General features: G+C 66.6%; 111 protein-coding genes and 1 pseudogene (1 of these 112 running past the window's edge). 53 read left to right on the forward strand and 59 right to left on the reverse strand.

Annotation, left to right across the window (positions count from 1 at the left end):
• The 8 genes in view from IBX18_RS29200 to IBX18_RS29235 are tightly spaced (at most 28 nt apart) and all read left to right on the forward strand, a layout consistent with a single transcriptional unit that may run on beyond the window.
• Positions 1–3,278: the 3' portion of a condensation domain-containing protein gene (locus IBX18_RS29200; RefSeq protein WP_194836712.1), read on the forward strand. Its footprint begins 2,476 nt before the window's first position; the window shows 3,278 of its 5,754 coding nt (coding positions 2,477–5,754); the start codon falls outside the window, past its left edge; it ends in the stop codon at positions 3,276–3,278.
• Entirely contained in the window at positions 3,275–4,747 is a 1,473-nt protein-coding gene (locus IBX18_RS29205) for a M28 family peptidase (protein WP_228541974.1), read from the forward strand. Before IBX18_RS29200 ends, IBX18_RS29205 begins: the two co-directional genes overlap by 4 nt.
• A gap of 21 nt (positions 4,748–4,768) precedes the next feature.
• Positions 4,769–5,770 (forward strand): 3-oxoacyl-ACP synthase III family protein, encoded by a 1,002-nt coding sequence (locus tag IBX18_RS29210; protein WP_194836713.1) that lies wholly within the window; start codon positions 4,769–4,771, stop codon positions 5,768–5,770.
• A 24-nt stretch (positions 5,771–5,794) separates the two neighbouring features.
• A complete protein-coding gene (locus IBX18_RS43215) occupies positions 5,795–7,684 on the forward strand; it encodes an HAD family hydrolase (protein WP_194836714.1) in 1,890 nt (629 codons plus the stop codon).
• Positions 7,677–7,934: an acyl carrier protein gene (locus IBX18_RS29220; RefSeq protein WP_194836715.1), complete on the forward strand. Its 258-nt coding sequence runs from the start codon at positions 7,677–7,679 to the stop codon at positions 7,932–7,934. The genes IBX18_RS43215 and IBX18_RS29220 overlap by 8 nt, the downstream gene beginning before the upstream one ends.
• Positions 7,935–7,960: 26 nt before the next feature.
• Positions 7,961–9,769, forward strand: coding sequence for a non-ribosomal peptide synthetase (locus IBX18_RS29225; protein WP_194836716.1), 1,809 nt, complete (start codon positions 7,961–7,963; stop codon positions 9,767–9,769).
• 28 nt (positions 9,770–9,797) lie between these two features.
• The gene (locus tag IBX18_RS29230; protein ID WP_194836717.1) at positions 9,798–11,096 is read left to right on the forward strand and encodes an acetyl-CoA carboxylase biotin carboxylase subunit family protein; all 1,299 of its coding nucleotides are present in this window, start codon (positions 9,798–9,800) and stop codon (positions 11,094–11,096) included.
• A 23-nt stretch (positions 11,097–11,119) separates the two neighbouring features.
• Positions 11,120–12,649 carry a condensation domain-containing protein gene (locus tag IBX18_RS29235; protein ID WP_194836718.1) on the forward strand — a complete coding sequence of 510 codons (1,530 nt, stop codon included), beginning with the start codon at positions 11,120–11,122 and terminating at the stop codon, positions 12,647–12,649.
• 50 nt (positions 12,650–12,699) lie between these two features.
• Here the strand turns inward: IBX18_RS29235 and IBX18_RS29240 are convergent, their stop codons facing one another.
• Positions 12,700–13,038 carry a hypothetical protein gene (locus IBX18_RS29240; RefSeq protein ID WP_159080278.1) on the reverse strand — a complete coding sequence of 113 codons (339 nt, stop codon included), beginning with the start codon at positions 13,036–13,038 and terminating at the stop codon, positions 12,700–12,702.
• 77 nt (positions 13,039–13,115) lie between these two features.
• Positions 13,116–13,883 (reverse strand): ferritin-like domain-containing protein, encoded by a 768-nt coding sequence (locus tag IBX18_RS29245; RefSeq protein ID WP_194836719.1) that lies wholly within the window; start codon positions 13,881–13,883, stop codon positions 13,116–13,118.
• Between the two features lie 142 nt (positions 13,884–14,025).
• On the opposite strand from IBX18_RS29245, the gene IBX18_RS29250 reads away from it, so the two are divergent.
• Entirely contained in the window at positions 14,026–14,622 is a 597-nt protein-coding gene (locus IBX18_RS29250) for an HD domain-containing protein (RefSeq protein ID WP_194836720.1), read from the forward strand.
• Positions 14,623–14,666: 44 nt separating this feature from the next.
• On the opposite strand, the gene IBX18_RS29255 is transcribed toward IBX18_RS29250, so the two are convergent.
• From IBX18_RS29255 to IBX18_RS29265, 3 genes are all read right to left on the reverse strand, one after another.
• Complete coding sequence (locus tag IBX18_RS29255) at positions 14,667–15,239, reverse strand: TetR/AcrR family transcriptional regulator (protein ID WP_194836721.1); 573 nt, start codon at positions 15,237–15,239, stop codon at positions 14,667–14,669.
• Positions 15,240–15,297: 58 nt separating this feature from the next.
• Positions 15,298–17,109 (reverse strand): CHAT domain-containing protein, encoded by a 1,812-nt coding sequence (locus IBX18_RS29260; protein WP_194836722.1) that lies wholly within the window; start codon positions 17,107–17,109, stop codon positions 15,298–15,300.
• 90 nt (positions 17,110–17,199) lie between these two features.
• Complete coding sequence (locus IBX18_RS29265; protein ID WP_194836723.1) at positions 17,200–19,137, reverse strand: potassium transporter Kup; 1,938 nt, start codon at positions 19,135–19,137, stop codon at positions 17,200–17,202.
• Between the two features lie 257 nt (positions 19,138–19,394).
• Between IBX18_RS29265 and lanL the strand changes: the two genes are divergently transcribed.
• The 3 genes from lanL to IBX18_RS29275 all read left to right on the forward strand — a co-directional run bounded on the left by lanL (position 19,395) and on the right by IBX18_RS29275 (position 23,456).
• Complete coding sequence (lanL, locus tag IBX18_RS29270) at positions 19,395–22,091, forward strand: class IV lanthionine synthetase LanL (RefSeq protein ID WP_228541975.1); 2,697 nt, start codon at positions 19,395–19,397, stop codon at positions 22,089–22,091.
• A gap of 39 nt (positions 22,092–22,130) precedes the next feature.
• Complete coding sequence (locus IBX18_RS42845) at positions 22,131–22,262, forward strand: hypothetical protein (RefSeq protein ID WP_255528117.1); 132 nt, start codon at positions 22,131–22,133, stop codon at positions 22,260–22,262.
• A gap of 312 nt (positions 22,263–22,574) precedes the next feature.
• A complete protein-coding gene (locus IBX18_RS29275) occupies positions 22,575–23,456 on the forward strand; it encodes a triacylglycerol lipase (RefSeq protein WP_194836724.1) in 882 nt (293 codons plus the stop codon).
• 10 nt (positions 23,457–23,466) lie between these two features.
• Here the strand turns inward: IBX18_RS29275 and IBX18_RS29280 are convergent, their stop codons facing one another.
• The 5 genes from IBX18_RS29280 to IBX18_RS29300 form a co-directional block, all read right to left on the reverse strand.
• Positions 23,467–23,793, reverse strand: coding sequence for a hypothetical protein (locus IBX18_RS29280; protein WP_194836725.1), 327 nt, complete (start codon positions 23,791–23,793; stop codon positions 23,467–23,469).
• Between the two features lie 186 nt (positions 23,794–23,979).
• A complete protein-coding gene (locus IBX18_RS29285; protein ID WP_194836726.1) occupies positions 23,980–25,290 on the reverse strand; it encodes a lipase family protein in 1,311 nt (436 codons plus the stop codon).
• Between the two features lie 160 nt (positions 25,291–25,450).
• Positions 25,451–26,659: a CdaR family transcriptional regulator gene (locus tag IBX18_RS43220; protein ID WP_194836727.1), complete on the reverse strand. Its 1,209-nt coding sequence runs from the start codon at positions 26,657–26,659 to the stop codon at positions 25,451–25,453.
• Positions 26,660–26,801: 142 nt separating this feature from the next.
• A complete protein-coding gene (locus IBX18_RS29295) occupies positions 26,802–27,131 on the reverse strand; it encodes a hypothetical protein (protein WP_194836728.1) in 330 nt (109 codons plus the stop codon).
• 2 nt (positions 27,132–27,133) lie between these two features.
• Positions 27,134–27,274 (reverse strand): hypothetical protein, encoded by a 141-nt coding sequence (locus IBX18_RS29300; protein WP_194836729.1) that lies wholly within the window; start codon positions 27,272–27,274, stop codon positions 27,134–27,136.
• Between the two features lie 136 nt (positions 27,275–27,410).
• Here IBX18_RS29300 and IBX18_RS43495 point away from each other — a divergent pair.
• From IBX18_RS43495 to IBX18_RS29315, 3 genes and pseudogenes are all read left to right on the forward strand, one after another.
• A pseudogene (locus IBX18_RS43495) lies at positions 27,411–27,527 on the forward strand (DUF1990 domain-containing protein); the annotation flags it as partial.
• A gap of 392 nt (positions 27,528–27,919) precedes the next feature.
• Positions 27,920–28,933 (forward strand): LGFP repeat-containing protein, encoded by a 1,014-nt coding sequence (locus IBX18_RS29310; protein WP_194836731.1) that lies wholly within the window; start codon positions 27,920–27,922, stop codon positions 28,931–28,933.
• A gap of 33 nt (positions 28,934–28,966) precedes the next feature.
• Positions 28,967–29,236 (forward strand): hypothetical protein, encoded by a 270-nt coding sequence (locus IBX18_RS29315; RefSeq protein ID WP_107655622.1) that lies wholly within the window; start codon positions 28,967–28,969, stop codon positions 29,234–29,236.
• An 80-nt stretch (positions 29,237–29,316) separates the two neighbouring features.
• Here IBX18_RS29315 and IBX18_RS29320 read toward each other — a convergent pair whose 3' ends face one another.
• Both IBX18_RS29320 and IBX18_RS29325 read right to left on the reverse strand, forming a co-directional pair.
• Complete coding sequence (locus IBX18_RS29320) at positions 29,317–30,459, reverse strand: hypothetical protein (protein ID WP_306796463.1); 1,143 nt, start codon at positions 30,457–30,459, stop codon at positions 29,317–29,319.
• A gap of 114 nt (positions 30,460–30,573) precedes the next feature.
• On the reverse strand, positions 30,574–32,121 hold the full coding sequence (locus IBX18_RS29325; protein WP_306796464.1) for a beta-N-acetylhexosaminidase: 1,548 nt from the start codon (positions 32,119–32,121) through the stop codon (positions 30,574–30,576).
• Between the two features lie 401 nt (positions 32,122–32,522).
• Between IBX18_RS29325 and IBX18_RS43500 the strand changes: the two genes are divergently transcribed.
• The 3 genes from IBX18_RS43500 to IBX18_RS29340 all read left to right on the forward strand — a co-directional run bounded on the left by IBX18_RS43500 (position 32,523) and on the right by IBX18_RS29340 (position 36,388).
• A complete protein-coding gene (locus tag IBX18_RS43500) occupies positions 32,523–34,259 on the forward strand; it encodes a lytic transglycosylase domain-containing protein (RefSeq protein ID WP_373889239.1) in 1,737 nt (578 codons plus the stop codon).
• Between the two features lie 772 nt (positions 34,260–35,031).
• Entirely contained in the window at positions 35,032–35,490 is a 459-nt protein-coding gene (locus IBX18_RS29335; protein WP_194836734.1) for a hypothetical protein, read from the forward strand.
• Between the two features lie 304 nt (positions 35,491–35,794).
• Complete coding sequence (locus IBX18_RS29340) at positions 35,795–36,388, forward strand: DinB family protein (RefSeq protein ID WP_194836735.1); 594 nt, start codon at positions 35,795–35,797, stop codon at positions 36,386–36,388.
• Between the two features lie 32 nt (positions 36,389–36,420).
• On the opposite strand, the gene IBX18_RS29345 is transcribed toward IBX18_RS29340, so the two are convergent.
• The 7 genes from IBX18_RS29345 to IBX18_RS29375 form a co-directional block, all read right to left on the reverse strand.
• Positions 36,421–37,443, reverse strand: a complete 1,023-nt coding sequence (locus IBX18_RS29345; protein WP_194836736.1) for a serine/threonine protein phosphatase — start codon at positions 37,441–37,443, stop codon at positions 36,421–36,423.
• Between the two features lie 133 nt (positions 37,444–37,576).
• Positions 37,577–38,107 carry a hypothetical protein gene (locus IBX18_RS29350; RefSeq protein WP_194836737.1) on the reverse strand — a complete coding sequence of 177 codons (531 nt, stop codon included), beginning with the start codon at positions 38,105–38,107 and terminating at the stop codon, positions 37,577–37,579.
• 258 nt (positions 38,108–38,365) lie between these two features.
• Entirely contained in the window at positions 38,366–38,983 is a 618-nt protein-coding gene (locus tag IBX18_RS29355) for a class I SAM-dependent methyltransferase (RefSeq protein WP_194836738.1), read from the reverse strand.
• 155 nt (positions 38,984–39,138) lie between these two features.
• A complete protein-coding gene (locus tag IBX18_RS29360; RefSeq protein ID WP_194836739.1) occupies positions 39,139–39,645 on the reverse strand; it encodes an O-acetyl-ADP-ribose deacetylase in 507 nt (168 codons plus the stop codon).
• A gap of 115 nt (positions 39,646–39,760) precedes the next feature.
• Positions 39,761–40,174, reverse strand: coding sequence for a hypothetical protein (locus IBX18_RS29365; RefSeq protein WP_194836740.1), 414 nt, complete (start codon positions 40,172–40,174; stop codon positions 39,761–39,763).
• Between the two features lie 232 nt (positions 40,175–40,406).
• Positions 40,407–40,682, reverse strand: a complete 276-nt coding sequence (locus IBX18_RS29370) for a hypothetical protein (RefSeq protein WP_194836741.1) — start codon at positions 40,680–40,682, stop codon at positions 40,407–40,409.
• 81 nt (positions 40,683–40,763) lie between these two features.
• The gene (locus IBX18_RS29375; RefSeq protein WP_194836742.1) at positions 40,764–41,183 is read right to left on the reverse strand and encodes a DUF2000 domain-containing protein; all 420 of its coding nucleotides are present in this window, start codon (positions 41,181–41,183) and stop codon (positions 40,764–40,766) included.
• A 50-nt stretch (positions 41,184–41,233) separates the two neighbouring features.
• On the opposite strand from IBX18_RS29375, the gene IBX18_RS29380 reads away from it, so the two are divergent.
• The 5 genes from IBX18_RS29380 to IBX18_RS29400 all read left to right on the forward strand — a co-directional run bounded on the left by IBX18_RS29380 (position 41,234) and on the right by IBX18_RS29400 (position 44,878).
• Positions 41,234–42,112, forward strand: a complete 879-nt coding sequence (locus IBX18_RS29380; RefSeq protein WP_194836743.1) for an AraC family transcriptional regulator — start codon at positions 41,234–41,236, stop codon at positions 42,110–42,112.
• 187 nt (positions 42,113–42,299) lie between these two features.
• The gene (locus IBX18_RS29385) at positions 42,300–42,737 is read left to right on the forward strand and encodes an SRPBCC domain-containing protein (protein WP_306796465.1); all 438 of its coding nucleotides are present in this window, start codon (positions 42,300–42,302) and stop codon (positions 42,735–42,737) included.
• Positions 42,724–43,068: a helix-turn-helix transcriptional regulator gene (locus IBX18_RS29390; protein WP_194836745.1), complete on the forward strand. Its 345-nt coding sequence runs from the start codon at positions 42,724–42,726 to the stop codon at positions 43,066–43,068. The genes IBX18_RS29385 and IBX18_RS29390 overlap by 14 nt, the downstream gene beginning before the upstream one ends.
• A gap of 12 nt (positions 43,069–43,080) precedes the next feature.
• Positions 43,081–43,467, forward strand: coding sequence for a VOC family protein (locus IBX18_RS29395; protein WP_194836746.1), 387 nt, complete (start codon positions 43,081–43,083; stop codon positions 43,465–43,467).
• An 85-nt stretch (positions 43,468–43,552) separates the two neighbouring features.
• Positions 43,553–44,878 carry an FAD-binding oxidoreductase gene (locus IBX18_RS29400; protein WP_228541976.1) on the forward strand — a complete coding sequence of 442 codons (1,326 nt, stop codon included), beginning with the start codon at positions 43,553–43,555 and terminating at the stop codon, positions 44,876–44,878.
• Between the two features lie 65 nt (positions 44,879–44,943).
• On the opposite strand, the gene IBX18_RS29405 is transcribed toward IBX18_RS29400, so the two are convergent.
• From IBX18_RS29405 to IBX18_RS29430, 6 genes are all read right to left on the reverse strand, one after another.
• The gene (locus IBX18_RS29405; RefSeq protein WP_194836747.1) at positions 44,944–45,264 is read right to left on the reverse strand and encodes a hypothetical protein; all 321 of its coding nucleotides are present in this window, start codon (positions 45,262–45,264) and stop codon (positions 44,944–44,946) included.
• 120 nt (positions 45,265–45,384) lie between these two features.
• Positions 45,385–46,218: an SMP-30/gluconolactonase/LRE family protein gene (locus IBX18_RS29410; protein WP_194836748.1), complete on the reverse strand. Its 834-nt coding sequence runs from the start codon at positions 46,216–46,218 to the stop codon at positions 45,385–45,387.
• Positions 46,219–46,296: 78 nt separating this feature from the next.
• Positions 46,297–47,100 (reverse strand): DUF1460 domain-containing protein, encoded by an 804-nt coding sequence (locus IBX18_RS29415; RefSeq protein ID WP_306796466.1) that lies wholly within the window; start codon positions 47,098–47,100, stop codon positions 46,297–46,299.
• A 120-nt stretch (positions 47,101–47,220) separates the two neighbouring features.
• Positions 47,221–47,826 (reverse strand): lytic polysaccharide monooxygenase auxiliary activity family 9 protein, encoded by a 606-nt coding sequence (locus IBX18_RS29420; RefSeq protein WP_228541977.1) that lies wholly within the window; start codon positions 47,824–47,826, stop codon positions 47,221–47,223.
• Positions 47,823–49,379 (reverse strand): M1 family metallopeptidase, encoded by a 1,557-nt coding sequence (locus tag IBX18_RS29425; protein ID WP_194836749.1) that lies wholly within the window; start codon positions 49,377–49,379, stop codon positions 47,823–47,825. The genes IBX18_RS29420 and IBX18_RS29425 overlap by 4 nt, the downstream gene beginning before the upstream one ends.
• 172 nt (positions 49,380–49,551) lie before the next feature.
• Positions 49,552–50,184, reverse strand: coding sequence for a hypothetical protein (locus IBX18_RS29430; protein ID WP_194836750.1), 633 nt, complete (start codon positions 50,182–50,184; stop codon positions 49,552–49,554).
• A 28-nt stretch (positions 50,185–50,212) separates the two neighbouring features.
• On the opposite strand from IBX18_RS29430, the gene IBX18_RS29435 reads away from it, so the two are divergent.
• Positions 50,213–50,353, forward strand: a complete 141-nt coding sequence (locus tag IBX18_RS29435) for a hypothetical protein (protein ID WP_194836751.1) — start codon at positions 50,213–50,215, stop codon at positions 50,351–50,353.
• Positions 50,354–50,987: 634 nt separating this feature from the next.
• On the opposite strand, the gene IBX18_RS29440 is transcribed toward IBX18_RS29435, so the two are convergent.
• The gene (locus IBX18_RS29440) at positions 50,988–51,839 is read right to left on the reverse strand and encodes a ParB/RepB/Spo0J family partition protein (protein WP_135236358.1); all 852 of its coding nucleotides are present in this window, start codon (positions 51,837–51,839) and stop codon (positions 50,988–50,990) included.
• 1,143 nt (positions 51,840–52,982) lie between these two features.
• On the opposite strand from IBX18_RS29440, the gene IBX18_RS29445 reads away from it, so the two are divergent.
• On the forward strand, positions 52,983–53,579 hold the full coding sequence (locus tag IBX18_RS29445; protein ID WP_194836752.1) for a hypothetical protein: 597 nt from the start codon (positions 52,983–52,985) through the stop codon (positions 53,577–53,579).
• Positions 53,580–53,601: 22 nt separating this feature from the next.
• On the opposite strand, the gene IBX18_RS29450 is transcribed toward IBX18_RS29445, so the two are convergent.
• Complete coding sequence (locus IBX18_RS29450) at positions 53,602–53,748, reverse strand: DUF1059 domain-containing protein (RefSeq protein ID WP_107655595.1); 147 nt, start codon at positions 53,746–53,748, stop codon at positions 53,602–53,604.
• A 388-nt stretch (positions 53,749–54,136) separates the two neighbouring features.
• Here IBX18_RS29450 and IBX18_RS29455 point away from each other — a divergent pair, with 388 nt between their 5' ends.
• The 3 genes from IBX18_RS29455 (at position 54,137) to IBX18_RS29465 (ending at position 57,264) form a co-directional block, all read left to right on the forward strand.
• Positions 54,137–55,384, forward strand: a complete 1,248-nt coding sequence (locus IBX18_RS29455) for a hypothetical protein (protein WP_306796467.1) — start codon at positions 54,137–54,139, stop codon at positions 55,382–55,384.
• Positions 55,385–55,435: 51 nt separating this feature from the next.
• Complete coding sequence (locus IBX18_RS29460; protein WP_194836754.1) at positions 55,436–55,978, forward strand: YaeQ family protein; 543 nt, start codon at positions 55,436–55,438, stop codon at positions 55,976–55,978.
• 323 nt (positions 55,979–56,301) lie between these two features.
• Positions 56,302–57,264, forward strand: a complete 963-nt coding sequence (locus IBX18_RS29465) for a ferritin-like domain-containing protein (RefSeq protein ID WP_194836755.1) — start codon at positions 56,302–56,304, stop codon at positions 57,262–57,264.
• A gap of 54 nt (positions 57,265–57,318) precedes the next feature.
• Here the strand turns inward: IBX18_RS29465 and IBX18_RS29470 are convergent, their stop codons facing one another.
• Entirely contained in the window at positions 57,319–58,203 is an 885-nt protein-coding gene (locus IBX18_RS29470) for an RNA polymerase sigma-70 factor (protein WP_194836756.1), read from the reverse strand.
• A gap of 100 nt (positions 58,204–58,303) precedes the next feature.
• Positions 58,304–58,687, reverse strand: coding sequence for a DoxX family protein (locus IBX18_RS29475; RefSeq protein ID WP_194836757.1), 384 nt, complete (start codon positions 58,685–58,687; stop codon positions 58,304–58,306).
• Between the two features lie 391 nt (positions 58,688–59,078).
• Between IBX18_RS29475 and IBX18_RS29480 the strand changes: the two genes are divergently transcribed.
• Together IBX18_RS29480 and IBX18_RS29485 are read left to right on the forward strand one after the other, a co-directional pair.
• Positions 59,079–60,032 carry a hypothetical protein gene (locus IBX18_RS29480; protein WP_306796468.1) on the forward strand — a complete coding sequence of 318 codons (954 nt, stop codon included), beginning with the start codon at positions 59,079–59,081 and terminating at the stop codon, positions 60,030–60,032.
• Between the two features lie 88 nt (positions 60,033–60,120).
• Positions 60,121–60,552: a hypothetical protein gene (locus IBX18_RS29485; RefSeq protein WP_194836758.1), complete on the forward strand. Its 432-nt coding sequence runs from the start codon at positions 60,121–60,123 to the stop codon at positions 60,550–60,552.
• A 27-nt stretch (positions 60,553–60,579) separates the two neighbouring features.
• Here IBX18_RS29485 and IBX18_RS29490 read toward each other — a convergent pair whose 3' ends face one another.
• The 7 genes from IBX18_RS29490 to IBX18_RS29520 form a co-directional block, all read right to left on the reverse strand.
• Entirely contained in the window at positions 60,580–62,388 is a 1,809-nt protein-coding gene (locus tag IBX18_RS29490) for a glucosaminidase domain-containing protein (protein WP_194836759.1), read from the reverse strand.
• A gap of 19 nt (positions 62,389–62,407) precedes the next feature.
• A complete protein-coding gene (locus tag IBX18_RS29495; protein WP_194836760.1) occupies positions 62,408–64,690 on the reverse strand; it encodes a hypothetical protein in 2,283 nt (760 codons plus the stop codon).
• A 52-nt stretch (positions 64,691–64,742) separates the two neighbouring features.
• A complete protein-coding gene (locus IBX18_RS29500) occupies positions 64,743–66,059 on the reverse strand; it encodes a hypothetical protein (protein WP_194836761.1) in 1,317 nt (438 codons plus the stop codon).
• Positions 66,060–66,072: 13 nt separating this feature from the next.
• The gene (locus tag IBX18_RS29505) at positions 66,073–66,609 is read right to left on the reverse strand and encodes a hypothetical protein (RefSeq protein WP_194836762.1); all 537 of its coding nucleotides are present in this window, start codon (positions 66,607–66,609) and stop codon (positions 66,073–66,075) included.
• A 21-nt stretch (positions 66,610–66,630) separates the two neighbouring features.
• Positions 66,631–67,881, reverse strand: a complete 1,251-nt coding sequence (locus tag IBX18_RS29510; protein WP_194836763.1) for a hypothetical protein — start codon at positions 67,879–67,881, stop codon at positions 66,631–66,633.
• On the reverse strand, positions 67,881–70,307 hold the full coding sequence (locus IBX18_RS29515) for a hypothetical protein (protein WP_228541978.1): 2,427 nt from the start codon (positions 70,305–70,307) through the stop codon (positions 67,881–67,883). Before IBX18_RS29515 ends, IBX18_RS29510 begins: the two co-directional genes overlap by 1 nt.
• A 65-nt stretch (positions 70,308–70,372) precedes the next feature.
• The gene (locus IBX18_RS29520) at positions 70,373–70,732 is read right to left on the reverse strand and encodes a hypothetical protein (protein ID WP_194836765.1); all 360 of its coding nucleotides are present in this window, start codon (positions 70,730–70,732) and stop codon (positions 70,373–70,375) included.
• Between IBX18_RS29520 and IBX18_RS29525 the strand changes: the two genes are divergently transcribed.
• The gene (locus tag IBX18_RS29525) at positions 70,719–71,498 is read left to right on the forward strand and encodes a BTAD domain-containing putative transcriptional regulator (protein ID WP_194836766.1); all 780 of its coding nucleotides are present in this window, start codon (positions 70,719–70,721) and stop codon (positions 71,496–71,498) included. The two genes, IBX18_RS29520 and IBX18_RS29525, sit on opposite strands and share 14 nt — an antisense overlap.
• Here IBX18_RS29525 and IBX18_RS29530 read toward each other — a convergent pair.
• The 4 genes from IBX18_RS29530 to IBX18_RS29545 all read right to left on the reverse strand — a co-directional run bounded on the left by IBX18_RS29530 (position 71,439) and on the right by IBX18_RS29545 (position 75,273).
• Positions 71,439–73,157: a hypothetical protein gene (locus IBX18_RS29530; RefSeq protein WP_194836767.1), complete on the reverse strand. Its 1,719-nt coding sequence runs from the start codon at positions 73,155–73,157 to the stop codon at positions 71,439–71,441. The genes IBX18_RS29525 and IBX18_RS29530 overlap by 60 nt on opposite strands.
• A gap of 35 nt (positions 73,158–73,192) precedes the next feature.
• A complete protein-coding gene (locus tag IBX18_RS29535; RefSeq protein ID WP_194836768.1) occupies positions 73,193–73,990 on the reverse strand; it encodes a BTAD domain-containing putative transcriptional regulator in 798 nt (265 codons plus the stop codon).
• 295 nt (positions 73,991–74,285) lie between these two features.
• On the reverse strand, positions 74,286–74,861 hold the full coding sequence (locus IBX18_RS29540; protein ID WP_194836769.1) for a GNAT family N-acetyltransferase: 576 nt from the start codon (positions 74,859–74,861) through the stop codon (positions 74,286–74,288).
• 40 nt (positions 74,862–74,901) lie between these two features.
• Positions 74,902–75,273, reverse strand: a complete 372-nt coding sequence (locus IBX18_RS29545; protein ID WP_194836770.1) for a hypothetical protein — start codon at positions 75,271–75,273, stop codon at positions 74,902–74,904.
• Positions 75,274–75,483: 210 nt separating this feature from the next.
• On the opposite strand from IBX18_RS29545, the gene IBX18_RS29550 reads away from it, so the two are divergent.
• Together IBX18_RS29550 and IBX18_RS29555 are read left to right on the forward strand one after the other, a co-directional pair.
• A complete protein-coding gene (locus IBX18_RS29550) occupies positions 75,484–76,509 on the forward strand; it encodes an NADP-dependent oxidoreductase (RefSeq protein ID WP_194836771.1) in 1,026 nt (341 codons plus the stop codon).
• Between the two features lie 160 nt (positions 76,510–76,669).
• Entirely contained in the window at positions 76,670–77,026 is a 357-nt protein-coding gene (locus tag IBX18_RS29555) for a hypothetical protein (protein WP_194836772.1), read from the forward strand.
• Between the two features lie 234 nt (positions 77,027–77,260).
• Here the strand turns inward: IBX18_RS29555 and IBX18_RS29560 are convergent, their stop codons facing one another.
• Positions 77,261–77,704: an SRPBCC domain-containing protein gene (locus tag IBX18_RS29560; RefSeq protein ID WP_194836773.1), complete on the reverse strand. Its 444-nt coding sequence runs from the start codon at positions 77,702–77,704 to the stop codon at positions 77,261–77,263.
• Positions 77,705–77,734: 30 nt separating this feature from the next.
• Complete coding sequence (gene acpM / locus IBX18_RS29565) at positions 77,735–78,040, reverse strand: meromycolate extension acyl carrier protein AcpM (protein WP_194836774.1); 306 nt, start codon at positions 78,038–78,040, stop codon at positions 77,735–77,737.
• A gap of 131 nt (positions 78,041–78,171) precedes the next feature.
• Between acpM and IBX18_RS29570 the strand changes: the two genes are divergently transcribed.
• On the forward strand, positions 78,172–79,128 hold the full coding sequence (locus IBX18_RS29570; RefSeq protein ID WP_306796469.1) for a MerR family transcriptional regulator: 957 nt from the start codon (positions 78,172–78,174) through the stop codon (positions 79,126–79,128).
• Between the two features lie 55 nt (positions 79,129–79,183).
• On the opposite strand, the gene IBX18_RS29575 is transcribed toward IBX18_RS29570, so the two are convergent.
• Positions 79,184–80,314 carry an NAD(P)/FAD-dependent oxidoreductase gene (locus IBX18_RS29575; protein ID WP_194836973.1) on the reverse strand — a complete coding sequence of 377 codons (1,131 nt, stop codon included), beginning with the start codon at positions 80,312–80,314 and terminating at the stop codon, positions 79,184–79,186.
• Between the two features lie 291 nt (positions 80,315–80,605).
• Here IBX18_RS29575 and IBX18_RS29580 point away from each other — a divergent pair, with 291 nt between their 5' ends.
• On the forward strand, positions 80,606–81,241 hold the full coding sequence (locus IBX18_RS29580; RefSeq protein WP_194836776.1) for a DUF4097 family beta strand repeat-containing protein: 636 nt from the start codon (positions 80,606–80,608) through the stop codon (positions 81,239–81,241).
• 48 nt (positions 81,242–81,289) lie between these two features.
• Entirely contained in the window at positions 81,290–82,399 is a 1,110-nt protein-coding gene (locus IBX18_RS29585) for a serine hydrolase (RefSeq protein ID WP_194836777.1), read from the forward strand.
• Here the strand turns inward: IBX18_RS29585 and IBX18_RS29590 are convergent.
• On the reverse strand, positions 82,383–85,511 hold the full coding sequence (locus tag IBX18_RS29590; RefSeq protein WP_228541979.1) for a BTAD domain-containing putative transcriptional regulator: 3,129 nt from the start codon (positions 85,509–85,511) through the stop codon (positions 82,383–82,385). The genes IBX18_RS29585 and IBX18_RS29590 overlap by 17 nt on opposite strands.
• Before the next feature lie 132 nt (positions 85,512–85,643).
• On the opposite strand from IBX18_RS29590, the gene ligA reads away from it, so the two are divergent.
• Both ligA and IBX18_RS29600 read left to right on the forward strand, forming a co-directional pair.
• On the forward strand, positions 85,644–87,635 hold the full coding sequence (gene ligA / locus IBX18_RS29595; protein WP_194836779.1) for an NAD-dependent DNA ligase LigA: 1,992 nt from the start codon (positions 85,644–85,646) through the stop codon (positions 87,633–87,635).
• Between the two features lie 374 nt (positions 87,636–88,009).
• Positions 88,010–89,491 carry an MFS transporter gene (locus tag IBX18_RS29600; RefSeq protein WP_194836780.1) on the forward strand — a complete coding sequence of 494 codons (1,482 nt, stop codon included), beginning with the start codon at positions 88,010–88,012 and terminating at the stop codon, positions 89,489–89,491.
• A gap of 64 nt (positions 89,492–89,555) precedes the next feature.
• Here IBX18_RS29600 and IBX18_RS29605 read toward each other — a convergent pair whose 3' ends face one another.
• The 4 genes from IBX18_RS29605 to IBX18_RS29620 all read right to left on the reverse strand — a co-directional run bounded on the left by IBX18_RS29605 (position 89,556) and on the right by IBX18_RS29620 (position 92,685).
• The gene (locus IBX18_RS29605; RefSeq protein WP_194836781.1) at positions 89,556–89,852 is read right to left on the reverse strand and encodes a DUF6506 family protein; all 297 of its coding nucleotides are present in this window, start codon (positions 89,850–89,852) and stop codon (positions 89,556–89,558) included.
• Positions 89,853–89,930: 78 nt separating this feature from the next.
• A complete protein-coding gene (locus IBX18_RS29610) occupies positions 89,931–90,833 on the reverse strand; it encodes a LysR family transcriptional regulator (protein ID WP_194836782.1) in 903 nt (300 codons plus the stop codon).
• Between the two features lie 117 nt (positions 90,834–90,950).
• Complete coding sequence (locus IBX18_RS29615; RefSeq protein WP_194836783.1) at positions 90,951–91,553, reverse strand: NAD(P)/FAD-dependent oxidoreductase; 603 nt, start codon at positions 91,551–91,553, stop codon at positions 90,951–90,953.
• 97 nt (positions 91,554–91,650) lie between these two features.
• Complete coding sequence (locus IBX18_RS29620) at positions 91,651–92,685, reverse strand: AraC family transcriptional regulator (protein ID WP_194836784.1); 1,035 nt, start codon at positions 92,683–92,685, stop codon at positions 91,651–91,653.
• A gap of 115 nt (positions 92,686–92,800) precedes the next feature.
• Between IBX18_RS29620 and thiD the strand changes: the two genes are divergently transcribed.
• The 6 genes from thiD (at position 92,801) to IBX18_RS29650 (ending at position 96,959) form a co-directional block, all read left to right on the forward strand.
• Positions 92,801–93,643: a bifunctional hydroxymethylpyrimidine kinase/phosphomethylpyrimidine kinase gene (thiD, locus tag IBX18_RS29625; protein WP_373889240.1), complete on the forward strand. Its 843-nt coding sequence runs from the start codon at positions 92,801–92,803 to the stop codon at positions 93,641–93,643.
• 181 nt (positions 93,644–93,824) lie between these two features.
• Complete coding sequence (locus IBX18_RS29630) at positions 93,825–94,256, forward strand: nitroreductase family deazaflavin-dependent oxidoreductase (RefSeq protein WP_306796470.1); 432 nt, start codon at positions 93,825–93,827, stop codon at positions 94,254–94,256.
• A gap of 43 nt (positions 94,257–94,299) precedes the next feature.
• On the forward strand, positions 94,300–94,731 hold the full coding sequence (locus IBX18_RS29635; protein WP_194836786.1) for a VOC family protein: 432 nt from the start codon (positions 94,300–94,302) through the stop codon (positions 94,729–94,731).
• Positions 94,732–94,806: 75 nt separating this feature from the next.
• Positions 94,807–95,088 carry a hypothetical protein gene (locus IBX18_RS29640; protein ID WP_194836787.1) on the forward strand — a complete coding sequence of 94 codons (282 nt, stop codon included), beginning with the start codon at positions 94,807–94,809 and terminating at the stop codon, positions 95,086–95,088.
• Positions 95,089–95,588: 500 nt separating this feature from the next.
• Positions 95,589–96,335, forward strand: a complete 747-nt coding sequence (locus IBX18_RS29645) for a HEAT repeat domain-containing protein (protein WP_228542038.1) — start codon at positions 95,589–95,591, stop codon at positions 96,333–96,335.
• A gap of 171 nt (positions 96,336–96,506) precedes the next feature.
• Entirely contained in the window at positions 96,507–96,959 is a 453-nt protein-coding gene (locus tag IBX18_RS29650; protein WP_194836789.1) for a hypothetical protein, read from the forward strand.
• A 1,083-nt stretch (positions 96,960–98,042) separates the two neighbouring features.
• Here IBX18_RS29650 and IBX18_RS29655 read toward each other — a convergent pair.
• Both IBX18_RS29655 and IBX18_RS29660 read right to left on the reverse strand, forming a co-directional pair.
• Positions 98,043–98,540 carry a hypothetical protein gene (locus tag IBX18_RS29655; protein WP_194836790.1) on the reverse strand — a complete coding sequence of 166 codons (498 nt, stop codon included), beginning with the start codon at positions 98,538–98,540 and terminating at the stop codon, positions 98,043–98,045.
• 131 nt (positions 98,541–98,671) lie between these two features.
• A complete protein-coding gene (locus tag IBX18_RS29660; RefSeq protein ID WP_194836791.1) occupies positions 98,672–99,166 on the reverse strand; it encodes a hypothetical protein in 495 nt (164 codons plus the stop codon).
• Positions 99,167–99,349: 183 nt separating this feature from the next.
• On the opposite strand from IBX18_RS29660, the gene IBX18_RS29665 reads away from it, so the two are divergent.
• Positions 99,350–99,748, forward strand: coding sequence for a hypothetical protein (locus IBX18_RS29665; protein ID WP_194836792.1), 399 nt, complete (start codon positions 99,350–99,352; stop codon positions 99,746–99,748).
• A 1,201-nt stretch (positions 99,749–100,949) separates the two neighbouring features.
• Positions 100,950–101,660, forward strand: coding sequence for a hypothetical protein (locus IBX18_RS29670; RefSeq protein ID WP_194836793.1), 711 nt, complete (start codon positions 100,950–100,952; stop codon positions 101,658–101,660).
• A 289-nt stretch (positions 101,661–101,949) separates the two neighbouring features.
• Here the strand turns inward: IBX18_RS29670 and IBX18_RS29675 are convergent, their stop codons facing one another.
• The 4 genes from IBX18_RS29675 to IBX18_RS29690 all read right to left on the reverse strand — a co-directional run bounded on the left by IBX18_RS29675 (position 101,950) and on the right by IBX18_RS29690 (position 104,773).
• Complete coding sequence (locus tag IBX18_RS29675; RefSeq protein WP_194836975.1) at positions 101,950–102,651, reverse strand: fructosamine kinase family protein; 702 nt, start codon at positions 102,649–102,651, stop codon at positions 101,950–101,952.
• Positions 102,652–103,039: 388 nt separating this feature from the next.
• On the reverse strand, positions 103,040–103,495 hold the full coding sequence (locus tag IBX18_RS29680; RefSeq protein WP_228541980.1) for a DUF4189 domain-containing protein: 456 nt from the start codon (positions 103,493–103,495) through the stop codon (positions 103,040–103,042).
• A gap of 267 nt (positions 103,496–103,762) precedes the next feature.
• Positions 103,763–104,149: a hypothetical protein gene (locus IBX18_RS29685; protein ID WP_194836794.1), complete on the reverse strand. Its 387-nt coding sequence runs from the start codon at positions 104,147–104,149 to the stop codon at positions 103,763–103,765.
• A 333-nt stretch (positions 104,150–104,482) separates the two neighbouring features.
• Positions 104,483–104,773, reverse strand: a complete 291-nt coding sequence (locus IBX18_RS29690; RefSeq protein WP_194836795.1) for a hypothetical protein — start codon at positions 104,771–104,773, stop codon at positions 104,483–104,485.
• A gap of 520 nt (positions 104,774–105,293) precedes the next feature.
• Here IBX18_RS29690 and IBX18_RS29695 point away from each other — a divergent pair.
• Positions 105,294–105,848, forward strand: a complete 555-nt coding sequence (locus IBX18_RS29695; RefSeq protein ID WP_194836796.1) for a dihydrofolate reductase family protein — start codon at positions 105,294–105,296, stop codon at positions 105,846–105,848.
• 208 nt (positions 105,849–106,056) lie between these two features.
• Here IBX18_RS29695 and IBX18_RS29700 read toward each other — a convergent pair whose 3' ends face one another.
• Entirely contained in the window at positions 106,057–106,479 is a 423-nt protein-coding gene (locus tag IBX18_RS29700) for a VOC family protein (protein WP_194836797.1), read from the reverse strand.
• 245 nt (positions 106,480–106,724) lie between these two features.
• Here IBX18_RS29700 and IBX18_RS29705 point away from each other — a divergent pair, with 245 nt between their 5' ends.
• The 4 genes from IBX18_RS29705 (at position 106,725) to IBX18_RS29720 (ending at position 110,075) form a co-directional block, all read left to right on the forward strand.
• On the forward strand, positions 106,725–107,387 hold the full coding sequence (locus tag IBX18_RS29705; protein ID WP_194836798.1) for a DedA family protein: 663 nt from the start codon (positions 106,725–106,727) through the stop codon (positions 107,385–107,387).
• Positions 107,384–108,532, forward strand: a complete 1,149-nt coding sequence (locus tag IBX18_RS29710) for a sensor histidine kinase (RefSeq protein ID WP_194836799.1) — start codon at positions 107,384–107,386, stop codon at positions 108,530–108,532. The genes IBX18_RS29705 and IBX18_RS29710 overlap by 4 nt, the downstream gene beginning before the upstream one ends.
• Positions 108,523–109,179, forward strand: a complete 657-nt coding sequence (locus tag IBX18_RS29715) for a response regulator transcription factor (protein WP_147140457.1) — start codon at positions 108,523–108,525, stop codon at positions 109,177–109,179. Before IBX18_RS29710 ends, IBX18_RS29715 begins: the two co-directional genes overlap by 10 nt.
• Positions 109,180–109,436: 257 nt before the next feature.
• Positions 109,437–110,075: a hypothetical protein gene (locus IBX18_RS29720; RefSeq protein WP_194836800.1), complete on the forward strand. Its 639-nt coding sequence runs from the start codon at positions 109,437–109,439 to the stop codon at positions 110,073–110,075.
• A gap of 142 nt (positions 110,076–110,217) precedes the next feature.
• Here IBX18_RS29720 and IBX18_RS29725 read toward each other — a convergent pair whose 3' ends face one another.
• A complete protein-coding gene (locus IBX18_RS29725; RefSeq protein WP_194836801.1) occupies positions 110,218–110,913 on the reverse strand; it encodes a DUF2993 domain-containing protein in 696 nt (231 codons plus the stop codon).
• A gap of 206 nt (positions 110,914–111,119) precedes the next feature.
• Between IBX18_RS29725 and IBX18_RS29730 the strand changes: the two genes are divergently transcribed.
• On the forward strand, positions 111,120–111,845 hold the full coding sequence (locus tag IBX18_RS29730) for a L,D-transpeptidase family protein (RefSeq protein ID WP_194836802.1): 726 nt from the start codon (positions 111,120–111,122) through the stop codon (positions 111,843–111,845).
• 22 nt (positions 111,846–111,867) lie between these two features.
• Here IBX18_RS29730 and IBX18_RS29735 read toward each other — a convergent pair whose 3' ends face one another.
• Complete coding sequence (locus IBX18_RS29735) at positions 111,868–112,695, reverse strand: LLM class F420-dependent oxidoreductase (protein ID WP_194836803.1); 828 nt, start codon at positions 112,693–112,695, stop codon at positions 111,868–111,870.
• 260 nt (positions 112,696–112,955) lie between these two features.
• Here IBX18_RS29735 and bla point away from each other — a divergent pair, with 260 nt between their 5' ends.
• The gene (gene bla, locus IBX18_RS29740; protein WP_306796490.1) at positions 112,956–113,702 is read left to right on the forward strand and encodes a class A beta-lactamase; all 747 of its coding nucleotides are present in this window, start codon (positions 112,956–112,958) and stop codon (positions 113,700–113,702) included.
• 12 nt (positions 113,703–113,714) lie between these two features.
• Here the strand turns inward: bla and IBX18_RS29745 are convergent, their stop codons facing one another.
• A complete protein-coding gene (locus tag IBX18_RS29745; protein WP_194836804.1) occupies positions 113,715–114,266 on the reverse strand; it encodes a dihydrofolate reductase family protein in 552 nt (183 codons plus the stop codon).
• On the reverse strand, positions 114,263–114,883 hold the full coding sequence (locus IBX18_RS29750; protein WP_194836805.1) for an ABATE domain-containing protein: 621 nt from the start codon (positions 114,881–114,883) through the stop codon (positions 114,263–114,265). Before IBX18_RS29750 ends, IBX18_RS29745 begins: the two co-directional genes overlap by 4 nt.
• Positions 114,884–114,890: the final 7 nt, after the last annotated feature.

A 114,890-nucleotide genomic window follows, 5' to 3' on the forward strand; every position in this document is an offset into this window, starting at 1 on the left:
TGGCTTCCGCCACTGCCGAATCCGTCGCCGACATCGTGCTCGCCCTGGCCAGAGAGGTCCTCAAGGAACCGGAAGTGGTTCCGTCGGACGACTTCTTCGACATCGGCGGCACCTCGCTCAACGGGGCACAGCTGGTGGCTCGGATCAACGAACGATTCGGCACGGATCTCGGTGTGCTCGACCTCTACGACTACCCGGATCTGGCCGGAACCGCAGCCGCTGTCGCGGAGCTGGTGGGTGAGACCGCCGCCACCCCAACGGATAACGAGCCGACGGCAGTCCCCGCACCCATCAGTCCGCTCAGCGAAAATACTCCGCCGCCCGATGAAGGACCATTGTCCGGACAGCAACTGGCGATCTGGGCCGCCGATCAGCTCGACCCCGACACCGGCGCCTACAACGTGCCCGCCGCCCTACTACTCGACGGAGCAGTCGACACCGCAGCGCTTACCGCGCGGCTACAGGCGGTCGTGGCACGGCATCCGATGCTGCGCGCCCGGATCATCAACTCCCCCAACGGCCCACGCCAGGTAGTCACTCCTGCGGACGAAACCCGCGTAACGCTCACCGAGACGGTGCTCGAACTGACCGATCGCACTGCGGCCGAATCCCGGGAAGAACTGCTGGACCGACTACGAGAGTTGGTCGCCCAGCCGTTGCCACCCGATGGTCCACCGGGCCGATACCAGCTGGTGCGAGCCCAATTCCGGAACGGCGACCAACAAATCCTGCTCCTCACCTTCCACCATCTGTTCGTCGACGGTTGGTCGTGGCGCCTGCTGTTCGCCGAATTGGGCAGCGAGCCAGGCACATTGCCCGTACTGGAGCGCCGCTACCTCGACTACGTCACCGATCAGCACGCGCTGCTGGACGGCCCGACCGGAACCGAGCTCACCACCTTCTGGTCGGACTACCTGTCCGGCACGCGCTACGTACCCCTGCCGGTGGATCAGGATGCCGGCGAAACCTCGTTCGGCACAAAAGAATCAGCCCTACCCATCGACAGCAACCGCGCCACCCGACTACGCGAACTCGCCCGACGCGAGCGCTGCACCCTGCACACGGTGCTGCTGACGGCCTGGATGACACTGCTCCGACAGCTCACCGGCGAGCACGACGTCTGCGTGGCGGTGCCGGCAGCCGGGCGTAAACCGATCGATGAACCGGTAGTGGGCAACTACGCCACCACCCTCGTGGTGCGGGCGACGGTGCAGCCCGAACAGTCGATCACCGCCTTGCTCACCGCGGTCCGCACGGCCTCGCTGCAAGCCCTCGACCACCAGGACCTGCCCACCGACCGGCTGCGGCGAATAGCGCGCCCCAACTCCGCGGACCCGCTCGCGGCCACCATGTTCACCGTCACCAGCGGAGTCGAGCCATTGCGACAGCTGGGGCCTGACGGCCCGGCGGTGGAGCTGCTCGATGTCGGACAGGGCGGCGCGGCCTTCCCCATCGCGGTCACCGTGCTGGAGTACGGCAGCCAGCTGCGCTGCCGAGTCCAGTACGACCCGACGATGTTCCGCCCCGACACGATCCACGCCTGGTTCGACTCGTACCACGCGCTGCTGGACCGGCTGGCGGCGCTGGATCCGAACACGCCGGTGCACACACTGTCGATCGGCATCGCACCGGCAGCACGACGGGTTCCTGACGCAGCACAGGACATCGACACGTCGACAGCCACAGCACACGTCGCACCGAATAATGGTCTGCAAGAACAGCTCTGCGAGCTGTGGTCACGCTACCTACGGCGCGACCGAGTCGGCATCGAGGACGACTTCTTCGAGCTCGGCGGCGACTCGATCTCCGCGATCGCCATCGCCGCCGAGGCGGGCACCAACGGAATCGCCCTGCGGCCCCGGGCCATTCTCCGGCTCAGGACAGTCGCCGCTGTTGCCGAGACCATCCCGGAGCGCGAAACCGGTTCCGCCACAACCACACCGGCTCCGGCCGAAGCGGAAGCGCGCACCACGGTCGACCCGACCCCACCGCAGCTGGAGTTCCTCAGCCGCAGCGTGCCCAACCCGGACTACTGGAACCACGGCGTGCGCTACACCTTGCGCCGCAACATCGACACCGCCACCGTTGAGCGCGCAGTGCAGGCCCTAGCGGACCGACACCCTGTCCTGCACGCCCAACTACGCTCGGTCGAAGCCAGCTGGCAACTACTGTCCACCGGAGCACCCCCGGCGATCACCGAATTCGACCTCACCGCATCAGTTCCCGTCGACCTCCAGCACCAGATCCACCATGCGGCCACCAAGTTGCACAGCACCTTGAGCCTGTCCGACGGCCCGGTCTGCCGAGCGGGCTTGTTCCACACCCAGGCGGGACACGACGACCAGCTCGTGCTGGTGATCCACCACACGATGGTCGACCTCTACTCATGGAACCTACTGACCGAGGACCTTTCGGCCCTCCTCGCCGGTACGAGCACCGCCGAACTGCCCACCCCCAGCGCGAGCTACTTCGAGTGGGCACGCCGACTCGCCGACCTGATCCGCACCCGCCCGGACACCCTGGACGCCGGCTACTGGCTGGACCGCTCCTGGGGCGACGGCATGCAACTGCGCCCCGTGGCCGGCGACTCGTTCGGCATCGAGGGCAACACCGGCGAGCTGGTCACCGAATTCCCCGCCCCTGCCCTGGTTTCCGGCCTCAGCCGCTCGGAACAGCTGCTGGCCGCACTGGGCGTCGCGATGCAGCACTGGCTCGACGTGCGCGGCGGCGAGATCGCCATCCAGCTGGTCGGCCACGGCCGCGAAGACCTGTTCGACGACCTCGATCTCGGCCGCACCGTCGGCTTCTTCAACACGACCTATCCGTTCGCCCTCGGCCTGCCCGGCCGGCGCACCCCGGCCGACCACGCCGCCTTCGTCGCGGCACAGCTGCGCTCGGTGCCCGGACGCGGTTTCGACTTCGAACCCCTGCGCAGGTTCCACCCCGATGCCGCCGTGCGCACCGCACTGGATCAGATCCGGACACCGGACGTGCTGTTCTCCTTCTGGGGCACACCCGCTTTCCTGTCCGACGAGCGGGACGGTGCCCTGACCGGTGCCGACAACGAACTCGTCGGCCGCGACCGGCCCGCCGATATGCCGAGGCCCGCCGCGCTCGAGGTCTATCCGAGACTCGTCGCCGACCGGGTCCGGGTGCAGTGGCGCTACAGCGGCGAATTGTTCACCCCCGAACGCATTCTCGCGCTCGCGGAAGCCTTCGGCGCGGCCTCGGCCGTGCCTGTCACACCGAGTCACCAGAACACAGGAGTTGCCAGATGACACAACCGTCCCGCCGACTTTCCATGCGGCGCAAGCCCTTTGCGCTGACCGGCGCGGTGTTACTGGCAGCCGCGGCCGTGCTGGCCGGACACACCGGGGCAGCCTCCGCCGACACCGGAGCCAACGCCCTGGCCGACCGTCTTGCCGCCGAGGTCACCGGCGACGGCGCGTGGCCCCACCTCGCGGCCCTCGCGAACCTCACCAGCACCTTCGGCGGACACCGAGTATCGGGCTCCCCGGGCTACGAGGCGACCGCTCAGTACTTCACCGCGGCACTCACCGCCGCCGGCTACCAGGTGACGCGGCAGCAATTCAGCTTCCCCGACTACGACATTCGCGCCGAGACCGGCTCGGTGACCGCGCCCCAGGCCCGTCCGCTGCACCCGGTGATCGCCCGATTCTCCCGTTCCACCCCGGACGGTGGCCTCAACGCCGCGGTGAGTCTGCCGACGGGCAAGGACACCGGCTGCACCGTCGACGACTACGCGAACAGCGATGTGCGCGGCAAGGTTGTGCTGGTCCGGGTGGGCGACTGTTTCATCACCCAGAAGCAGCTGGTGGCCGCCGAGGTCGGCGCCGCAGCCATGCTGATGAACGGCGATTCGCCGGACCCGACGCTCAATTTGCGCTACCGGATGGTGCCGCCCGCCGACGCCCGCATCCCCACCGCGACGCTGCCGCGGGGCGAAGCCGAGCAGTTGCAGGCCGATGTCACCGCAGGACCGGTGCAGGTCACCCTCGACCTGCGCGGCAACGAGATTCTGACCAACACCTACAACCTGATCGCCGACACCCCCACCGGCCGCGCGGACAACATGGTCGTGATGGGCGCGCATCTGGACTCCGTCGACACCGGTCCCGGCGTCAACGACAACGGCACTTCCGCCGTGATGACGCTGGAGACCGCGCTGCGCATGGCCCCCTACCGCGATCAGGTCCGCAACAAGGTGCGGTTCGCCTGGTGGGCGGCCGAGGAGAAGGGACTCGCGGGCGCGCAGTTCTACATCGATCAGCTGACCCCCGAACAGCGCAAGAACACCGCCCTCTATCTGAACGCCGAAATGATCGGCTCGGACAACTTCGCCCGCCAGGTGTACAACGGCAAAACTGCGAATGGTTCGGCACCGGCCGGCTCCGATCAGATCTCCACCCTGATCAACGGGTACTTCGCCGGGCAAAATCTGCCGACCGTCGGCCTGGTCCTGGACGGGCGCTCCGACCACGCCCCGTTCATCACGGCGGGCATCCCTGCGGGCGGCGTCAACGGCGGCTCGGACACCCTCAAATCGGCGGAGTGGGTGCGGCTGTTCGGTGGTATCGAGGGCCAGATGCTCGACCGCTGCTACCACCAGGGCTGCGACAACCTCGCCAACATCAATCGCACCAGCTTCGACCAGTTCGGGCGCGCGATGGCGTGGTCGGCAGGCCGGTTCGCCGTCACCACCGAGGACGTCAACGGCGTGCGCTAGCCCGCACCGAAGGGACGACGAATGTCATTGGGCATCAAGGCGATCGGGTACGCCCTCGGCGCACCCGTCTCCATCGACGAACTGGCCGGCGACGACCAGAAGGTGCGGCAGTGGGGCTACCGCCGCCTGCACCGCGCACCGGCGGAGGTCGGCCTGACCGACCTGGCCGTGCGCGCCGGGGAGGCCGCGCTGCGGCGCGCCGGAATCGCGGTGGGCGAGGTCGATCTGGTGGTGCTGGCGATCACCGATATCGCCGAATACCTGTACTGGGATCCCGCTGCCGCGGTAGCGGGCCGCCTCGACACCCGGCAGGCGGAGGCGATCCTGTTGAGTCAGGCCTGCGGTGGCGGTGTCGCGGCGTTCGACATCGTCGCCGGAAAATTCGCGACCCACCCCCGATACCGGACCGCACTGGTCATCGCGGCCAACCGAATCTGCGAAACCTATTGGGACCGTGTCGAAACGAGCACCTCGTTGAGCTCCGACGGCGCGGCGGCCGCGGTCCTGCGCCGCGACCACCCGGAGTGCCGCTGGCTGGCGACCGAGGTCGTCACCGACGGCCGCTACGCGGACTTCATGCGGATGGAGCTCGGCGGCGGCGCTCGCCCGTTCACTCCGGGCGCCGAGCGGCCCGCCATCGCCGGACTGATCGACCGCATGGACACCTTCTTCGACGGAGACGGCCGCGCCGCACTCGCCTTCGTCGAGCAACTGCACACCCGCAACCGCGAGGTCGTCGAACGCGCTTGCGCGAGTGCGGATGTCACGTTCGGCGAGATCGAGCGGGTGCTGTATCTGCACGACAATGCCGGCGCCTTCGCCGATCTGGCCAAGGCGCTCGGCATGCCGCTGGACCGTACCAATGTCGAGATCGCCTGCGACCACGGACATTTCGGCCCGGCCGATCAACTACTGAGCCTGGAGCGGCTGCTGGCCACCGGCGAACTCGTCACCGGCGACATCGTCGCCCTGCTGAGCATGGGCACCGGCATGCACTGGGCCTGCACCCTGCTCCGCATCTGACCGACTACGAAAGTGAGGAGGGTCGTGGACGACCTACTCGACCGCGTCCGGCGGTTGATCGAGCCCGGCGCCGAGCCAGATCCCGCGCTGCTTGCCGCGCTGGCGCACACCCCCGATATCGGCACCGCCCGCGAGGCGGGCAGGCTGCTCGCCCGCATAGATTCCGCGCTGGTGTGCAGGCCGGGCACCACGCCGCACCCGCTGCGGGTGGCCGTGACCGGTTCCTTCACCGCCGACAATCTGGTTCCGCTGCTACGCATTTCACTGCTCGCAGCGGGAATCGACCCCGAGTTCCACCTGACGCCACCGGATCAACTGCTCATGCAGCTGAGCGATCCCGACTCCGCCTTGGCGCGATTCGCACCCGATCTCACGGTGTGCCCGATCCACGAGGAGCTGTTCCTCCCCCGCGACGCCGATCCCGCGGATCTCGACACCGTGCGCGACCTCCTCACGCAGCGCCTCGACCTGTTCGCTACGGCAGTGTCGGCCTTCGCGACCCGCACCGCAGGCACCGTGCTGGTGCACACCGTGCCGCTGCCACAGATCCGATGGCGGACCGTCAACGCCTACCGGTCCCGCGCGCGGCTGGGCCGGGCCTGGCGCGAACTCAACAGCGGCCTGCTCGAATTCGCCGAGCGCATCGACAACGTCGACGCAGTGGACCTGGAGCTGCTGCTCACCGACGCCGCCGTCGCGTTGCGCGACGATCGGCTGTACCGCTTCGGCAGTATGGCCTGGTCGCCCGCGGTCGAGCAGCTGTACGCCGGGCAGGTCGCCGGGTATGCCCGCGCGCTGACCGGCCGCGCCAAGAAGTGCCTGGTGCTGGACCTGGACAACACCCTCTGGGGCGGTGTGCTCGGCGACGACGGGCCGGAGAACATCGAGCTCGGCTCGCTATACCCGGGCAATGCGTATACCGAGTTGCAGCGGGCGGTGCTGGCGCTGCGCGATCAGGGCGTGCTGCTCGCGGTCGCCAGCAAGAACGATCCGGCCCTGGTGGCGCAGGTGCTCGCCGAGCATCCCGAAATGCTGGTTCACACCGACGATTTCGTCGCCGTCAAGGCGAACTGGGAGCCCAAGGACGGCAGTCTGGCGGCGATCGCGGCCGAGCTGAATCTCGGGCTCGACAGCCTGGTCTTCGCCGACGACTCGGCGTTCGAATGCGAGCTCGTCGGTCGCGCGCTGCCGCAGGTCACCGTCGTACCGCTGGCGGGCGACCCGGCCGGGCACCTCGGCGCGCTGCTGTCCGGCGACCACTTCGCCGTGCTCACCACCACCGACACCGACCGGCAGCGCACCGACCTGTACCGAGCCAGGGTGCGCAGGCAGGAGTGGACGAGCAGCCGCTCCGCACTCGACGGCTACCTGACCGATCTCGGCATCGAGGTAACCGTCCGCCGGGCCGACGAGTACCTGCTGCCGCGCATCGTGCAGCTCGGCGGGCGCACCAATCAGTTCAATCTCACCGGGCGCGCGCATACGGCGCAGCAGACGCGTCGCATGGCCGGCTCCGCCGAGCACGCCGTGCTCGGGTTCGAGGTCAGCGATCGGTTCGGCCGCGAGGGCATGGTCGGTGCGGTGTGGATCGCCAAGCACACCGACCACTGGCTCATCGAGAACGCTGTGATGAGCTGCCGGGTCTTCGCGCGCGGTATCGAATTCGCGGTGCTGCAGACGGTGATCGACGAGGCGGTCGCGACGGGTGTGGTGCGGCTCGAGGCGGCCTTCCGCAGCAGCGGCCGCAACGGGCCAGCCGAGAAGTTCCTGGCCGACGCCGGTTTCGTCGCAGCCGACCGCGCGCCCGATTCCGACGGCAGCACGCGCCGGATCCTCCCACTCGACCCGCGTCCGGCCCTGTCCCCCGCGTGGATCTCGGTCCACACCGACGAATCGACGAAACCCCATGTCTGATACGAAAACGACACTCGCCCAATTGATCTCCACCGTCACGGATCTGCCGCCCGAGCAGATCACCGAGGAGCGCCGGTTCGACGAACTGGACAACTGGACCAGCCACACCGCGCTGCGCCTGTTCACCGCGCTGGAAGACCGCTTCGCGATCCGGCTCGATCTCAAGACCTACTTCCAGACCCCGACCGTCGCGGCGCTGGCCGACCTGATCGCCACCGCCCGTCCGGCGTCCCTGCCCCGTCTCCGCTGACTTACCCCGATCGAATCGAGTTCTCCATGTCGACCCTGTCTGCGACGCTGCGACAGTCCCCGACCGCGGCACACACCTTCGCCTATCTCGCCACCGAACTACCCGATCGTCCGGCCTTGCGGCAGGGCGACATTCAGCTCACCTACCGCGAACTCGCCGGCCGCGCAGGCGCGGTGGCCGCCTGGTTGCGCGGCCAGGGCATCGGCCGCGGCGATGTCGTTGCCACACTGATGGATCGGTCGGTCCGTTGTCTGGCCGGGGTGCTGGGCGCGTGGTCGGTCGGTGCCGCGTACGTCCACCTCGAGGCGACCGATCCGGAGCCGCGGCTGCGCGCGTTGCTCGAAACCACCGGTGCCAGAGCCGTACTCACCGACCCGCGGAACCGGTCGCGGCTTTCCCACGACGGCTTGCCGGTGCACGTACTCACCGACGCGGACAAGGGGGCGCCCGTCGACCTCGCCTCCGGCCTGCACCGCGAGGACGTCGCCTATCTGGTGTGTACGTCCGGATCGACCGGTACCCCGAAGGCCGTTCAGGTCTCGCACCGAGCCCTGCTCAACTACTGCGCGGCTTTCTGGGAGCGGGTTGCCGTGCCCATCGACAGCTTCGGTCTCACCACGACCTTCGCCGCCGACCTCGGCAAGGTCTCGGTGTACGGGGCGCTGCTGTCCGGTGCCCGGCTCGATGTGTATTCGCGCGAAACAACTCTCGATCCGGCGGCGCTGTCGGCGGATCTGGCGGCGCACCCCGCCGACTGCCTCACCTACACACCGTCCCAGCTCGAAGCGCTGGCCGCCGAGGGCGATCTGGCCGCGCTACTGCCGCAGCGCCTGCTCGTGGTCGCGGGCGAGGCCTTTCCGCCGCGACTGGCCGCAGCGATCCTGCGCGCCCGGCCGAACCTGGAGGTGCACAACGGTTACGGTCCGTCCGAGGCCACCATTCTGGCGACCATGCACCGGGTGACCGCCGCGGACGCGCATCGGCCACGGGTTCCGGTCGGCACCGCGCTCAGCGGCGTGCGCGCCGTGGTGCTCGACGACGAGCTGGCTCCGGTACCGGACGGGACACCGGGCACGCTGTATCTCGGCGGCGAATGCGTGGCACTGGGGTATCTCGGCGACACCGCACGCACCGCGGCCAAGTTCGTGCGGCTCGACGCCTCCGACGCCCGGTTCTACTGCACCGACGACCTGGTGATCCGCGAGCCCGGCGGCTCGCTCGACTATCTGGGCCGGGCCGACCGGCAGATCAAGATCCGCGGCAATCGGGTCGAGCCTGGGGAAGTCGAAGCGGCGCTGCTGATTTCGCCCGGCGTGCGGCAGGCGGTGGTCACCGGCGAGCGCGCACACCCGGACCAGCCGCTCGAACTGGTGGCCTACGTAGTGGGAACCGCGGAACCGGCGGAGCTGATCCGATCGCTACGCGACGAGCTGCCGTCCGCGCTGGTGCCCAGCCGGATCATGTCGGTGCCGCATATTCCGGTCACCCCGAACGGCAAGGCCGACTTCGCCGCTCTGCGCGCGCTCGCCGACAGCGGGCCTGCCCCGATCCGCGCGACCGATCCGCCGCGCACCCCGACCGAGCAACTGGTGGCAAAGATTTGGCGCGAAGTGCTCGGCCGGGCCGATATCGGGCGGGACGAGCGGTTCATGGAGATCGGCGGGGATTCCTTCAAAGCACTGACCGTGTTCGCGCGGCTGCGGCGGCACTATCCGGCGCTGGTCATCGCCCAGATCTACGCGCACGCCTCGATCGCCGATCTGTCCGCCGCGTTGGACGGACCGTCCGCCCCCGTCCCGACTCCCGGCCGGGCCGTCACGGTCGTCGAGCTGTGAATCGGCTCCGGCGGAAAGGCAGGTTGTCATGAGCGAACGCCCAACCCTCGTGGTCGTCTACGACGACGGCGCCGCGCATCCGGGCGATATCGCCGTCGGACTGGCGGGGTGGGCGAACTGTGTCTTCGTTCTCGAACCGAACGAGCACACCCGCACGATGGAACCCCTGCTGTCCCAACTCGGTTCGGTGTTATGGGCGGAGTCGGCCGCGCTCGCTGCCGATGCGGTGCGCGCGCACCGGCCCGGCGGCGTGGTCACCTACACCGAGCGCGGTCTCGGTCTGGCGGTCGAGCTGGCGCATGAACTCGGGCTGCCGTTCCACGACCGACGGACCCTCGGGGTGCTGACCGACAAGTGGCAGCAGCGAGCCGCGCTGCGCGACGCGGGCGTCGACGCCGTGCGCTGCCACCGGATCGACGCCGAGTCCGACTGGCCCGCCGCCGTCGCCGCGACCGGGCTGCCCGCCGTGCTCAAGCCTGCGCACGGCGGCGGCAGCCGGAACACCTTCTACATCGACGACGCGACCGCAGGCCTCGAACTCACGCGAACGCTGCTCGCGCAGGACCGGCCCGGCCTGGTGGCCGGCGGCACGCTCGTGCTCGAGGAGTATCTGGCCGGTCGCGACTGCGGTCCGTTCGGTGACTACGTCTCCATCGAAAGCGTGGTGCAGCACGGGCACATTCACGATCTGGCCGTCACCGGCAAATTCCCGATGGTGCCGCCGTTTCGGGAGACCGGCCGGTTCTGGCCCTCGCCGCTCAGCCCGGACGAGGACGAGCAGGTGCGCGCGCTGGCGCGGCAGGCGGTCGAGGCGCTCGGTGTGGTCGCGGGGCTCACCCACACCGAGGTCAAGCTCACCCCGCAGGGGCCGCGGTTGATCGAGGTCAACGGACGGCTCGGCGGCGGCATCAACGAACTCGCCAGGCGCGCCCTGGGATTGGATCTGATAGAGCTGGCCGGACGCATTGCGCTCGGCGAATCGGTAAGTACTCCAACGGTTTACCAGGGACAGGCCTATTTCCAACTGTTCCACCCCGCGCCGCGTCTGCCCGCCACACTGGTCGCCGTCGACGGCGTGGACGCCGTCAAGCAGCTGCCCGGCGTCACCCTGCATCGGCCATACGCCCGGCCCGGCACGCCATTTCCGGGTGGAGTGGAGACCAGGGAGATGGACATCGTGATGGGCGAGGCCCGCGATATCGGCGAATTGGCCGTCCTCGCAGCGAAAGTCGAGTCGACTCTGCGCTACCGATTCGACTTCCCGGCCTCGCCGGACGCTCCGGCGCACACCCGCACGGTCACCGCGGCGGAATTGGGCCAGTTGTGACCTCGCTACGGAAGGAACACTCGATGAACGACAACACCGCGGCGCCCGAGGACGTGTTCGCCGCCATCTGGCAGGAAGTACTGCGGGTCGACCAGGTCGGCCCCGACGACGACTTCTTCTCCCTCGGCGGCGATTCCCTGCTCGCACTGAAGGTGCTCGGCGCGGCGCAGGAGCAAGGCCTGGCGCTCACCCTGCTCGATCTGTTCCGCAATCCGACCCCGCGCGGCGCCTGCGCGGCCCTGGCCAGGTCCGCCGACCGGGCCGCGGCCGGTACCGACGATCTGCTGTCGCTGCTGGATCAGGCGCGGATACCCGACGATGTCGACCAGGCGTATCCGGCCGCGCGCCTGCAACTCGGGCTCATTCACGAGAGCCTGATCAGCGACGGCGCGTTCTACCTCGATGTGGTCTCGCGCACGGTACATCGGCAGTTGGAGCCCACGGTGTTGCGGCAGGCTCTGGATCTGCTGTCGGCCCGACATCCCGTGCTGCGCAGCCGGTTCGACCTGGCTACCTTCAGTGAGCCGATGCAGTTGGTGCAGCGGTCCGCGCCGATCCCGTTGACGACCGATGACCATCGGGGACTCGACGACACGGTGAAAACCCAACGGTACGAGCAGATCATGGCGGAGCTCGCGCAACCGTTCGATCCGGAGACCGCGCCGCTGGTGCGAGTTCACGCCACCACCACCGATACTCGGGCTTTCACGCTGTCCTACTCGTTCCATCACGCGATCCTCGACGGGTGGAGCGAGGCGGTGTTCTGCAACGAGCTGGTGCGCACCTACGCGGGCCTGCTCGACGGGCAACCGCCCGAATTCCCGGACCCGGTGCCGTATTCGGAGTTCATCCGCCTCGAACGCGAAGCCATGCGAGCGACCGACTCCGCGGATCTGTTCCGGGAACTGGCCGGCACGGTGCCCGACCCGGGGCACGACGTTCCGGTGCATCGCAAAGTAAGTGCCGCGGTGCCCGACGCCGACACGCGGCGCCTCGAAGAATTGTCCGCGCAGTGGGGTCTGCCGCTGAAAAGCTTGCTGCTGGCGGCGAACTGCGCTGCCGTGGGCGAGGTCTGGAACACCGAAGCCCCGGTGGTCGGCCTGTTGCTCAACGGGCGGCCGGAACGCGCAGGCTCCGATGTCACCCTCGGCCTGTTCCTCAATCAACTGCCGCTGCGCCTCGAACTGCGCGACGGCGACTGGCAGGACACCGCCCGCCGAGCCTTCGAGGCGGAGAATCGGCTACTGGCCCACCGCCGCTTCCCGCACTCCGAGGTACGCAAACTGCTCGGCGGCGACCCTTACCACGTCATGTTCAACTACGTCCGCTTCCACCCGCGCGACGAACTACTCGCCGCAGGCCTGATCGCAGCCGAAGAGGACATGCGCGACCACACCAGCCTCCCCGTCCGCGTCGAACTCCTCGACGACCGCCGCGGCCACGGCCTCAGCGTGCACGTCACCGCCGACACCGCCCGCTTCGGCGAAGACTTACCCGCACGCCTACTGAAGGCGCTGTTGCACGACATCCACGAGCTGTCCCGAACGCACTAGGCGAAGTTGGCCTCGGGCGACCACCCGAGGCCAGCGCCGTTCGGTCCTCGCTATTCGCTGCGCCGGCGCCGGTCGCGCACGGTCACCGCGATGACCGAGCGCGCCAGTGCGCGCAGGTCATCGGGGATGAGCAGCGGCTCGACCGCGCCCTCGAAGCCTTCCAGGATTCCCCCGTCGGGCCAGCGCACTTCGTAGCGGTACCAGCAGCGGACCTCGCTCGGATGGTAGGGCAGCTCGAGTTCCAAGCGCACCGCCATCTCGACCAGAGCGGCCGCCACCTGCGCTGCGCCCCCCGCGTTGCTCACCTGCCACCAGAGCGGGCTCGAGCGGTCGGCTTCGGAGATTTCGACCAGGTACATCAGCTTGCCCCTGTCGCTGAACTCGGTCACATCTGACACCATGCCAGAACAAACCGGTCAGGCGCGCCAAAAACGCTGCGCGACGGCGCATCTCGCGCCGATCATGATCAATGTTTCAACAAATTGAGCGCGGCCCGGCGCGCTACGGTCCCGCTACTGGTAATGGCCACCGACTCGGCGGAGACAGCGGTGGGCACAATGCCCTTGAACAAGCCGATCACGTCGAGGACGAAACCGGTTCGGGTGACGCCCAATCGGCGCAGCGCGGGTCCGTGGTCGGCGGCGACCACCACGGTCGCGCCGATCAGCACGATCCACCACAGCAGCACCGGGATGAGCCGGGCCGGACCCGAGGCCGTTGCGAACGCGAGTCGCAGGCGGTGGCAGTGAAACGGCACGTGCCGCAGTTCGTCGTTCAGGATCAACCCGGCGACCTGGGCGGTCAGCGCGTCGTCGGTGCCGTCGCGCAACGCGCGGTAGTACCGCAGCGCGACCACCTCGGCGACCATCAGCACCATCAACTCCAGCCGCAAACCCAGCGCCCGCCGCAGCCGCACGAACACCGTGTCACTCCAGTGCCCGCGAATGGTCGGCGACCCACCGGCCTTCAGCAGCAACTCCAGCATCCGGGCATGATTGACCTCCTCGGCGACGAACAATCGCACCGCGGCGGCATACACCGGGTCGCCCGCGGCTTCGGCCTTGGCAATCAGATTCGCCCCGTCCCCGCTCTCGCCGACCTGAAACCGCTGCACGCTGCGCGCGACCGCCGGATCGAGGTGCGCTCCCCGGTCCCAGTCCGGCTCCCCCGCCGCCGCCCGGGCCACTACCTTCGCCTCGAACTCGGTTGCCCACCGGGAAAACTCACCCTGCATACGACCTCCCTGTGCGTCGGCCCTCCGCCACCGGCGGCGAGCCCTTCCGGATACCTGCAGGCCAACCTAGACACCGATTGTGCAGGTCCTCGGTGTCGAATGTGGAGATCCTGTGCGGAGAATCCGCTGGCACAATAAGTTCGTGAAGCTTCAAGACCTGACGATCCCCGACTCCGCGAGTTGCCGCGCCGCCACCGAGGTCGCGACCGCCTACTGCACGCCTGCCCTGCTCAACCACTCGGTTCGCTCGTACCTGTGGGCCGCGAGCCATGCGCAGTCCAACGGCATCGCCTTCGACGCGGAACTGCTGTATTGCGCGGCGCTGTTGCACGATCTCGGCCTGGTCGAGGAGTTCGACAACCACGGTCTCTCGTTCGAGGTCGCGGGCGGTCACCTGGCGTGGGTCTTCGGCGCCGCCGCCGGTTGGCCCGTGCCGCGGCGCGTGCGGGTGTCCGAGGTGATCGTCGCCCACATGGCGGACAGTGTCGACGTCACCGTCGACCCCGAAGGGCATCTGTTGGCATACGGGACCGCGGTGGACATCTCGGGTCGCGGCTGTACGGCACTCCCGGCCGAGTTCCGCCGCAGCGTCCTGGAAAGCCACCCCCGCGCCGGCCTCCCCGAAGAATTCCTGACCTGCTTCCAGAACCAGGCCGATCGGAAACCGCACAGCTCACCCGCCGCCGCTCTGCGCAACGGTATCGCCACCCGCATCGCGACCAACCCGCTCGACCGCTGACCACACGGCAGCACCGGACCATCGACTGAGCACCGCGGCCGAAACTACATGTCGCGCAACGTCTGCACGGCAAGGGCGATCTGCTCGCCGTCCACCGCCGCGGCGGCCGGTGCGATCAGATGCGTCATCGCCAGTCCCTGGAACAGCAGGAAGAACAGCGTGCCGACGGCTCGCGCCTGCTCCACGGACAGCTCGGGATGCACCTCGCGCAACGTAGTCGAGAGATCATCGAACGCGGTCTCGATGGCCGCGGCCATGTACTCCTGTGACTCCGGCGACCGCGCGATGAGCAGAGCATTCTCCGCGCTCAACAACAGCGCCTCATGGCTGCTGTCGAGCACCTCGAGCAGACCGGACCAGGTGGGCCCCAGCGCATCCCACAGCGATTTGCCCGCGCCGCCGGCCCGGATCGCCGCCTCCATGCCGTCACCCACCCCGCCGCCGACCGACTCGGCGATCGCCTCGGTGACCAGGCGGTCCTTCGACCCGAAGTGATAGCCGATGGCCGCGAGACTCACGCCGGCCGCACCGGCGATATCGCGCGCGGTGGTCTTGGCGAGCCCACGCTCCAGCACGGCCTTGCGCGCTCCGGCCAGCAGGTCTTCGCGATTTCCCATTCCGCGAGGTTACCAGCGTCTTAGACATTTGTCGTAGACGGATGTCTTACCTAGTTCGTCAGGCGCCGTATGCGGTGAATCCGGCCCAGACGAAGGATCTGTCGCCGCGGGCGTACGACGCCGAGATGGCCGACCGCAGCGCGACGTGCCCTTCCTCGCCCGCCCGCAGTCCGCGATGGAGATCTTCCAGGAAGGTGATCGTCGCGCGGGAATCGATCACCGGTAGCGCGGAGGCGATCACGGTGCGCGCCCCCGCCGACAAGAAGACGGCGGGGAAGCCGAGCAGTTCGTTCGGCAGACTCGTCACCACCCCGCCCACGTCGCAGGCCGACAGGACGATCACCCCGCCGGGCGCCACCGGCCGAATGAGGAACTCGCTGAGCGACACCGGATTCTCGCCGAGCAGCAGCACCGAGTTGAACACCGGCTCCTCGACCAGTACGCCATAGCACGCGAGGTGCACGATGGCGGCGCGCTCGATGCCGTCGAGGATGCCGCCGTCCGGGTGCGGCGCCGCCGGATACAGGGCCAGACCGTCGGCGATCTCGCGTTGCCTGCTCGGTGCCAAGGCGCGAATGCGCATCGGCTCGTCGTCCGGCGCCTGCGCGCTGTTCGGTCGCGAATTCACCGAATGTGTCTGGTGTATCGCGGCGATGGCGTCGCCTTCCGGGCCGACCTCGGGTAGGAAGTCAGCACCCGTCAATGGGTCCACGACGACCACCGCCGCACGAGAAGCCGGCCGGGGATGCAGGGTGGCGGTGAGGAAGATGCTCGCATCCGGTACGACAGTCATGTCGAATTGCAGTTGCGCGGGCTGCCCGTCCACCAGTGCGCCGCCGAACGGCAACGCGGCGGCCGCGCCGACCGGGGCGAGCGCGAAGGCCCGCAGGTCCGGCCATCGGGTTCGGATCTCCGCCAGGGTGGCCGCACCGAGTTCGGTCAGGATCTCGCTGAGCTCCTTGTGCAGCGCCGCGGCACCCTCGCGCCGCTGATAGAGATCGGCGATGCGGGCCTGCCAGGCTTGCACCTGCCGACTGGTGAACCGAGGCAGGTCGACGCTGACCGTCCGGCCGATGCGCGCGGTGTCGCCGAAGGTACGAAAAGCGGCGCCGCCGAGCGGGGTCGCTACGACGTAGACGATGTCACGGCCCGAACGAATCGCCGCCACCTCGGTAACACAGTGCCGCACATCGGCTTCCAGCGTGCTGCGGTGCGGCGGCGCGGCTTCGACGAGTTTCACCTGGCGGGCACGGAACTCTTCGAGCCGTCGATTGATCACGCGGGTATCGCGGTCCTGATGGTCCCAGAAATCACCGGACTCGAGGTCGGCGACCCATCGCTGGTCGTCTTGCTCGACATCGAACAGTCGCCGCGGGTCGGGGTCGACGGCGCGGATAGCGGTCATCACCTGCGTCGCCAGATACAGACTGCCCGAGACGTTTTCCAGCAGCAGCGGCGCGAACGCGGGCATCGAACACCGATGGTTGGCATAGGCGCCGAGCTCGAAGACGAGCTGATTGGCCGCCCGCAACGGCATCTGCGTCTCGTCGTTCTGCCAGAACTGCGCCACCGCCTGCGCGTAGGCGCCCGAGTGCATCGTCGCCATCATCGCCACCCGGAACCAATTGCACTCCGGTAGTCGCGTTTCCAGGATGATTGCCCAGCGCAGCACCTCCGTGCCGATCAACGCCTTCCGCAGATCGGAACCCATCGTCGGCACGAATTCCAAGACGAACAGATTCAATTCGGCCAGCGTCGCGCGAGCCTGCTCCAGCGAATCCGACCCTTCAGCGAGAGTGAATTGCTGCCTCAGCTGCTCCACCCGCCGCACCAGCACCGGATCGATCCGGCTCTTCTTCCGCTTGAACACCTGCCGAGCCAATCCGTTCGTGCACCACGAAAGTGTCTGTGTAGCAACAGCCTATGGATGCGCGCGCGAATGCGGTGTCCGCCGAACGACCTACACCTCGACGCGCTCCCCCATGATCACCGTGCGCTGACCCGGTAAACCGAAGTACTCGGCGGCGTCGGCGGTGATGTAGGAGGTGGCGATGAACAGGCGCTTGCGCCACTGCGCCATGGTGGGTGCGGGGCCGCGTTTCAACTCGATTTTCGACAGGAAGTAGGACGCATCCTCCACGGAGATACGCCCTTCGGTGTGCGCGGGGTCGAGCAGGCGCAGCGTGGCCGGGATGTTCGGGGTTTCCATGTAGCCGAAATGGGCTGTCACGTGGATGATTCCGTCTTCGGCATAGCCGAGTGCGTCGATCTCGGTGCGCGTCGCGTCGGGGACGCGCGGCACCGGAAGCGTGTCGATCGACATGATCACCACGTGCTCGTGCAACACCCGATTGTGTTCGACATTGGCCCGCATCGCCAGCGGCGCGGTCTCTTTGCCGCGGTTGAGGAAGACCGCGGTGCCGGGGACGCGCATCAAAGGTGGTTCGTGATGCTGCAATTCGTCCACGAAGGCGCGCAGCGGGCCTTCCTTCTCCTCCCGCGCGCGGGTGACGACGTCGCGACCGCGCGCCCAGGTGCTCATCACGGTGAACGCGGTGAGCCCGATCAGCAGCGGCAGCCAGGCGCCGTGCACGAGCTTGGTCATGTTCGCCGACAGGAACATCGCGTCGACCGCGAGCAGCGGGACCGCGCCGAGCAGGACCAGCCACAGCGGGGTGTGCCATTTGATCCGGGCGAGGTAGAAGAACACCAGCGTGGTGATGGAGATCGTCGCGGTCACCGCCATGCCGAACGCGTAGGCCAGCGCCGCCGAACTGCGGAAGGCGAACACCAGCGTCAACACCGAGATCATCAGCACCCAGTTGATCCACGGCACATAGATCTGACCGATGGTCGACTCCGAGGTGTGCGCTATCCGCAACCTGGGCAGGTAACCGAGTTGCGCCGCTTGGGAAGCCACCGAGTACGCGCCGGTGATCACCGCCTGCGAGGCGATCACCGTGGCGGCGGTCGCCAGCAGCACCAGCGGCAGCCGCGCCCAGCCGGGGGCCAGCAGAAAGAACGGACTGCCCACGGTGCTTTCGTCGCCGAGGATAAGCGCGCCTTGCCCGAGATAGCTGAGGGCGCAGGCGGGCAGCACGAGCCCCAGCCAGCCCCGGGTGATCGCCTTACGGCCGAAGTGGCCCATGTCGGCGTAGAGGGCCTCGGCGCCGGTCACCGCGAGCACGATCGCGGCCAACGCGAAGAAGGCGATACCGAAGTGCCCGACCATGAAGCTCAGCGCATAGGTCGGCGACAGGGCCTTCAGGATCTCCGGATGGCGCACGATGCCGGACACACCGAGGATCCCGATCGATAGGAACCAGAGGATCATCACCGGCCCGAACAGTCGGCCGACCGCCGCGGTGCCGCGCCGCTGCACCGAGAAGAGACCGATGATGATCACCGCCGTGATCGGCACGATCAGCTCTTCCAGGCCGGGCTGCACGATCTTCAGGCCCTCCACCGCGGACAACACCGAGATCGCCGGAGTGATCATGCTGTCGCCGAAAAACAATGCGGCACCGAAGATTCCGAGACCCGCCAGTAGCGTAGCGGTCCGGCCACCCCGCTTACCCGCCAACCGTCGCAGCAGCGTGATGAGCGCCATGATCCCGCCTTCACCATCGTTGTCCGCGCGCATCACCAGCGAGATGTAGGTCAGCGTGACGATGATCATCACCGACCAGAAGATCAGGGACACAACGCCGTACACGTTGTCCGGGCTGATCGGCACCGGATGCGGATCGCCAGGGTTGAACACCGTCTGAATGGTGTAGATCGGGCTGGTTCCGATGTCGCCGAACACCACCCCGAGCGCCCCGACCACGATCGCCGCCCCCGCCGTCCGCCCACCGGTGGGACGCAACGACGGACTGACCTCGACCCCTGTGCCCATGACGCCTCCTCGCTGCGCGGCCCTTACCCATCGTGCCGTGGTTCTTCGCCACGTCACCGTAGCCACGCGGCGAGTCGACGAATCGGCTCGAAGCGCGCTGCGGGCGCGACACCGCGCTGGGCCGGTCATCCGACCGGTCGGGCATCGACCGCCCGCACACCAGAAGTATGGGCACGACGCTCCCCCACCCGGCGACTAGCATCGGAGCACGCTTTGCCGCAAATCGCTGTGTAGTACCGGATGAGGGGCATCCATCGATGACCGAGGTGCTGGCTGGTCGGCCCGCGGACTCGGCCGTCGCGGCGGGCTATCGGTCGATCGCGATGGCGGTGCTGGCGGAATCGACCGCTGGCATCCGGTGGCGGTTGTGTGTCGATGAAACCTGGTGCACGGTAACGCCGCCGAGGCATCGGCCCCGGGCGCAAGGCTGGAAGTTGCACGTCTCCGCCACCCCGGTGTCCGCGCCGGAAGTGCTGGCCAACGCGGCGCGGGTGCTCGCGGCGCACGAGTGCGCTTTCAAATTCGCCGCGACCCCGCGAATCATCGCCGAGCTCAACGGGGTTCGGGCCGACCGAGCGCAGTCGGGCAAGTTCCTCACCGTGTACCCGGTCGACGACGATCAGCTGCGGATTCTCGCGGAGCAACTGCACGAGGCCACCGTCGGACTTGCCGGACCGGCGATCCTGTCCGATCGCCGCTATCGTCCGGATAGCCTGGTGCACTACCGATTCGGGTGTTTCGCGGGCCCGAGCGACCTGGACGACACGGGCTTCTACGAGGGGCAACTGCGCGCACCGGACGGCACCTCGACGGCCGACGCGCGGAACCCGTGGTTCTCGTCGCCATCCTGGGCCAGCCCGCCGTTCGCCCCGCCGGCGAAGATCGGTCCGAGCCGCAAGCGGGGCGACCCCGTACTCATCGCGGGCCGCTACCTCGTCACCGCGGCGATCCGGCATTCCAATCGCGGTGGCGTCTACCGTGCCCGCGACCAGCACACCGGCGACCACGTGCTGCTCAAGGAGGCTCGACCGCACATCGCGGCGGACCCGACCGGGCAGGATGCCAGAGACCGGCTGCGGCATGAGGCAGCGATCCTGCGGCGGCTCGGCCCCACCGGGATCACCCCCGCACTGCGCGATGTCGTGACGGTCGCCGGGCACGTGTTCCTCGTCGAGGATCTGATCGAGGGCACCAGCCTGCAACGCTGGCCCGCCGGGCGCGAGCCGCAGGTCCCGGTGGCCGAGGTGTGGCAACTGGCCCGCGAGCTCACCCAGCGGATCGCCACGGTGCACGAAATGGGTTACGTGCTGCGCGACCTCGCGCCGAGCAATGTCATGGTGACGCCGGACAACATCCCGGTGCTCATCGATATGGAATGCACGGTGCGCACCGATCAGTCGGCGTATATCGCGGGCACACCAGGTTTCGGCGCGCCGGAATACTTCGGTGCGACCGGGCGCGACACCGCTGAGCCGCTGCCCGCGCCCGGTCCGGAAGTCGATTGCTTCAGCCTCGGGGCGACCCTCCTGTTCGTCGCCGCCGGTATCAACCCGGTGCTGGCGGCCGACGCACGGCCGACCGGTGCGCGCCTCGCGGCGATCGTCGAGGCCGCCGCGCCGACCTCGCCCGTGCTGCGCGCGCTCGCCCCGCTGATCCTGGGCCTCACCGCTGAGGTTCCGCACCGTTGGTCGCTGGCCCGCGCTGCCGCGTTCCTACGATCCGATCCTGTTGCAGGACAAGCACTTCCTGGTCCGGAACTGCCCGCAGAGAAGATCGATCGCCTGCTATGCGACGGACTGACCTACCTGATCGACACGATGACCCCGCACAGCGGGTACCTGTGGCCGCGACCTCCAGCGCTGCCGCCGGGAGATCCGTGCAACGTGCAACTGGGCGCGGCAGGCGTGCTCGCCGTGTTGGACCGCGCGGTGCGCTCCGGAAAGCACTGGGTGACACCGGCATTGGCGACCGCAGCCGACTGGCTCGACCAGCGACTCACCAAGCCGAGCCGCATCCTGCCCGGACTGTATTTCGGACGCTCGGGCACCGTCTGGGCATTGCACTCCGCCGCAGCGACTTTGGGCGATGCCGCATTGGCCGAACGCGCACTGGACTACGCGCTGCGCATTCCGCTCGACTGGTCCAACCCCGACATCTGCCACGGCCTGGCCGGTGCGGGCCTGGCGCAACTCCAACTCTGGCGGGTCAGCGGCGATCAGCGGTTCGCCGAACGAGCCACGGAGTGCGCCGACCGCCTGGTCCAACTCACCAAAGCGGCTGACCGCCGGGTGGATTGGCTGGCCGGTGCGCAGTTCCGCGACGAACTCGCAGGCTCGGAGTCCTACGGTTTCGGCCACGGTGTCGCGGGCAATGCGGCGTTCCTGCTCGCCGCGGGCCGAGACCTGCACCAGCCCGACCTGATCGAGATCGCGATCGGCGGCGGCCACGCGCTCTGCGCCGTGGCCGAACTCGACGGTGACGGCGCGCGCTGGCCGAAGGGGCCGGGCAAGACCGACACGCCCGACCTGAACTTCTGGTGCAACGGCACCTCCGGCATCGGTACCTTCCTCATCCGACTCTGGCAGGTGACCGGGGAACCGCGGTTCCGCGAGTTCGCCGAACGGGCCGGGCGCACGGTGTACCGGGACCGCTGGCGGCTCGCGACGGGGACCTGCCACGGCATCGCGGGCAACGCCGAATTACTGCTCGACCTCGCCGCAGCGACCGGGCAGCCCCGCTACCGGCAGTGGGCGGCGGAGATCGCCACCTGCCTGTACGTCCGGGCCACCGAACGCGACGGCAGGCTCCTCGTCCCCGACGACACGATGCGTGCGGTGTGCGCGAGTTACAACGTCGGGCTCGCCGGCGTCCTGGACTTCCTGCTGCGCCTTGAACATGGCGGATCCCGTTCCTGGTTGGTCGACAATCGACCGACCGGCGATGGCCCACCGTGAGAAAAAGAACACCGAGAATCGCAGAGAAGGAGGCGAATCGTGGAAGCCGACGTCTTGGAGTTACAGGACCTGCCGGAAACCGAAGAGCAGCCGATGGAGCCGCAGATGTGCTGCCGCAGCCATTACCGCAGCTTCGTATGGGCCGACAGTTACAACTCGACCCCCGAATAGGGTGTTGCTGCCGTGTGGGAGAACAGTAACCACTCCTGCACGGCAGCCACCGAACCGCGCACGGTGTGCTCTATGCCCAGTTCCGGGGCGCTTAATTGGGCTCTATCCCAACCTTAAGCTTGCTGTTAAGTAGATCCGGACGCATCGGATGCTCGTCGATGTGGTGTGCGTTAGGCTCGAAATCGCGCCGCGTTATCACATGATCTCCCCGCCATTTTCGATCTTCCCCGAATTACTTCGCGAAGAAACGCGGGCAGTGGCTCGCTGGTATTGCGGCGTGCTCGCCGTCGAACCGGAGATGAGGAGCTTTTCGTGCGTGGATTCATTATCCGGCTGTCCGTGGCCGGTCTGAGCGTGCTAGCGCTCACCGTTCTATCGGCCGCCACCGCCATCGCCGACCAGCCCGCGCCCGGCGAGGGGTCTGTCGTGCCACCGCCGCCGGGCGCGAACAACTGGTCCTGCCGTCCGAGTGCCGCGCATCCGCGCCCAGTTGTGCTGGTACACGGCACCTTCGAGAATCGGCTGGACAACTGGTTCGCCATGTCCCCGAGACTCGCGGCCGCGGGCTACTGCGTCTACGCGCTCGATTTCGGTCGCGGCCTCGGCGGCACAGTGTCCGGCATCGGCCCGATGCGCGCCTCCGCCCAAGAGATCTCGGATTTCGTCGACCGAGTTCTCACGACCACCGGCGCACAGCAGGTCGATATCGTCGGCCATTCCCAAGGCGGCGTACTGCCCCGGTACTACGTGAAGAACCTCGGCGGTGCCGACAAGGTGCACACCCTCGTCGGCCTCGCCCCCGACAACCACGGCACCACCTGGGGTTTGATCGGCCTCCCGATCACCCTGATCCCACCGGCAACCGACCTGCTGTGCCCGTCCTGCCGGGAACAGCTGCCCACCTCGGAGCTCATCACCCAGCTGAACGCCGGTGGCGAAACACAACCCGGCATCCACTACACCGTCATCGTGTCCAAGTTCGACGAGTTCGCCACGCCTTACACCACCGGCTTCCTCGCCGGCCCCGACGTCGACAACATCACCCTCCAAGACGTCTGCCCCACAAACCTTTCCGAGCACATGGCGATAACCTCCGACCCCACCACCATCCAATTGGTCCTCAACGCCCTGGATCCCGACCACCGCTCCCCCGTCCCGTGCGGCCTCGGCGCCGGATCGGTACAGACGAGATAGACCCGTGCATTCAGAACGGAATGAAATTCTCCGCGCGGTTCAATAGGAACGGTGACCCGGGCGTGATCGGCTGCCAGCCTTGTGCCAGCGCCATCCGGATGCTCTCGGCAACGTGCGCCGGGCGAACCGGAGCGAATCGGGCGCTCACCCAGTTGCTCGGGTGAGCGTGGCCGGTCGCGACAACCAGTGTCGCGCCGGGATACTCGGCATGCTCGACGGCGTAGGTGCACGGGGAAGCCGCGAGGCCTTGACTGTAGGTGGGCCGACCACGCAGTCGCCACCGGTAGGTCGTCCCATCGACGACGATCCGACGTGTCCCCTTGCTACGCAGCGTCACCAAGCCTCCTCATGCCTGCACAGTAGTCGGCCTTCGACCCCTGAGCGACGGCATTTCGGCTCGAGTACGTCAACGACATTCGGCTTCGAAGCGTGCTGCACGGGAGAGGTTGCCGCCGTAGGGGATTCGACGATCGGCTATCACATCCCACACCGCGATAGCCGATCGTGTATCGAAATCCGTTGACTAGCCCGGGATCTGGAAGTCGGCTTTGAAGCGCGGGCCCGGCGGGAGGCCGCGCAGCACCGCGCTGATCCAGGCCACCGCGGGCGGCCACCCTGCCACCGCGTTGACGACGTGCTCGGGCAGCGGCACGGTGAAGAACCGCAGATCCGCCCCGCGGTTCCAGTAGTCGTTCACCACGGGCAGCACCGCGGACGCGGGAATCAGCTCATCCCAGATGCCGTGGAACCAGAAGATCGGACTGTCCGGAATGTGCTGGCCCAGGCTCTGTTCCTGGAGCACCTGCATCACGCCGGGCGCGGTCTCCAAGCTCAGGCCGGGCTGGAAGTAGTCGCTGATCGGCCGGTACATGCCGGACAGCGCGATCGTGTACACGCAGCGGCTTTGCATGTCCTGCAGGATGGCCTGGCCCTCCTTGGTCAGCAGCTTCGTCGCGTCGAACACCTCCGGGAATTCGCGGGACAATCCGGCGAACCCGAGCCACATCGTGAAATTGCTGATGCCGGTGAGTCCCGGTCGCTGCTCGGTCGCGTAGCGGGCCTGCAAGCGCAGGTCACCAGGCGTGCCACCGAACGCGGTACCCAGCAATCGCACGTCCGGCGCGTAACTTTCGCGCATCTCGGCCGCCCGGATCGACCCGGAGCCACCACCCGAATAGCCGTACAGTGCGATACCGGAATCCGAAAGCCCCAGCGTCGCATCGTTTTTCATGGCCCGCAGGCTGTCCAACACCATCTTGCCCTCGTCGAAGGTGTTGAACGTGTTGAACTTGCCGTCGAAGTCGGGCACGTTGATCGCGAAACCCTGTGCCAGCCAACCCGTCGCCAGCGCGGCCTCTTTCATGGTGCCGACCTGCAACGTGTACGACGGATTGCACGCCGAGTTCGTCGAGTCGATCGCCTCCTGGAACGACACCACCGGCCGCGCGCTACCCGTCCAGGGAATCCCCGGCGTGATCACCGACGTCGCGGTGGCGATCGGGTTGTCGTGAATGTCGTTGCTGCGGAACAACAATTGCTTGGTGTCCACCGGGAACGGAATGCCGAGAATACGGGTCTGCACGCTGCGCGTACGAATGATCTGCCCGGGTGCGTACGACGCCAGATCCGCCGGATCCGCGTACCACGGGTCTTCGGCGGGCACCGGGATCGGCAACAGATCGTAGATCTGCGGTTCAGCGGGCAACTGCGGCAACTGATTCTGATCCGGCGGGAACGTCGGATACGGATCACCCACCGCGACGCCGGCGCTGGACACGGCAAGGCAGAGCGCCGCCAATGGCACCGCTACCCATGTGAATCTCTCCCCGAACATGCACCCTCGTCTCGTCACGTGTGACCGGCAAACCGAACTCGAGTCAGTACACTCCGGTGCGCGTCCGTCTCGCTATCGACAAACAAACAGAGTCCCCGCCGCGGCAGTTGTGCACATCCATAGGGCCCGGAGCCGCTCGCCCATGACTCGGTCCACGAAATCAGGCCGAGAAGCCCTTCGATTCCAAGAGTTGCGCGGTTCGCGCCGCCGACAATGTCATCGCCTCCGTCGGGCGCTGCGGGTCGTATCCGGTGAGTTCGGCTATCCGCGCCAACCGATAGGTAATCGTATTGCGGTGCACGAACAATAGCCGCGCCGCGGCATTCTGATTGCACTCGTTCGCGAAGAAAACGCCGAGCGTCTCCGCCAATACCGGTTGATCCGCGAGCGGCGCCAGCACCGAGGCCAACTCGGTGCGCACCGACGCGTCGACCGCCACCGCGTACTCCATCCGCAGATCCGGGCGACGGCAAATGATTTCACTGCGGGTGAGGCAGCGACCGAGCTCCGCGACCACCCTGGCCTCCGCGAGAGCGGCCGGAATGGCCGCACGGGTCGGCGCGGGCGAGACGCCGATCCACAGCAATGGCGCTGTCTCCCTGGCGAACCCGGGCGCCAACCGTGCCGACAGCTGCTCGATCACCGCCGCATTGTCCCCGCCCGGATCGATCGGAATCAGCGCGGTCCAGCCACGAATATCGCGGCGCAGGAACGCGCCGGGCAGATCGTGGATCCGATGCCGCAGATCGGTGAGCGTGCCGGGGCCCGGGTCACCGGGACGAATCACCGTGACCACGAACGCGTCCGCGACCGGCACCGCCGGATCACCCATCCAATCGACCGGATCACGCCCGGCCAGTAGGGCGTCGACGATTCCGCGCCTGCGTTCCAGCTCGTCCCACGGCCGCCGCCGGGCATCCTCGACGCAGGCGACCGCGATGCGCGCCGTCATCAGCGAGAGGTACTCCGACAACGGGCGGCCGATCTCGGCCAGCGCCGCCCGACCGGCCGGCGACGCCGTGGTCGGCAGCTGCGACCAGAGGAAGTCGACGGCGGTCCGATAGTTGCGCAGCACCTCGTCGAGCGGCATTCCGTCGTGCACCAGCGAGACCGCGCGTTCGACCAGCGGCCGGGTATCGTCCTCGGACGGCTCGTTACCGTCGAGCCAGAACTGGAAGAACAGCCGCACATTCAGCTCGGCGGCCGGGACGAAGTCCGCGTCGACCAGCGAGCTCGGCAGCCCCTCGTACACCGGCGATTGCGTGGAGAACCCGTCGACCAGCGCGATCGCATCCGCGAGCAGCCGCTCGATGGTGCCGGACCGGCGGGTCGTGCGGTCGAACGCGGCAACGGTGCCCGCTCTGGTCACGGCAACTCCCAACGACGATGTCTGGTACCGCCCGGCAGACGCGGTTCAATTAACCCGGTACCGCCGGTAACGAGAATTTAGCAGACCTGTCGCCGCCGTCGAGCGGATTCACCACCACCGTCTGGGCCGGTGCCGCCGGGCGTCACCACCACCGTCGGCGCCGGGTACTGTCGGGCGTCACCGCCCCGGCCACCGCCTGCCGCAGCGCCTCGGCGAACCGCGGATCCACCGCGGCCGCGGCGCTCAGTGAACGTTCGGCTGCCGCGCGGGCCCGCGACGAGACCTCGCCGGTCCGTGCCTCGGCGATCAACCGCCCAATCGTCGGATCGGCACCGAGCTTGCCGACCACCACATTCCACACCCGATCCACCGCGAGGTCGAGGGCCTGATCGGTGAGGCCGTTGACGCGCATCCCGGCCCGGCGCACCCGGCCCAACGACCAGGCGACGAGCATCTCGATGACGACATCCATCCCTATCGGCCGCCCTTGTCGTCGCCGTGCGGTGTCCGGTCCGAACGGTTGCGCCGATAGCCGCCCTCGGCGCAGAAACTGGCGGCGCCCCAGACGATCGTCGCGACGATCACCAGGCCGACCAGGATGACCAGCAGATCCATCGAAAGTCACACTCCCCGTAGTGGTCTACCCATGCAGTCATGGTCGCCGCCGCGAGCCGAGCTGGGTATCCGCTGAACGTTCGACAGGGTCGGGCTCGGCGGCGAAACCTGGACAGTTGACCTACCCGGCTTCCGGCGTTTCGAGCGAACGGTGATCATCGGGCACACGGACGCGGACTGGCACAGCGCGGCAGCCGCGATACTCCGGTGGGAGATCAAGCGGCGCCGCTATTCCCGCGTAATGGCGCGCTGACCGGCTGTTCGATTGCCGTGCCGCAGTAGCTGACCCGGCGGCATTCGACCGCAGATTTCCCGCATCCAGGGCGGTCAACCACTGATTTCCAGCTAAAACCATGTTTGACGCCGCTACAACAGGGGAATTGCCCGGCTGTAGCTGATCGACCGTGCCATTACGCGGGCGGGAATACACTACGAATACAGGAGCGCAACGCTGATATCGCCAACCGACAGTCCGAGTTCGATCAGGACGGGATAACAGCCGGAATCAGCCTTTACCCGGGGCAATACACCGGGAGTTTCGGGCAAGCGCGACCCTCACCACCGATCACGTCCAGGTCGAAGGCATAGCGGCGGACCGGCCGCGCTTTGTCGGCTCGCGCATCGCACTGACGAATCGAGGAGATCATGCCTGAAATGTTGGATACCCATCGAGGAAAGAACCGGCGCCGCACGTCTCTCACGGTCAACGTGCTCGCCCTACTCGCTTCGGGGCTACTGGCCGGGACCGCGGCTCCGGCGGTAGCCGACCCGTCCGCGGACGCGGTCAATGCGATCGACGCGCACTACGCCGAGTTCGGCGGCTCGGGATCATTCCTCGGCGCACCGCTCGGCCCGGCCACCGATGTCGCCGGTGGTGCCGAACGCGCCTACCAGGGCGGTGTCATCTACTACTCGCCGAACACCGGAGCCAAGGCGATGTACGGCGAAATCCTCGTCAAGTACAAGTCGCTGGGCGGACCGAGCGGCCCGCTGAGCTTCCCCACCAACGATGAGTCCGGCGCGGGCGACGGCGTCGGCCGATACAACGACTTCGCCGAGCCCGGCGGAGCAGCGATCTACTGGAAGCCCGAAACGGGCGCCTGGACCCTCAAGGGCAAGGTGCTCGACGCATGGCGCGAAAGCGGCGGCGTCGCCGGGCCTTTCGGTTACCCGCGCTCGGACATGACCGTCGATGACGGCGTCGCGACGGCCAACTTCGAGGGTCCCGGCGGCACCGAGATCAAGTGGTCGGAGAACAACGGGCTGGCCACCCAGCCGCCGGAGCTAGCCGCGTCCCTACCGGGATTCCGCGCGGACGCACCTGACGTCGCGGTACCGAACCCGGTCCCGAACCCCGACATCGAGGGGACGACCGACTCCGACGGGTCCGGCATCAACCGCTGGTGGGGCATCCCCATCGGTTTGGCCATCACCGCCGTCGTCGCCGGACTGCTCGCCATGCTCGGCAGGCGCCGGCCGGACACCACCACGACCACGCGCGGCGCCCCCACCCCCGGGACATCGGCAACGGCGGCGGCAGCGGGTCGACAAGGATTCACACCGTCGCGCACCGACGCGACAGCCGCCGGACAGCGCGGTACCGCGAATGTCTCAGGGGCACATGACATGCACCGCGACGCACCCACTACGCGCCGCTAGACCGGTAACACTCCACCAGGGAAAGGAACGACAATGGAATGGTTGTTGGGTGTACTAGGTGGTCTGGTCGGCGGGAACATGGCCGGCGCGGGTAAAGGCTTGGGCCCCGTCGGCAATACCGCCGCGGGCGCCGTCGGTGGCGGTGTCACCGGCGCGATCATCCAGGCGGCAACCGGCTCGGGCCTGGATCTCGGACAGGTCATCGGGCAGGTCGCGGGCGGCGGTGTCGTCGGTGCCGTGCTGACCGCGGTGCTGGCGATGTTCGCGAAGAATCGGCAGACCACCGACCGGGTGGCCCGCTGATCTCGTTGTGACAGCAGAATTCCCGGCGGTGCGGCCTCTTTCCGAGGTGGCACTGCCGGGAATTCGTATGGCGGAGAACGTTACTCGTGCACGTGTTGCATCCGGTCGAACTCCTCCTTGGTCATCTCCTCCGGCGACTGCTCCGGGAGCCGCCGGGTTTCGACGGTGTCCTGACCGACGTTGCCACCGTCGTAAACCACTGAGGCCCAATTGTTCTGGGCCTGCAGCGAGGTGTAGTTCCGGTCGTTGTTGACGCTGGTCCGCACGCCGGAGGTCTGGATGCTGCCGTTGCAGTTCCAGTCGATCGGCTGGTCCGCCGCACCGGTCCGCTTGCGGGTGTTGTCCGGGCAGAAGTACACCGTCCGCCAGCCCGCGGCCACCGGCCCGAGGCCCTGCCGCTCCTGCAGCGAGCTTTCGTTCAGCGCAGGCGGATTCACGCCCGAGTAGCCGAAGTTCGAGGTGCCGTCGGTCTTGGGCACGCCCGAGAACTGGAAGCTGTAGTTCATCACGCTGAGGTAGTTCGGCTTGTAGTTGACGTGGTCGACGCCACCGTGTTTCAGGCCGAGATTGTGCCCCAGTTCGTGGATGAACGTGCCGACGTTGCCGTCGTCACCGGGATTCCAATTGCACTTCGGGCCGAGCGAGACCACGAAGGTGTCCGCCGGGATACCCAGCGAAATGCCGCTGCTGCAGCCGCCGTTGTAGGAATCCGCCCAGATCATGTAGTGGAACACCCGAGCACGCACTGCGGCGAAGTTGCTGCGCTTGATCGCCGCGACCTGGCTGTCCACCGGGGACAGATCGTTGTCGTAGGGCACCTGGTTGCCGCCGCCGAGATCGTAGGCGGTGCCCCTGGCGTTGCCGGCGTCCAGGTGAATGGAGATCCCGTTGCGGCCGTCGGGGTTGGTGACCGGCGCGTTGGCGAAGACCGCGACGACTCGATCCAGGGCCGCGGTGGTCGGCAGGCGCCCGTTCATGTAGTCCATCTCGACGAAGATGTCCTTGTGATTCGGATTCGCGCCCATCTTGGGCAGGTCCACGTCGATCGTGCCGTCGCCGTTGGCGTCGTAGCCGTTCTTCTCCCAGGTATCGGGCAATCCGTCACCGTCGGTGTCGACCGCCGCGGCGTCCGGTTGGGCAGCCACGGTGGCCGGGGTGAGGACCGTCCCCAGTCCGGCTAGCAGCGCGAGGCAAGCAATGAAAGTTCTTCTGTAAGGCGACACCTCGAACTCCTTCCGGATCGTTCGCTGGGGACGATCCTGTAATCCGGCCGATCCGAATTGCGATGGGTTATCTAGCCACCCGAAAATGTTTTTCGGATGGTTGTGCTGCGCGGGCTATTTCCAATCCACCTGCGGGGAGCGGTAGAAGTTGATGCCCTGCGCGGTCCAGATCGGGCCCTGCTTGGCAAGCCGCGCCCGATACTTGTCCCAGTTGTGTGTCGCCGCGGGCGACCAGCCGATCTCGGCGATGCCCGAAAGCCTGGGGAACGCCATGTACTCGATGTCGGCGCTGGTCCGCAGGGTCTCCGACCACAGCGGCGCCTCCACACCGGCCAGCTGGTTCTCCGTAACGCCGGGCAGGAAGGTGGCCGGATCCCAGTCGTAGGAATCCTTCACCTCGACCAGGCCCGCCCACTGCAGACCGAGCTTGGTGTCCTTGTTGTACTTCATATCCAGGTACGCCTTGTTGGCAGGCGACATCAGGATCTTGTTGCCGCGCTTGGCCGCTGCCGCGACATCGGCGTTGCTCCTGGCGGGATCCCAGTACTGCGGGACGGCCGAGGTCGGCGGGTTGGTCACCACGATGTTGTGCCAGCCCTGCGCCTTCTTGTCGTAGGTGGCCAGCATCGGGGTGACCTTGTCGAAGAAGGTCTTGTAGTCGGCGTCGGAGGTGGCGTGCGCCTCGTCACCGCCGATGTGGATGTACTTGCCGGGGGTCATCGCCGCGACCTCGCGGATGACATCCTCGACGAACTTGTAGGTGATGGGCAGGCCGATGCACAGCGAGCTGTAGCCGACCTCGATATCGGTGCGCGGCGGCACCGGCTTACCGTCGCAGTTCAATTCGCCGTACGACGCCTGCGCGGCATTGGTGTGGCCCGGCATATCGATCTCCGGGATCACCGTGATGTGGCGCGACGCCGCGTAATTCACGATGTCCTTGTACTGCTCCTGCGTGTAATAGCCGCCCGGGTCACCACCCACCGCGGTTTGGCCGCCGATCTCGGCCAGCCGGGGCCAGCTCTTGATCTCGATGCGCCAGCCCTGATCGTCGGTCAGGTGCAGGTGCAGGGTGTTGATTTTGTACTGGGCGATCTGGTCGATGTAGCGCTTCACCTGATCCGGCTTGAAGAAATGCCGGGCCACGTCGAGCATCGCGCCACGCTGACGGAAACGCGGGTAGTCGAGCACTTTTCCACCCGAGACCGTCCAATCCCGTTTCTGCACAGTCGTTTTGTTGATATCCGCCGGGAACAGCTGGCGCAGCGACTGCACGCCGCCGAACAGCCCGTCGGTGGTGTTGGCCTTCAGCTTGACCCCGTTTTTGGTCACGTGCAGCTGATAGCCCTGATCACCGACGCGGGAACCGGCGTCGCCGAGTTCCAGGGTGATCGCGGACTTCTTGCCGAGGTCATATCGATCGACCACCGGTACTGGAAAACCCGTGGCGGGCCGGAGCAGACCGGCCAGGTAGTTCCCGACATCCTTGGCCTGATGTTCGGCGCGGATCACGGTCTCGGCGGTCAACGTGAAGTTCGAGCCGGGGTCCGGCCTGGCTTCGACGGGGACCGGCACGATATCGGTGACACCGCGTTCTGTTGCTTGTGGATTGTCGGCGGCGTTACCTGCCGAGCCGGGCATGACGAGCGTGGTCAAAGCCACGACTGCGCCGAATGCAAAGGGATATAGGAACTTCCGCATAGCGTACCTCCGGTACAACTCGAGGGGGCACACAGAAGTATGGAGCAGCGTGCAAGATCTGAGTGGGGACCTTCCCAACTGGGGATATAGGCCGAATTACCATTCAATGAACACTTGATCCGGAGTGGCGGACAGCTCGTCGGCCGATAATTTCCCCACTTCTACTGGGGAGCTCCGGGTGGCTTTTTCGTGCCATGATTCACCCCGGTTGTTCGGACATCGGCGGTAGGACATTTTCGTGCCCGGCAACGACTTCCGTCGATTACGGACGATCGGAACTCGCGGCGGCGGTACCGCAGGCACCGCCGCGCTCGACCTCCCGAGGGATTGGTGCGCCGATGCGAATATCTGGACCAACTGCCGTGTCCGCGCTGGTATTGACCGGGTTGGTGCTGTCGGGGTCGGCCGCGCACACCACGCCACGCACCCCCGACGGACTGCTCGCCTCGTCCATCGGCACTGCCGATCCGGGGACCGATCAATCGATCGTCATCGGGCCGGAACCCACTCAGCAGCAACTGATCACGCCGCCGCTCGATGAGGAATCGCTGGTCGACGGCAACGTCCCGCTGCACAACGTCGACCTGCCCAACGTGCCGACGCGCGGCATCCCTGAGGTCGCCCTCGCCGCCTACCGCAACGCCGAACTCAGTTTGCAGTCGTCGACGCCCAACTGCGGGATGTCGTGGCATCTGCTGGCCGGCATCGGCAAAATCGAATCCAACCACGCGGGCAACGGGCGCACCGACGCCGAAGGCACCACCCGCGGCATCATCTACGGTCCCGCACTGGACGGCACGTTGCCCGGCAACGAAATCATCCCGGCCGCCGACGGTGGTTACGTGCGCGCCGTCGGCCCGATGCAATTCCTGCCCGGCACCTGGGCGATCTACGCGGCCGACGGCAACGGTGATCGAAACACCGATCCCAACAACATCTTCGACGCCGTGCTCGGCGCGGGCAAATACCTGTGCTCCGGTGATTTGGATATGCGCGATCAGAAGCAAGAACTCCGCGCGGTGTTGCGCTACAACAATTCCCTCGAGTACGCGTCCAAGGTGCTCAGCTGGTCCAACGCCTACAAGACCGGCGGTGCACCCGCCCAGGGCGAGCTCGCCCCCATCCCGGACAGCACCCCCGACGGTGGTATGCCCGAAGGTGCCGGGTCGAGCATGAGCGTCGGGGAGACCGTAGTTGCCGATCCCGCTGCGCCACCGGAAGAATCGCCCGTACCCGAAGCGACAACCGATCCCCCACCCTCGGACGCACCGGACACCACTGCCACAACTGATCCCCAAACGCCTAGGGCCACACTGCAACTGAAGATCCGGGTAACGATCAACATCCCCGGACGAGCCCCCATCCCTTGCGGTGTCTTCTGCCCGACCCCGACCCTCCCGAAGGTGCCCACTATCCCGGTGCCGACCAGCCCCCAGCCACGTCCCACCACCCAAACCACGACGCCTACAACAACTCCCAGCACAACCACTCCGACAACCACCTCGCCGACCACCCGTCCGACTCCCGCCACGTCGGCGCAGCCCACCACCCGGCAGCCGGTCGCTCCACCGCCAGCGGCCACCGAGCGAAAGCCTTCCCCCACAACAACAACCGCCCCGCCCAAGCCGACAACGCAGGCTCCGCCGAAATCACCGGCACCTCAACAGTCCGCTCCCCCACCGCCACCGAATCAACAACAAGCCACGCCCCCGCCAACCACGCCGAAGCAACAGCCCGCCGCGCCTGCCACTCCCGCGCCTCAGCAACCCGCCACACCGGCACCTCAGCAACAGCCAGTCGCCCCGCCCCCGCCGCAGCAACCCGCCGCCCCCGCTCCTTCGCAACCAACCACTACACAACCAGCCGCCCCGGCACCTCCACCACAACCAGCCGCACCGCCCGCGCCCAAACCTCAACCAACCACGACGGTCCCAGTAACACCCGTCTCCAAACAACCAGCCCCTCCTGCGGCCCCCAAAACCCAGCCGGTCCCACCCGCCGCTCCATCCACCAAGCAACCCCCTGCCAGCCAGAAGCCACCCGCCCCGGCTCCCGTGGCGCCAACCACCACCCTCCGGCCACCCACGCCCCAGCCCTGACTCACGCCCTGATCGGCCCGCTACAGATCCCCGTCAAACCGGCGTGACCCGGGCCTACTTGGTTGCTGACCGATGATCATCGGAGCCGTCAGCCGCCTCCCATCACCTCGGCACACTCGCACCCCGAGAACGCCAACACCACGGGACATGACGGCGCCTCCACTCGCACTTCCCCGCCACGATATCCCCGCCGCTCATACCCGGCTGAGCGGGCGATATGCGAGGGCGCACGCGCTGAGCGACCACCACCAACACCCACGCCAATCCGGTAATCCATCTTGTCAGATGCCCGGATCCTTGCTACCTTCCAACTATCAGCTATCCCGCAGCTACATCCATCCACCGCTCAGGGACCCCGCCAACCGCCAGGAGAACCTGGATGCCCCCACCCCCGCGATACGTGACAATCCTCGAAACCACCCTGCTAACCATGATCGCCCTCGGCCTGGCCGCCTCCCACTTGGCACTTCAAGCCCCGGCCTCCGTGCCCCACCATCCGACCGCCGGCGCAGCCCTCGCCGCCCTAGCCGCATTCGCGGCCTTCCACAGCGCCCGCCGAGCACGTATCGGCAAGAGATCGTCGCTGAGCGGTGGAAACCCGCTATAAATATGGCGGGGGTGTCGTGGTGGCATGCACCGACCGCATTCGAGGAGTCGATGACCAGTGCCTGATGGTGTGCAAACAATCTCCGACAGCATCATTTTCGGGGATGTCGTTGTCACGAGGGCCGATGACCGTTGCTCGGCGCGGTTCAGAACAGCGGATTCGCCGATGGTGACCATCGAACGTGTCGGTGCGCGGACGCGCCGAAGTGTTCCGATCGGGACCCGGGATGCGAGCTGTCTCGTGGCGCGGGTGAACGACCGTGCGATGAAGGTGCTGCCGGGGAGCGGGCGCGTGTTCAAGCGCAGCTATCGTGTGGTCGCCGAAATAGATGACCGGGTAATGAGTCTCGGACCGAAATCGATTGACACGTGCAGGTTCATCGACGGTCGGCCGGGAGAGATCGAGAAGTCGTTCTGCGAGTTCACCTTACGGGCCGACGGCTCGATCGATGTGGAGTGGGAGACGCCGACCGAGATCAAGGTCCTGGGACATACCGTCGAACCGCCACAGCCGACCGAGGAGGATGCGCTGATCGGGTTTGCGCTCGCGGCAGCATTCGGGACTGGTGCACTGTCGGCGACATCGATTGTGATGGGGTTTGTTTCGGCCGCGCTCCCCGGCTGAGCTCGTTGCCATGACAGCTCAGCAAAGCCGGGCAATGTCACCGTCACCGCCTGCCCCGTTGCGCACCGGACGTCGGTGAGCGCGAGAGAAGTCAGCGCTCGACGCTGCCCGTGCGGCCTCCGATCCGCGTGTCACAGGTCGAGGCTAGCCGTTGTCTTTCCCGGCCGTCCGAGCCGTGGCCACCGTCGACCGGTTGGCCACCAGCCTCCCCGAAACGTCCGCTGCTGCCACGTTGCGTCTGAACGCAACTGGTGAGAAACGAAATCGGTGCAGGATAGGTGGGCGCCATGGCAAGGTGCTCGGCATGACTGTCTCCGGCCCCAAAGCGGATCTGCACCGCTATCTGCGTTCAGCCCGCGAAGCCATGTTGTGGAAGCTCGACGGCCTGTCCGAGTACGACGTGCGTCGTCCGATGACGCCCACCGGCACAAACCTGCTCGGCTTGGTGAAGCATCTCGCCGGCGTCGAGTTCGGCTACTTCGGAGACACTTTCGCCCGTCCCTACAGCGAACCCCTGGCCGAATACGACTTCGAGTCCGATCCCACGGCCGACATGTGGGCCACCGCCGAACAGTCGCGCGACGACATCATCGATTTCTACCGTCGAGCCTGGGCACATACCGACACCACGATCGACACCCTCGACCTCACCGCCGAAGGCTCGGTCCCGTGGTGGCACGAGGACCACCGAACCGTCACCCTGCACCAAATCCTGGTGCACGTGACCACCGAAACCCACCGCCACGCCGGCCACGCCGACATCCTCCGCGAACTGATCGACGGCGCCGCGGGCATGCTCGACGGCAACGACAACATGGCCGCCAGGGACTCGACCTGGTGGCAGCAGTATCGAGCCGAGCTCGAGAAAACCGCACAACAGGCCGCCGAACTCCCCTGACCGATCGACTCCCGGTCACACTCAAGGCGTGCTCATCGGCCCGAGTTGCCTTGCCCGACTGGGTATTCCGCGTGAACATCACCGCCGAACAATTTCCAATAGAAGGCATTCAACTTCGCGGCGGCAGGCGCGTGCCGGGCCAGGATCGCGGCTACAGCTGGCGGCACGTCGTCTGGGATGTGTCCAGCGGCGCACTGAAGTACGTACTCGTTGCGGGCGATTGGGCCGCCGCTGAGCGGCGTCGGAATTCCGCACACATCGGTCACCAGCCAGTTGACCAGACGCATAGCGGCGTAGTCGGCGTCATGGGTGGTGTGGCGTTCGGCGAAGTCGCGCTCGACGGTCGACAAGTCGAAATGTGGCGAGGTAGCGAGTCCGAAGTCGCTGAGGTAGATCCGCTCCCCGTCGCTGCGCATGTTGCCGAAGTGCCCATCCATGTGCAGCAACTCGCTATCGCCGAGGAATGTCACCATCTCTGCGAGCTGCCGCGCGACTGCCGTGGCCTTGTCGGCCGGCTTCTCGCGCAGCAAGTCCGGCATGGCGTGCGGGATGTACTCGCAGAACAGCACGAGGCTCGACGCTGCGATGGCCAGCGCTTCGAGCCGCGCGCGCACGGCTGGATGGCCGCCCTGAGTAGCAACCACAGCATCGATGTCGGCGTGTTCCGCCGCGATCGGCGACCGACCGGGCAGCACCCGCCAGTGGTACAGCATCGGGAACGATTGTGTCCGGCCGGCCAGCATGCCGTCGGTGACGATGACGTTCGCGGCCAGCTCACGCCACGCGTTGAAGCTCGGTCCGCCGATGCCGTACTGGCAGAACATCGGCAGGTCGAACAGATTCGCAGTGGAACCCGGGTGAGCGAGCTCTCGATCGGTCAACGGGATGCGCTTAACGAACACCTGTACGGCGTCGACCTCGACGACTGCCGAGCCACCGCCAACCCCCACACTGTTGGACCGACCCGTGTCCATGAACTCGGCGAGCTCGATGTCGCTGCGGGAAGCCAGAAAAGCCGACATTCTCCGCTGGCGGTTGCTCCTGGCAGCTGTCATCGCCTGATCCTGCCACCGATCGGGCGGTCGGCCGCTTGTCTGAGGCGACCGAGTGATCACGGTGGCATCCAACCGAACCCGGGTGCGGATACGCAGTGATGCAAGATAATTCAATTGCGGATCGGGTTCGGGTTCAGGACCGGAACACTCCCTGGCCGTCGAAATTCATGCGTCTGATTCCGAAACCTCCGTTGGGGCATGGGAGGAGGAGGTCGGTTGAGGAGGGGACGACCAGGGCGGAGATGGTTTTGCCTGTCAGGGGTCCGCTGGTCACTTTGAGTGCGATTCTTATCGTCGAGAGGCTGGAGAGGTCGACGTCGAAGTCGACCGTGCCAGGCTCGGTATTCATGGTGTGGCGGTTGACCCAGGTCATCGTTCCGGAACCGAAGAAACGGGTCTGCGGGCAGCCGTTGACGTTGATCGGGTCGACGGTGATTACCCACGAGACGTATTGGGGGTATTGGCCGTTGGGGGATGTGCAGTTGCGATAGGCACCCATGTAGATGCCGGTGACCGCGTTGTCCACCACCCCGAACTCGGCCTGAGTGCCTGCCTGACAGATGAGGTCGGGAAGCGGGAGTTGTGGAAGGTCGGCGTGGCTATGTCCAGGTTCGGCGGCGTTGATTCCGATGCCGAGGGCAACCACGGCGGCAATGGAAGCCACCCGCCGCGCCGTCTGCGTCCGGCCATCGAGAGCGAGGGCTCCGCGACCGCCACGCCATAAACGAGCCATCGAACGCCTCTTTCGCGATAGTCACCAATGGAGTACAGCCCGCGAGGAACACCGTGAACTCGATCCGGACCGGCAACTAGGGCCGACACAAGGACTCACGTACGACAAACATAAACCTACTTCGTCCGGTTCAACTGCAATCCACACCGGTGGCCAGCAGTTGATCTCGCGAACGGTTGGCCGGCCGAGTCAATCGTTCACCCATCGCCATTGAATGGTCGACCACGGCTGAGCTTGCGGAAGCAGTTCATCTACCGCGGCGACGACACCCGGCCAGGCCGACGGAATGTAGTCGTCGCCGGAAAGCCAGCCGCCAGGCAGCACTTTGGGCCGCCAGGCGGTGATGTCTGCCACCACACTGTCGTAGTCGTGCCGGGCATCGATGTGAACCCACGTAAGCGAGGCATCGGCGAACAGGTTGGCCGTGGACTCCGAATCGCCGACCACGATCAGCACCTGGTCGGCGAACCCACACTCGATGACATTGCGATGGAGCAGTCCGGCGAAGGTACCGCCACCGGCGGACACCGCGGTGCCGTGCGCGTTGATGCCGCGGACTCCCTCGGGTCCACTGCCGCGGCATGTGTCGACTCCCACGACGGTGAACGACTTACCGCTGTCGGCCACAACTTCAGCCAGGGAGCACAAACTGCGACCGAGATAGTTACCGACTTCGACGAAGGTACCGCCCCCGGGAAAATGCGCGACCGCTTCTTCCTGCGCGTCTCGCCACGTGAACCAACCGGGTATGTCCTGCCAACGCTGCACGGAGACATCGGTTTCAGGTTTGCCTGGATTCGACAGCATGCTCCGACGTTACGATGCGCCCCGGATCCGGCGCGGCATTTCGAGCGTGCCGACCGCCCGCAGCTGCGGAACGCCCGCCTGCCGAATTGCCTGCATCCCGACTGCACCCAGGAACGACGAGTCGCGGATGCGTGAGGCGATCGGGAGCGCCGGAATCACACTGCGAGAGCAAAGGAGTCGTACGCCTCCTGGCTGAACAGTACGAACCGCACCTCTTGCACCGCAGTCTCGGCGGCGCGCACGGTCTCGACCGCGATGCGTGCCCCGTCACCGATCGGCCAGCCATAGATCCCGGTAGAGATGGCCGGAAACGCTACCGTCCGCGCACCCAACTCGTCTGCCACCCGCAACGATTCGCGGTAGCAGGAGGCCAGCAACTCCGATCGGTCGTCCTGCGCCGACCACACCGGCCCGACCGTATGAATCACCCACCGCGCGGGCAGATTCCCACCGGTCGTCGCAACCGCCTTCCCGGTCGCCAGCCCCTTCCCATAATGCGACGCCCGCAGATCACGGCACGCGGACAGAATCGCCGGACCACCCTTGCGGTGAATGGCCCCGTCAACGCCCCCGCCGCCGAGCAGTGAGGAATTCGCCGCGTTCACCACCGCATCGACATCCTGCTCGGTGATGTCGCCCCGGACCAGCACAAGTTCGACCATGGCGCCATTGTCGCCACTCGCAGCGACGCGACAAAATCAGCACGGATATCGACCCGTGCAGTCTCAATGCTCGCCGCAGCCGAACCGCGCTCGCGGATCGAGTCGGGCGCTCGGGTTACCCGACGTGCAGGTCCACCGGCCCGGAATCGACCTTCCAATACTTCCTGTTCAGCTGCGCAGTACCGGTGCCCTCGGTGTACGGCACGAGCACCGGCATCCCGTTGGTCGGCTTCAGCGCAACGGACCAGCGCTCGACCCGATCCGTGCATTGCAGGATCACTCCGGGCGGGGAGCTGGTCAGCTGGATCGTGCCGCTGCCGTTGGTATTCATCTGTGCGGAGACGTCGAGATAGCCGATACCGGCTTCACACCGATAGGTGCCGGTGGCCTGCAGACCGTCGAGCGACGCCGTGAGCACGGAATTCAACGTGATGAACTCGTTCTCGGGACCGGCACTCACCGAGGTCGAGCACAGCATTGTCGTCGCGGCTCCCGCGATCGCGACCAGCGCGCACCTCGTACCGAACATCGGCCGACCTCCTGACCAATCAATGCCGCGAGAAAACCGACTTCGATGGTAAGTCGGGGCTGCCCACCGTCCGGACCGATTCCCGTAATTGCCCTTCCGACCAGGAGGCGACTGCGCGACCTCGACTGCCGTCCGCGCGGTGAACCGAGGCCACTCACGGCAAACTCCCGTGCCAACGTGACAGGCCCACGTCGGCACGGGAGTCGATCAACTATTGCGATCGGACCGGATGCTACGTCCAGTACTGGTAACTACCGCCGCCGTCGGGTTCGCAGCCCTCACTCACTCGGGTTCCGCTGTACTCGGTGATTCGCCGCTGTTCTTCGCACTGCTCCGCCGTGGGGAACTTATGCCAGTAGTTAGCCCAGTCCGGCCTGGCCTCGGCCGGGCCCGCGAGCAAAGCCAAGCCGGCCGCAGCGGCAGCAGAGGTGAAGATCATTTTGCGTAGCACAGTGATGCCCTCCCAGGTGTTCGTTGACTCCGCCCGCAACGCTAGCGCAAACATCACTGCCGCAGACTGCCAAAGTTCTTGTCGTACATGGCAGTCCACTGTCACTGCCACGCCGTGCTTCGGCCATCTCCTTCGGGTTCACGGATGCATTCGTGAACCTTTGAGCGTCTTGTCCACCACGTTGCGCGGTCCGTACACGGCGATTCCGACGAGGTCGAGGTGATCGGTGCCGACCGCGCGCACCGCGGCGCGATTGTCCCGGTCGTTTCCGGTGGTGAACAGGTCGGAGGTGAACACTGCCGTGTGGAGGCCGCGGGCCAGTGCCTTGCTGTGCGCGCCGCGCAGCGCGTCTTTGCCACCCTCGAAGACGAGGACGGGCTGGCGGAACATCGGCAGGTAGCGCGTTGCGTCCGCGTCCTCGTACGGTTCACCGATCACCTCCGGTTGCGCCGTGCCCAGACCGCTGACCAGAAATGCCGTCACGTTGAGCCGCTGCCAGGTCTGTAGGTCCTCGCGCAGCAGTACCCCGATCTTGGTGTCGAATCGCATGTTCTCCATGCCGATGACTCTCCCGCCGTCGGGCCCGCCGAGGCTTGTACGATCCTGGCATGGTTGCCGGCAGCTCGGTCGAGCAGATCAGGGCCTGGCAGCCGCGGGTCCCCGGCATCGTCGAGGTCTTTCATGCCCGTTTCGTCGGGCACGTCTACCCCATGCACGCCCACGATTTCTGGACGCTGCTGATCGTCGACGACGGGGTGATCCGCTACAACCTCGACCGGCACGAGCACGGCGTCCTCGGCTCGGTGGTCTCGCTGCTTCCGCCGCACGTTCCGCACAACGGACAGGCCGCCACCGCTCGGGGATTCCGTAAGCGTGTGCTGTATCTCGACAACGCCCAGCTGTCCGAGGCGATGATCGGTTGTGCGGTAGACACTCCCACCTTCACCGACCCGCTGCTGCACCGCCGCATCCGCCAGTTGCACGCGACACTCGCGCATCCCGGCGACGAATTGGAAGCCGCCAGCCGCCTCGCGCTCGTCAATGACCGCCTCGGCGACCTGCTACGCGGGACCGATCCGCCGTCTCGACCCAAAGATCCAGGGTTGGCTCACCGACTGCGGGAACTACTCGATTCCCATACCACAGAAGGCCTTTCGCTCACCGAGGCCGCGGTCGTACTGCACGCCGACCCCACCCACCTCATCCGCGCGTTCAGCCGCGAGTTCGGGATGCCACCGCACCAGTATCTGATCTCGCGCCGGGTCGATCGCGCCCGTCCACTGCTGCTGAGCGGCATGCCTGCCCGAGATGTGGCCGCCGCCACCGGTTTTCACGACCAGCCGCACCTGATCCGGCACTTCAAACGCATCCTCGGCACGACGCCCGGGCAGTACGCACGCAGCGCTGACCGCCCGACGCTCGACTCAACCAGCCCGCAACAGTTACGCGCTGCGGGCTTCCCCCGAGCACCCATACCTCGCCGCTGAACACGGCCAATCGACGAGACCCACTGCGGCTCAGGAAATCCCGCTATCTAGGACGAGCCGACCAGCGCTGCCGAGCCCACTCGGAGAGACCGGGCATCGGCACGGTCACCAACAGTGACGGCCCCTTGTCGCAACCAGTTGGTTGCGATAATCTATTGCAACCAACTGGTTGCTATAAACGGAGGCTGTGTTGCCCGTACCCGATCGCATCGAGCGCGATCTCGAACTACCCCACCCACCCGAGAAGGTGTGGAATGCCCTGACCACCTCCGAAGGACTCGGAAGCTGGTTCGGTTCCCGCGCCGAAATCGATGACCTGCGCCCCGGCAGCACAGTACGGGTGTGGTGGCACGAGGACGGGCCACACACCCTGCAGATCCAGTTCGTCGAACCACACAGCAGGTTCGTGTTCACCTGGCCGATCGAAGGACTACCACCCAGCGATCCACGCCGCACACAGGTGGAATTCACCCTGCAACCGACACCCACCGGCACCCGGCTCACGGTGGTGGAAACCGGCTTCGCACAACTGCCCGACGACCTGACCGAGTCCTACGAAGGCAACGTCAAGGGCTGGGCGAGGGAACTGGCCGAACTCACCGAGTATCTCGATGCAGCGGCCTGACCATCCCGACGCCGAGCTGATAGCGCAGGCAGTTTTCACCGCGCTGGCCGACCCGACGCGCCGCGGCATCCTCGCCGAACTCGCCGCGCACGGTCCAGCGACGGCGACCGACCTGGCAGATCGCCTGCCGATCTCGCGACAGGCGATCGCCAAACACCTCACCCTGCTGACCGAGGCCGGACTCGTGCACGCCGAACCGGGCGAGCGCCGCCGGATCCACTACCACCTGCAAACCCAGCCCATGACCGTGGCGCAGTCCTTTCTCGCCGCCCTCGCCCACAGCTGGGACGGACGCCTGAACGCACTCCGCGACCACCTCGATCAGACCTAGGAGCACCGAACAATGACCCCCACCTTCCGCGGCGGACACAACATCGCCATGAAACTTCCCAAAGCACAGTTCGACCGGACCGTCGCCTTCTACCGCGACACACTCGGCATGGACGTCACCGACAACAGCGGCGAAGCCGTCGCCGAAGGGGTCATCCAAAGCGCCGCAATCCAGTTCGGGCCCGTCACGCTGTGGCTCGACCGTGTCGACAACTATGCCCGCGCCGACCTTTGGCTGGAACTGTTCACCGACGACGTCGACCGCGCGACCGAGCACCTCGCCGCCCACGGAGTCCTCGTGCAGGACGAGCTGGAACCACTCCCCTCGACCATGAACGCCCACTGGATCAGCAACCCCGTCGGCATCCCGCATATCGTCCGGCTCCCCGATCACGGTTGAGCCGGATCGGACGCTTCGGCCGCTGTGTCACACTTGCTCGCCCTACGTCGTCATCCAGGTAGCAATGACGAGGCAACAAGAGCGAATGAGGACAGAAGTCATGGGTATCGAGGAATTGCGCGCCGTAACCCGCGGAAACGTTGTGCTACCGGAGGATTCGGCCTTCGAGGCGGCAGCCCGGCCGTGGAACGTGGCCGTGGCGCAGTCGGTGGCCGCGGTGGTCGAGGTCGCCGACGCGCAGGACATCGCGAAAGTGCTGCAATACGCCGGTGTTTCGGGCCGACGGGTGGTGACCCAGCCCACCGGGCACGGCGCGACCGGGGATATCGAGGATTCGATTCTGGTGCGGACCGGTGCCCTGAACCACCTCGAGATCGATGCCGGACAGCGGGTGGCGCGGGTCGGCACCGGCGTGCAGTGGGGCGCGGTGCAGGCCGCGGCCGCCGCACACGGCCTCACCGGGCTAGCCGGTAGCAATCCCGTGGTCGGCATCACCGGGTACACGCTCGGCGGCGGATTCGGTTGGTTCGCACGCAAATACGGCTGGGCGGCGGACGCGGTGCGCGCGTTGCACGTCGTCGACGCCACCGGCAGTCAGCAGCGCGTCACCGCCGATTCGGACCCGGAGCTGTTCTGGGCATTGCGTGGCGGCGGTGGCGATTTCGCGATCGTCACCGAGATCGAGTTCGACCTGTTCCCGCTGCCGCAGCTGTACGGCGGCCGGGTGATGTGGTCGGCCGACCGCACCCGCGAGGCCTTCGACCTCTTCACCGAACTCACTACCGACGCGCCCCGGGAACTGTCGGTGTGGTTGCAGCGCTACCAGATTCCCGGCGCCGCACCCACCGTTGCCATCGACTTCGCCTACCTAGGTGATGCCGCGGAGGGCCGGGAGCTCACCGCGCGCCTCGACACGATCGACGGCATACTCGCCGACACCCGAGGCGTCCTGACTCCGGCCCAGATCGGCCAGATCACCGCGGAACCCACCGATCCCAGCCCGTCCCTCTCCCGCGGCGAACTGCTCACCGACCTCGATGACGCAGTGATCAAGACCCTCATCGACGCCCCGGTAGCGCCCCTGCTCAACATCCAAATCCGCGGCCTCGGTGGCGCATTGGCGCAAACACGTCCCGACGGCGGCGCGCGCGGCCCCATCACCGAGCCCTACGCCCTCTACCTGCTCGGGCTCGGACTGTCGCATCTGCTCGACGACATCCGAACCAGGTTCACCGACATCCTCGGCGCGCTCAGCACCCACATCACCGGAACCAAGCCGTACACCTTCCTGGCCCCCGGCGAGTCGGCCTCCGCGGCTTTCGACCCGGAGACGCTGGCGCGGCTGCGGCAGATCAAGCAGGACCGCGACCCGGCCGGTGTCATCCGGGCCAACTTCCCGGTCCACGGCTGAGCACAGGTGCCGGCGAAAGACCAACGGCCCGAGAATATCTCGGGCCGTTGGATGGCAAGTCCGCGCTAGGAGGACAGCAGGTGTTGCGGGCAGTAGATGAGGACGCTTACTTCGGTGTCGGTCACACCCAGATGTCCCACCCCGATCGAGGGATAACGGCGATCGATGGCAATGAGCCTGGCTTTGTCGCCGGGTACCCGGTAATCCAGAATTCCGCAGATCACACGCGACGAATCCACATCGTCCTGCTTGAAGTCGGGCGACCAATCCTGATGGTCCATCAGGAAGAACTTCAGTTCGTCTTGCGGAGTGAATGCGTTGGCGGCCCCGGCCCCCATCGTGATTCCGACCGCCGCCATTGCGGTGGCGACCACTGTCTTCAGCATGTGTACCTCGAGAGTTGCGACACGAGAGTGTCTGTGACGCACGGATATTGCCGTGGCTCCAGCCCCCGACCGGAGGTCGCTCACGTTACCCGAGGGCAGCGGCGGAACGCCACCACGCCGTCACGGCCGCCCGGCACCCGGCGCGGGTGCCGGAAAAGCCACCACCTGCCCGGTGGGTTCCGTCGACTCTCCACCCCAGTTCTGGCCTACGACAAACAGTTTCGGGTCTACCCCACGGCTGAGCACGCAGGCGAAGGCACCCCGATCGAGTTCCACGGTGGACATGACTTCCCCGCCTTCCCGAACCCGAACGCAATGCTGGTTGCCGACGTCGGCGTACCAGACCGCACCCTCGGCGTCGACGCAGATCCCGTCCGGATGGTCACCGGGAGTCGGCGCCCACACGCGGCGGGAGCCGAGGCTGCCGTCGGGGGCGATGTCGTAGGCGGTGAGCTGGTTGGCGTAGGACTCGGCGACGATGAGGGTGACGCCGTTAGCGGTGATCGCCATCCCGTTGGGAAAGGCAAGCCCGTCGGCGACCTGCCGGACACTGCCTTCCGGTGTAACCAGGACTATCGGCCCAGGCCTGAATTCCCCACCGGGAAAGTCGAATCCGATGTTGTTGACGTAGGCGTTGCCGCGGTCGTCGACGACGATGTCGTTCCACGGCTTGTCGGACACGGCGGAGAGGTCGGCATGCGGTACGAGCGACCCGTCGGGCTCGCGCCGCACGAGCCTGCGCTGTGCCGAGTCCACTACCAGCAGTCGCCCGTCCGGCAGGAAGTCGATACACATCGGGAAGGACGGCACCTCGGCGATCACCTCGGGCCGATTGTCGGCGCCGAGGGCGATCACCTGGTTCGCTCCCCAATCGGAGAACCAGAGTCGTCCGTCGTGCCAGCGCGGGGACTCGCCGAACACGACGCCCTCCAGCAGAATTTCAGGCTTGCTCACGGCAGGCTGCCCTTCGGTAGTCGGTAGAGATACCGACTGCGTGAGCCGCGAGAACTCATCGGCGACTCGGCAACAGCGCTACTGAGCGCGGTACACGACGATCCCCGGAACCGACCGCAGATATTCGGCCAGGGGCGAGTCGACCACCTTGTTGTTCGCCGCGAGCGAGGACGCGTTCCGGAAGACCGGACCGTCGGCGGTTTGCACGAAGATCCCGACATGCGTGACGTCCAACCCCGCCTGGTCGGTGTAGGCACCGAGGTAGTCACCGGTGCGCAGACCACCGATGACGTGGTCGTCCACCGCCGCGCTGGGAAGGTAGGTCACGGCTCGATCGACCACCGGCAACCCGGGCAGATAGTTCCCGCCGTCGGCCTTGGCGTTCAGGTGCTTGGCGACGGTGACCGCAGCGGTACTCAGCGCGCCGGTCACGTCGGTGGCGGCGATCCGCGGCGTGCTCACCCAGTCGCTGAAGAAATGCTTGCGCTGCCGGAAATCGACGCGCCCCTCGGCATAGCGGGTGTCGACCAGATTCGCGACGAACTGATCCCGGTCGGTGGACCTGCTGAGCGCTTCGACGTAGTCGAGATAGGTGAAGCAGTCCACGCGCCGGAAGTCGATGACGAGCTGCTCGGGCTGGGTCGCCGAGCCGACGAGCATATCGGCGCCGTACGGCGTGCCGAGAAACTGGCGCGACAGCAACTCGACGAGCTCGCCTTTGCTCGGCCCAGCACCCGCGCGCGACGCCAGCAACGCGTCGATCTTGCCGGCGGTGACGTCGTCGATGTGCACCGCGGGCGCGCCGACCGCCGCGGGCACCATCGATGCCATGCCACCCACGAGCACCAGCAGGACGAGCAACACGCGAGCGATGGTCCGCACAAAGCCTCCAACATCCGTCGACACAGCCCCCACGGTAACCCGGCGGTCGCTCTGCCGGGTGCGCCAGCGCACGACAGTGGACCGTCGCAGCCCCCCTGCGACGGTCCACCGACGCGATCGTCAGGCCACTATCTGCGCCCGCTTCTTGCTGACGCCCTTGATACCGACCGGCGTCACGGTGCCGGAACCGATCTGCAGATCCACGCACGAGTAGAACGCGCTGGGCGTGTCCGCGACGTTCCAGATGCCGAGCAATTTCTGCGGCCCGGTGAAGGTGCCGAGGTTCACCGTGTGGGTGACGGTTCGCCCGCTCGGCGGCTGATTCTTGCCATCGATCACCGCGACCCGCGTATCGCCGATCCAGTACTCGTAATTGTGGGTCCGGTGCAAGGCGGTGAGCGTCCAGATGAACGTCACCGTGCTGCTGGTGTGGTGCACCTGCCACGGCTTGCTGTCGTCGTCCAGATCCGCCCAGCGCCCGTCACCGCCGCTGCAGCTGCGCTGTCCCGGTGGCCCCTGCACGTTCTGCGGCTCGTATTTGACCGGGCCACACGGCAACAGACTTTGCGCACATTGCACTTGGCGGCTGGCCGGCGCGGAGAGGTAGCCGTACGCGTCAGCCGGTGCCGCGTGCAGGGCGGCCACGATGAACGGTGCGATAGTGGCCGCAGCGACGACAGCCAGCATGCGCTGCTGCAGCGCCCGGGTCAGCGAAGCTGCCGTCATTTCCGGTCCCCACGCCCGAACGGCCACGGCTCGATATCCCGCTCGTCCGGGCTGCCCTGCATGTTCTGGTTGTTGAGACTGCCGGGGTAGAGGTACTCACTGGCGGGCCGCTTCCTTCCGTTGAGCCAAGCATCGAAGAACCCGTCCAGCTTCTTGGCGGTGCGGGATTGGATGAACTGACGGAACTCGGGAATCGACGTGTTGCCGTTCTTGTGCTTCTGCGCGAAATCGCGGACGGCGGTGAGGAATACGTCGTCGCCGATGTTGCGGCGCAAGGCGTGCAGGAACAGCGGGCCGCGCGAGTACACGGTGGTGAACTCCTTGCCCTTGCCGGGATCGTAGAGCGGTGTCGACCAGACGCCCTGCTGGTCGGCGCTCGCGAGCGCCCGCCGGTAGAGCTGGTCGGCGTTGCGGCCTTGCACCCGCTCCGGGTAGAGGATGTCGGCGGTGTAGCTGGCGAAGCACTCGTTCAAGCAGATGTCGCGCCAGTCCTTGATCGACACCGAATCGCCCCACCACTGATGGGCGTTCTCGTGGATCACCGTGTTCAGGTCCGTCCACGGCGCGTAGATCGGCCGCGTCTGGGTCTCCAGCGAGAACTGCAGATTGGTGTCCACGTAGATGCCGCCACCGGATTCGAGCGGATACGGGCCGTACAGCTGTTCGACGAAGGCGATCACGCCGGGCAGCTTCTTTTCCAGCTCCCGCTTCTGCTGGGCGCCACCCGGTGCGAAGAAGCTCTCCAACGGCGTATTCCCGGCCTGCTGCGTCAGGCGCGTGAACTTGTCGATCGCGATGGTCGTCAGGTACCCGATGATCGGGTCCTTGGCCTCCCAGGTGACGGTGTGCTTTCCGGTGCCCGCGGGGACATCGGACGCGCGGACCCCGTTCGAGGCCACATCCCAGCCGGTGGGCACGGTGGCCTTGACGGTGAAGGTCACCTTGTCCAGCGGTGTGTCGTTGAGCGGGTACCACGTTGTCGCCGAATGCGGTTCACCCGCCGCGAACGCGCCACCGGACGGCGAGTAGGTCCAGCCGTTGCCCTTGGTATCCGGCACGGTCCCCCCGTAGTCGACGACGACGGTGAACGGCTGCCCCAGCGGCAGTGCCGCGGCCGGGGTCACCACGAGCTCGTGCTCGCCGGACTTCTGGAAGCGGGCGGGCTGACCGTTCACGGCGACCGATCCGACTGCGGGACCGGCATAGTCGAGGTTGAACCGGGACAGGTTCTGGGTCGCCTTCGCCGTGATGGTGGCTTTGCCTTTGAGGTTATGGGTCGGCGGGTTGTAGTCGATGGCGACGTCGTAGTGGATCGCGTCGTACCCGCCGTTGCCGTCCTTCGGGTAGTACGGATCGCCGAGACCGTCGGAGCCCGGGGTCGGGTCGGCAGCGCTGGCCGCCGACCCGTTCGGCGTATCCGGCGGCGGAGCGGCCACCGCGGCGACGCCCGCGGTGAGGCTCAATGCGAGGGCCAAGGCCGACACGGCGACCGGACGCGATCTCAGCGCGGCCGGAACCGGCACGTGCGTTTCTCGCCACTGGTGAATTCTCATGGGAGCCAACCTTTTCTAGGCGATCCGGCGGACCTCGGCCATGGCGATGCTCGATCGGATCTGTAATCGACTGCGGGAAAAGCCGACTCGGCAATCCGCAGGTACTGCCGGCGCACCGCGACCTACTGGGCGCCCAACCCTCGGGAGGTGACGAGCTGCTGTGCGGCACCATTCAGCGACGGGGCCTGCCCTCGGTCTTCGACCCGGTTTCGTGCCAGCTGTCCAGCACCCGGTCGGTGCTGTTGGCATCGATGAACAGAACCCACTGCGCGGACTGATCGCCTTGCGTGCCTGCGCGTTTGATCGCGACCTTGTAGGCGGGAACCGCCACGCTGGGGGCGCCGTCCTTGGCGGCCAGCTTCGGGTCGTACCACATGGCGGCCGTCGCGAAGACGGTGAACTTGCCGCGCGGCTGCTTGGTCTCCTGCGCCAGCGCGCGCACCGCGGTGTCCGCCACCGTCGCGGGCGGCGTGGTGGCGCCGGTCGGGTACTTGCCCTGCGTCTGCTGTGCCAACGCGCCACTCGCCGAGACGAGCGAGCCGTCGGCGGCCAGTGACTGCGCCACCTTCGCGCCGTAGACCGGCACCGCGTCGATTTCCTGCCGCAGCTCGACGGTGGCACCCCGGCCGACCGGGGACGCCTTGTCCACGACGAGCTTGCCGATCGATTCGGCGCCGAAGACCCGCTGCATGCTCGGCGCCTGGGCCTGCGCGATCGCCTGCGCCTCGGACGGCACGCCCGCCGGCTTCGGCAGCGGGTTCTTGAAAATCACCTGCATGGCGATTCCGTCGGGATCGGTGAACACGTTCTTCGGGATGGTGGGGAGATCGAAAATGCCTGGGGCCGTGGTCGGCGACGGGCTGGTGGTCGTCGAGGGGCTGGTGGTCGACGGCGCGATGGTGGTCGACGGACTGGTGGTCGACGTCGGCGCGGTAGTGGTGGTCGTCGTCGGATCGGTGGTCGTGGACGAGTAGGTCGTCGTCGGCTCGATCGTCGTCGGTTCTGTCGTCGTCGTGGTGGGCTCGATCGTCGTGGTCGGGCCGGACGGCGACGGCGGAGTCGTGGGGGCCGACGTCGAAGGAGTGGTCGTCGGCGTGGTTGACGATGGCTGGGCGAAGGCACCGGAGCTGGTTGTGAAAACCGTTGCCGCTAAAACGAACACCGCGGTAGCACTGACGCGAGCCGCCCTTCGATGTGGGTATTTCATATTCAAGTAGAACCACACCGCGGGCGATAGATTCGACTGGGGAGTTACTGGGGAGTTCGTATCACGAGTTGATTAAGTACCCCGATAGCACTATTCGGTGCGATGTACCGCATTTGCGCTCGGACAGCGCTGGTTTCGGCGCAAGTGCGCCGAAATACCATGTCGTCGAACGCGGTTGACACCACCCGGACACTACTGCGCGACGGTGTCGTCCACCGGACCTTCGGCGCCGCGTTCAGCCCGGCACGAGTGCGCACCGGCGCTCCGTACCGAATAGCGTTCGATGCCGACCGCGCCGACGCGCCGAGCGGTATCACGGCGCCGAAGGATCGCCGGTGCGTGACCTGCGGATAAATGTCGATTCGCAAGTCACGCACCGTATCCCGAGGTAAAATGCACCATCATTTCGCCTGCAGCCGATCGCCGATTCGGGTGGCGAAGTCCTGCCAGTTGGCCGCGTTCTGCCGAGCCATATCGAGCACGAGATTCAGGCAGTGTTCCGGGATCCGATCCGCGAGATCGAGCGACTGCGTCGGCGTGCGCGGACTGGCGTCCAGCCAGCGCAATACCGTCCGGCCCGTCTCGGTGAGCCGCAGCGACGGATCGCGGCGCAGGCTCTGCAATACCGAGGAGGGGCAAACACGCTCCGGCGGTGCCGGATCGGGCGTCAACGGCGCACCCTCGGTACCGTCGCAGGACTTTTTACGGCGCTGGTGTTCGACGTCCGGTCGGCGCACTCGGCGCATCCGGCCGTCGCGGCCTAATCGATGCCTCGTCTGGGGAACATCCCCAGATGACTGCCTGCGCACCGCACCGACCGTCTTGTGGTCCAGCCCCGCCACCTCGGCGACCTTGCGATCCGACCACAGCGGGTACATCCGCATGATGCGCAGGGAGGCGGCCTTGCGGTCGAGGATCGAGAGCGGCAGGCCGTGTGCGATGTTGGCCTGGACTGCGAGCACGAACGCCTCTTCCTCGGTGCCGTCGAAGAACTGTGCCCGGATGACGTTGGCCCCCTTCAGTTTCGCGGCTTTCAGACGGTGCACACCGTCGATCAGCCGCATGGTTTCTCGGTGGACCAGGATCGGCGGCAGTTCCGCCTCCGTCGCTGCCAGCACCTGGGTATGTGCAGAGTCTTCAGCACGCACACGCAGTGCGCCACTGATGTCTATCGACTCGATAGGAATCTCGATGACTACGTCGGCAACTCCGACTCTCGCATCGTCGTCCACGTTCAACCTGTGTTCACTCACGGCGGTACTCCTGCGTCGAAGCCGAGATCATTCCGTAGCACACTTCGCCCCGCCGCCAGTACCGATCCGAACCGCCACAACAAGCCGGGACGAATCGATGCGGAAGGCACGTCGCTGTGCCGTGTCTGCGGTGACTAACTAGCGCGGACAGCAATATTTCACATTGGCAGAGTTCCAGCAACGATACGGTGTCGAAACGCCCCTGCATTCGCAATCTGCGGATCGCCAGCGTGATTCGCGGCGTTATTTGTGAATGGTGTTAACCTCGCGGCCCGGTTCGCCGACTTCCGGAAACATTTCGGAAACTACCAGTTCCAGCCCGGAACGGGCGTCGGCGTGGATACGCTCGAGAGTTGGACTTCTACATCGGCGAAGAAGCCGACAACGGACATCCTTGTACGCCACCATATATGGTGAAACCGATTTTCTGCACACGATGACCACCCCGGGCGTCGCGGCGACAATAATTCTGAACACGATGACCACTCCGGTCACCGCGCCGACAACTCGGAGAATCCTCAACCATTCGAATCGGGACACAATGAACCGGCGGTATTCCCTATCCCAGGAATAGCCGCTCGACCTACACCTCGTGCCGCGGGCACACCAATGCGGAGTTCGTGTTCAAGGCCCCTCTCGCACACGAAGAACAAGGCGGGTTCCGCCTTCTTCCGAACGATTTGACCCGAGGAACTCATCTGCCCGAACATCCCTCGTGTCCGATCCATCCTATCATCGGACCCCCCTCCGAGCAGCGCGACGGACGAAAATCGCGAGTCTGTCCACTGTACGAGATTCCATATAGCAGTGCATGTTTCGGTGATATAGGGGCGGCCTTCGGCGCACCGGTGGCAGAAGTTCTGTTGCCGACTTCGTGCCGGTTTCCGGGCGCCCGGCCGCGCGGCCCCTGGGCGGCCTCCTTGTGACACCACTCCGGGCTGGCCTGATCGGACACGTCAACGGCGTGGTGGGCCGATCGCCGGATCGCCTTCCGCCGAACCGTTTTCGCGGGCGGCGACCCCCATCGCTCCCCTGAGACGGCCGGCCCGAGCGATGCGGAATCACCCCTAGCTCCCCGGTACCGCCGCGAAATAGCGCTGCGGCGTGATGTCGTGCCGGACTGCCGATTTCTATGGTCGGGACATGCTCAACGTCGAACCGGATTCACTCGCTCCCCACGCCTCCGCCCAGCGCCGCATGCGTCCCACCTTCACTCGACTGCGCGGCGGATTGACCCTCGCCGTGGCCGCGGTCGCCACCGCCGGCCTGGTCGGCGCGGCGACCGGCAGTGCCGCCGCCGCACCCGTAGCCGCCGCTGCCACACCCGCCGCCGACTGCCTGTGGGCAGGCACCGGCCACGCGCAGGGCACGACCGTCGTGGCCGGTGGCCGCGCTTTCACCTGTGCGACAGATCAACTCGGTGCGCCGCGCTGGGTTCGCGGGGCGGCCCGCGGCACGCCGAGCACCGTGGCCAACCCCGGCGCGCGCACCGACCCGGCAGGGACGTTCAGTGCCGGAGCGCAGCAACCGGGCACCGAATACAACGACTATTGCGTGGGCACCCAGCTCGTCGGTGGTAGCGAGTCGGTGTACGAGGTGGTTTCCGACGGGGGTGCGCTGCATTGGAAGGCGGCGGGTCCGATCGCCCAGTGGGCCTTCCCCGCCGGCACCGGACCGGTGCCGACCACTCGCTCGGCGAGCCTGTGCCTGCCGGACCCGGTGAGCTGGCCGCGCAACTGAGCGGGGCCGCCTGCTCGGCAAATCAGTAAGCGATGAACAAGATCTCGTCGCGCGAGTACTCGTGCCCGGGATGATTCTCGGCCAGATGGGCCTGCGTCTTGGCCACCAGGTCGTCCTCGTCGGTCCCGACGATGGCTTCTCCGCAGGGGCAGTTCAGGTTTCGCTTCATCGACTGTCCTTTCCTCTCGATCGACAAGTCTAGGGTCTGTCGCAAAGTCCGGACGGATGCATCCGGTGGCTGGATCGTCGCCTGGCAAGGCGGAGGAGTTGCCGATACCGGGTTTGTATCGGCGACGACGACAACGCGGCCAGGCGGCGATCCAGCCACCGGAGGCGCCGGATGGGACTTTGCGACAGACCCTAGGCTGGCGAGTACGCAGACCCGACGCGGCATTCGGGTCGCACCGGCGCCAGTGGTCCTCGGCGCTAGAAATAGACCGTTCGGGGTATACCCCTACGCATCTCGGGGTACGCCGACTCGGCCGTCGGGCTGACGCGCGCGCAACGGAACCTTTGCCATCATGACGTCGAGCCGACCGTCGAGGAGGACCCACAAAGTGTTCACATTGCGCGGTTGCGCGCTGGCACTGGCCGCGGCGCTGGCCGCAACCATCGCGCTGACCGCATGCGAGCAGTCCGCACCCCAGACGACGGGTACGGCGGCCAAGATCACCTTGCCGCCGCTCAGCGGCCGCTACCCGGTCGGCACAGTCGACCTGCATCTGGTGGACGCGCGCCAGGATCCGTGGCACCCGGCCGACAAGCGGGAGCTGATGGTCACGGTGACCTACCCGGCGCAGCGCACCGGCGACCGCGCACCGTGGATGTCACCAGCCGTGGCGGACGCGGTCGACCGGCTCGCGTCCGACGCGCCCATGCTCGGCCTGTCGCCGGGCGCGGTCGATTGGGGTGGCACCAAGCGCCAGGCGAGCACCGGGGTCGAGGCGGACCACACGGGCGGCGCCTGGCCGGTCGTGCTGTTCTCGCACGGGTTCGGCGTGGTGCGCGAACTCAATTCGGTCCGCACCGACGATCTGGCCAGCCACGGCTATGTCGTCGTGTCCATCTCCCACACCTACGACGCGAAAGTGGTCGAGTTCCCCGGCGGCCGGATGCTCAGCAGCGACGCCAAGCCGGATCCGCAGTACCTGGCGACCTCGATCGATGCGCGGGTGGCCGACACCGGATTCGTACTCGACCAGCTGACCCGGCTGACCCAAGGCGCGAATCCGGACGCCGAAAATCGTGCGCTACCAGCAGGGTTGGCGGAGTCGCTCGACCTGTCGAAGGTGGGCATGTTCGGTCATTCGCTGGGCGGCTACACGGCGGGCGAAGCGATGTTCCGCGATCCACGCATCGGCGCGGGGGTCAACCTCGACGGCAGCATGGGCGTGGGCAAGCTCGGCGAGGTCGTGCGCCACAGCATGGATCGGCCGTTCATGCTGGTCGGCGCCGACGGTGTGCATCCGGAGACCAAGCGCGCGTTCGAGCACTCGCACGTGGACGACATGGATCCGAGCTGGCGCGAGTTCTGGACCAATCAGCAAGGCTGGAAACGGGATCTGCACTTCGACGGCGCCGCACACAACAGCTTCACCGATTTGCAGGTCGCGGTGCCGCAGTGTGCCAGCCTGCTGTCGCCGGAAACCCGGCAGCGCGAAGTCGGCACCATCCATCCGGCCCGGTCGGTGAGCGCACAGCAGGACTACCTCGCGGCCTTCTTCGACCTGCACCTGAAAGGCATGCCCAGCGACCTGTTCGACGGGAACGATCCGCGCCACCCGGACACCCGGTTCATCCCCTGACCCGCGCCGCCGACCGGGCGGGCAGCGGGGTTCACCTAAGCTCCTGGGCTTATGGCCCTTCCCGCAACACTGCACAACTTCGCCGTCCAACTGGCCGACGTCGACCGCGACGTGTGCCAGGACCTGGAGTTGCGGATCGCGCGCCATCCGTCCGAGACCGCCGAGTTCATGGTGACCCGCCTGCTCGCCTACTGCCTCGAATACCAGGACGGCATCGCCTTCAGCGAGGGTGGCGTCTCGTCCACCGACGAGCCCGCGGTGCTGGTGCGCGACCTCACCGGCCGCCTCACCGCCTGGATCGAGGTCGGCGCGCCCGACGCGGAACGCCTGCACCGCGGCAGTAAACTCGCCGGCCGCGCCGCCGTCTACACCCACCGCGATCCGGCCAAGGTGCTGGCCCAACTCGCAGGCAAACGCATCCATCGCGCCGAAGCCATCCCCCTCTACAGCTTCGACCGCGCCTTCATCGACGCCGCCGTCGCCGCTATCGACCGCCGCAACACCGCAACCCTGTCGATTACCGAACGCTCCCTGTACCTGGATCTCAACGGCACCAACCTCACGTCCTCGGTCACCGAACACGCACTCGGCTGACCCCTTACAGTCGAAACGATCTGTGCCCAGGGTGCGCGTCGATCGGCGCGGTGATCTTCGGTAGCCATTTGCCACGGTGCGGGATCGGACGCTAGTCGCCGGAAATCCCGCGCGCAGTGCGGACTTTCGAGACTTGCGGGCAGCTTGCCGGGCAGTCGAGGATAGGTATTGCGGGCAGATTGCTGACTCGGCGAGCCGAAAATGTCGGGCTGGTGCGGTCGAAATCATTTGTAGCCCAATGTTTTGGGTGGGCATGTGGGGTATTCGGGGAGTGGTGCAACGTCGCGCCGCCCATCAGCGTCAACGTTAAGGACGAGATCTTCATGAGCACACGCGACATCACTACCTTGCTGGCGCAGTTACGCGCCGTCCGCGATCTGACCAACACCGAAATCCAGGTCGCGGAGACCCGTATCGCCCAGGCGCGGACGGAGGCGGTGCGCCGCGAGTTGTCCGAAAACGCCGACAACGCCCGCGCCCGCGCCGAGGCCATCGAGTCCGCCATCCGCGAACTCGGCGGTGTCCCCGCGCTGATCGGCCCGTTCATCGGCCGGGCCGCCGCCGCGGTCAAGACCATGGGCGAACAGGCCCAGCCGTTCGATGAAGCCTTGCTGGGCGACCTCAACCTCGAGCACCAGCTCCTTGATCGGGCCCGCTATATCAAGGCCCTCGCTACCACCGCCCAGCGCACCGACGTGGTGGCGTTGGCCGAGCGTTTGATCACCGCGCACTCGGCGACCGTCACCTGGCTGACCACCGTGCTGGCCGAGGAAGCCCTCGGCGGTCCGGCGGCACTGCGCCGCACCCCGCTTCAGGCGGCCAGCGGCACCATCGTCAAGCTGGCCACCATCCCGGTCACCTGGTCCGCCCGCGGCCTGGACCGTGCGCTGGACACCTTCCGTTCCACTCCGCCCGCGCTCAGCGAGCTGCTCGCCCGGGGTGCGCGCGTCGGCGATGTCGCGGTGAAAACCCTCACCGCCTCACGCGACGCCGCGCTGGAAACCGCCGAGCAGGTCACCCGGCGCGAGGGTGCGGACGGCACCGCCGACGCCTTGCATTCGTTCCGCACCGCCACCGGCGTCCTCGAATCTCGTGAGCTGCCCATCGGCGACTACGACGATTTGAACGTCAGCCAGGCGGTCGCGGCGATCAAGGAGCTGACCGACCCCGCCGACGTACGCGCGGTCATCGCGTACGAGGAGACGAACAAGAACCGGCACGGTGTCGTCTCGGCCGCCCAGACGCGGCTCGCGGCGATCGCCCAGGACGTCACCGGTCTCAACTGAGTCCTGCCCGCTGGACGGCCCCGTACTCGGATGAGTACGGGGCCGATGCGATGGTCAGCCCAGCGTCAAGGGGATTTCGGAGTCGACGCGGGTCAACTTCTCCGGATTCCGGACGTAGTAGACGCCGCTGATGCCGGCCTCCTCGACCTGGATCGACATGATGCCGTCGAACGCACCATCGAGATAGACCAGCAGTGCCGGGCCGCCGTTGACCATGGCCGGAACCGTGCTGAGTGCGGCTTCGTTCTTGCCGAGGCCGCCGGTGACGAAGCGAACCACCTTGTCCGCGCCCATGATCGGGCGCCGCGCGGCCTGCTTGATGCCACCGCCGTCGCTCATCAGCACGACCTCCGGGGCGAGGATGTCGAGCAGGGCCTGCGGGTTACCGGTTTCGAGCGCGCGCTGGAACGACTCCAGCGCGGCACGGGTCTGGCTCGGGGTGACCACCGAGCGCGGGCGGCGCGCGTCGACGTGCTGCCGCGCGCGGTGCGCGATCTGCCGGACGGCGGCGGGACTCTTGTCGACGGCGGCCGCGATCTCGTCGTAGCCGACATCGAAGACCTCGCGCAGTACGAAGACGGCCCGCTCGGTCGGCGACAACGTCTCGAGTACCAGCATCAATGCGATCGAAACACTCTCGGCGAGTTCGACATCCAGTGCCACGTCCGGCACGGTGAACAGCGGCTCGGGCAGCCAGGGCCCGACGTACGCCTCCTTGCGCCGCTGCATCGTGCGCAGCCGGTTCAGCGCCTGCCGGGTGGTGATCCGAACCAGGTAGGCGCGCTGGTCCAGCACCTGACTCAGCTCGACGTCGACCCAGCGCAACCAGGTTTCCTGCAGGACGTCCTCGGCGTCGGCCGCCGATCCGAGCATCTCGTAGGCCACGGTGAAGAGGAGGTTGCGGTGCGCGAGGAAGGCCTCGGTGGCGCGGTCAGTCATTCTTCGGCAACTCTCCTTCGGCCCTCGATCGTGCCTGTCATGGTGTCACCGACGTTTCGGGCTCCGACCAGCAGACCCATGACCTCGGCGGCGAAAACGGTCAGGCGGTGAAGGAATGGGGACCGAAGCGGCCCCACGCGATGAAGACCGCGAGCGCGATATAGAGCAGATTCACCACCGCGAACTTGACACCACCGTGGCGCAGATGAACGATCATCGCTCCGATCATCAGCACCACCCAGCAGACGGCGGTGACCGGTACCAGGACCGGCACGATATCGAGCACGGCGGGCAGGATCAGTCCGACCGCGGCCAGGATTTCGAGGGCGCCGAGCGCCTTGATGAACCCGGCGCCGAAGTCCTCGGTCCATTCGCCGCCGGAGGTCGCGGCCACTTTCTCCAGTGGTACGACCAGCTTGATGATGCCGCCGACGAGGGCAACCGCGGCGAGCAGTCCGGCGGCGATCCACAGTGCGAGGTTCATGGGGTTCTCCTAAGTGTTCACTGGTTCGGCCACAAGACACCGGGCGCTCGATCCTTGTGACATCGGGTGAGCCAGATCACTCGTCCGGATAGTCTGCGCCGCCGCTTATTTCGCCCGGGAATTCGCGAAACCTCCCCACTTCCACTGGGGAGATCCGGTGCGCGTGTTTCGTGTCACTATTCACAAAGTTGTTCAGAAATGACGGCGTACCCCACAGCCGTCAGCTGGGAAACACTCTCGCACAGCAGTTCTCGGTTTTCGCTCGGCCATACCCTGCGACGCCCCGCTCACTGCGAGCACATAGCAAATTCCCCAGCGTCCACCGGTCACGGGTTCGTCTGACTGTTCAGCACATTGCCCCCTGCACATCCCCGCCGAAGCGAGGCACCCCGTGAACCGCAAACGTCTTTTACCCATCGTCACCGCCTGCTTGATCCTGTCGCTCGGGACCGGCTCGGTGGCGGAGGCAGTGCCGGCACCGAGCATCGACAACGCCGGCCCGGTGGCCGCCGCACCGTTCTGTTACGAAGAGCCCAACACGCCGCAGGCCGATATCAGCGACCTCAAAGCCCGCTTCTCGCGGTCGAATTGGATGCCGACCCTGCAGGCCATGTACAAGCGCCGCTGGCCGAGCGGGGAGAAGCTGGCGATCGCCCAGGCCAAGGACCCGTATTGGAATCAGTTCGTGGAAACGAGCAGCTTCGAGGCGTTCGCCGAGTCGATGATGGTGGCGATCCACGAGGAAACCCACATGTGGGACCTGGACGGGTCACGCACCGAATGGGACAAGTACACCGCGGCCTGGATCAATGCCTCGCAGCAGATGACGGCCATCCCACTGCACGGCGGCTTCCCACGCAAAGAGATTCTGCCGTTGATCACGGACAAGCTCAGCGACGACATGGACGGCATCTATCTGCGCGATCGCGAGCAGGGCAACTATCGTATGCAAGGGGTGACCGCGGAGTTGAACGCCGGGCTGATGGGCCTGCCCGCCGCCACCGTGGTGCAGGAATACATCAAGGGAATCGGTGCCAGCAACTCCAGGGATATCGCCGCGACCAATCTCCGTTATCTGCTGCTGTACTTGCGCGTAGCCAAGAGCAAGCACGCCGACTACTGGGCAAAGATCAAGAACGAGCCCAAGCTCCGCGACCTGGTACTCACCCAATTCCTGCGCACCGCCTATTGGCTGGAGAAATCCGCACCCTACGGCAGCAAGCTCGGCAGCCCCAACGCCGATAAGATCACCGCGAAGAACTACGCCCCCGAGAACATCGCCATTCTCGAAGAGTTCACCGGTCGCAAGGTCCGCACCGACGCCCAAAAGAATTGCACTGCCTGACCTTCCGACACCGAACGGGAGTGCCGCCGGCCCGGACCGCCGACGGCACTCCCCTCGCGCGCACAGCTCTCTGGATATGATCTTCGGCATGGGCTCGACCGGGCCCGCCGAGACCGAGATTGCCGCGATGCCTGCACACCCCGACCTGGCCGATGTGATCGAGGCCCTGCACTCGGACCTTGCCGAGTGGATGGGCTCGAATGCGCCACCGAAGGTGTTCGACCGGTTCGCCAATGCGTTGGACGAGAAGTTCTCGTCGGTGACCACGGTCGGGCAGGTGATCGATCGGGACACGCTGCTGGCCGGGGTGTGGTCGGCGCGTAACGCGCAGCCGGGCTTCGATATCGCGATCACCGGTATCGAGGAGCTCGCGCAGAGCGGCAGCATTGTCACCGTCCGGTTCATCGCCGAGAACCGGTTGGGCGACAGCCGGACTCGTCGGCTGGTCACCGCGATACTGCTCAGGACCGACCACGGGTACATGTGGCGGTCGGTCCACGAGACCGCCGCGGCCGCATGAGTTCCGGCTACCGCGGAGCCATCGGGACTACGGAACCTTCTCGATCAGCCGCATGACGCCGGTCAACGTCGCGGCGTAGCTGGGTTCGGTGGCGTAGCCGGCCGCGGCTACTTCGCGGGCGAAGGCGTAGGGATCGGCGGTGTACGCGAAGGCCTTGGCGTAGCGCGGCGCGAGCAGTACGCGAGCGTGGCCGTCGAACGACGCGGCCGGCGAAGCGAAGGCGCGGAACCAGGCCTTCACGACGTAGGTGTAGCGGCCGTCCGGGCGCGGCGTCACGGAGATGACCTCGGGGTAGCTCCGCACGTTCGGGGTGGCATGCACCTCGGTGGTGGTGCAGAGCCTGCGCTGCGACTCCGGCAGGCTCGTCGCCGCCTTGATGCCGAAGAAGTTGTTTCCGCAGGCTTTTGCGCCCCAGCCGGTTTCGAGCGCGGCCTGGCCGAGGGTGACCAGCCAGGGGATGCGGCTGCGGGTTTCGTTCGCTTGCGCGTGCGGGCGGTACTTCCGGACGAACTCGACGACGTGTGCCGGGATGCGACCCGCCGGCTTCGGGACCGGTTTCGGTTTCGGCACGGGGGTCGGTGTCGGAGTCGGTGCGGCATTCCCGCCGAGGCCCGGAACCGGCCCGGCGAACAGCGGACTCGGGGTCCGTGCGCCTTCCCAGCTGAGATCGACATGGATGTGGTCGGTGTGCGGATTGCTGCCCCCATAGGGCCGCCATCCCTTGGCGCGGAACTGCCAACCCCACTGCCTGCGATTCCAGATGATGTATGCCACTTGCAGTTCCACCGCATTGGCCTGCAGCCACGCGAGGTAAGCGTTCACCTGTGCACGCTGCGCCGGGTCCGCCGCGTTCGCGTACAGATCGATCGCCCGGCCCTCGCCATGCAGTGACGGGGTGCCGAATGTGGTGGAGCGGCAGTTGAATGTGCCCGCCTTGCGACCGGTCAACCGCTTCCACTGATCGGCCATCGCCCGTGCTCCGGGCTGCTCGCCCGTCGTGCATTTGGTGAAGGTGCCGCGACGGACGACGCCTGCGGCGCGATCGGGCGTCCGTGTCGGCGTTGGTGTGGGCGTCGGCCTGGGGACAGGCTTAGGCGTTGGCGCCCCGCGGTTTCGGCGATACTGCCGAACGTGCGCGAGCGCGGCCGCATTGGCTTTGCCCGACATATAGGTCCAGGTGTCCGGCCGCCCCCGCACATCGATGTGCGCGAAGTTCCCGCCGATACCGAGGGCAATGTCATTGCCGCAGGCGTCGATCGCGAGTTCGGCGATCTGTAACCCGGTGAGCCCGGTGATGGTGATGTCGGCGGCTTGCCCGCTGCAATGCCTGCTGAGCGTCGGCTGCTTCCCGCGAGCGCGGTACACGGCGACGTTGCTCGCCCAGGAGCGGTAGCCCGAGCTGATCTTCACCGGTCGCCCGGCGCGCTCGCGGATGGCCTGTAGGCAGCGCACGAGGGCAGGCGAGATACGCGCGCGATCGGCGGGTCGTCCACCGCTGCTGACGAGTTCACCGACGGTGAAGTTCGGCGCCAGCTTCTTCTTGCGCACCTCCGGGCCGGTGTCGTAGAGCGGGAGGCCGGCGTTGTTCGGATCCCAATGCTCTTGACCGGCCGCTGACGGGCCCGGTCTGGCAGTGAGCACCAGCCCGGAGGGGAAGGCCTCGGCTTCGAAGAAGGTTTCGGCGAAGGTTTCGTCGAACTCGTGCTGTTCGACCGCACCGGACTCCTCGGCCTCGTCGACGACCTCGTCTCCGAAATCCTCGGAGTCCACCTCATGGTCGTATTCGGCAGTGCCCGGATAGTTTTCGCGGACAGGCCACTCGGCATAGGTCGTCATGACTCCGCCTCCGATCGCGTCAGTAGGTGTTCTGGTAGACCACGGTGCGGCGTTCCCTCGGCCGCGCGGGTGCCGGTGCGGGTGCGCGCGCCCCGAGATCGGCCAGGGTGACCACGGCGCTTCCGCTGGTCCAGAAGTTCTTCGCCTGCCCGCGCGCCACGAGTTCCACGCAGGCCGCGTGCGCGCATTGGCTCACACCCGGCCTGGCGGGATGGAATTCGTAGTAGTCGAGCATCGAGATCTCGATCCGAGTGCCTGGCTTCTTCCGCCAATCCTTCGCGACGGGCGGCAACACCCGCCACTGCACACAATCGATGGCTCCGTAGGCGAATTGCAGTTCGCTGTCGCGGTATTCGCTCTGTTCGATCCGGGTCACGCCGGACGAGCCGCCGCGCGCCATCGACTTGCGGATCTTCTCGCGCACGCCGGCCGACCGCTTGATCATGTCGGCGACGTCGATGGTGACCTCGGTGCCGCTGGCGCCGAGGAAATGGGCGAACAGCCGCGCCGCGAGCGGACCCGCGGCCACCACGCGCGCCATCGAGAAGATCGCCACATCGCGGGGATCACCGAACGCGCACGCGCAGTCGATCGCCGATTTGGGGTCGAGGCGATGCGTGGTCAAGCTGCAACGCTTGCGGAACCGCTGCTGCATCTCGCTCCACGGTGCCTCCGGCTTGCAGTCATCCTGCGCGGGCCTGCATTTTCCGATACTGCGGCGCGAGGGTTTCGCCGGGCACGGCGCTTCGGACGACTCGCTCTCCTTGCTCCGGCAACCGCACTCGTGCGATGGCGACTCACCGAGGTAATCCTCTGCCTCCCAGGCGGTTTCGCCCCAGTACTCGCCGTCGCCCTCCTGCGGAGTCCACAGCTCATCGCTGCTCTCGCCGGCCAGTATTCCCCCGCGCAAGTCGGCGGAGGCATCGGCCAACAGCTGCCAGCCGAAGCGACGGGGAATGTCATTGTGCGGCACTCGTGTTCGCTCTACTCGGAAGTTCGGCGAAGCGGCACCCCGGACCGCCGCGGCGACCCGCTCACTCGCCCGCGCGGTGCCCTCACCTGGGCGATACAGCACACGCAACGCACCCGTGCCAGCCGCCATGCGCTTGCGCGCCCAGGCGATCAGCGCCTTAGGGTCGTTGTACAACGCGTCGAAGGTGTGCACCTCGTCGGGATCGGTGTGGCCGAGAATGGCCATCAGCGCCGCACCCCCGCCGGAGTGCGCGGTCAGGATCAAACGGTTGCGTCGCACGGTGGTTCCGGTTGCAGCACCGAACCGGGCCAGGGCGTCGTCGATCAATCGTTGCAGCGCACCGGGTTTGGTGAGCGCGGGGAAGGTGTATCGCGCCGGATTGCCCTTCGGCTGATGGTGGCCGCGCGGCAGGATCAGCAGCGTCGGTGTGGTGCGCCCGGCGACCGACGGCTTGGCGGGGTCGGTGAAATCCAGTCCGCTGATGGGCTTCTTGTGTTTCACGATGTTCATGGCCGCAGCCTGTCCGGCGTAGCCGTGCAGGTGGACGACGACATCGACCACCGAGGGTTCGACCATGCCGTTCCACTCGACGAGCAGGTCCGGTGGGGTGCCCGCGTGAGTGCGAAGCAGCGGATGGCGTTTGACGATCAACCGGCCCGGCGTCACCGGGGTTGGTGGGGCGTCCTCGTAATCGGCGTCCTCGTAATCGGCGTCCTCGTAATCGGCTTCCCCGTAGTCCGCGTCCTCGTAGTCCGCGGCTTCATAGCCGCCGACTTCGTAGCCGGCATCCTCGGCGTCAGCGGCCTCGTATCCGGCAGACTCGTCTCCCGCATCCTCGGAGTCGGCATTCTCGTAGCCCGAGGCTTCGGGCTCAGCGTCCGCATAGTCGGCCGCCTCGTATCCGGCGTACCCGTAGCTCGCGGCTTCGGGCTCAGCATCCTCGTAGCCCTGGGCTTCGTACCCGGCGTACTCGTAGCCGGCGGCTTCGGAATCAGTGGTCTCGTAACCGCCGGCTTCGTACCCGCCGTACTCGGAGTCCGCAGCTTCTGGCTCAGCATCCTCGTAGTCAGCCGCTTCGTACCCGGCATACGCGTAGCCCGCATCCTCGTTGTCAGCCGCACGGTCAGCGGCATCCTCGAAGTAGACAACCTCGTTCTCGGCTTCGAGGTCTCCATCCTCCTGGCCGTACGCGGCTCCATAGGTATAGCTCTCGCCGGCCTCCGTGTCACCCACATCCTCGGCGAACACATCTTCGCGAGTGGGCCACCCGCCGGGATCAGGCGTCGATTCGGGCGAGGCGAAGATCGACGATTCGGCAACGGTACTCATATCAGGCTCCCTCGTTATCGCGCGGTGGCGAACGACTCGGCGTCCCAACGGCTCAGAGCCGAGGAGCGACGCGTCGATGTCCGTTCGTCACCGGGGCCGCCGGTGCGGTGGCGCCGGAAAGCACGCCTGCGGGCAGCAGTTTCGCCGGTTGCGCGGAACGGACCTGGTTCGTGCTGCGGCGCATGGTGACGGCGAGGTCCTTGACCCGCTCCCCTGTCGCCGACTGCCACAGATCGATGATTCGGTTCATCGTCTGCGCGGGCCCGGGCCCCGGCACCCCGGTGGAGCGGTAGAGCAGCTCGGCTTGCGGCTGCGAGTCGAACACACCGAGCTCGATCGCCCACAGCAGCGGCGACACCAGGGACGCGAGTTCGAAGAGCTCACGCGCCTGACGAGAGGGCGCGACGCCGACCCTGGCACCGACGGTCGCGAGGCGGTCGGCGGGATTGCCGCCCGCGATGCCCGCGTTCGCGCTGAGGTCGCGCACTACCGCGCTTTCGTAGTCGACGGTGAGGTGGAACCAGTTCAGCAGGCAGGAGTAGCTGAACTCTTCGCGCGACAGCATCCCGCCGAGGCGGCGCAGCCGCAGCATCTCCGCGAGGGTCTGGCACAGGTATCCGATGTAGCTGGCGTCGGTCGGATTCGAGCCGGAGGTGTTGCGCTCGTTCTCGATACCGAGCCAGATCTGGCGCAGCAGTTCGTTCCAGATCTCGATGAACCGAATGTTGCTTGCCGCGCCCGTGTCTCGCTTCCAGGCCTGGCTGTCGGCACCGGGTGCGGGATGGGGCAGGTCGAGTCCGAACATGCGCCAGTAAGCATTTCGCCGGTTCACCCGGGCGTCCGGTCGCAGCTGACTGGTCAGCCCGCCCACCCGGAACAGCGGCGGATCACGGAAGAACAGTTCTTCGGTGGCACGCACCCAGGTCATGGTTTCCACCGAGGGCGCGGGCAGTGTTTCGCCGACGACGTAGCGCCGCACCACTTCCGCGAAGATCTCGACGACGCCGGTGCTCTCCACCAGGTAGGCGTAGAACATGTGATCCCAGAGCGGCACCACCTGCGGGTCGGTCGTCGGGTTGTAACCCAGTGGCGGAGTGAACGGCGGTGTCCCCGTGGTCGGTCCGTGCACACCGGACTTGAACGACTCCCTGATCAGGTTGTCCGGGAGCTGCGTCATCCGGACGGCGGCCGGGTCACCGAGCGGTACCTGGGTCTGGTTGAAGACCTTGGGCCAGCTGCTGATTCCGCCTTGCGCCCAGACCTCGTCCAGCCATCGGCTCAACTGCTCGGGATGGAATGTGAAGACCGCGTCGGCCGGCGTGAGCGAGCCGGTGAGCGGGGGGAGCTTGGTAGCCAACTGTCGGAACATGGCGCTGCCTTCCTTACATTGCTTGCGGCGAAACGGTGTTCGCCGCGACTCGGGAACCGCCACCGGTGTCTATCGGCGCGAACGTCACGAAACTGACCAGCCGGATCCGCTCATGGCAGTCCTGGATCTGCACGGCGATCGCCTCATGGGGATGCGCGAGATCGAACGTCGTCGGCGTATCGCAATCGCCGCCGTTGCCGCCGTCTCTGCTCTCCTGGTCGTAGACGTAGTGCACCTCGGGAGCGAGGTTGCCGCGGTGGATGACCACGACCCGCTCCGCATAGCGCGGCAGCCTCCGCTTGAAGAACAGCATCTTGTTCTGCACATCCACCTGTGCGGGAAGCGACTGCGCCACCGGCCCTTTGGACGCGAGGTTGCGTGATTGCAACGCGTACTGCAGCTCCGAGAAGATCGACAACGTCAAGTCGTTGCCGTCGTGGAGCGTGTTCGTCTCGGGGCTGTCGGGTTGCCGGTACTGCTGGAGTACGCCGGTGAACAACTGGATCAGCTGATCCACGTCCACCGTCGCCTTGCCTGGCTCGTTATCCATCTCGGTCTCCTATCTGTGCGTTCAGGCGGCGACGCGGTCGCCGCCACCCATCCGTCGCAGCCATGTCTCCATTTCCGATGGCGCGGTGGACGATTCGAGACCGCGCAGCACGGTCAGCGCCAGGATTCGCATCGGCTCGACCCGCTGCAGGTGGGTCGAGGTGTACAGCGAGGCCCCCGCGCGATCGGCCAGCCGGGTGAGCTCACCCGGCGACACGCGCCGTGGGTCGGCGAGGGTCGACAGCGGCACTCCGTGGAAGGCGCGCATCGGCATTCGTGTGCACACGTCGACGATCGCGGGCAGCAGCGGCATGCTGGCCGCCATGATCGCGGCGACATCCGAAGGGGCCTGCGTGAGTGGGTGTCTGGCCTGCCAGCGCGCGGCGAGCGCGTCCCACGGACCCTGGCCGAACCAGGCTCGGCACAGCGCGGCGTTGAGCTGCACGCGCAGCGCCGAGACCGGATGCGGGTCGCCGAACGGCATCCGGAACACCTGGCTCGACGGACCGTCCACGACGGTCGCCAAGGCAGGCACCGGCGCATAGCCGAGCAAGCAGAAGGCATAGACGTCGGCCGCTACCTCGGACGCCCAGCTCTGCCACGCCGCTGCGGCGATCGGGCTGCGCGGGGCGAGCGCGGCGTGCAGTGCGGCCGCCAATTCCTTTGTCCAGCCGGTCAAATGGGCGACCTGATGGCCGGTCTCATGGACCAGCGAGGTGGGCTGCCACAAGTTGTGCCGCGTGATCTTGATGGCCGCGGCGGGCGACAGCGAGGCGTCCCAGAGTCGCGCACCGGCCCGCAGAATCGACGCACCCATCCCCTTGTCGAGGTAGGTCAGCACCGAGGGCGTGTCGATGCCCAACGGCCGCAACACCTGATCCATGCTGTGCACGGCCAAGGCGTCCAGCCCACGCAGCACCGCGGCGAGGCGCGGATTCGTCCGGGTGTTCACCGCATCGCAGTAGAAGTCGACCATCGCCTCGGCGCGGCTATACCTGCGTCGTAGCGTAAGCAGTTCCGCGCGTGCGGTTTTCAGATCGGTCTGGGTCGTCGCGCCTTTGATCGTGAAGATCGTCCGGTCGGCCTGCGCGGTGAGCCTGCGCGCCTGACCGCCGAGGCTCGCCCGGACACTGAGCCCGAGGTAGGACTCGAGCTCGCGCCAGGACGCCGGCGACGCACTCACCTCGAGGTCACCCAGCGCCGCGCAGGCGCGCCGCCAGTGCCTCGCCTCGGTGGCGAGCGCGGCTGTCTCGGTGGCGAATCGGGCGTCCATCACTTCAGTCCGGGCGTCGCGACGACTTCGGGGGCCGGGAGTTGCGCCGAGTCCGCCTGGACGCCGGTGAACGTCACCGCCAGGGTGACCCCGTCGGCCGGATCGGCTACGGCGGCGGCGAATTGGGCGCCGCGTTGCGCGAGGTAGCTGGCCAGGCCGGTGCTGGTCGCTGCGGTCAGTTCGCCGGCCAGTTTGGCGGCCGCGACCGGATCGGTGACCAGCTGCGCTTTCAGCAGCCGCCGGGCGATCCGATACTGCAGGCGGGGCAGGAAGATCTCGCGCAGTGCCGACAGCACGGCGGGCAGGTCACGCTGACCGGCGGGTGCGGCCCGTTGCAGGCGGGCCTGCAGACCGCGAGCTCGTCGCTCGGACAGCTTGATCACGATGCCGAGGCGCTTCGACGCGGGATCCCAGCGGACCGTCGTCAGCCTGCGCGGCCTGCGGGCCTTGCGGGCGGGCAGCTTCGCCACCCGGACCCGGAAGTACCGCTGCCCGGGCACGGGCCGGTAGGCGCCCGGCGCGGTCCCGACCTTGCGGCGGCGACCCAGCGCGGGTTCCCGAAGCAGCAGTCCGGCGGCCTCCGCGGTGAGCGGCTGGAATTCATCGGCACCGGGATGCTCTGCGGCAGGCAGGGTTTCGTCTCGGGTCAGGTGGCCCAGCATGGTGCCGGGCATGGTCTCGTAGAGATCTATCTCCGCGTGCACGGGCCAGCGGTCGACGCCGCGGTCGAGCAGGTACGTCTCCAGCGTGCCGCCGTCGTTCCAGCGCACCGCCCGCGCGACCTGCCGTGGGATCGGCATCGCGAAAACCCTGGTGTACTTGCGGAATCGGTAGCGCGGCTTGGTCGAGCGCGGCATCATCACCCAGAAGCCGCCCTCCTCGGAGGTCTCGCGTTCCGGCAGGTCGGCACGCAGCAGCCGGTCCGGCAGATAGGCGGCGGCCGACTCGGCGAACGCGCGCTGCACTGCGGCACTGACCTGCAACGGGTCGGTGAACGCCTCATCCGGCAGTTCGTCGAGCACCCGGGCCACCGTGGCCTCGACGGCCGAGGCCAGTGCCTCGCCGGGGATCGTATCTTCCTCTTGCCCTGCGGTTTCCAGGCCGAGCGCGGTGAATCCGACGCCGACCACCGCGCGGGCGATCATCACCGACGGGTCCTGTCCGGCGATCTTTCCGATGGTGCGTGCGGCGTCCGGGCCGACCATGCCCTTGATCAGCTTTGCCAGCGGCTGGGCGATCAGATTGACCAGTTTGGCCCGGGCGCCGGTGACTTTCAGCCCCAGCTTGAGCAGCGGCCGAATCGCCAGCACCGCGGGGATGAACTGCTCGATCTCGGCGATCGGCTCCTCGGAGCCGGTGTAGGCGCTCAACTGTGCCGCGAGCCGAGCGCGGGCGTCGTCCAGCTCGGCGACCGTATTGTGTTCCGGCTCTTCGGTATCGACCTCGTCGAACTCGTCCGCGCCTGCCTCGTCGGCTTCGCCGGCTTCTTCGGCGCTGAACATCGCGAAGAGTTGCTGATCGAAGGCCTCCGACATTTCGGCCGCGGTGCCGGATTCGTCGGCGCCCTCGTCGGCCTCGTCCGACGCTTCGTCGGCGGCTTCTCCGATGCCCAGGCGCTTGGCCAGGATCGGCACCAGCGGGCGAATCTCGGCGGGCAGGATTCGGGTCAGCGGGTTCAGCAGCTTGGCGACCACCCCTTTGAGCAGGGAAAGCCCGATCTTCTTCAGTCGCGCGAGCAGCGGCCCGATCAGGTGCTTGCCGATTGTCTGCAGGCCACTCTTGATGGTCTTCAGCCCGCTCTTGGCAATTCCGATGACGCCCTTCACCGGATTCTTCACGAACCCGATCGCCTGCCGGACCTTCTGCTTGATGACCGACTTCACCTTGCGGACGATCTTGCCGAAAAAATTCTCGAACACCTCGGACCCGAGCGCACCGGGCGTCTCCAGCGAGTCGAGCAGTTCGTCGAGTTCCTGTTCGGCGAGCCCGTGCAGATCGGCGTTCTCCAGCCCGCCGGCGAAATTGTCGATGGTGCGTTCCCACTCGGTGATCAGTGGCGCGATCCACTCCTGCAGCGACTCCCGGCATTCGGCCTCCGACGGCGTCATCGACCATTGCTGAGCGTCGGCGAGTGCGCGGGCCGCACCCTCGTCGAGCAGCTGCTCCAGCGCCTCGGTGAATTCCTCGTCGTGCAATGCCTCCAGGAACTGGGTGGCCAGCTGCGACTGCTCGTCGGCCGCCGAATAGGCACTCTCGCCGAAGGGAGATTCGGTGAACGAGTAGCTCTCGAACGGCGACTCGTCGAACTCCGCGGTCGACTGTTCGACCGCTTCATCCACCGCCTCACCGAAGGGTGAGAGCCCGGAGAAGGGCGAAACATAGTCCTCGGTAGCACCGCGAGACTCGGTGTAAGAGTCACTGCGCATTGTGGTCACCTCCGCAAACGACGGGCGTTTCGGATCACTGTGCGCGGCCACGGTGTGCGCGAGCGTCAACGCTTTGTCTCGTCGTTCGCGGGATTGTCGTGCAGCTCGGCGAGCAGCTCGCCGACCCGGGTCAGCGACGCGTCGATATCGGCGAACACCCATTCCTGTCCGGCGCCCACCTCGCCGGCACCCGTCAGTACCCGGATGATCAGTCGCCCGCGATCACGCCAGGCCCGCACCACGATGGTCTTGCTCTCGGGTCCACTCACCGGAACACCCTCGCGCGTGGCCATACCAACTCCCGTCAACGCCGCGTGGGCGGCGTTGACGCGGCGTTGACGCGCGCGCAGCACCGCGTCGGCACGCTTGCTGCACCGGCCACCACCCGGCCGGTGACCGAGGGAGGCTTCGATGCAGCTCGCCATCTGTTTGCTCGGCGGATTCGCACTGCGGGTCGACGCGAACCACGTTGCCGTGCCCCAACATTCACGCCGCGTACTGGCCTATCTGGCGTTGGACCAGATCGCCGAACCCGACTGCGACCGAGGGGTACTCGCCGAGCGGCTGTGGCCCGACGCGACCGCGGATCGTTCGCGGGCCAGCCTGCGCACCGCGCTGTGGCGGATCCGGCAGGCCAGCCCCGCGCTGGTGCACGGGGCGGGCGGCCGGGTGCGTCTCGGCGCCGACGTGCGGGTCGATGTGCACGAGTTCCGCGGGAACGCCGAGCGGATGCTGGCGGCGCAGCAGGACTGTCCGCGTGACCGCGCCGCCTTGCTGGCGCGCACCAACGATCTGCTACCCGGCTGGGACGAGACCTGGCTGCTGCTGGCGCGGGAACAGTTGCGGCAGATGCGGTTACACGCACTGGAGGTGGACGCGCGCAAGCTCGCCGAGCGCGGACGCTACCCGGAGGCGATCGATGTGATGCTCGCGGTGGTCGCCGAGGAGCCGCTGCGTGAGTCGGCGCAGGCGGCGTTGATCGAAGCGCACCTGTGCGAGGGCAATGTGGTGGAGGCGCGCAGGCAGTTGCGCATGTTCACCGACCTGCTCTGGACCGAGCTGAGCATCCGGCCCTCGCCGGAGCTGTTCGGCCGGGTCGGCATGGTCGCGCCGCCGCCACCCACGCCGCGTTCAGTCAATGGTCATGTCGCGCTGCGCAATCGACGCCTGTTCCCGCACCCGAGTGCCTGACACCGGATGGGAGCGGCGGGCGTGTACCGACGCCAGTATCGATATCCGGGTGCCGCGCGCGGGCGCCAGCGCGGCGGGTAAACGGGCGGACACCGTGCGCCAGCGGCCCGGGGCGAGATCGAAACCTACTGTTGCCGTCTGTGCTGGGAAGAAGTCCGTGGGATAGGTGGATGGTGTCGTGGTCGCGGTTCGGACGGTGAAGGTGACGACGAAGTGGCGGCACGGTCCGGCCTTCGCGCCGTTGCGCACGCGGGCGTGAATCCAGTTGTCCTGTACGGCTTTCGGGTTGACGTGTGTGGCGATGCCGTCGGCGGCGCGGCGCACCCATAGTGCGGGGGCGGTGACGAATTCGATGCGCGCGTCGGGGGTGGGCTCGGCGAAGCCGTAGACGAATCGGTGGAACGCGTCTACGAGATCCGTTGCGCCGGAAAGCGTGATCAGATGCGCCTCCAGTTCGCCTGTGCTGAGCGGTGTTCCACGTCGCGAGCGGTACAACTCCCCCATCAACGTGCGCAGCCGGTCGGCACCGAGCCGCTGCGCTACACCGCGGAAGAAGCGACTGCCCTCGTCGTACGCGGACGTCGGCGTCGTGCGCTGAAATGGTTTGCGCGAGCACAGCTCCACCGGTGGCAGCGTGAAGTCGAAAGGCTCGGTCATGGTGTCGCCGTCGTCGCGGAAGCTGGTGTACGCCTCGTCCCACCAGCCGTCGGACTGCGCTGCCGGGGTGATGCCGCGAGCGAACCAGGAGTGGAACACTTCATGGCCGAGCGCGCCCGCGGATGTGGTTGCCGCACCGGCGTATTCCATTCCGCCACCGGCGCCGTGGAAGAAGCACACGAACCGGTCGGCGAGGAATGCGCCGTAGGTTGTTTCGTTTTCCGCCAGCAGCGTGCCGATGCGGCTGTTCAGCGCGGGGAGATTCTCCTGCCCGCCAACAGGTTTCCACGTTTCCACCACCACCGAGCGCCGGGAAACCGGCAGTACCACGGTCGACGACCGGAACAGCAACGCGTCGGACGGGCGGAGTTCGAGCAGCGACGACATGGTGGTGAACCAGTCGGGGAAGCGCACCGACCACGCGTTCACGCCGACCACGGTGGCCGAACCATTGGTGATGAGTGAATGCGCGGTCGTGGTGCCGGTGATCCGTAGTTCGAGCGTCCACGGAAACTGGTCGAAGGGCAGGTTCGACGGGAACCAGGCTTCGAGATAGCGGCCCGCGAACAGGTCGGACATGCCGAACGACCAGCGGAACCGCCCGTTCGAGCCGTGCAGCACCGGCGGGTAGGCGCCGCCGAGGTCGGCGGCCGGAGTCGCCAGCTGGTAGGTGAGGTTGAGCTTGTGCGCCGATCCCGCGGTCTGCTCGACACCGATGAGCCGGATCGAGCTGTACGGTCCCGCGCCGACATCGCGCGGGGCGATCTTCGCGACATCGAGCTTTGCCCCGTCGAGCAGGCAGGTCTGCACGGTTTGCCGCAGGTCGAAGATCGGCGATCCGGCATGCGGGCCGACTACGTAGTCGAGCGTCGCCTCGACGGTGCCGGTACCGGTCGCGGCGTCGAGGGTGACCACCGCACGCAGGTCCCGGATGTGCATCGGCACCGCGCGCAGCCCGCCGACCTTGGTCGGAGGAGGTGCGTTGGTGAAGTCGGCCGACATCGCTTCAGCATGCGCCGGAGGTATGGTCGTCGGCGTCAAGACCGCGTAGTCGCGGCGCACACGGGCAAGCCGACACGATGCCCGAGTTCCGCGGACGGGCGCAGTTCGAGTTCACGCCACAGCGTGGTGGCGAACTGGTCGAACTGTCTGCGCGCCTCGGCGGCATTGCCTTCGCCGAGATGGGCGTCGATGAGGATCGCCTGGGCCGATTCGCGCAGTGGTTCCTCGGCGACAACGCGCAGGATCAGGTCGATGGCCTGCGGATACCGGCTCTGCTCGCAATACCGGCGCGCGACGGCCTCCAACGTATGCAGCCGCAGCATCCGCACCTGTTCACGGCACAGCAGCAGCCAATCCTCGTCCCAGCCGGGCAACAGTTCGGCCGCGGTGCACAGCGTGTGTACGTGCGCCGGCGTGCGCTCGGCACCCGACAGCATCGCCTCGGCACGACGCCGGAATTGATCCACGTCGACCTCGACGTAATCGGCCAGCGTCACCCGATCCGCATCCCCCGCCAACAAGTCCGGCCCCGCGCGGCGGATCCGCCACAGCGCCGTCCGCAAGCTGGCCGACGACCGCTCCGGCGAAGAGTTCTCCCACAACCGCTCCGCCAGCACCTGCCGCCCACACTCCTCCCCCGCCATCTTGCGCAGCGCCAGATACGCGAGCACCCGCTGCGCGTGCACCGGCAGCACCACTTTCGCGCCCGCCAACCGCAGTTCGAACCCACCGAACAACGCCAGTTGCGCAGTAGCCCGCAGCCCCGAACCCGATTTCCCGCTCGCGCACACCGCTGCCCGTGGACCAGCCGAGCCAGGCTGTGCCCACCCCATAGTCGCTGATTTAGCTACCCACATATCCCACGTCTTTCAACGAATACAATTCATTCGCCCCATCAGACCCCCACCCCATGTTCCCCCACACGAGTAGACCGCTACCCGAATCCGCCCGAATCGGGCAAATTCGGTCCACTGAATGAACTCGACTATTCCGATCGATCTCCTGGCTGCCGAGCAACGACGACGGGCGGTCGCCTTCGTCGATGACAACCAGCACGGGCGAGTAGAAAATCCGCTGGTAGTCGCTACCCGCCGACGATGTCCACCGAGCCGGGGTCCGACCGCTCATTCAGCCGTGCCCGGTGGTCTTCAGGTTGTGCCATTCGTGCGCGAGCATCGCGTATATCGCGCTGTCGCTCCATTCGTTCTTGAACCACATGTCTTCGCGGTGGATTGCTTCGCGGCGCATGCCGAGTCGCTCCAGGACGCGGGCGGATGGGGTGTTGCGGGCGTCCAGTTGGGCGGTGATGCGGTGCAGTACGAGTCCTTCGAAGCCCAAGCGTAAGAGTTCGGTGGCGGCTTCGGTGGCGTAGCCGTGGCCTGCGGCGTCGGGCGAGAAGACGTATCCGATTTCGCCGGTGCGATTTTCGGCGTTACGCCAGAAGAGGACGACGTCGCCGAGCAACCGGCCGGAAGCCTTCTCCTCGACGCAGAGATTGAGCGACTGCCCTACTTCGGTCAATTCGGTTCTTGCCCATAAACCCGAAATCCGTTCGGCCACTTGTTCGCGCGACATGGGTTCGTACGGCAAATAGCGGCAAACATCCGGCTGGGATTTGTAGGCATACATTTCGTCGAGATCAGCGAGGGTCGCGGGGCGGAGCAGTAGTCGCTCGGTAACTATCGGATAGTCCGGGTGCAGCACGACTTCCGACTATAGCGCCCGGTGTGGCCGACTCCGGGTCTCACCAAGTTCCGAAGACGAAGAGCCACAACAGACTCGTCAACCCGATCGGGATCACCGCCGCCACCAGACACACGATCGCGGCACCCACGTCGTCCACGATCCGGGCCCCGCCTTCGAGTTTCGAGGGAGGCCCGGAGAAGACCGTCAGGACGAGAGTGACGATGAACCACCATGACCAGAACGTCGCTGTGAGCAGCACGACCAGCGCTCCACCCGCTGCCCAGGCATTGTTGTCGCATTTGGCGACCACCTGGGGCCATGCATCGGTCATTCGCGTCAATCCGGCCACGATCAAGCTCGCCACTATCGCTACGGCCAGATCCCGCGCGAACTTCCTGGCCGCGGCCGTGGGATCGTCCTTTCGCCGCACCGCGCTACCCCGTCCTCGAAGTGAAAGGCGCTCAGGCTGAATCCATCCGGCACCCGGCCGCGCAGTTCAGCGCTACTGAGCTATTCCGATTGTCCTCGTATCTGCGGCCGACAGCGGCCGTTTGCCGTACACGCGGTCGCGGCGAGCGAGTCTCGGCGTGACCGGGAAAACCGGATGACAGCGATGGAATCGGAAGGTTAGCTTCGCTCAGTGAATCGCCAGTGGATCCTCGTGAAGCGCCCGGTGGGCATGGTCGATGACAGTAGTTTCGAGCTCAGGAGTGGCCCCGTGCCGTCTCCTGGACCGGGCGAGGCACTCGTCAGGGTGGTCTGGCTGGCATTCGATCCGACCCAGCGGGGCTGGCTCAACGATGGCCCGAACTACATGGATCCGGTGCCGCTGGGGGAAGTGATGCGCGGCGGTGGTGTTGGGCAGGTAGTGGCGTCGGACAGCGCCGATTACGCAGTGGGAGATTGGGTTTGCGGGATGGTCGGGTGGCAGGACTACGCGATCGCCACGGGCCAGGGACTACTGGGGCTGAATGTTGTTCCGCCAAACGTGGATCCGAAAGCGATGCTCAGCATTTTCGGCGCCACCGGGTTGACCGCGTACTTCGGCATGATCGATATCGGCAAACCCGCAGCCGGAGAAACCGTGCTGGTGTCGGGCGCCGCCGGTGCGACGGGGTCCATCGCGGGACAGATCGCTAAAGCGTTGGGGTGCAGGGTGATCGGCATCGCGGGCGGCACCACCAAGTGCACCTGGGTCACGGAGATAGCCCGGCTCGACGCGTGCATCGACTACAAGACCGACGACGTCGAGACGCGGCTACGCGAACTCGCACCCGACGGTATCGACGTGTTCTTCGACAACGTAGGCGGTGCCGTACTGGACGCCGCCCTGGCGAATATCGCCGAGCGAGCCCGAATCGTGGTCTGCGGCGGCATCTCTTCCGGCTACGAGGTCGGCGAATCGCCTCCCGGACCGCGCAACTACCTGCAGCTCGGACTCAAACGAGCGCGAATGGAAGGTTTCATCTTTCTGGACTACCTCGACCGATTCCCGGAAGCCTTCGGCCGACTCCACGCATGGATGACCCAGGGCGACATCGTGTACGCCGAAGATATCCAGGAGGGTCTCGAACTCGCGCCCACATTGCTGCGCGGACTCTTCGAAGGCCGCAACCTCGGCAAACAACTCCTGCGCATCGCCCCCGACCCGCTACCGGGTTCCTGACCCCGCACAGTTCGGCACCATGACCACCCGCCCATCCTTTAGTACGTCCGCACCGAATACCCGGCGTTGGTTCGCGCGGCCTTCATCGGAGCCATTCGCCGTGCAGTGCTCACCTGTGGCTCCTCGACCGATTGGAGTGTGTGTGCGGAAGGTTGGATTCGTGACCGTCGGAGTCGTAGCGGCGAGCATCGGCGGTGCCGTGCTCGCCGGGCCCGCTGCTGCCGCTGTCGACAAGGCTGTAGTCCAGTGCGCCGAGGATTCGGAGGACTACAAAGCGTTCAAGAAGTGCATCAAAGACAAGGCGGCCGAGTCGGCGGCCGCAAACGGGGGTAGCGAAGCGCAGGGTGACAGCGGCAACGCAGGCAACCAGGGTCAAGGACAAACCGGAAACGCGGGTAACCAAGCCAGCAATCAAAGCGGGAACGGGAGTAACCAGGCTGGAAGCCAAAGCGGCAACGCCGGTAACCAGGGAACGGGCGCAACCAACCAAGGTCAAGGCGGGGCCAACGGAGACTGAACATCCCGCCGTTACCCATCCACGCAGTTGACCTGCATCCAATAGATGGCGTCCGAATCCGTTCCTGGACAAGCGATCACGTGGAACTGGTGATGGTCAGCTCTCGACCGAGCCCAGCACCAGTTCCACCCGATCAACCGACCAACCAGGCCACGGACGCATCTCGAGCACCTGCCCGATGAGTTGTCGACACCCGCGTCGACCGGCGGACCCGTCGGATGCAGTTTTCCGCGGTCAGTGGTGAATCACCGCACCGAGTCGCGGCAGAACGAGACGCTTCCAACTTCGCTCCGTGGCATTGCGAATCATCTTCTGTCGACGGTCTTCGATATCGAAACCGGTCTGCGTCAACAGAAGTCGGGTGCCGCGCCCCTGTGCCCGTATCGTCCAATCGACAATCCACCGGGCCGGCTGCTCGGCCTGCGGATGCAGCCAGCTGTAGGTCAACTGCTCCCCCGGCCGGGCCGCCAGCACCTCGCAGACGATCTCATCGTTCGATGCCTCCGAGGCAGTGAACCGAAAGCGTGTCCCGACCGAGGCAGCGAATCCGGTCGGCCGAAGCAGCCACCGCTCCAGCAGATCCGGCTCCGTCAACGCCCGCCACACGACCTCCGGCGGCTGCGGAAAAAAGCTCCCGAGCTCGACCGCCGCAGGATTCAACTGTGGATCAGCAATCACCGAAGTACCTCCTCTACGAGGGCAACGGCCTCAATTCTCCTGCCCTTCCTTGAACCTCGCCTCCATTTCCGCGGCGAGTCGCGGCTCGGCCGCCTCCATCTTCTGCACGTAGGCGACCGCGTCGCCGACCGTGCGAAGACCCGCCATGTCCTCGTCGGGGATCTTGGCGTCGTACCGGTCCTCCAGCTGCACGGCGATCTCCACCAGTGACAGCGAGTCGATGTCCAGGTCCTCGACGAAGGACTTTTCGATCGTCACCTCGTCAGCCTCGATGCCGGTCACCTCCTCGACGATCTCCGCAATGCCTGCGACGATTTCTTCCTGCGTGGTAGCCACGATTCACCTTCTCCTCGATGCGATCACCTAACTGCGCTACGCCGCTCGCCCGACGGCAGCGGTTCCCATGTGGGGGTCGAGCGCAGTGCCAGTACGCTAAGAGCTCCACCGGGGTGGAGGTTCAAGAGGTTGTGACAGACGGCACACAAGCCGACGGGCTGGTGAGTATCGGAGAATTGGCGCGCCGCACCGGGCTTGCGGTGCGCACGATCCGGTTCTATTGCGACGAAGGCATTCTGGAATCGCACCGCAGCCCAGGCGGGCATCGGATGTTCGATGTGGACAGCGACGGTGAACGACTGCTGCTGGTCCGGCGCCTGCGCGCGCTCGGTTTCGGGCTGAGCTCGATCACCGATGTGCTGCACGGAGAGCAGTCGATCGCCGAAGTCATCGCGGCCGAAAGTGCGCGATTGGATATCGAATTCAGGTCGATGGCATGGCGGCGGGCGTCACTGCGGGCGGTCGAGACGGCTACCCCGGCGCAGCGCGCCGACCGACTCGCGCTGCTGGCCATGGTGCAGGACAGCGGTGCGGCGCACGAGTGCCTCCTGCGGTTCTGGCGGCGTGTCCTCGCACCGGTACCTCGGTGCGAGATCGACATCTTCGTGGGCTGGAATGTCCCGGAACCGCCCGCTGATCCTTCTGCCGAGGAGGTGGTCGCGTACGCCGAGCTGGCCGCTCTTGTCGCGGACCCCGACTTGAACAATGCTGTGCGGCAGCAACTCTGGCGAAAGCAGCCGGAGCTGATCCGCGATCGCCGAGGACTGTACGTCGAGGTGGGCGAGGTCATGGCGGAGGTAACGGCACTGGTATCGGACAACGTGCGACCACACGGTGGCGATGCACTCGATCGATTCGTCAACGCCCACGCCAACGCACGGGGTGAACAAGATTCCCCGCGTTTCCGCGAGCAATTGCTGATCGACGCCACTGACACCGACCGGCGGATCCATCGTTACTGGGCGCTGACCGAGCAGCTCCTCGCGTCTCGTATCACCGTGGGACAAGCGCACAACTGGGTGTACGACGCACTGGCCCGCTCCACCGGCGGCGTCGATGCGCAGGCAGCCCACGCGACTTCAGAGTGAACCATCCCGCAGCGCGATGTTGTGCGCGTGAGCTGCTGACGACACCGACCCGAACTCAACGGGTCTGGTCTTGTCCGGTGAACATGGTGACCAAGCTCGCGGCTGTGCCATCGAAGAAGTCCTCGAAGAACTCAACGGCCTCGGTGGCCATCTCGGTGCTTCGAACGAACATGACCTGTTCGTATTCGTTCAGGGCAGCTTCGATGTCGTCGGGGTGCGCGGCGAGTGCCTGGCCGAGTTCGGCGCCGTCGAGCATGGCCAGGTTGGCGCCTTCACCGTTGGTGGCGGCGAGGTGGGCGGCGTCACCGAGCAGCGTGGCCCCGGGTACTCGATCCCACCGGTGTCCGGTCGGCAGCGCGTAGTGGGGGCGCCAGATCGGTGTTGTGTCGGTGTCGGTGATCAGCGCGGTGAGCTCCGGGGCCCAACCATCGAACTCCGCTGCGATCCGCGCGGTGGCCGCAGCGGTATCGGTGAAGTCGATGGTGGCGAACCAGTCCAGTGGCTCGGCGATCACCACATAGGTGTGCAGCGTCGCGCCCCTTTCCCGGTGGGCGTGGATCTCTCTGCGGGGTGAGGGCGCCATCATGGCTCCGCCGCCGACCGCGGTCGCGGCGGCACGGTGGCGGGTGTCGGCGTCGAACAGGTAGGTCTCGACGAACGACTCCCCGATGTATTCGGGTGTGGCGGTGGACAACAGCGGCCGGACGCGTGACCACGCACCGTCGGCGCCGACCAGCAGGCTGGTGACGACGGTGCTGCCGTCGGCGAAGCTCACCTCGTTCCGCCCGTCGCCGACGGCACGGACACCGCTGACCTTGTGGCCCCACCGGACGGTGCCCGGGGGCAGCGAGTCGATCAACAGCTGTCGCAGCTCGCCGCGCTGCACCTCGGGACGGCCACCGGTACCGTCGTCGGCCTTGTCGAGCAGGACGGTGCCGTCGCGGTCGAGGATCCGCATCGCTTGGCGGCCCGGGAGGATGAGACCACGGAACTCGTCCACCAGGTCGGCTGCGGCGATGGCGAGTTGCCCGTTGTAGTCGTGGATGTCGAGCATCCCGCCCTGCGCACGCGCCGTCGGCGAAGGCTCGGCCTCATAGACCGTGGCCGGAATGCCGTGGACGTGCAGCACACGAGCCAGCGTGAGTCCGCCGAGTCCGGCGCCGATGATCGTGACGGGCGTGTGCATGAATGTTTCGGTCATTCCACGACTCTGCGGGCGTCCGATTGCATGCCACTTGCACCACCCTTGCGCCGCCCTGCCGTCAGCGCGAACGGCGCGAGCCGGCCCACAATCCAGCTGTGACCTGGCCCAACGCCATGTCAGTAGACGTGTCAGGCCGCTGTCAGCCCGGTATCAGCCGGGCTCGCGACAGTAGTCCCATGAACAGCACAGCAACCGAGGGACGACGCAAGCCCACCTCGGCAATGTGCACCGACTGACCCTTCGAAATCCGTTCCGCACCAAAGGAGTACAACCATGTCCACCTTCCAGACCCCCGCCCCCATCGCCATCACCGTCGACGTGCTCAGCGGCGACGTCACCGTCATCGCCTCCGACCGCACCGACACCGTCGTCGTGGTCCGACCGGCCGATCCGGCCAAGAAGGGCGACGTGCGCGCCGCCGAGCAAACCCAGGTCGATTTCACCGCAGGCACCCTGACCGTGAAAACGCCGAAGCAGTGGCGGACCTACACCCCGTTCGGCGGCAACCCGTCGATCACGGTCACCATCGAGGTCCCCACCGGCTCCCAGCTGAAGGCCACCGCCGGGGTGGGTCGTCTCCTGGGCGCCGGCGAACTCGGCGAGTGCGACCTGGCGATTGCGGCAGGCGACATCACCGTCGAACGCCCCAGCGATTCGGTGACCGCCAAGGTCGCCAAGGGCGACATCCGCATCGGCGAAGCCTCTCGCGGCGTACTGCGACTGGAGACGGCCGTCGGCGAGCTGGAGGTAGGTATTCACCCGGGCAGCGCGGTGCGGCTGGAAACCAACGCTCTGCAAGGCAGCGTCCTCAACGCAATGAGCCCGGTCCAGCAGCTGGAGAAGGCGGAAACCGTGCAGGTCTTCGCGCGTAACTCCTTCGGCAACATCACCATTCACCACGCTGCGTAAACACCGATCCTGAATCACCCGAGCACGACATCAGAGAGAAGCAGAACCATGAACACCCCCTCCACCGCGCCTGATCGTCCGGAACTCCAGAAACTCATCGAGCAGATGGCCGATTCCGGTTTCACCGGTATCGAATTGCGCGTGCACGACGAGCAGGGCGAGTGGCTCGGCAGCGCCGGCGTGCGCGAACTGGGCGGAACCGCGAAGCCACCGACCAACGGCCACATCCGAATCGGCAGCAACACAAAGACTTTCATCGCGACTCTGGTCCTGCAATTGGTGGCAGAGGGCAAGATCGATCTCGACACTGCGGCGGTCGACTACCTGCCGGAGTTCGAGCTGGACCCGCGGATCACGGTGCGAATGCTGTTGCAGCACACCAGCGGAGTCTTCAACTTCACCGGCGAGCTACTCGAGGACGGGACGTTCGTACCGGGGATCGCCTGGTCCGGTAAGGAGTGGGTGGACAACCGGTTCAAGACCTACCAGCCCGAAGAACTTGTGCGCCTGGCCTTGTCCAAGCCGCCGCGGTTCGAACCCGGAACCGACTGGAGCTACGCCAACACCAACTACGTGCTGGCCAGGCTGCTGATCGAAAAGGTCAGCGGCCGCCCGTACGCCGAGGAGATGCAGCGGCTGATCCTCGGTCCGCTGGGCCTGCACGACACCGTGGCACCGACCACCGAGTCGGCGATCCCCGAGCCGCACGCCCACGCCTACTACCGCTACGAGGACGGCGGCGAGCAGCAGACGGTCGACGTCACCAGCCAGAACCCGTCCTGGATCTCCAGCGGTGGCGACATGATCTCAACGACCCGGGACCTGCAGACGTTCATCTCCGCACTGGTAGGCGGGAAGCTGCTGCCCGCGCCGCTACTGGCCGAGATGTGCACGCCGCACCCCAAAGTCGGCTACGGCCTGGGCGTCTTCGTGCAGGACACCGGCTGCGGCGGCACCGTTGTCACGCACAACGGCGGCATCTCGGGCCACGCGGCGCTCATGTACAGCACGCCCGACGGCAGCAAGACCCTGACCGCCGCGCTGAACTACGTGGACGACCCCGACCTGTCCATGGCCGCGGCCTTCCAAGAAGCGACGAAGCGACTCGTCGCGGAGGTGTTCTGCGACGGGCAGACCGACCTCAGCGAGCAAGCGTAGTTGCCACCAGTTCGCGCCAATCTGCTTGTGCCCCATCCTCCGTCGCCTCGGTGAAGCGTGCTTCGCCGAGGCGACGTCGTGCTGTCTGCTCGATCCGGACCACATCCGGTAGGGAATGATCAGGCAGCCCGCGCACCGCGGCACTCGCCGCGAGCAGCCGCACGGCCTGCTCGTCCTGTTCACGGCGGAGCGCCAAATCCGCTATCCCGACGAGTATTTGGGCGATGAGCGGGGCGAATCCCGCAGCCGCTGCCGCATCGAAGGCTGCCGCGTGCTGTTCGCGGGCGTCGTCCAGACCCTCCGCGAGATAGCCGCGCATGCCGTGGATCAGCGCGCTGATGTACCCGTGCTCCGCATCGCTGCCCAATAGTGTTGTCGCGACGTCGATTTGCCGGTACGCCTCCTCGGCGTCGCCGCGCCAGCGGGCCAACTCCGCTCGCGTCAAGGCGAGTTCGGCCAGCGCTTTCGGCCAGGCGGACTGATCCGCGTACCGCTGCGCCTCGGTCATCGCGGCCGCGCTCGCCTCCGCATCCCCTAGGAGCCAGTAGAACTGAGCCTGCCGCGCCCGCATCAGCAGCACGTCCTCGATCGCCCCGACTTCGGTGACCACTGCGATCGCTTGATCGAGATGCGCACACGCACCGGCGAATTCGCCGCGCATGGCGATCCGATTCGCCAGCTCGGTCAACGCGAACGACATGCCCCAGCGCTCGCCGATGGCTCGGAACTCGGCGAGGGCGGTCTCGAGATAGACGTCCGCCTCCCGCCCCGGCTGGCCGAGCACGATCCGCATCTTGCCCAGTTGCAGCCGGGCCAGCGCCCGCACCCAGGGATCGTCGTCGGCGATCAGCGGCTCGAACGCGGGCAGCAGCGAATCCGGCCCTTGCAGCATGTGTTCCAGCGCGTCCACGAACCGCAGCAACGGGTTGTGGGCCTGACTGTTCCGACTGAATCGGTACGCCTTGTGGATCCATTCCTCCACCTGGCCATCGTCACTCGGCCCTGAGCTCATGAAGTGCACGACCAGCGCGTACACCATCGCCCGGGTCGCGTCGTCCACCTCGCCCGGCAGGTCGGCGGCGGCGGTGATCAGCTCCATGCCCTCGGCCTTGTGCCCGCTGAGCCACCAGTACCAGCCCGCCGCCGCCGCGAGCCGCATCGCCCCGGCGGCGTCGCCGGCCGCGAGCGCACCCCGCATCGCGACAGCGAGGTTGTCGTGCTCGACCTCGAGCGTGGCGAGCCACGTCAACTGCTCGGCGCGGCGCAGGTGTGACTCAGCGGTGTCGGCGAGTCCGGTGAAGTACGCGAGATGCGCGTGGCGCGCCGCGTCCGCCTCCCCCGACTCCACCAGCCGGTCCGCGGCGTACTGCTTGATCGTGTCGAGCATCCGATAGCGCGGGCCGCTGTCCCCGGCAACGACCAGCAGCGACTTCTCGGTCAGCGCGGTGAGCAGATCCAGCACCTCCCACCGCTCGACCGCGTCGTCGCCCGCGCAAACCTGTTCGGCCGCTTCGAGACTCGCGCCACCGGCGAACACCGCGAGCCTGCGCAGCACCAACCGTTCGGCGTCGGTGAGCAGCTCCCAGCTCCAGTCGACCACCGCGCGCAACGTCCGATGTTGTGGCAGCGCGGTGCGGCTGCCGCCGGTCAGCAGGCGGAACCGATCGTCGAGGCGGTTGGCGAGCTGATCGAGGGACATGGTGCGCAACCGGGCCGCGGCCAGCTCGATCGCCAGGGGAATTCCGTCCAGCGCGCGACAGACGCGCGCCATGGTCGCCAGTGCGTTCGCGTCGGCCGTGAGATCAGTGCGCACCGCGCCCGCCCGGTCGCGCAGCAGCTGAACCGCCGGGGAGGACTCGATTGCACCCGGGTCCGCGTCCGCGGCGGGCAGCTCCAGCGGCACCACCTGCCATAGCGCTTCGCCAGTAATGCCGAGCGGTTCCCTGCTCGTCGCCAGGATGCGCAACCGGCGACACTCGCCGAGCACCCGGTGGGCGAACGCCGCCGCGGACTCGATCACGTGCTCGCAGTTGTCCAGGATCAACAGTGTTTCGCGCTCGCGGAGCGCGGCGATCAGCCGATCTATCGGTTCGGCGTCCGGTGCGCCGCCGAGCAGCGCGTCCCGGAGTCCGAGTGCGGCGAGTGCCGATTGCGCCACATCACCCTTCGCGCCGACGGACGCCAGTTCCACCAGCCAGGCGCCTTCCGGCAGGTCGTCGAGCAGCGTGCGCGCGGTTTCCAGGGCCAGCCGGGTTTTTCCGGAGCCGCCGGGCCCGGTCAAGGTGGTGAGCCGGTGCTGCGCCACGAGTTCGCGCACCGCGGCGACGTCGCCGTATTTGCCGACGAAGGTGGTCAATTCGGCCCGCAGGTTCGTTTTGCGATCGTGGTCCTGTGCGCCGAATTCGCCGCGCAGCAACGCGACGTGCAGTGCGGCGAGCTCCGCTGACGGGTCGACGCCCAGTTCGTCGGCGAGGGTTTCCCGCGCCCGCTGGTACACACTGAGTGCCTCATTGCTACGCCCTGCGGCGCCGAGGGCACGCATCAACGCGGCGACGAGTCTTTCTCGCACCGGGTATCGGGCGACCAGTTCGGTGAGCTCGGTGATCAGTTCGGCACCCCGTCCGAGCCGGATCTCCGCTTCGTAGCAGTCCTCCAGCGCGGCGAGGCGCAACCCTTCCAGGCGGGTGACCACCGCGTCCGCCGCGCCGCTGTCCTGCACGCCGACGTCCTGCATCGGCGCACCACGCCACAGCTCGAGGGCTTCCCGCAACAGCTTGGCCTGGTGCGCATCCTCAGCGCCGCGGGCCTGGTCGAGCAGCTGTTCGAACCGGATGGCGTCGACAGCGCGCGGCTCCACCGTCAGTCGGTAACCGCCCGGCTGCCCGTCGAGCACCCCTTCCGGCAGCACCCGCCGCAGCCGGGACACCAACGCCTGCAAGGAATTCGCCGCGTCGGCGGGCAGCTGCTCGCCCCAAATCCAGTCGACCAGCGTCGCTTTCGGAACCACGCGCCCGGGTTCGAGCGCGAGGGCAACCACCAGCGTCCGCAACCGAGCACCTGGTATCTCGATCAATCCGCCGTCTTCTTCTCGGATCTCGAGCGGTCCAAGCATCCCGATCTGCACCGCACCATTCTGCCGTGGGCGGTGCTGCACCTACATCCTCGACCCTGCCCAACCCGGATCGAGCGCGCCGGGTGGCGTCTTTCGCGCGGTTGTCGGTAGGTATCGGTAGCGTCAGGGACTGTGGAAATCGGTGAACGTATCCAAGAGCTCGCGGATCGCATTGTGGCGCTGCGCGATGCCTATTACCAGGGGTCGCCGCTGGTCGCGGACGCCGAGTACGACGCGATCGAGGACGAGCTACGCGGCCTGATCGAGGCGAACCCCGAGCTCGCGCCGGACCCGAATCCACTGGACGAGGTCGGCGCGCCCGCGGTGCTGCACGCCCCGATCCGGCATTCGCGGCCGATGCTGTCGCTCGAGAAGGCAACCAAGCCCGAGCAGGTGGCGGCGTTCTTCGATCGCTTCCCCGGTCAGTCGGTGGTGGTGATGCCGAAGCTCGACGGGTTGTCCCTGGCGCTGGTCTTCGAGGACGGGCGGCTGGCGCGCGCGGTGACCCGTGGTGACGGCACCACCGGTGACGACGTGACCATGCTGGTCCGCGCGTTGGTCGACGGGATTCCGGAGCGGATCGACGCCCCGGGCCGGGTGGAAGTCCGTGGCGAGGCGGTAATGCTGCGTTCGACCTTCGTCGCCTACAACACCGCGCATCCGGACAAGCCGCTGATCAACCCACGCAACGCCGCGGCGGGCACGCTGCGCGCGAAGGACCCGGCCACGGTCGCCGAACGCCGCCTGCGGTTCTTCGGCTTCGACTTGGATACCTCCGACGGCGGCGCCGCGGTCGACCTCGAGGAGGGATTGCGCGCGCTGGGCATCGCCGGTGCTCAGATGCGGCACTGCACCGACGCCGAGCAGGCGCAGGCGGCGATCACCGCGATCGAGCAGGGCCGCAACGATCTGGACTACGACCTCGACGGCGCGGTGCTGCGACTGGCCGACCGAGAGGCCTACGCGGCGGCCGGAACTCGGTCGAACTCCCCGCGCGGCGCGCTCGCGTTCAAATTCGCCGCCGAGGAGAAGACCACGCTGCTGCGCGAGGTGATCTGGGATGTCGGCAAGACCGGCAAGATCGTCCCGGTCGCGTGGCTGGAGCCGGTGTTTGTCGGCGGCACGACGGTCACGAAGGCCACGCTGGCCAACCAAGAGGTGATCCGCGCCCGCGACATCAAGGTCGGTGACACGGTTTTGGTGCGCCGCGCGGGCGACGTGATCCCGTTCGTGGCCGGCGTGCTCGACGCTTCCAAACGCACCGGCGAGGAGCAAGAGATCGTGCCGCCCACGGTCTGCCCCTCCTGCGAGCAGCCGGTGACCGAACAGGGCAACAGCCGGGAGCTGTTCTGCACCAACGTCTCCTGTCCCGCGCAGACGGTGCGCAGGTTGATCCACTGGGCGTCGCGGGCAGCGGCGGACATCGATGCCATCGGGCAGAAGTGGATCGAACGGCTCGCCGAGGCGGGCATCCTGGAGAGTCCCGCGGACTTCTACACACTGACCAAGGAACGTCTGCTCGAGTTCGACCGCATCGGCGAGGTCTCGGCCGCGCGCATGATCGAATCGATCGATGCCAGCCGCCAGGTCGGCCTGCGTCGCGCGCTGATCGGCTTGGCGATCCCGATGGCCTCCGACGGCACCGCCGCACGCCTGGCCCGAGCGGGCTTCGGCTCCCTCGAGGAGGTCGCCGACGCGGGCGAGGAACGGCTCGTCGCGGTGGAGGACATCGGACCGAAGGTCGCCGCCTCCCTGGTCGTGCACCTCACTCGCCTGCGCCCGGAACTGGAGCGGCTCCGCCAGGCGGGCGTCTCGCTGGACGTACGCGAGGAGGACCTGCCACCGGTCATCGCGGCCGGCGCGCCCCTGGCCGGCAAGACGGTGGTGATCACCGGCGCGATCAGCGACCCGCGGTCCGGCGAAAAAGTCGCCCGCCCAACGTTCCAGCGCCTGTGCGAGAAGGCGGGAGCGACGGCTGCGTCCTCGGTGTCGGCGAGCACCGACATGCTGATCGCCGGTGCGGGAGTCGGCGAGAGCAAGCTGACCAAGGCGGAGAAACTCGGTGTCGAGGTCGTCGACCAGGGTGAGATCTGGAACCTGCTGATCGACGCCAAGGTCGTCTAGATCCCGGCAGTACCTCGTTCCCTGCTCGAGCCAGATGGTGGCGGAGACCACTATGACGTGCGCAGGGACCGAGGTCTGTCGTACCGTGGATGAGATGCTGCCCGAAGACCCCTTCGGCGGCAGCTCAAACTTTCTGTTCCTTCTGTAGAGGATTCGAGGTGGTGACTTATATCCCAGGCCATGTAGTCGTCCGCATTTCCCCCACGTTCTGATTCTTCGAACGTGCCAAGGGGCGGACGTCGCGCTGGCCTGAGTTGTGTCACCCATCCCCCAGAAGTCCCGGGTGCAGCTCTGCCGACTGCCCCGGGTTTCGTGTTCTCCGACCCCTGCGCGGCTGACGGCGAGCTCCCCGATTCCTGAACAGGAGTCTCACCGTGAATTCCTCCGCGCTCGACAACGAGCCGCGCCGCGCCGCCGCGTCCTCGGCTGACCCCGTATCCGGCCGATCGTCGAAGATGACCCGGGCCGCCACGATCGCCCTCGTGGTCGTCCTGGTTGCCGAACTCATGGACATCCTCGACCAGTCGGTGGTCCTCACCGCCTTGCCCGCCATCCAGGCGTCGACCGGCGCCGGACCGGCCGCGGTGCAGTGGCTGACCGCCGGTTACTCGCTGACCGTCGCCCTCGGGCTGATCACCGGCGGCAGGCTCGGCGACATCTACGGTCGGCGCAAGGTCCTGCTCATCGGCACCGCCGTATTCACGCTCGCCTCCCTGCTGTGCGGCCTCGCCACCGGCCTCGAGGTGCTGATCGCCGCCCGTGTGCTCCAGGGCATCGGTGTCGCCGTGATGATCCCGCAGGTCCTGGCCACCATGCACGTCACCTTCGACGGCGAGAATCGCAGCAGGGCGTTCGGCCTCTACGGAGCGGTCCTGTCGATGGGCAGCGTCCTGGGTCCCGTTCTGGGCGGCCTGCTCACCGAGGCCGACCTGTTCGGGCTGTCCTGGCGGCCGATCTTCCTGATCAACGTGCCCGTCGGCCTCGCCGTGATCATTCTCGGACGGAAGTTCATCATCGAGTCGACCGCGGCGAAGGCCGATCGGCTCGACCTCACCGGGATGTTGCTGTCCGCGATGGCCATGGTGCTGATCGTCTTCCCGCTCACCGAGGGCCATACCCATCACTGGCCGCTCTGGTGCTTCGCCATGCTCGCCTGCGGTCTGCTGGTGCTCGGCGTTTTCCTGCGCCAGCAGCAGCGTCGGAAAGACGATGCTCCGCTGGTGGTGCTGTCCTTGTTCAAGGACAAGGCGTTCGCCGGTGGGTTGTCCGCTCAGCTGATGCTGGGCCTGCTGTGTGGGCTGTTCTTCATGACCTGGACGCAGTATTTGCAGCGTGGCCTCGGCATGAGCCCGGTGCTGGCCGCCTTGGCCTTCATGCTGCTCGCCGTCGGCGAGTTCGCCGGTGCGATGGTCGCGACGAAGACCGCCGGGCGCTTCGGGCGCCGCCTGCCTCAGGCGGGAGCCGTGATCGCACTCGCATCGATGGCGGTCTATGGGCTCCAGATCAGCAGCGGGCAGGCCGACCTGACCCTGCTCGTGATGACCGTCCCCGTCATGCTGCTCGGCTTCGGCCTCGGCATGGTCGGCGGACCGATCGCCGACCTGACGCTCGCGAAAGTTCCACACAAGAGCGCCGGTTCGGCCTCGGGTCTGTTCAACACCGCAATGCATCTAGGCATCGCCTTCGGGACCGCGTTGACTGCTCTCGTGTTCTACGCCGCCACCGGCGGGTCAGCCGCGAGCGTGCTCAACCGCGACGCGTTCACCGGTGTGCTGTGGTGGGTCGGTGGGGCTTTGGCGGTGATGTGGGCCGTGATGTTCTTCCTGCCGAAGGAGAAAAACAGCCAGGCCGACTGAGCCGAGAGGGCGGCACCCTACCCCGGTGCCGCCTTCTTAGCGCGATGAGCAAGCTCGCTGCGGGTCAAGCGAAGATCGCGTGTACCTGATCGATGGCCTCGGTACCGTAGGCAACCGCACCCACCGGCACCGCGCCCTGAACAGCCTCGATCACCCGTGCGGTCCATACCGGCCCGAACCCGCCGCACAACTCGATCAGCTGAACACCACCGGCGACGAGGCGGCGCGCCACGACGACAACCTGCTCCGGATGATCCACGCCGACGAAAACCGAACGGCAGCTGGGTGTTTCGACGACCGTCTCCCGGTCCGGGTCACTGCCGCTCGCGGTGTAGATGAATCCCCATGCGGTGAGCGCCATGCGCCAACCTCTCCTGTCAGCCGACTTCGGCCGCACCGAATGCTTCGATGTGGCCCTATCCGCTTCCAGCAGAACCGATCACCGGCCGCCCTGTCCACGAGGCAGCACCGCACGCGTGTGCGGCGTTGCCGCAGCCACCAGGTCAGCGGCGATCGAACGGTATCGCGCGGCAGCGGAATCGGCCGCATTCCACACCAGGGCATACCGGATTCGTGGTGCGTCGGCGGCAAACGGCAGCCACACCAACCCGTCGCCCGGCCGCACATCCCAGGCCGGTCGTAGCGCGACGACATTCCCGCCGTGTGCGAGTTCCGCGCCGAAAAGGCCCCGGCGCGGCGCACTTTCACGCACGGCCACCGGATGCCAGCCTGCCCGAATCCACGTCTCGCGAATCGCGTCGTAGTAGCCCGGTGCCCACGAACGCGCGAACCACGACAAGGTGCAGCCGTCGAGATCGTCCCACCGCACCATCTTTCGGTCGGCCAGCCGATGGTCGAGCGCCACCACCACGCCCAGTTCGGTGTCCTCGATCGTCACGGCCTGCAAACCCGACAAGTCGGCAGGCAACAGCAACACACCGGCATCGAGCGCACCGTCGCGCAGTCGAGACAACTGCTCAGCGGTCTGCAAGTCGGCGACCTCGGGCACCGATTCGCCCGCCGCACGCCACAGTGCCGACGCACACCACGGCGGCGCGCCGGGTGTCACGGCCAGCCGCAATCCCGAACGCTGCTGTATCGACTCCTGCGCCCGCCGCGCCGACTCCACCACCGTTCGCGCATGCCCCACCAGCCGCGCACCGGCCTGCGTCGGCGTCATCCCCGCCGAACTACGCACGAACAACGCCGCGCCGAGCTCCCGTTCGAGCGCGATGATTTGCTGACTCAACGACGTCGGCCGGATCCCCACCACCTCCGCGGCGCGCGTGAGATTCCGCTCCTCGGCGACGGCGAGGAAGTACCGCAACTGTCGCAGTTCCATCCGCCAACGCTAGCTGAACGCTGTGCGGCCCCGATGCTTCGTAAGTGGGGCCGAAAACCGTTCATCGCGATCCAGGCGTAAGTCGGCGCACGCGATCGGTCGATACTTCTGGTTTCGTTATCCGGCCGCGTGCTCGTAATCGGCGAGAACCAACTCTCGTGTCGCCCGGGCATATGCGACATGCGAGCCGGGCCATACGGCGAACACCTTGCCGGTGTCGGTGTGGTACCACCCCGGGCACTCCGCCGAATGGAACTGGCTGCCCGCGAAGGTGTCCAGGCCCGGCAGCTGCGGAATCTTCGGCCTGGACAGTTGGCCGGTGGCACAGATCAGCGCGTCGAATTCCTGACGGTCACCGTCGGCGAACGTCAGCCGCCAACGCCCGTCCACGAACGCCGCCGCCGTGACCTCGGTATCAAAGCTGATCTTGGGCGTGACCCCGTACTTGTCCGCGCAGCGCTGCAAGTACCGGTGGATCTCCGGCTGCGAGCCGTAACGCGCCGACCATTCGGTCTCGAGCTCGTAGGAGAAGCAGTAGGCCGGGGACGGCACGTCGCAGGCCGCGCCCGGGTAGGTGTTGGCCCGCCACACCCCACCCGCCGAGTCGCCCCGCTCGAAGACGCGATAGCTGTGAATCCCGTTGCGGCCCAGCTCGATAGCGGCGGCAAGCCCGCCGAAGCCCGCGCCGATAATGGCTACCGTCGGTGTTGATCCGGTCATGTTCGCAACGATAGGAACGTGACCGTGCGCGACCCAGGTCCGTGGCGGACAAGGTTGTTGTCCGTTTCGGACATCCGGCCACGCGGCGTTGATCCGGTCAGCCGGACAGGCGGCGGGCGCGACCCGGCGTCTCCCCGGTCCATCTCCGGTAGGCCCGCGAGAATCCGGCGGCATCGTGAAAACCCAGCCGCGTGGCGACGGCGGCCACGGGGAGCCCGGTGCCCAGCAGTTCTGCCGCGAGCGCCGCGCGCACCTCGTCGGCGAGCTCACGAAACGAGGTGCCTTCAGCCGCGAGGTTGCGCCGCAGCGTCCGCGGGTCGACGTGCAGCCGGGCAGCGATCAGGTCCATGCCCGGCGCGGTGTCGAGGTCCGCGAGCAGCAGCGCGCGCACCCGACCGGCCAACGCACCCCGCCCGCGCCGCAGATCGAGCAGGCGCAGGCATTCGCGCTCCAACTCGCTGGTGACCAGCGGGTCCGCGTTGGGCAGCGGCAGGTCGAGCACATCGCGGTCCAGCACGATGCGATGGTGCCGACAGCCCGACCGTAGCTCGATGTCGCCGATCCGCGACCGCACCGCTTCGGCTCGCGCGCCGGTCAACCCGGTTTCGACCCGCACCCCCACGCTCGGTCCCAGCGCGATCGGAACCAGATGCGCGATCTTGACCAGCTCACGTTCGACGAAGAACGCACGGACATCGGCGGGAATGTCCGCGTCGGCGCAGACCACCGCGACCTCGCGGTCGGCCTCCACCAGCCGTACCCGCACGAACGCGAAGGACAGCTCGACATAGCGGATGCCGAGCACGATGGCATCGCGCAGCGTCGGGCTCGACATCATCGCGTACCCCCAGACGCCGAGGCTGCCGATGGTGTGCCTGCTGCCGGCCTCCGCGCCGAGGCCGGGTCGGTCGCCGAGCTCTCGAATGAGGTTGCGCGCCACCGACAATTCCTGCGCAGCCTGCACCACCGTGGTCGGGTCGCCGAGGTCTTCGGATCGAAGCCCGCTGCCGATCAGGCAGGCGGTCACCGACATCCCGTGCGCCACGCCGACCTCGACCAGGACGCGCACCGCTGCCGACCCACGGGGGTGATCCCAGGTGGGTGCCGCTTTACCGATATCGCCTGCCATCATGACCTGAGCGGACGATACCGGGCGCCCGGCCTGCCGCGCAGCCGACCCTCGTCCACGATCACGCGACAGCGAAGCGCCTCGACCGTGCCGCGGCGCCATGGTGTTGACTGTCGCCGTGTACTTGCCACTGACACCCGATGGTCAGACCCCGGTCCGCGTGCTCACCATCGGCGGGACCGATTCCGGCGGCAGCGCAGGCGTCCAGGCGGATTCCCGCTCCATGGCCCTGCTTGGCGTGCATGCCTGCGTGGCGGTCACCGCGGTCACCGTGCAGAACTCGCTGCGCGTCAGCGATATTCACGTGATCCCGCCGCAGATCGTTGCCGACCAGGTGCGAGTTGTGGTGAGCGACATCGGGATCGGTGCCGCCAAGACCGGCATGCTGGCGACCGAGGCCACCATCGAAGCGGTCGCGCAGGTCTGTCGCGAGGTGGGCATCGGGCAGGACGGGTCGATCCCGTTCGTGGTGGATCCGGTCTCGGCCTCGATACACGGCGATCCACTACTACCCGACTCCGCCTTGGATGCGTTGCGGCACGCGCTGATTCCGATGGCCACCGTGCTGACCCCCAATCTGGACGAGGTCCGGTTACTCGTCGGCATCGACGTCACCGACGATCGCACCGCGCGCCGGGCGGCCGAGGCGCTGCACAAGTTCGGCCAGCGCTGGACGATCGTGAAGGGCGGACATCTGCGCTCCTCCGCCTTCAGCAGTGACCTGCTCTACGACGGAGAGCGCTTCCACGAGCTGTCCGCGCCGCGGGTCGACACCGCCCACGATCACGGCGCGGGCGACACGCTGGCCACCGCAACCGCCTCCGCACTCGCACACGGCTACGACGTGCCCGCGGCGATCGCGTTCGCGAAGGAATGGACCACCCGCTCCCTGAAGGCGTCCTACCCGCTCGGCGCGGGGCATGGTCCGGTATCGGCGCTGTGGCGGTTGCGCGAGCACTGAACGCGCGAATCATCCAGGGCAGCAACGTCTCCGGCGTTTCAGCCGCGCTATGCGGTTTCGAGCGGCTCTCGGTCGCTTCCGACCTACTCGATCAGATCGGTCCGGTGGGCGACGGCGCTAGCGTGCATCCCCAGTATGTCGGCGCGGGAATAAGGCGGACACAAGTATTGTTGGCCTGGTCATGGCCAACGAATCCGCAGAGCTCAGCCCCACCGAATGGGTGCAGGATCAGACGAAGAAGATTCTCGAGACCGGGACCACCGAGGGCATCGATGTCCTCGGGTCGCCAGTGGTGTTGCTGACCCTGCGCGGCGCCAAGACCGGCAAACTGCGCTACACCCCGGTGATGCGGGTCGAGCACGACGGCAATTACGCGGTGGTGGCGTCCAAGGGCGGCGCCCCCGAGCACCCCACCTGGTACTACAACATCAAGGCCTACCCGGAGTTCCCGTTGCAGGACGGCACCGTGACGAAGGACTACGTCGCGCGTGAGGTCGAGGGTGCTGAGCGGGCCGAATGGTGGGAGCGGGCGGTAGCCGCCTACCCGCCCTACGCCGAGTATCAGGTGAAGACCGACCGCCTGATCCCGGTGTTCGTACTCGAACCGAAGTAGCCAGTACGGGTCCTATCCGCGTCGCGCCGAATAAGGTTGTCGCATGACCGCTCTCGACTCTCCGATTCCGAGATTTCATTTGGCGATGCCGGTCGACGACCTCGACGCCGCGCGCCATTTCTACGGCGCGGTACTCGGCCTGCCCCAGGGGCGCAGCGCGGAGACCTGGGTGGACTGGAATCTGCACGGCCACCAATTCGTCACCCACCTCGCACCGGACCGCCCGCAGCGGATCCACAACCCGGTCGACGGCCATGATGTACCGGTCCCCCACTTCGGCCTGATCCTGCCGATCCCGCAGTTCCATCAGCTCGCCGAGCGCCTTCGAGCCGCGGGCACCTCATTCGTGATCGAGCCGTATGTGCGGTTCGAGGGACAGCCCGGCGAGCAGTGGACGATGTTCCTGCTCGATCCCGCGGGTAATGCCTTGGAGTTCAAGGCCTTCGCCGACGACTCCCAGGTCTTCGCCACCTGACCGAGCGCACGCGGGTCTCATCGACCAGCAGTGGGCCGTGGTCGAGCGCGCCCGGGCGTGCGGGACGATGGGCACGTGAATGCTCCTGCGCCCGGGCCTATTTTCGATGTGATCGCCGTATTGAACGGCATGGTGGATCTGCGGTCCTATCCACGTAGACACCTGGTCCTGAGCTCCCCGCAGACCGGCGGCTTCGTGTTCGGTTCGGCCGACTATCAGCGCGCGATCTTCGAACCGGTCGTCCACCTGGTCAACGGCATCGAACTGCTCGAATCGCAGGGCTGGGAGTTGGTCAGCGTGGTCGAACGGAACATCGAAAATGTTTACTACACAATAGCGTTCATGCGCAGGACCTGAATTGGGCGACGCAATTGGTGCTTCGCTGAAGCGCTGATGCGGAGACCCCGGCCAGAGTTCGCCGCAACCGACAGGGCCACGCTGTCCGCGACCCCGGCACGGTTGCGGCGAACTCCTAGCGGCGCGAGCCCGGGCGACCGGCCTGCGGCCAACTCTGTTGCAGCACAGGCCGGCGGGGGCCGGCACCCGAGTTGCGCCGCTCCTTCTGGCCACGCGGATCCATTGCTCGTGCCGCCGCGCCGAGTAACAGCAGTACGAGGAGTGCGGCGCCTACGATGGTTGCCCAGAACAGCATCTGATCTCCGAATTCCTAAGCCTTGGGACGAAGCGGCGCTGCTGCCATCCGCATTCCGATAGTCAACTGGCACAGATGTTTTCATGCGACGCCAAACTCCGCGAGTCGACGGCGAACAACGGGTGAACATTTGGTTGTGGCACAACGAGACCCGTGCCGCACTGGAGGTCCTCACAGCCACCGATCTATGGTTTGCGTTGTGGCCATGCTCGTGCACCTGACACCGGAGAAGAACGCTCGGCGAATCCGCCGTGCGGGCATCACCGTGCACGGCCTCGAGCGCGGCGTCTTCTGCATGCCGATGCTGCCCTCATATGTGCTGTCGCATCAATGGTTACGCGAGCTACGCCGCGGCGGCCAGCGGCTATTCATCGCAGTACATTTCCGGATACCCGACGACGAACCGGTCCTCGTCGGTCACTACTCCGCCGCCGGCACGGAAATGACCGCCGCCGAGGCTGTTTCGCTGATCATGCACGCCGAGGACGCCCGCGGCTACCAGATCGTCATACCTCGCTCCATCTCCCCCACCGAACTCCACCGGGTCCGGCACGTACGCCAGGTAACCGGATGGCGCTACCATCCGAACGCCCACGGCCGCCGCCCCTGCGCCTGCCCGGCCTGCCTCGGCCGCGGCGAATTCAAATCCGCCGACCTGCGCCGCCGGTTCTCCCCCGAAACCCCCGAACGCACGAAACCTCAACTGCTGCAACAACTACGAAACCCGGACAACGAAGACGACCTGATCAACGCCCTCTACGGTTTAGGCCGTCGCAGCCGCGGCGACGTCACCGACATCGCCCACCTCATCGACCACCCCAACCCCGAAGTCCGCTACGCCCTCGCCTACGCACTACACAACTATCGCGGCACCGAGGCGCGTCGCCTGCTGGCCCGCTTGACCACAGATCCGGACCCCGAAGTACGCGACGAGGCATCGAAGCGTCGGTAGCCATCGACATATCTGTTCAGCACGACTCGACGAGTGCCACCGTGCCCGGCGTAGTAGCTGTACGGTATCTGCCCCGCTTGCGAAAAAGGAAGACCCTGAAACTGCTGGTCACCTGTATAGTTCGCCTCGACTCCAAACGGGGGAATCCATTGCTACAGAGAGTAATTCACCATGCATAGATCCAACAGGGCGGCCGCCACCACCGTGGCGACGCTCAGCGTCCTAGCCGCAGCGATCGCGTTCGCCGCGCCTCAGGCAGGGGCGACCGTCACGAACGTCCGCGTCGAGAACGGCCAGAGCTTCGGCAGCTCGGCAGACGCCCGCGGCACCGGCTGCTCCTACGCGGTCACCGTGATGACCGACCCCGGCAAGGCGGTGGTCGTGCTCGACCAGATCGGCGACGACCCGAACACCGCGGACTACAAGCAATTCCAGCCGTATGAATTGGTAGCGGATGCGTCCGGAGCGGCGCGCACCGCATGGACCCCCGACCGGAAGGGCCCGCACAAAATCGTGGTCCTCGAACTCCTGGAGGGTGACGACTTCGATATCTACCTCCCCCGCAATGCAATGAACGTCGGAACCGGCATCAATCTCGGCCCTGCCTGCGCCGTACTGCCCTGAGTGCTCGCCGCAGACCGGCATGTCGCCCTCAGCTCCCTACTCGGCGACACCGAGTCTGCGGCCCCACTCCCCCGTCCTCCCCTTCGAATCGGTCGCACCCTCACCGTTCGGGTAGTCCACCCGGTGCCGTGAATATGGCAGCACACCAGGGCTTTTGCTCAGCGTCTACGCGAAACCGACTGTGGACCCGGGACACGGCTAGTCAGTTCCGCATCGGAGGATGTGCCGGGCACGATAGAGCGAGCATGCCGGGGCACCCGCTAACGGCGCTGTCGCCCGCCATCTCGTGCGTGTCGGACGAACCGACCAGCGGCGTGCACTCCGCCGGACTCCTGCCGCATAGCGCGCGCTGGTCGGCCGTCCAAATGTATTGGTCGACAAATCTTCTCAACGTACACTCAAGCGGATTTCCCGCACGCCTACGGCAATGATGGTGCTCGGGTGATACGGAACTCGGCGGCCACTCAGCGCCAAAGTGCTTGTTGAATAACGCACTCGAGATCTCGCCTACGCCTTCAGCACTGGGCGAGGTAGGCTTCAGCGTTATCAGTTCGGCAACGAGCGCCACCGACCGGGGATCCGGGGAACAGGATCCCGGCGAGATGGGCCTGACCGGCAGACGTGACCCAGTAGCCCGCTCCTGCCGTTTCTCAATACCGAAACAGATTTTCGGGATGCGCGTCAGCGGGTCGTAAGGGCGGCGAGGCGCTTCTGACCTAAGTCCCTTCGCTCCGGTCTCGGTCAAAGATTCTTCCCGGCCTGGTGGAGGCGTCGTCGCAGCTCGGTCTCCCAGACGCACTCTTCGGAAAGGACACGTTGCCTATTATGTTTTGCACGTCGGATCAAAAGGATCAGAACCACGGTAATAAGGAACGACACAGCAGACCACACAAAGATGCCCAAAAGTATGATGTTCACAATTCCTCGATTGCATCAGACAACTCGATTCTCGGCGATGTCGAAGACTCGAGACCGAGACTCACTCGCGGCATGTATGCCGCATCGAAAAGAGCGGCGCTTATCCTGGCTACGACTCCCGTCGGGGACAGAGCCGTTCTCCAAACAGACCTGAGGGAGGCGTTGTCAGGGAACGTTCTCGAATTGGGCGATCCAGGTGGTGTGGAAGGTCATGCCTTGGCAGCGGGCGTCGGTGTCTGCTTTCAGGATCACGGCGTCGATCATTCGGTATGGGTGGTTGGTTTCGTTCTTGGCGAGTGTCGGTAGGTGGGGGTCGGCGCCGACGGTGGACAGTTCGATCTGGTCGTGGCAGTAGGGTTTGTCGGCGGGGTCGGCGACGGTGTCGATCACGACGTCGTTGGCGCGGATGGGCAGCAGTTTGGCTTGGACGTTGGCGTTCGGGTTCGACAGGGTGAGGGTGATATACGCTTTTTCGCCGGGCAGCAGGACGCCGATATGCGCGCCGACCACGGTGGCGTGCGACTCGGCGGGGCTCGACCCGCCGCCCGCGGCGCTGCTCTGCACGGACGCCGCGAGAGCGAAGCCGGCGATTCCTGCGATGCCGAAGAGTGCGCCGGCCGCTGTGGTGCCGACTGTGTGTCTGATTTTCCCAGGGATACCCATGGCGGTTCTTTCATCGGGTGCGTCGTGCGGCGGGGGTCAAACGGGGGGTGAGCCGTGCCCGTTCGGTGGGCCGGGCCGCTCGGGGTACGGCAACCCCGAGCCGGAGGTCTCGGGGTTGCCGTGGTCGGGAATTAGCGGACGGCCTGGAACTGGGCGGTCCAGGTGGTGTGGTAGGTCATGGCCTGGCAGCGGATGTCGGTGTCGTCCTTCAGCGTCACCGCGTCGGTCAGTTTGTAGGGGAAATTGGCTTCGCTGACCGCCAGTGTCGGCAGCAGCGGATCGGCCCCCGCGGCAGACAGGGAGATCTGGTCGCGGCAATAGCTCATGTCCGCGGAATTGGCGACCGAGTCGACGATGACCTCGCCCGCGGCGATGGACACCAATTTGATCTTCACATTGGTATTCGGGTTCGACAGGGTCAAGGTGACGTAGGCCTTTTCGCCGGGCAGGAGGACCCCGGTTTGCGCGCCGGTCACTGTGGCGGGTGACATGGCTTCGGCCGAGCCTCCGACGCCGCCGGAGCTGCTGTCTTGGACGAACGCGGCAAAGGCGATGCCGGCCACCCCCAGCATCGCGCCGATAGCGGCGACGGCGGCGAGGGCTTTGATTCTGTTGGTGATACGCATGGAGATTCTCCTTCTAGCGGGTGGAATTCTTTGCGGCCCAAAGGCAGCAGGTCTAGGGGGTGAGCGGTGCCGGGTGTGGAGCCTGGCGGTGGCAGTGAGCGGGGTGTGCTCGGTCGTTAGGGACCGGCCGGGGGTTGCGGCTCGCTGACGCTGGATGGCTCCACCTCAGGCGTAGTGGCGGTCGTGGCCGGCGTCGTCGTCGCCGTTGTTACCGGCGTGGTTGTGGTCGTGACAGGCGAGGGTGTGGTCGTCGTCGGTACAGGGGTGGTCGTGGTCGTGACAGGCGATGTTGTTGCCGTTGCGATCGGGGTGGTCGCCGTCGGTGATGCGGTGGTGGATTGGACAACAACGGGCGCCCAGGTGCCGGTGGTGCCGTCGATCGAGATCGCCGTGTTCATGCCGGGCCCGGCGGTTGCCACGCTGACCGCGAATCCCGCGATGCCGAGTTCGGCGGCAACGATCAACGCGATGACCGTGGCATGTCGCACTGCGCGTCGGCCGACGATGCCCTTCGGGGTCGAGTTTCCGGAGATTTCCGCCATTCTGGAAGCCCGCACTGCGGGCTCACAATTGTTCTCCTGACCCGATTTGGGCATCATTGGACTGTTCTTCCTATGAATTCTGGAACGAGTCGTTTTGACTGTCCGTCGAATAGTTGGGACTCTGCACCCGCGATGCTGATGGGGCACCAAATCTGTTGTGCGGCAATACCTTGCAGGCCCACGCTAACCGGTGCCAGAGATGGTGAATTACCTCTCGGCGTCTCGGTTGTAGCCGAGCGGATGGGATCTTGTGCCGTCACTATGAACGTCGACCACACAACCCGCGTCGTTACGAGTTATTGAATAACAGCGTCGAAGCGTTACCGGCGATCGAAATCGCGCGGAGAACGGCCGCGATGCTGCCCGGAGAAATGGCCGGGGGAACTCATGGACCCGGCTCGGCGCGCGAGTCTGCGTGCGGATGGACGATTCCGATGGCTTGTCGAAGTAGGACTCACACCGATGCTTGACACCAGATCTCCTGAGCCGTAAGAAGATCCGGGTGAGCCGACCTGCCATTGAGCGTGAGGCGCGTCGATGTCCGGCGGTCATACAACATGCCGGGGAGTCCGCGACAACCCGGCGATGACCTGCCGATATTCCCAGATCGGCCAGGTTTACGACCCGTGGTGCAGCGCTACGAGGCCGGGGTCGACGGCCTGCGTGACCGACTCGAGGGACCGCGGGCAGAAGTGGTGTGGCCCGTGGCCGTCCCTACCGAAATCGCCGACGCCGGAAGCACTATCCTGCCTATTTCTGAAAATGTAATGTGAAAATCGAGAATCCGCCTGCCGTGGCGCGCACACCCGTAGTAATCGACGCCGATCAAGCGTAGGCTGAATTTGCTGCTCCAGCCCCGGTGATATCACATATCGTCGCCACTGCTGGCAGATGAGTCAAAGCATGGATGAATATTCGCAAATGTCAGTGCTTCATTACCGGCGCCGAGGCGTTTCACGAGACGATGGCCACCCGATTCGGCCGTCCGCAACGCCTCGGTAGCAACGGATTACACATGACAGCCCCGGACACAGCGGCCACCACATCCACTGCAGAGTTCCACTCTCCACCCCCGCTGACGAAGACGGCGAAGTAATTGGCTTGTCGGTAGACCACGAGCCGGTGAATGCGCCGCGCGCGCTGGGCATTCTCTTGTACTTCATACCGAGGCGGATAAAGCGCGCCACCATGGCCGGTTGCATTATGTCGGCCGCAGCGCACAGCAATTCAGGAGCGTTATCATGACTAGAACTCTCAGCGCACGGACCCGTATCGCCGCACTGTTCGGCGGTCTCGTCCTGACCACCAGCGCCATGATCGCCGTGGCACCTCCCGCGTTCGCCACCTGCATCGTCATCGACGGTGCCGACGGCGCCCCAGGCACCGCCTCCCAGCCCGCGGGCGGGAGCGGCGGCAACGGCAGCCCGGGAAGCGAGAACTGTCCAGGGGGCAACGGCGGCAACGGCGGCGACGGCTACGACGGCGGAGCCGGTGGCTCAGGCGGTAGTGGCGGTAGTGGCGGGCTCGGCGTCATGGGTAGCGGCGGACTCGGCGGCAACGGCGGGCTCGGCGGTCCCAATGGCGGATCCGGTGGGGCGGGCGGCGAAGGCGGCAACGGCGGCGCGGGCGCGACCGGCGGAACAGGCACTGACGGTGCGCCCGGCGGCGCCGGCGGTATCGGCGGCAACGCCCGGGCCGTCGACACCGGCGGCGCAGGAGGCAGAGGCGGTAACGGCGGCGACGCTTCCGGTGCGAACAACAGCGGTGGCGCGGGCGCGCGCGGCGGCGACGGCGGCACCGGGGTCCTCGGTACCGGCGGTGCGGGCGGCGACGGCGGCAACGGCGGCGCCAAGACTGGCACTGGCACCCTCGGTGCCTGTGGTGCCGCGGGCAGCGGCGGCGCAGGGCTGGTCAATGGTGCTCCCGGAAAGAGGGGCACCGGCAACTGCTGACACCACTCAGCGCGAACCGAACCACACCCCACACTCGTGCGGTGTGGTTCGGCGCTGGACAACGCGTCGATACCGTCTGTCCATCGTCGATGACGCCACAGCAGTATCCGTCAGCAACACAAGCACGAAAGCCGGGCCGCACCGTCGAACCACACGACCGCGGCGCGGGCTTCGGCCGCCGCACATCATCTGGTGCAGGGCGAACCGGGACCGCTCAACGCACTGCATTGCCGATGTGCGCGCAAGTCTGCACTGCGTCGTCAGGACTGTTTGTGGCGATAGGGTGCGATTAGTTCGTGGATGATTCGTGCGGCGCCCCACGTGTCGAGGCGTGGGCGATCACACTGAACAGACCCCAGATACGCAACACCTGCGCGTTGTCGCGCCACCCCTCACACGGATGAGTGAGGTCCTCGTACACAGCTAAGAACCGGTCCGAAGCCGACGATCGGGGCTGGCACCACAGCGTGGCCAGGTCGATCTCAGGCCAGCAATAGGACACCGCGGGGTCGATCAGCACGGGTCTGCCTGAGCCGTCCGCGAGGATGTTTCCCGGCCACATGTCGCCGTGGGTCAGCGATGGCGGGTGCGGCGGGATGAGCTCGGGTAGCGCGAGGCTAAGTCGTTCGATTGCCCTGAGCTGGTCGCGGTCGAACTCCTCCTGCACCGGATTTTCCCGCAGCCTCCGCAGGATCCTGTGCTGTGCGTAGAACTGGTAACCGTCTGTCTCCCAACCGTTTTCTTGCAGCATTCGGCCGTGCCAGCCATCGCGATGCCAGCCGAACCTATCGGAGACCGTCGAGGTGTGCAGTGCGGCGACCATGTGCGCGAGCTGTTCCCAGAACTGCTCGTCTTCGCCGCGAGGCCGTAGCGCTTCGAGGACGACTAGGTGGGGTCGAGACGTGGGCGATGGCGGGAACACGTATACCGCCGAACTGTGCGAGTGCTGACAACCGGCGGCCTCGGCCTCGAAGACATCCGCGTTCGCCAGCGTCTTGGCGAAATCCGGCGGCCGTCACGCAATGTTGCGATGCCGGCGATGCAGATACATCCGCCTGTCATCTGTTCGAGCGTTGTGACAGCGAAGTCTGTCGCCTCCAGTTGGTCAGCGAGGACCTCGACCTCTGCCATCAGGGCAGTGAGCCATGATCGACGAGGTTGCGGCGAGCGCCATACCGATCCGGGTGGCGTTGCGGAGTGCCGCGTGCCGCGCTGTTCGAACAGGCCAGGAGCGGACCCGGTCTGGGCGTGCACTTTAGGCTGATTCGAGGGGTTTCCCCCTCGTTAGACCGAATAGTGCACGCCCAGGCCGGATCACACCGCGACAGCACCTCAGCGCACGAGTATCCGCTCTTGCCGAGGACCGTGCTGGAACTAGATCAAAGCTGGTTGCAGGCATGTTCGCGATTGAACGAGCCGGCGCTTCCGGTGCCGGTCGGGAGGTTGCGGGTGGCATCTGCGTATGCCTCCCCCGGGGTCGCCCCCTTACCGAAACCCACGATCGGGAACCCTGCCACGATCGCGAGCGGACTCGTCACGACTGCACCGCAGCCGTTCGCGAACGTCACCATCATCCGGCAGTCGATGATGCCTTGACCCTTGCACGCTCGGTCGGCGGCTCGAATGGCGTCGGCTTCCGTCGGGTGGTTGACCGAAAACGCGTAGACGTTGCCCCACACGCTGAGGGAAACGGCGCCCCAGTTGACCGGGTCGGCGGCGGCGGACGGTGCCGCAAGAACGGCAGCGGCGCTCACCGAGAGCGCGGCGGCCGCAAAGGATTTTGTGAACATGTGGCGTGCTTCCTCTGCGCGCCGACCAGGGTGCGGCGATCGCATGGAAGATACCGCAGCGCATGGACTCGAGATCGCCCCAAGTCTCGGGGGCACGGCACAGGCCATCACGAACTGCGGTGTTCGTGACGGATCTGCCGAAACCGATCTAGTCGCCCTTGGCTGCGGGAGCGCCCTCGTCGGCGGCCATCGCCTCGCGCAGCGACGGACGCGGTCAACTATGAGGACGTGTGGCCCGGGCGAGAGCCGCTACCCAGCGTGCCCTCACGAGACCGGGCGGCGACGGCGGGCCGGTCGCGACGGCGAGCGAGATCAGAGACCGCAGGGCGTGCCGGCCTCGTCCAAGGCAGCGGTGAGAGCGGAATCCCCCATCACCCTGTCGAAGTCGTCGAGGTTCGTCGCGGTCTCGAGCCGACTCAGGTGTGCCGCAGCAGTATTCAGCGCGTCTTTCAGCGCGCCCGGGTCTGCGGCGTCCGCCACGACGCGGAGTTCCCCCGCGGTGTCGAGGTAGATCGCCCGCAGTTCGGAGAACGAGCCCGCGCCGCCGAGTGCTCCGAGCCGGTTGTTCAAATCGGTCCAGGTCTCGTTGAAGGCAGCGCATGTCGCCTTGTCGTCGACCGCTCCCGCAGTACCGGCAACCGCGGTGAGTCCGCACGTGACGACTATCAGCGCCGACACGATGAAAGCTGTTGGTCGCATGGGCATGTCCCTTCTCCCGAGGCGATCCCCGGCACCGGACATCTTCTCAGCACAGCGAACTGGTGCGCGACGCGGGGGGACAGAGTCCGGCCCGCACCGCCTACCGCGCGTTGGTCAATCGACCAGAACGATTGACGGACAAGGGTTTCCAACGCGCGGTAATGCCCAGCCCACTCTGGGCGGCACGGCGATCAACGGTGCAGCGCCGGGTCGTTCGGATCGATCCGCCGACGCCCGGCACTGACGCCGTACCACTTCAAACAACAACTGCACCCGACGCTGAGCGCCCCAGTCCTGCGGATCGTCTGGATCTAGCCTGGCATCCAGCGCGCCTTACTCACCGACGATCAGCAGGCAACCTGAGCTGCGGATGGCTAGGTGGGCGGCGGCTTCCACCTCCCTGACCACCGGAGTGCGCTCGGCGGCTGGAAGGGCTTCGAGCTCGGCGACGAAGCGACGGAGCTGGACCGGGTTGAACATCGTCCGCCCGTGCTTCACCACGCCTCGACGCAGAGTGTCGTCGGGTGCCGCCTGGCACATCCGCAGGAAGGACTCCTCGGCGTCGTCCCCGAAGTGCGCGTCTTGCACATCACCTCGACCGATCACATAGATGTCCAGACTCACTTCGGCACCTCACAGACTCGTCATGGCTACGGCACCCGGTGATCGCGTCGCCCCCGAGTGCTGCGCCAAGCGCTCCCCAGAAATACAGATATCGAGAGCGTAGATCTCTCTCTCTGGGATGTCGGGCTGCCAGCCCGCTGGGGTGAACGCCACCCCGGGGCCTTCGGTCGTGCTGTGGCCCCCAAACTGATACAGCTGCACGAAAATCGCACGATCGAGTAGCGGTCAGCACGATCTGAGATGGTGGGTGGTGATAACGCAGTCGAACATCTGCACATGCCGCTGGGCACTCGGGCCGGCGGATGAGATCCGTTGCGGCTCGGGACATCTGCACATGCCGATCGTGGTCCGCCATTCGGGCATCGATGAAACGTCGTGTGTGAAGAGTTGCACCGATCGGCGGATGAGGAGTACAGCCTGGCCTCATTCGCCGAGGCGGAGGCGGAGGCGGTCACCGATCAGACGCGGCGCTGCGCCCGTCGCGATTGTGGGCGCTTCTGATCGGTGCTAGAACGGTCTCATGCGCCGGTTGCTGCTCACCGAGAACATCACTGCCGACGGGCGGATCGAGATTATCGATGAGTGGTTCGGCCCGTCTCCTGAAGGTGGCATCGAGGACTGGTTGGATGCGACGGAGCTCTTGGGCGCGTCCTCCGACGCGGTGTTGCTGGGCCGGCAGACCTTCGAGGACTTTCGCGGCTACTGGCCGCAGCACACCGACGAGCCGGCAGGTGCGTACCTGGACCAAGTGCAGAAGTACGTCGTCTCTTCGTCGATGACGGATCCGCAGTGGCGCAACTCGGCGATCCTCTCCGGTGACCCGGTCGAAGAGGTGCGTCGGCTCAAGGAGTCCGACGGCGGCGACATCACCTTGTGCGGCAGCCTGACCTTGGCGCACGCGGTGCTAGCAGCCGGGCTCGTCGACGAGATCCGGCTGCTCGTCTTCCCTGCCGTCCAGGGCCGCGGAAAGGGCCTGGTCGCTGAGGGCATCTCGTTCTCCGATCTCGAGCTGCTCGAGTCACGGGCGTTGCCTTCCGGCGTAGCTCTGCTCCGATACGCCGTGACCAACGGCTGAGCCGCCCGGGGACCAGGGATCGACCCCCGCCTCGTGTGCGGCAGCCTCGTCATTTTGGTGCAGGACAATGTCTCCGCAGGTCGGCCCGATACACGACAGCACTTCCGCGAGCCCCGCCATGGCGGCGCACTGACCTTCGTTCATGCTGCAGCACCCATCGTTCGATGAAAAGTCAAGGTATCAAGCAAGATCGACTGCACGTGCTCGATCAGTGCTGCTGAGCCGTGATGTTGACCATCCAGCTGATTCCGAACTTGTCCACGAGCGAGCCCGCCTCGTCGCCCCACACCTGCTGTTCGAGTGACAGCGTTACAGTGCCGCCGACCGAGAGCTTCTCGAAGTAGCCGCGGAGTTCGTCGTCGTCGCCACCGATGAAGACCGCCACGTTGTTACCTGGCTGATAGGGCGGGTGGCCGGGCCGGTCTTCCGGGAAGTCCCATCCCATCAGCGTGTAACCGGCGTGCGTGTCGAGTCGGGCGTGCATGACGTTGTCGGCGTTGGGCGATTCCGGTGAGCCGAAGTCCGCGACCGTTCCGATCGCCAACGCGCCGCCGAAGACCTCCCGATAAAACTCCATCGCTTGCCGTGCGTTGCCGTTGAACACGATGCATGGATTGACTCCAGAACTCACGTGACGCTCCTTCGCGACGTGACCGATCGGGCTCTCCGACGGTCGCCAAGCCAGCCTTTCAAATAATCACGACACCTCCTGTCGTGGTTATTCATGGAACCTGCGGGCACGCGCAGTGATCGAACGATGATGCAGGCTCTGCGATCGGGGTGCGGAAAACCGCAGTCCGACGGTGGGGTTGCCAGGCAGTGGTCGGGTGGTTGCCGCTACTGTCTGCCGCCGACATCGTCCATAGCGTCGAAATCATGGATATGGCAATAGATTCCACCGGCAGCGAACTCTCCGGGCTCGCCGGCTGGGCGGTCGATGTGATGGAAGAACTGGGCGGGTTCGGCGCGGGTATCGCCATCGCGCTGGAGAACCTTTTCCCGCCGCTGCCCAGCGAGGTGATTCTGCCGCTGGCGGGGTTCACCGCGAGTCGGGGCGAGTTCGGTCTGCTCGAGGTGTTGATCTGGACGACGCTGGGCTCGGTGGTCGGCGCGCTCGTCCTGTACGGGCTGGGCGCCGCCTTCGGACGGGAGCGGCTGCGCCGGATCGTGGACCGGATGCCGCTGGTTCGGGTCGCCGATCTCGACCGAGCGGAGGCATGGTTTGCCCGCCACGGTACGAAGGCGGTGTTCTTCGGGCGGATGATCCCCTTGTTCCGCAGCTTGATATCTGTTCCCGCCGGGGTCGAACGCATGAATCTGGTGCGCTTCACCGCACTGACCACCGCCGGTAGCCTGCTGTGGAACTCCATTTTTGTGCTCGCCGGATATTTCCTCGGAGAGAACTGGCCGGTCGTCGAAACCTATGCCGGGGTGCTGCAAAAGCTGGTGATTCTCGCGGTAGTCGTCGGCGGCGGCTGGTTCGTCGTGAGCCGTGTGCGCACGCTGCGCGCACAGCGGCGCGAGACAATCAGGAAATGAGACCCGCCATCGACGCCGAGTCCGACGCGCGTGGCCCGAGCCGCGCGCGTCGGGCCGCGACCGTCCTCGGGGGCCTGCTGCTCGGGGTCGTGACCGTGCCGGTCGACCTGGTCGCCGCGCTGGGCAGCCTGGCGTCACCCCAGTTTGCCCGCGGTGCGGTCGGGCTGCAGCGGCGTCGTCTGGCTTTGTTCGGCGTGACGTTGCGCGGTACGCCCAGCGGCTACCGTGCGGCGGGCTACCTGGTGGTCCGTGCCCTGATCGGGATGCTGACCGGCGTGATCGGGTTGTTGCTCGGTCTGGGGCTGGTGATCGCGGTGAACTTGGTGGTCGGCGCAGCGACCGGAACTGCCGTTCCGATCTTCGACGCGAACGAGCCAGGGCAGGTCAACTGGTCGACCGTCGCGGCCCTCGCACTGCCCGGCATGGTGCTGTGCTATCTGGCGGTGCAGGGGCTGGCGGGGATCGTCGGCGTCGAAACCCGCGCATGGAATGCCTTCGCCCGCCCCAGCTCCGGCGCGCTGGCGCAGCGGGTGGATGAGCTCACCACGACCCGCGCCGACATTGTCGACGCCATCGACGAGGAACGCCGACGCATCGAACGCGATCTGCACGACGGGGTACAGCAACGAGTCATCGCGCTGTCGATCCTGCTGGCCCGCGGTGAACGTGAATCCGACCGGCAACAACAGGCTGAACTACACCGCCGCGCGCTCGCCGAGACCCGGCACATCCTCGCCGACCTGCGCGAGGTGTCGTGGAAGATCTACCCCGCCATGCTGGCTCGGGACGGACTGCACAGCGCCTTGGTGGCGTTGGCCGACCGGACGCCGCTGCCGACGGCCGTGGACTATCGACTGGCGGGGCGACCGCCGCGTTCGGTCGAATCGGCGTGCTACTTCACGGCGAGCGAGGCGATCACCAACGCGATCAAGCACGCGGCGGCACAGCGCATCGAACTCACCGTCACCGAGGTCGACTCCGTGCTGATCATGACCGTGCGCGACGATGGTCGCGGTGGTGCCGACCCGGCCGGTCTCGGACTCGCCGGAATCGCCTCCCGCATCACCGCGCTCGACGGGGTCGTCGCCATCGATAGTCCCGAAGGCGGGCCGACGACCATCAGAGTGGAGGTGCCGTGCGCATAACGCTGGCCGAGGATTCCGCCTTGCTGCGCGAAAGCATGGCTCAGCTGCTGATCGCCGAGGGACACGAGATCGTCGATTCGGTGGGCACGGCGACCGAACTGCTTGCCGCCGTTGCGGTTCGGCCACCGGAGCTCGTCATCGCCGACGTCCGAATGCCGCCCGATCACGTGGACGAGGGCATTCGGGCCGCTCTGGAGATCCGGGAACGCTGGCCGACGATCGGCGTGCTGGTGCTGTCGCAATATGTCGAGCGCCGGTACGCGACCGAATTCCTCACCGGCACAGGTGGTATCGGATACCTGCTCAAAGACCGGGTGTCGGCGATCGACACCTTCCTCGACGCGATCGAGCGAGTCGGGTCCGGCGGCACTGCGTTCGATCCCGAGGTCGTCCGGCAGTTGCTGCTGCACAGTCGCGCCGACTCGCCGCTGAGCAGGCTCACCGATCGCGAGCGCGATGTCCTCACGCGCATGGCTCTCGGGCTCAGCAACGCGGCCATCTCCGCTGAGCTGTTCATCACCCGGAGTGCGGTCGAGAAGCACATCAACGCGATCTTCACCAAGCTCGATCTGCAGGCTGGTGTCGCGCACAATCGACGGGTGCTCGCCATCCTCGAGTACCTTCGTACCGACGCTTCCGACGACTGATCGCCGTTTCCCTTTCGACGCTCAGGGCTCCCTCTAGGTCAGGATCCATGCCTCAGTTGCCGACGAGCGGCAATTCGATGGCGTTCACCGCGTTTGCTGTCGGCTGGATGCGGTTCAGCGTCGTGACCGAACAGCATCCGATCCGCGGCGGGTGTGGCGTCGAATATGTCGTTGGGTCGGTGATGTGGTGCTGGTGGGTCCGGCCCGGTCTATTCGTTCTTGTTTCCCGTGTTGTCTTCGCCGTCATGGAGGTTGCTGTGAAAACCATTCCAACCGCAGTGGGGTCGTTGCTGGCTGTCGTCATCGCGTATGCCGCGGTTGCGGCCCCCGCGCATGCCCAGGAGGATCCGGATCCGCCGTGGAGCGGGCACTGCACCGGTGAAAAGGTCAAGGTGGCGACGGAGAAGCCGTTCGCGATCCAAGCCTGCCAACGCGCCTACAGCGCCGCCGCCCGCACCGCCATCGCCGCCCGCTTCATCGATACCGACGCCGCGATCGACGGTGGAGCCACTGCCGCCGCCGCGGACGCCCGCGGCGCCGATGCCGCCCGAGCCGGCGCCACCGACGGCAGCGGCGCTGACGGCACCGCCGCCCGCTACGCCGCCACCGCCGCTGCCCGCGCCGTCGTCGTCGCCGGCTACATCCACCTTCAGGCCGCCTCCGCCATGTCCGAAGGCGGCGCCGCTGCCGCCGACTTCGCCGCTGCCGCCGCCGATTTCGAAGAATCCGCCGACGCCGCCCTGTCCGCCGCGAGGACGGCGGCGCAAAGCCCTGGCGATGCGGCGCTGGCAAACAAGGCGGCCGAAGCGGAAGAAGCGGCTGTCGACAAGTCGAGGAGCGCGTTCGGGGAGCCGGAGTCGGTGAAGATTCCGCGGATCACCGAGAAGACCGAGTAGCAGGCGGCGGTGCGGGCTCGGCTGCCGGGCCCGGGCGGAGGGGCCTGGTGGAGCCGATGCGACGCCGGTTTGTTGCGGCCCTTGTACGCCGCGCCCCCCGCAACCGACTTTGCGGCGTGGGGCGCTGCGAGGCAGACATGACTCACTCCAGGTTGGAGAAGTGCACGTCGTGGGCGGTAGCGGTCACCTGGAGACCGTCGGCGCTCGGTTGGATGGCCGTCAGCCGCGCACCGAGCGGCAGCCGCTGGAGCGGCACAGTGAAGGTGAGGGCTCGGCGCAGCATCGCCAGCGAAATCGTCGGTCCGCCTGCCGCATGCTGCACCGAGACCGGAGTGACCTCGATGCCGTTGTCGGTTGGCGCGACCGTGACGATGACCGTCGCGGGCACCCGGATACCCTCCACCGAGAACGTGCCGGCGACGCGCAGACCGTCCGGACTGTAGGAGATCGACTCCACTCCCGAAGGCGCGAAGCCCTGCACGGCGTCGTACGGAACCACGGCCGTCGCGGTCGCCACGGCCGCGACAAGATTCGACGTGCGTTTCTGCAGCAGATCACTCAGCGGCGCGGACACGTTCGTCAGCGTGACATCGAGGTTGTGGACAGTGAGGCCCTGCCCACTCCAGTCGCCGACCCGGATGTCGATGTCGCGATAGTTGCCGTCGACGGCCTGGGTCAGGAACGGGAATCCACCGATCTCGACCCTCGGTTGGTGCGCAAGGTTGTAGTCGGCGGCGACCTTGCGGCCGATCTCGTTCTGCGCCATAACTACTGCGACCCGGTCGCCGACGACCAGTGCGATCGCCAGCACGACGATCAATATCAGAAATGCGCGCATGCGCTCACCCGCTCGGACATCCCACCATCATGCTGTGATCGTCGCCGGGCTGCCGCCGTTGACCCCCGGCGTGCCTCAGATCACCGGCCGGCTGAGCACCGTGGATGTGGCCGCCAAGGCCTGGGCGAGTCGCCGGGCGGGAAGATCATCGGTGGCTAGGCTGCTGTTTCGACGTCCGTTACATCTACCAGCGTTCGGGGAGGTCGATGTCGAGGAAAGCTATTGCACGCCTGCGGAATTCATGTCTCGCGACCTATCTTTTGTGCGTCAGCGCGACGTTGACCTTCGCCGCTCCCCCGGCCGCCGCCGCAAGCAATCCTTGCCAGGCATTGAGTAACGGCCAGTCGAGATACCAGCCCGGACCAGCCAGGACCGTTCTCTTCGCCATCGCCGCCGATTACGGCACCGCCGAGGTGGACGTTGTCGTGTGCGTCATGCACGGCGACACCTGGCAACAGACACTGTCCACCGCAGGGCATATCGGCATCAATGGCTTCGCCGAACCGAACGCCAAACGCGAGGGCGACGGCAAGTCGCCCACCGGGTCCTACCCGCTGACCGAGGCGTTCGGCGAGGAGAATCCCGGCACCGAGCTGCCGTACCGCACACTGCGCCACGGCGCCTGCTGGGGTTCCACCAGCGGCGATCACCGCTACAACACCTACTACAGGGGCAAGTGCCTGCCCGCCGACGAAGACCTCACCGAGCTCATGAACGACGGCCCTTACAAACAGGTCGTGGTCATCGACTACAACCGCCCTCCGCACTCGCCGATCGTCCATGGCAACGGTTCGGCGATCTTCCTGCACGCCGGCTCGGGCCCCACTGCCGGATGCGTCGCTCTCGCGCGTCCGGAACTCGAAACCATCATCAAGACCCTGCGCCCGCACGATCGGATCATCATGGGACCCATGCGGGTCCTGTTCCGCTAGCGCAGCCGAGGATGGGCCGATCTCACCGCAGAGTCGAGTATCGACCGACTATCTTCGCGAATTCGTCCAGCTTGTAAAGACTTTCGGATTCCGAACTGGTCGGCAGCGAGAGCGTGACGCGCTGCACCCCAGCCTCGGCATACGCGTCGAGGACTGCGGGGTCGGGCGCCGCACCCAGGACAGAGACAGGCAGACCACTACCGTTGAACTGCGCCAACTGCGCCGGAATCGCGGCGGGATCGGACAGCGCGATGGGGATCCAACCGACACCGTGCCGCACCGCGCGCTTCGCCGCAGCCTCGCCACCACCGATGAAGATCGGCGGATGCGGCTGCTGGACGGGCTTCGGCCAGGCGTACATCGGGTCGAAATCTATGAAACGGCCGTGATATTCGGCGAGGTCCTTGGTCCAGATCTCGCGGAGGGCCGCCAATTGCTCATCGAGAAGTTCGCCGCGGGTGCGGGGATCGGTACCGTGATCGGCCATCTCCTCCCGATTCCAGCCGACGCCGACGCCGAATACGAAGCGGCCGTTGGCAATTCGATCGAGTGTGGCGACCTCTTTGGCAGTGTGGATGACGTCGCGCTGGATCAGCAGGGTCACCCCGGAGCCGAGGATCAGCTTCTCGGTCACTGCCGCGACAGCACCGAGGGTGACGAACGGATCCAGCACGCGGTAGTACATCCGGGGCAGATCACCGCCGCCCGGGTACGGAGATTCCCGGCTCGCGGGGATGTGCGAATGCTCGGCCAAGAAGAGCGATTCGAACCCCCGCTCTTCCAGCGCCTGGCCGAGCTTCGGACCGCTTATCCCCTCGTCGGTGACGAAGGTGTTGATACCGATCTGCATGCGGCAGTTCAACCGCCGCCCGACCGTCGAATATTCCGCGCGAATTGCCCTAGCCGTTCCGGGACCGCGGTCGCTTCCAGGGTTCGGTCAGCGGTCCGAGATCTTCCGCGCCGCCGTAGGCCAGGCCATCCTCAGGCGGCATCGCCGGATACGTTCGGCCACACGTAGGACTGTGCCAGGGGGTTGATGACAGTGCAGCCCGCTCCCCAGCGGCGAACCTTCGGACCCGAACTTTCGGTCATCGACGGAACCGGCTCGACATTGTCCGGGACGCACCGGTTGACCGTGGCACTCGCCGACGATCACGCACGCTGACCCATCGCGCCGATGAGCGTTTCGCCTTCTGCTCGACCTTCAAAGCCCTCGCCGCAGCCGCTGTGCTGCACCACAATCCGCTCACTCACCTCGACAAGCCGGTGACCGTCACCAAGGCCGATATCCGCTCGATCTCACCGGTCACCGAACGACGCGTCGACACCGCGATGACCATCGGTGAACTGTGCGACGCCGCCGTCCGCTTCAGCGACGGCACCGCGGGCAATCTGCTGCTCGACGACATCGGCGGACCCGCCGGACTGACCGACTACCTGCGCGGACTCGGCGACACCGTCAGCCGGATGGACCAGTACGAACCCGAACTGAACCGAGACCCGCCCGGCGACGACCGAGACACCACCACACCCCGCGCCATCGCCGCCGACTACCAGCACCTGATCCTCGGCTCCGCCCTGCCCGCAGACAAACGCGCCATCCTCACCGATTGGCTCGTCCGAAACACGACCGGCGCCAAGCGAATCGCCGCCGCGGCACCCGCAGGCTGGACCATCGCGGACAAAACCGGCACCGGCAACTACGGCCGAGCCAACGACATAGCCATCGTCTGGCCGACCCCCCACCCACCCCTCGTCCTCGCGATCATGTCCGACCGCACCGGCGGCTACGACGCCGAACCCAGCAGCGAGCTGATCGCCGAAGCCGCACGGCACATCTTCAGCACTCTGGTCTGATTCGAACAGACCTCAGACGGCGAGGAAGCGCAGCATCACCACGGTGTCGAAGTGTCTCGTCTCGGTCAATCGGAGCTGGATGCGCTTGTCCAGCGGCGGGAAGAACGGTGTACCACCGCCGAGTATCAAGGGAGACAGGAACATCTGGTACTCGTCGATGAGCCCGTGTGGCATCAGCGAGGCGGCGAGGTCGGCGCCACCGACCTCCATGACGCCATCGCCGCCGGCCTTGAGCCTGCGCACCTCCTCGACCGCGTTCTCGCTGACCAGCGTGCTGTTCCACTGCACCTCGGTGAGTGTGCGGGAGAACACGACCTTCGGCTTCTCCGTCCACAGCTCGCCGAACTCACGCTCGATGGGCGGCGCGTCCGCGGGCACGTGCGGCCAGTACTCGGCCATCAGCTCGTACATCCGGCGGCCGTGTAGCGAGATCTCGAGGTCGCGGAACCTGTCGTTGTGGAACTGGTGCAGTTCGTCATCCGGATCGGTCCAGTCGATGCTGCCGTCGCGATCGTTGACGTAGCCGTCCAGGGACACACCGAACCCGTAAATCAGTTTCCTCATAACGGAGTAGACCTCCCACGCGCTCGAAACTCGTCGGTGCGAGTGGGGTCAATCTTCGGTGTTTTGCGGTGGTTGGCATTGAAGCGCGCCTTCTTCTGGCGATTCCCGCACGTGTTCATGTCACACCATTTGCGGGTGCGACTTTGGCTGGTGTCGAAGAAGGCCGCGCGGCAGGTCGGCGATGCGCACAGCGCCAATTTTCCGTCTCGTTCGCCTGCGATGATGCTGATCGCGTCGGCGGCGATTACGCCCAGCGCATCTTCTACGCGGGACGCCGAGCTGAGTCGCCATTGCCGAGTGCCCTCGGGCGTCAGGACAGCCGCGGCCCGCCCCTGGATGCTGCAGTCATTGAGGACACGAACAGCAGACGCGGGGAGAGCTTCTTGGATCGCGGCCGCTGTCGCCGCGGCGTGAATCGACTCCCTCAGTTCCCGCGCGAGCTCGAGCTGGGCGGTGCTGCAGGACTCGACGGCGAGACCGTTCACTGCCAGCCAATCGACGAGTCGCTGCGGCGTGGGAATGCGCTCGACAGCGTCGCCCTGACGCTCGGTCAGCGTCGCCGTGAAGCTGGTCGCCAGCACACTACCGAGGCGGAAGTCGGGGAACCCAGCAGGCATGGAACCA

Origin of the sequence: Nocardia sp. XZ_19_369 (assembly GCF_015355715.1) — a bacterium.
In the GTDB taxonomy this organism is placed as follows: domain Bacteria; phylum Actinomycetota; class Actinomycetes; order Mycobacteriales; family Mycobacteriaceae; genus Nocardia.

Excerpts from the sequence above, each read along its gene's own strand:
- IBX18_RS29520 (WP_194836765.1), bottom strand. The coding sequence starts at position 70,732 with ATGGCGAGCTGCATCGAAGCCTCCCTCGGTCACCGGCCGGGTGGTGGC.
- IBX18_RS29735 (WP_194836803.1), bottom strand. The coding sequence starts at position 112,695 with ATGCAGATCGGTATCAACACCTTCGTCACCGACGAGGGGATAAGCGGT.
- IBX18_RS29450 (WP_107655595.1), bottom strand. The coding sequence starts at position 53,748 with ATGAAGCGAAACCTGAACTGCCCCTGCGGAGAAGCCATCGTCGGGACC.
- IBX18_RS29710 (WP_194836799.1), top strand. The coding sequence starts at position 107,384 with ATGAGACCCGCCATCGACGCCGAGTCCGACGCGCGTGGCCCGAGCCGC.
- IBX18_RS29485 (WP_194836758.1), top strand. The coding sequence starts at position 60,121 with ATGGGCTCGACCGGGCCCGCCGAGACCGAGATTGCCGCGATGCCTGCA.
- lanL (WP_228541975.1), top strand. The coding sequence starts at position 19,395 with ATGACCGAGGTGCTGGCTGGTCGGCCCGCGGACTCGGCCGTCGCGGCG.
- IBX18_RS29650 (WP_194836789.1), top strand. The coding sequence starts at position 96,507 with ATGCATAGATCCAACAGGGCGGCCGCCACCACCGTGGCGACGCTCAGC.
- IBX18_RS29400 (WP_228541976.1), top strand. The coding sequence starts at position 43,553 with ATGAGGACAGAAGTCATGGGTATCGAGGAATTGCGCGCCGTAACCCGC.
- IBX18_RS29580 (WP_194836776.1), top strand. The coding sequence starts at position 80,606 with ATGTCCACCTTCCAGACCCCCGCCCCCATCGCCATCACCGTCGACGTG.
- IBX18_RS29695 (WP_194836796.1), top strand. The coding sequence starts at position 105,294 with ATGCGCCGGTTGCTGCTCACCGAGAACATCACTGCCGACGGGCGGATC.
- IBX18_RS29380 (WP_194836743.1), top strand. The coding sequence starts at position 41,234 with ATGGTTGCCGGCAGCTCGGTCGAGCAGATCAGGGCCTGGCAGCCGCGG.
- IBX18_RS29420 (WP_228541977.1), bottom strand. The coding sequence starts at position 47,826 with ATGACGGCAGCTTCGCTGACCCGGGCGCTGCAGCAGCGCATGCTGGCT.
- IBX18_RS29605 (WP_194836781.1), bottom strand. The coding sequence starts at position 89,852 with ATGGCGCTCACCGCATGGGGATTCATCTACACCGCGAGCGGCAGTGAC.
- IBX18_RS29725 (WP_194836801.1), bottom strand. The coding sequence starts at position 110,913 with ATGCGCGCATTTCTGATATTGATCGTCGTGCTGGCGATCGCACTGGTC.
- IBX18_RS29345 (WP_194836736.1), bottom strand. The coding sequence starts at position 37,443 with ATGACAGCTGCCAGGAGCAACCGCCAGCGGAGAATGTCGGCTTTTCTG.
- IBX18_RS29535 (WP_194836768.1), bottom strand. The coding sequence starts at position 73,990 with ATGGGGTGGGCACAGCCTGGCTCGGCTGGTCCACGGGCAGCGGTGTGC.
- IBX18_RS29500 (WP_194836761.1), bottom strand. The coding sequence starts at position 66,059 with ATGTTCCGACAGTTGGCTACCAAGCTCCCCCCGCTCACCGGCTCGCTC.
- IBX18_RS29620 (WP_194836784.1), bottom strand. The coding sequence starts at position 92,685 with ATGATGGCAGGCGATATCGGTAAAGCGGCACCCACCTGGGATCACCCC.
- IBX18_RS29210 (WP_194836713.1), top strand. The coding sequence starts at position 4,769 with ATGTCATTGGGCATCAAGGCGATCGGGTACGCCCTCGGCGCACCCGTC.
- IBX18_RS29470 (WP_194836756.1), bottom strand. The coding sequence starts at position 58,203 with ATGACTGACCGCGCCACCGAGGCCTTCCTCGCGCACCGCAACCTCCTC.
- IBX18_RS29610 (WP_194836782.1), bottom strand. The coding sequence starts at position 90,833 with ATGGAACTGCGACAGTTGCGGTACTTCCTCGCCGTCGCCGAGGAGCGG.
- IBX18_RS29475 (WP_194836757.1), bottom strand. The coding sequence starts at position 58,687 with ATGAACCTCGCACTGTGGATCGCCGCCGGACTGCTCGCCGCGGTTGCC.
- IBX18_RS29205 (WP_228541974.1), top strand. The coding sequence starts at position 3,275 with ATGACACAACCGTCCCGCCGACTTTCCATGCGGCGCAAGCCCTTTGCG.
- IBX18_RS29365 (WP_194836740.1), bottom strand. The coding sequence starts at position 40,174 with ATGTTCGGTACGAGGTGCGCGCTGGTCGCGATCGCGGGAGCCGCGACG.
- IBX18_RS29630 (WP_306796470.1), top strand. The coding sequence starts at position 93,825 with ATGGCCAACGAATCCGCAGAGCTCAGCCCCACCGAATGGGTGCAGGAT.
- IBX18_RS29360 (WP_194836739.1), bottom strand. The coding sequence starts at position 39,645 with ATGGTCGAACTTGTGCTGGTCCGGGGCGACATCACCGAGCAGGATGTC.
- IBX18_RS29230 (WP_194836717.1), top strand. The coding sequence starts at position 9,798 with ATGAGCGAACGCCCAACCCTCGTGGTCGTCTACGACGACGGCGCCGCG.
- IBX18_RS29245 (WP_194836719.1), bottom strand. The coding sequence starts at position 13,883 with ATGCAGGGTGAGTTTTCCCGGTGGGCAACCGAGTTCGAGGCGAAGGTA.
- IBX18_RS29525 (WP_194836766.1), top strand. The coding sequence starts at position 70,719 with ATGCAGCTCGCCATCTGTTTGCTCGGCGGATTCGCACTGCGGGTCGAC.
- IBX18_RS29490 (WP_194836759.1), bottom strand. The coding sequence starts at position 62,388 with ATGACGACCTATGCCGAGTGGCCTGTCCGCGAAAACTATCCGGGCACT.
- IBX18_RS29395 (WP_194836746.1), top strand. The coding sequence starts at position 43,081 with ATGACCCCCACCTTCCGCGGCGGACACAACATCGCCATGAAACTTCCC.
- IBX18_RS29435 (WP_194836751.1), top strand. The coding sequence starts at position 50,213 with ATGCCTGGGGCCGTGGTCGGCGACGGGCTGGTGGTCGTCGAGGGGCTG.
- IBX18_RS29300 (WP_194836729.1), bottom strand. The coding sequence starts at position 27,274 with ATGGATCTGCTGGTCATCCTGGTCGGCCTGGTGATCGTCGCGACGATC.
- IBX18_RS29660 (WP_194836791.1), bottom strand. The coding sequence starts at position 99,166 with ATGCGTATCACCAACAGAATCAAAGCCCTCGCCGCCGTCGCCGCTATC.
- IBX18_RS29495 (WP_194836760.1), bottom strand. The coding sequence starts at position 64,690 with ATGAGTACCGTTGCCGAATCGTCGATCTTCGCCTCGCCCGAATCGACG.
- IBX18_RS29510 (WP_194836763.1), bottom strand. The coding sequence starts at position 67,881 with ATGGACGCCCGATTCGCCACCGAGACAGCCGCGCTCGCCACCGAGGCG.
- IBX18_RS29585 (WP_194836777.1), top strand. The coding sequence starts at position 81,290 with ATGAACACCCCCTCCACCGCGCCTGATCGTCCGGAACTCCAGAAACTC.
- IBX18_RS29680 (WP_228541980.1), bottom strand. The coding sequence starts at position 103,495 with ATGCGATCGCCGCACCCTGGTCGGCGCGCAGAGGAAGCACGCCACATG.
- IBX18_RS29335 (WP_194836734.1), top strand. The coding sequence starts at position 35,032 with ATGGTGACCATCGAACGTGTCGGTGCGCGGACGCGCCGAAGTGTTCCG.
- IBX18_RS29265 (WP_194836723.1), bottom strand. The coding sequence starts at position 19,137 with ATGGGCACAGGGGTCGAGGTCAGTCCGTCGTTGCGTCCCACCGGTGGG.
- IBX18_RS29255 (WP_194836721.1), bottom strand. The coding sequence starts at position 15,239 with ATGGGAAATCGCGAAGACCTGCTGGCCGGAGCGCGCAAGGCCGTGCTG.
- IBX18_RS29355 (WP_194836738.1), bottom strand. The coding sequence starts at position 38,983 with ATGCTGTCGAATCCAGGCAAACCTGAAACCGATGTCTCCGTGCAGCGT.
- IBX18_RS29465 (WP_194836755.1), top strand. The coding sequence starts at position 56,302 with ATGAGCACACGCGACATCACTACCTTGCTGGCGCAGTTACGCGCCGTC.
- IBX18_RS29295 (WP_194836728.1), bottom strand. The coding sequence starts at position 27,131 with ATGGATGTCGTCATCGAGATGCTCGTCGCCTGGTCGTTGGGCCGGGTG.
- IBX18_RS29705 (WP_194836798.1), top strand. The coding sequence starts at position 106,725 with ATGGATATGGCAATAGATTCCACCGGCAGCGAACTCTCCGGGCTCGCC.
- IBX18_RS29730 (WP_194836802.1), top strand. The coding sequence starts at position 111,120 with ATGTCGAGGAAAGCTATTGCACGCCTGCGGAATTCATGTCTCGCGACC.
- IBX18_RS29530 (WP_194836767.1), bottom strand. The coding sequence starts at position 73,157 with ATGTCGGCCGACTTCACCAACGCACCTCCTCCGACCAAGGTCGGCGGG.
- IBX18_RS29515 (WP_228541978.1), bottom strand. The coding sequence starts at position 70,307 with ATGCGCAGTGACTCTTACACCGAGTCTCGCGGTGCTACCGAGGACTAT.
- IBX18_RS29425 (WP_194836749.1), bottom strand. The coding sequence starts at position 49,379 with ATGAGAATTCACCAGTGGCGAGAAACGCACGTGCCGGTTCCGGCCGCG.
- IBX18_RS29375 (WP_194836742.1), bottom strand. The coding sequence starts at position 41,183 with ATGGAGAACATGCGATTCGACACCAAGATCGGGGTACTGCTGCGCGAG.
- IBX18_RS29315 (WP_107655622.1), top strand. The coding sequence starts at position 28,967 with ATGGAATGGTTGTTGGGTGTACTAGGTGGTCTGGTCGGCGGGAACATG.
- IBX18_RS29225 (WP_194836716.1), top strand. The coding sequence starts at position 7,961 with ATGTCGACCCTGTCTGCGACGCTGCGACAGTCCCCGACCGCGGCACAC.
- IBX18_RS29390 (WP_194836745.1), top strand. The coding sequence starts at position 42,724 with ATGCAGCGGCCTGACCATCCCGACGCCGAGCTGATAGCGCAGGCAGTT.
- IBX18_RS29635 (WP_194836786.1), top strand. The coding sequence starts at position 94,300 with ATGACCGCTCTCGACTCTCCGATTCCGAGATTTCATTTGGCGATGCCG.
- IBX18_RS29575 (WP_194836973.1), bottom strand. The coding sequence starts at position 80,314 with ATGCACACGCCCGTCACGATCATCGGCGCCGGACTCGGCGGACTCACG.
- IBX18_RS29685 (WP_194836794.1), bottom strand. The coding sequence starts at position 104,149 with ATGCGACCAACAGCTTTCATCGTGTCGGCGCTGATAGTCGTCACGTGC.
- IBX18_RS29590 (WP_228541979.1), bottom strand. The coding sequence starts at position 85,511 with ATGCTTGGACCGCTCGAGATCCGAGAAGAAGACGGCGGATTGATCGAG.
- IBX18_RS29645 (WP_228542038.1), top strand. The coding sequence starts at position 95,589 with ATGCTCGTGCACCTGACACCGGAGAAGAACGCTCGGCGAATCCGCCGT.
- IBX18_RS29220 (WP_194836715.1), top strand. The coding sequence starts at position 7,677 with ATGTCTGATACGAAAACGACACTCGCCCAATTGATCTCCACCGTCACG.
- IBX18_RS29745 (WP_194836804.1), bottom strand. The coding sequence starts at position 114,266 with ATGAGGAAACTGATTTACGGGTTCGGTGTGTCCCTGGACGGCTACGTC.
- IBX18_RS29285 (WP_194836726.1), bottom strand. The coding sequence starts at position 25,290 with ATGTTCGGGGAGAGATTCACATGGGTAGCGGTGCCATTGGCGGCGCTC.
- IBX18_RS29445 (WP_194836752.1), top strand. The coding sequence starts at position 52,983 with ATGCTCAACGTCGAACCGGATTCACTCGCTCCCCACGCCTCCGCCCAG.
- IBX18_RS29655 (WP_194836790.1), bottom strand. The coding sequence starts at position 98,540 with ATGGGTATCCCTGGGAAAATCAGACACACAGTCGGCACCACAGCGGCC.
- IBX18_RS29615 (WP_194836783.1), bottom strand. The coding sequence starts at position 91,553 with ATGACCGGATCAACACCGACGGTAGCCATTATCGGCGCGGGCTTCGGC.
- IBX18_RS29340 (WP_194836735.1), top strand. The coding sequence starts at position 35,795 with ATGACTGTCTCCGGCCCCAAAGCGGATCTGCACCGCTATCTGCGTTCA.
- IBX18_RS29405 (WP_194836747.1), bottom strand. The coding sequence starts at position 45,264 with ATGCTGAAGACAGTGGTCGCCACCGCAATGGCGGCGGTCGGAATCACG.
- IBX18_RS29460 (WP_194836754.1), top strand. The coding sequence starts at position 55,436 with ATGGCCCTTCCCGCAACACTGCACAACTTCGCCGTCCAACTGGCCGAC.
- IBX18_RS29505 (WP_194836762.1), bottom strand. The coding sequence starts at position 66,609 with ATGGATAACGAGCCAGGCAAGGCGACGGTGGACGTGGATCAGCTGATC.
- IBX18_RS29750 (WP_194836805.1), bottom strand. The coding sequence starts at position 114,883 with ATGCCTGCTGGGTTCCCCGACTTCCGCCTCGGTAGTGTGCTGGCGACC.
- IBX18_RS29670 (WP_194836793.1), top strand. The coding sequence starts at position 100,950 with ATGACTAGAACTCTCAGCGCACGGACCCGTATCGCCGCACTGTTCGGC.
- IBX18_RS29235 (WP_194836718.1), top strand. The coding sequence starts at position 11,120 with ATGAACGACAACACCGCGGCGCCCGAGGACGTGTTCGCCGCCATCTGG.
- IBX18_RS29310 (WP_194836731.1), top strand. The coding sequence starts at position 27,920 with ATGCCTGAAATGTTGGATACCCATCGAGGAAAGAACCGGCGCCGCACG.